This is a genomic window from Paraburkholderia sp. J76 (assembly GCF_905220295.1).
In the GTDB taxonomy this organism is placed as follows: Bacteria; Pseudomonadota; Gammaproteobacteria; order Burkholderiales; family Burkholderiaceae; genus Paraburkholderia.
Window position 1 is genome coordinate 286,601 of the sequence record NZ_CAJMZJ010000003.1, and the last position, 114,715, is coordinate 401,315.

Sequence of the window (114,715 nt, forward strand, 5' to 3'; positions counted from 1 at the left end):
CAGACGGCCGGTGATCGAAGCGATCTTGCCGTCGAGCGTGGCCGAGAACAGCATCGTCTGACGCGTTTGCGGCGTAGCGGCGACGATCGTGTCGATGTCGTCGATGAAGCCCATGTCGAGCATGCGGTCGGCTTCGTCGAGCACGAGCATCTTGAGTTCGGACAGGTCGATGCGGCCGCGCTCGAGGTGATCGAGAAGACGGCCCGGCGTCGCCACGAGAATCTCGGGGTTCTTCGCGAGCAGCATGAGCTGCTGGCCGTAAGCCACGCCACCGAGAATGCTCACGGTGCGCAGACGGCGCAGGTGCTTGCCGTACGTCGAAGCGGCCGTCGTCACCTGCATCGCGAGTTCGCGCGTAGGCGTGAGAACGAGGAGGCCGGGGCGTGCCACGGGTTGCGGGCGGCGCTGGCGGCGATCGCCTTGCGGGCCATTCGCACCTTGCGGGCGCGGCTCGCGCGGCTGGGCCGCCTGGGCCTTCTGGATCTGCGCGAAGCGCTCGATGGCGGGCAGCATGAAGGCTGCGGTCTTGCCCGAACCGGTCGGGCTCGAGACCAGCAGGTCGCGGCCGGAGATGGCGGCAGGAATGGCGCGTTCCTGCACGGGCGTCGGGGCCTTGTAGCCCGCTGCGATCAGCGCGGAGACGATCTCCGGCGACAGACCGAGCGACGCGAACGCCGAACCGTCGGTGGCATCGGCGGCCTGCGCGGGGGCTTCAACGGAAGCGTCGGCGGCAGCGGAAAGACCGAGGGCCTGATCGGCGATTGCGTCCAGGGGGCTTTGGGTATTGCTCGAAGTCATGAAAATCCTTGTTACACAGGAAATAGAACGTCGGCGCCAATCGGCATACCCAAGTCGTCGGATTTTGCGAACAAATCAAAAAACGGGGGCAATCCGCACCACGCAAGGGCGGATTTTTTTCGTTAGAAGCTGTTTTGGGTGCGACTTTGGCCGGGATTGGCCAGTCGCCAGCCTGATACTTGACGGCCCGAAAACAGGGCCACGGCAGGAGGGGACAGGTTCTAAACTGGATTGGAGCTTAACGCTACGAGGCGTTGTGCTGATCGAACGAGCGACCGGAGCGCAACGCAGCACGCAGTATATCTCGTTTTGTTGCGGCGCGCCAGAGCGACGCACCGCGAGGAGATAGGTGTGGCAGCGTGACGCAGGGGAGGCGCCCGTGGCCGTCACGGCGCCTTTTCAACGCAATGGTGCCGGCTCAGCTTGCGGCGCCGCTCTTGAGCGATTCGACGAGTTCGACGTACTGCTGCCTGGCCGTTTCCTGCGCCGTGCCTTGCAGCGCGGCCCACGCTTCGTACTTGTACTTGCCGACGATGTCGGTGAAGCCAGGCTTGTCGCCGTGCACGTCGCCTTCGGTGGCCTGCTTGAAGAGTGCGTAAAGACGCAGCAGCGTGAGATTGCCGGGCCGCTCCGGCAGTTGCTGCACGTCTTGCTGGGCTTGGGCGAACTGCGCGTTCAGGTCGCTCATCGTGGTTTCCTCCGCAAAGTGGTTCGGGTCAGCGCGCCGATGGTAGCAGCGCAAACCCCGGAAAAGCTGGAGCGATTCCTCCACTTGTCTCGCACCGGTGAGCCAGATGGCGAGAGCCGTGGGCCCGCACGGGAGGTGGGGCATTACAATAGCGCTCATGACCGAAACCGTGCTGCTTGCCCTCGATACTTCGACCGAATATTGCTCGGTCGCGCTGCTTCGCGTCGCCCCCGGCGGCGCAGATTTTTCTACTTGCGCTGGCGGCGAGTCCGCTTCCGGATCGCGCTCGGAAGTCAGCGTCTGGGTTCGCCACGAAGCCACGGGCGCCGTTTCCAGCACGCGGCTCCTGCCGGCCATCGGCGAATTGTTCGATGAAGCCGGCCTCGCGCTCGCCGACTGCGACGCCATCGCGTTCGGCGCGGGGCCAGGCTCCTTCACGGGCCTGCGCACGGCGACCGGCGTGGCTCAGGGGCTCGCGTTCGGCCTCGATATTCCAGTGGTGCCGGTAGGCACGCTGCTCGTGTGCGCCGAGAGCGCGCGGCTGCGCGATCCCGCAGCGACCCGCGTGCTGGCCGCGCTCGACGCGCGCATGGACGAAGCCTACTGGGCCGATTACGAATGGGACGCCGCAGCCGGCGACTGGCGCACGCTGCAGGCCGCTTCGCTCGACTCGCCCGAGCACATCGCGGCGCCCGACGCGCCGTTCACGCTGGCGGGCAACGCCGCCGCCGCGTTCGGCGCGCGCCTGACGGCCGCGGGGGCCGCGCGCGCGATCGACGCCGAGGCGCTCCCGCATGCGCTACCGCTCGCGCACGCGGCCTTGCGCGCGTATCGCGCGGGTCGCACGCAGCCCGCCGACCAGGCCGCGCCCGAATACGTGCGCAACAAGGTCGCGCAAACCACGGCCGAGCGTCTCGCCGCGAAGGCCGCCGCCCAGGGTGGCGTGGGTGGCGCAAGCGGCGCAGGTGGCGAGGGCGCGCAATGAGCGGCGTGCTCATGACCGACCGCTACCTCTCGCCGATGACCGAAAGCGACCTCGACGAAGTCGCGATCGTCGAGCGTCTCGCGTACGAATTTCCATGGTCGCGCGGCAACTTCGAGGACTCGCTGCGCAACGGCTACTACGGTTTGTGCATGCGCCACGTCACCGGCACGCTGATCGGCTATTGCGTGCTGATGCCCGTGGTCGACGAGATGCATCTGCTGAATCTGTGCGTCGCGCCTCAGGCGCAAGGCGGCGGTGCGGGGCTCGCGATGCTGCGCGAGGCGGTTCGCATCGCGCGCACGCAGGGTCTCGAAGGTTTGCTGCTCGAAGTGCGGCCTTCCAATCATCGGGCCATCCGGCTGTACGAGCAGTTCGGCTTCGTCACGATCGGCCGTCGCAAGAACTACTATCCGGCCCGGCACCACAGCCGCGAGGACGCACTCGTGATGCGTTTTTCTTTTGCAGGGGAGGGCGCGGATGCCGCTCGATGAGATCGCTCTGGAGGAGCTTGGGCTCGCGCCGCGCTGGGTGCGTAAAGGCGCGCGGAGCGAAGTGGCGCTCGAAGCGCCGCGCGAAGAGGAATCCGTTGCGCCGTTGCTCGCCGAAACGCAACAACCGGTCGCGCCCGCACGATCGCAACCCCAGCAGCAACCACCACAGCCTACGCAACCCGTAGTGCGCGCGGCTTCGCCTTCGACGCCCGCGCCGCATTCGTCCGAGGAACCGCCGCCGCTCACCGACGACGATTTCGCCTGGTTCGACTCCGTGGCCCAACCCGCTCAGCCGCACGACGCCGAGCCCGCTCAGACGAGCGGCGCTCCGCTCAGCGACGTCGCGACGCTCGACTGGGATGCGCTCGCGCAGCGCGTGGCCTCGTGCACGCGCTGCCGTCTGTGCGAGAAGCGCACCAATACGGTATTCGGCGTGGGCGACCGCGAGGCCGACTGGATGCTGATCGGCGAGGCGCCCGGCGAAAACGAAGACCGTCAGGGCGAGCCCTTCGTCGGCCAGGCGGGCAAGCTGCTCGACAACATGCTGCGCGCGCTCTCGCTCGCGCGCGGCGAGAACGTCTATATCGCGAACGTCATCAAGTGCCGCCCGCCTGGCAACCGGAATCCGGAGCCCGACGAAGTCGCGCGCTGCGAGCCGTATCTGCAGCGTCAGGTGGCGCTCGTCAAGCCGAAGATCATCGTCGCGCTCGGGCGTTTCGCGGCGCAGAGCCTGCTCAAGACCGATGGCAGCATCGCCTCGCTGCGCGGACGCGTTCACGAGTACGAGGGCGTGCCCGTCATCGTCACCTATCACCCCGCGTATTTGCTGCGCAGCCTGCAAGACAAGGCGAAGGCCTGGGCCGACCTCTGTCTCGCGCGCGACACGTGGCGGGCGTCGTCCGGCGGCGAGCGATGAATGCCGCGCGCTCTGCGGACGCCTCCGGTGCGGCACATGCGTGGCGCCGGCGCGATTCATGACGTGATCGAGCATCTCGCCGATCCCGCCGTGCGCGATCTAGCGTGGCTGCTCTTCAGCGCCGATCTGTTGCGTGCGCAACCACCGCTCGCTCCGCTGGCGCAATGGTGCGCCGATGCCGATGAAGATCGCGCCACGCGCGCCTTTCTCGCGCAACTCGATCGCGATCCAGCGCCTCTGCACGACGCGCTCATGGCCGCGCCGACGCATCGTCTAGGCCACTACGCCGAAAATCTGCCGGGATGGTTTCTCGCGCATGGACCGGCGGCGCAACTCGTCGCGCAGAACGTGCCGGTGCGGCGTGCGGGGCTCACGCTCGGCGAGTGCGATTTTCTCGTGCGCACGCGTGCGGGAGCACGCCTGCATTGGGAACTGGCGGTGAAGTGCTACCTGCACGCAGGGCCGGGCGACGCCGCTCGTGCGTCGCTCGCCGAATTCGTCGGACCGAATTTGCGCGATCGGTTCGATCTGAAGCTGACGCATCTGCGCGATCGTCAATTGCGTTTGAGCGCGCGCGAAGAATTCGCTTCGCTCGGCTACGAAGGCCGGTGGCTCGCGCAGATGTTCGTGAAGGGCTGGCTGTTCTACCGGGCGGGCGCGTCGGCGCCATCGCGGGTGGAAGACGCCCCCGAGCTGGCGGCCGATCATGGGCGCGGCTGGTGGGTGACGCGTTCGGATTGGCCGGCGTTCGCGCAGCAGCAGGCAGCCGATGGATGGAGCGTGTTGCCGCGGCTCGCGTGGCTGGCGCCCCGTCAGTTGGGCGCCCCGCAAACAAGCGCGCACGTTGCGCCGCCTGTCGATGCCGACGCGTTAGGCGCCGCGCTGGCGAGGCCGGATGCACCCGTTTTGGTCGCGGCGTTTACGATCGACAGCGCGGGCGGCTACCGCGAACAGTCGCGCGGCTTCATCGTTCCCGACGACTGGCCAGCGCGCGCCGCGGCGTTTTCACGTCAATAAGCGCGCGCAAGCACGCTCACCACCAGCGCCAGAAATGATGCACGGGCCCGACGCCATGACCGACGTCGAGGCGTTCACTCGCTTCCAGCGCCGCCGTCAGATACTGCTTGGCTTCGCCAACGGCGGCGGCAAGCGAGCCGCGTTGCGGCCACAGCGCGGCAATCGCGGAGGAGAGCGTGCAGCCCGTGCCGTGCGTATTCGTGACCGGCACGCGGGGGCCGGAGAAGCGCAGCGTGCCGCCCGCTTCGACGAGCCAGTCCGGGCTGTCCGCGCTGCCCAGATGGCCGCCTTTCATCAGCACCGCCTGTGCGCCGAGCGCGCGCAGCGCCTCGCCTTGCTCGACCATGGCGGCCTCGTCGGCGGCAGGCGCCACACCGAGCAGCGCCGCGGCTTCCGGCAGATTCGGCGTGACGACGCCCGCCAGCGGCAGCAGTTCCTCGCGCAGCGCGGCCACGGCTTCTGGCGCGAGCAACGCGTGATTGCTCTTCGAAATCATCACGGTATCGAGCACGACGCGCGCCGGCTTGTGCCGTCGCAGCGCATCGGCGACGGCGCGCACGATCGGCGCGTTGGCGAGCATGCCGATCTTCACGGCGTCGATGCGGATGTCGTCGAATACGGCGTCGAGCTGCGCGGTGACGAAACCGGCGTCGGGCGCGTGGATCGCGGTGACGCCGCGCGTGTTCTGCGCGGTGAGCGCCGTAATGACGCTCGCGCCGTAAGCGCCGAGCGCGGAGAACGCCTTGAGGTCGGCCTGAATGCCCGCACCGCCGCCCGAGTCGGAGCCGGCGATCGTGAGAACGTTGAAAATCGGTGAAGTCATGGCAGCGTCAGGTGCGCGTCGCGCGCGGCTGGCCTTGGCGGCCCTGCCGCGCGTGCGCAGGAAAGGATCGATTCAGCAGATGTGACGGCGGCACTGCGTCCAGCCGGGCACTTCCATCAATGCCTGTGATTTTCGCCGATCAGCGCGACGGAGTCGAACGAGCGCTGATTCGCCTGATGGCGGCGCATCACGAGCCACATCATCAGGCAGACGAATGTGCCGAACAGCACGATCACGATGGTCACCGGCACGTCGAGCCAGACGAGCACGGCGTAGAGGCACAGCATCACGAGCACCGAAAGATTCTCGTTGAAGTTCTGCACGGCGATGGAGTGGCCGGCGGAGAGCAGCACGTGCCCGCGGTGCTGGAGCAGCGCGTTCATCGGCACGACGAAGAAGCCCGAAAGACCGCCCACGACCATGAGGAAGATGTACGCGAAAATCAGATAGCCGGGAACGCGCAAATGGCCGATGTGCAGGCCCCAATGCGGCGGAAAGAGATGGCGCGTGTAGAACGCCATGAGCATCACGGCCAGCCCCATGATGATGCCGACCGGCAGCACCGAAAGCGACTTCTTGAGCGGCACGCGCGCGGCCGCGATCATGGCGCCCGCGGCCACGCCCACAGCCACCACGGCCTGCAGCACCGCGCCTTCGGAAAGCGACATGCCGAGCGAGACTTCGGCCCACTTGAGCACGATGAATTGCAGCGTCGCGCCCGCGCCCCAGAAGAGCGTCGTGACCGCGAGCGAGATCTGGCCGAGCTTGTCGCGCCAGAGCGTGTTGAAGCAGTCGGCGAAATCGGTGATGAGGCGGATGACGCCGTGCTGCTGGCGCGGGTAGCGCGCGCCGGTGTCGGGAATGCGCAGATTGAAGAGGGCGGCGATCACGTAGATCACCATGATGACGACCATCGCGGCTTCGGCGGGCGTGCTGATCGCGGCGGGCGTATGGCGCAACACGTGCGAGGCGATGTGGGGGCTGATCAGGGCGCCCCCGAGCACGGTGCCGAGAATGATCGAGCCGACTGTGGTGCCCTCGATCCAGCCGTTGGCGGCGACGAGGCGCTCCGGTGGCAGCAGTTCGGTCAGGATGCCGTATTTTGCGGGCGAATACGCCGCCGCGCCGAAACCCACTACGCCGTAGGCTAACAAGGGGTGGGTGCCGGCCAGCATCATGGCGCAGCCTACGACCTTGATCGTGTTCGTGATGAACATCACGCGGCCCTTGGGGCGGGAGTCTGCGAAGGCGCCGACGAAGGCGGCAAGAACAACGTAGGAGAGGACGAAGAACAGCTTGAGCAGCGGCGTCATCCAGTTCGGGGCGTGAAGATCTTTAAGCAGTGCAATTGCAGCGATCAGGAGCGCATTGTCGGCCAACGACGAAAAAAACTGCGCGGCCATGATGGTGTAAAAGCCTTTTTTCATCTGATGCGATGCTTTCCTCGCTGCGGTCCGTCCGCCCCGGACGGGTGGGAGGCATCCGGGCTTATTACGTTCGAAATGGGTTGTGCGCAGGGCTTTATATCACGAAAATAGGTGCATTCGGACTAGCACAATCCTTGACCGCCCATCAGGCGGGCCTGCCGGGCGCTGAAAACACCCTGTAAGCTCCTGATTCGAAAGCGTCTTTGCGAAAAAATCTCCCATGCCGCGCCCCCTCTCAGCCACGATTCACACCGCCGCTCTCGCCAATAACCTCGCCGTCGTCCGCAAGTACGCGCCAAAGTCGAAAATCTGGGCTGTGGTGAAGGCCAACGCCTACGGGCACGGCCTTGCGCGCGCGTTTCCCGGCCTGCGCGCAACCGACGGTTTCGGCCTGCTCGATCTGGAGGAGGCCGTAAAGCTGCGCGAACTCGGCTGGGCGGGTCCGATCCTGCTGCTCGAAGGCTTTTTCCGGCCGACCGACATCGACGTGATCGACCGCTACAGCCTCACGACCGTCGTCCACAGCGACGAGCAGATGCGCATGCTCGAAATGGCGCGTCTGTCGAAGCCCGTCAACGTGCAGCTCAAGATGAACAGCGGCATGAACCGGCTCGGCTACACGCCCGCCAAATACCGCGCCGCGTGGGAACGCGCGCGTGCCTGCGCCGGCATCGGCCAGATCACGCTGATGACGCACTTCGCGGACGCCGACACGCCGCGCGGCGTGGGCGAGCAGATGGCGACGTTCGAGCGCGGCGCGCAGGGTATTGCGGGCGCGCGCAGCTTCGCGAATTCGGCCGCCACGCTCTGGCATCCGTCGACGCACTTCGACTGGGTGCGCCCCGGCATCATTCTTTATGGCGCTTCGCCTTCGGGCTTCTCCTCGGCACTCGAAGGCGTGGGCCTGCAGCCGGCCATGACGCTCGCGTCCGAACTCATCGCCACGCAGCACGTCGCGGAAGGGCAGACCGTCGGCTACGGGTCGATCTTCACGGCGCGCAAGCCCATGCGCATCGGCGTGGTGGCGTGCGGTTACGCCGACGGCTATCCGCGCAGCGCGCCCGAAGGCACGCCCGTGATCGTCGACGGCGTGCTCACGCACGTCGTGGGGCGCGTGTCCATGGACATGCTCACCGTCGATCTCACGCCCGTGCACAGTGCTGGCGTGGGCGCGCGCGTGGAACTGTGGGGCCACAACCTGCCCATCGACGACGTCGCGAAAGCCTGCGGCACGATCGGCTACGAGCTGATGTGCGCCGTTGCGCCGCGCGTGCCCGTGCGAGCGGAATAACGCCATGGCAAAGAGCATGGCGAAGGTCAAGACACTGTATACGTGTACGGAATGCGGCGGCCAGGCGCCCAAGTGGCAAGGCCAGTGCCCCGCGTGCGGCGCGTGGAACACGCTCGTGGAAAGCGTCGCCGAATCCGCGAGCACCCATCGCTTCCAGTCGCTCGCGAAGAGCGCGCCGGTGCGGCGTCTCGCCGATATCGAGGCGTCCGACGTGCCGCGCTTCACGACCGGCGTGGGCGAATTCGACCGCGTGCTGGGCGGAGGTCTCGTGGCGGGCGGCGTGGTGCTGATCGGCGGCGATCCGGGCATCGGCAAGTCGACGCTGCTGCTGCAGTCGCTCGCGCAGATCGCGGCCGAGCGTCGCGCGCTATATATAAGCGGTGAGGAATCGGCCGCGCAGATTGCGTTGCGCGCGCAACGACTCGCGCTGCTCGATCCCGGCTCCATGGCGAGCGAACTCCAACTGCTCGCCGAGATCCAGCTCGAAAAGATCCAGGCGACGATCGAGGCCGAGAAGCCCGACGTTGCGGTCATCGACTCGATCCAGACGATCTACTCCGAGGCGCTGACGTCCGCGCCGGGCTCGGTCGCGCAGGTGCGCGAGTGCGCGGCCCAGCTCACGCGCATCGCGAAGCAGTCGGGCACGGCGATCATCATGGTCGGCCACGTGACGAAGGAGGGCAATCTCGCGGGCCCGCGCGTGCTGGAGCACATCGTCGACACCGTGCTGTATTTCGAGGGCGACACGCATTCTTCGTTCCGGCTCGTGCGCGCGTTCAAGAACCGCTTTGGCGCGGTGAACGAACTGGGCGTGTTCGCGATGACCGAAAAGGGCCTGCGCGGCGTGGCGAATCCCTCGGCGCTCTTTCTCTCGCAGCACGAGCAGAGCGTGCCCGGCTCCTGCGTGCTCGTGACTCAGGAGGGCTCGCGGCCGTTGCTCGTCGAGGTGCAGGCGCTCGTCGACACCGCGCACGTGCCGAATCCGCGGCGCCTGGCTGTCGGGCTCGAGCAAAACCGGCTTGCCATGCTGCTGGCGGTGCTGCATCGCCATGCCGGGATTGCGTGCTTCGATCAGGACGTGTTCCTTAACGCCGTAGGCGGCGTGAAGATCACGGAACCGGCCGCCGATCTCGCCGTGCTGCTCGCGATTCACTCGTCGATGCGTAACAAGGCGTTGCCCAAGGGTCTGATCGTTTTTGGCGAAGTCGGGCTCGCGGGCGAGATCCGACCCTCGCCGCGCGGACAGGATCGCCTCAAGGAAGCGGCGAAGCTCGGTTTTTCGTCGGCCCTGATTCCCCGTGCCAATGCGCCGAAACAGCCGATCGACGGTTTGCAGGTGATTGCCGTCGAACGCCTGGAGGAAGCGATCGACCGCGTACGCGAGCTGGATTGAACGCGCCGCCGGCGTGCCGCAGGGTTGCACTGGAGCGTAATGATTAGTAACAACCCTGGTTCCGGCTGTAACCATTTCGCACGTGGTTTTCCCTATCCTTGGCGCGATGTTCACCCCGTGTCGAGCGGAAAGGATAGCGACTTGAAACAGACTGATACGTCCTTCGACGGTCGTTCGATCGTCGTGCGCGGCTGCCGGGTCTCGGAGCCGCTCATGCAACCCTGGGGCAGCACGTGCCGTATCGTCGAATGGATCGATGGCGACGGCCGCATTTCGCGCCGCGTCGTGGCGGAAGACGTGACGGCGGCCGAGGTGCGCAGCACCATTGCGCACCACGTGGAAGGGCGCAAGTACGTGTTGTACGACGACGAGCGGTCGCCGCGGCAAACGCTGCCGCGACGCTAAACGAAAAAATGGGCGCTGCGAGGCGCCCATTTTTCATCGTACCCAGCTAGCCCCAGGGACCGTAGGTGAAGGGCTTTTTGCCGCCGGGCGCACCCGATGCTTCGGCGCCCTGGCCGGGTTGCGCGGGCTGGGCGGCTTGTGCGGTTTGTGGGGTTTGTGCGGCGTGAGCGCCTTGCGGCTGACCGCCGGGCGCGGGCGGCTGTATCTGCCGGGCGGACATTTCGTCCATCATGGTTCGCAGGACTTCGGCGTTGAAGAGGGGGTGGCGCGAAGCCTCGCCGGGCGTGAGAACGGGCGAAACACAGGTGTCGATCGCCTCCAGACGGTCGATCCAGGTTTGCAGCGACTCCGACTCGATGACGGCCGCGAGTTCACGCGTGAGCGCGGCGGCGTCCGCTCCGCCGATGGCCTGACCGAGGCTCCAGTGCCGCTCGGCCCAGTCGTCGCGGCCAATGGCCTGACACAGCGTTTGCCAGAACTTGAGTTCGAGCGCGCCGACGGCGAGCCACCGCCCGTCGCGCGTGCGGTAGAGGTTGTAGCAGGGCACGCCGCCGTTGAGCAGACCGCCGCCCGGCTGCAGCGCCGCGGCGTCGTCGTTGGCCAGCGCGACCTGGGCGACCACGTTATGCGCGTAGCTCGCGTGCGCCATCGAAACATCGACGAAACGGCCCTCGCCGCCACGCGCCACCTGCCAGAGCGCCGCGAGAATCTGCGTGACCGCGCTGAGCGCGCCGCCGAGCAGGTCGGCGATCTGGAAATTGGGCAGCACCGGCGTGCCGTCGCGCGAGGCCAGTTGGTCCAGCACGCCCGAATAGGCGACGTAGTTGATGTCGTGGCCCGGATGGCCTGCGAACGGGCCGGTCGTACCGTAACCCGTAATCGCGCAATAGACGAGCTTGGGATTGATCTTGCGCAACGCCTCGTAGCCTACGCCGAGCCGGTCCATCACACCGGGCCGGAAACTTTCGACCAGTACGTCGGCGTCGCGCGCGAGCGCGAACAACACCGAGCGCCCGCTTTCCGACTTCAGATCGACGCGTGTTTCGCGCTTGCCGCGATTGACGAGGCGATAAAACGCGCCGGGGCGCGCGGCCACCTCGTCCACGGCGCTTTGCATCATCACGCGCGCCGCGTCGCCCGCGCCGGGCGGCTCGATTTTCAGCACATCGGCGCCCATTTCCGCGAGCCGCAAGGTGGCCACGGGCCCGGGCAGCAGGCGGGTCAGATCCAGTACGCGAAGGCCCTGCAATGCAGCGGGTGACGACACTCGTGGCTCCTGTCGAAAATGCCTGGCGAAAAGCGTGTGGTCGCGATGGCGGCTAGCCGATCTGCTCAAGTTCCTCGTGCGCGTCGAGCCATTCGGCTTCGAGCGTTTCGAGGCGCGCGGCGACGTCGGCCTGGCGGCGGATCGCTTCGGTCAGCCGGTTCTTCTGCTCCGGCTCGTAACTGGCCGGGTCGGCGACGAAAGCGTCCAGCGTGCTCTTTTCAGTATTGAGCGCATCCATTTCCTTTTCGATCTTGCCGATTTTCGCCTGTAACGGCTTTTTCAGGTGCGCAACCTTCTGGCGCTGCTCCGCCTCCTGACGCCGCTGCTCCCTGCGATTGACGTTATCGCCGGCATTGGCGCCATTCGCCGTATCCGCTGTGCCTGCGGCGGCCTCCTTGAGCGCCGCGCGTTGCTCGGCCGCGTGCTGGAGCAGCCAGTCGCGATAGTCGTCGAGGTCGCCGTCGAACGGCTGCAGGCGGTGCTTCGCCACCAGCATGAATTGATCGGTCGTGGCGCGCAGCAAATGCCGGTCGTGCGAAACGACGATCAGCGTGCCTTCGAACTGGGCGAGCGCCATGGTGAGGGCGTGACGCGTTTCGAGGTCGAGGTGGTTGGTCGGCTCGTCGAGCAGCAGCAGGTTAGGCTTTTGCCAGATGATGAGCGCGAGTGCGAGACGCGCCTTCTCGCCGCCCGAGAAGGGTGCGATGGGCGCCGTGGCCATCTCGCCGGGGAAGTTGAAGCCGCCGAGAAAGTCGCGCAGTTCCTGCTCGCGCGTGTCGGGCGCGAGGCGCGCGAGATGCTGGAGCGGCGTGTCGTCGGGGCGCAGCGTTTCGAGCTGATGCTGCGCGAAATAGCCGATCTGCAGACCTTTGCCGGTGCGCAGTTCGCCGGAGAGCGCCGCGAGCGTGCCCGCGAGCGTCTTGATGAGCGTGGACTTGCCCTGGCCGTTCGCGCCGAGCAGGCCGATGCGCTGACCGTTCTGGATCGAGAGCGTGACACGCTCGACGATGGGCGTCTCGCTGCCGTCCTCGGCGCGATAGCCGCAGCGCACGTCTTCCATTACGAGCATGGGGTTGGGCGCGGAGTCGGGCGTGCGGAACTCGAACGTGAACGGCGAACTGGCGTGCGCCGGCGCGATCAGTTCCATTTTTTCCAATGCCTTCACGCGGCTTTGCGCCTGGCGCGCCTTGGTGGCCTTGGCCTTGAAGCGGTCGATGAAGCTTTGCAGGTGTGCGACGGTGCGCTGCTGCTTTTCATAGGCGCTTTGCTGGAGCGCCAGTTGTTGCGCGCGCAGGATCTCGAACTGCGAGTAATTGCCGCCGTAGCGCTTGATCTGCTGGTTTTCCAGATGCAGCGTGACGTTGCAGATCGAATCGAGGAATTCGCGGTCGTGCGAAATCACGACGAGCGTGCCGGGATAGCGGTGCAGCCAGTCTTCGAGCCAGACGATCGCGTCCAGATCCAGGTGGTTCGTGGGTTCGTCGAGCAGCAGCAGGTCGGAGCGGCACATGAGCGCCTGAGCGAGGTTCAGGCGCATGCGCCAGCCGCCCGAGAAGCTCGCCACGCTCTGGCGCGTTTGTTCCAGCGTGAAGCCGAGGCCGAGCAGCAGCGCTTCGGCGCGCGCCGGAGCCGTATAGCCGTCGGCGTCGGCGAACGCGCCGTGCGCTTCGGCTTCGGCCGCGCCGTCGTGCGCCGCCGAGGCCGCGGCGATGCGCGCCTCGATTTCGCGCAGTGCGGCGTCGCCGTCGAGCGCGTAGTCGAGCGCGGTGCGGTCCACGGCCGGTGTTTCCTGCGCGACGTGCGCGATGCGCCAGGACGGCGGCAGCGAGAAGTCGCCGGCGTCCGCATGCAGCTCGCCGCGCAGCACGGCGAAGAGGGTCGATTTGCCCGCGCCGTTCGCGCCGATGAGACCGACCTTTTCGCCGGGGTTCAGCGTGAACGAGGTCTGTTCGAAAAGCGGCTTGGTGCCGCGGGCAAGACTGAATTGGTTGAAGCGGATCACGACGGCGCCGGCGGGAAGGAAACGAAAGAAAGCGCTATTTTAGCCGGTGCGGCGCTCCGGCCGGCATTGGCCGAACGGCTAGCCGTTTGGTCGAGTGCGAATTGCACGCTTTCTCACGTAGACTGGCGTTTTTTCACGGGAGAGCCAGATGACATCGATCTATTCGTTTTCGGCGCGACCGCTCGGCGGCGGCGAGCCGGTGAGCCTCGAGCGCTACACGGGCAAGGTGCTCCTGATCGTCAATACCGCGAGCGAATGCGGATTCACCCCCCAGTACGCGGGCCTGCAAAAGCTCTACGACCAGTACGCCACGCGCGGTCTTGCGGTGCTCGGTTTTCCGTGCAACCAGTTCGGCAAGCAGGAGCCCGGCGACGCCGCGCAGATCGGCAGCTTCTGCGAGAAGAACTTCGGCGTCACGTTTCCGATGTTCGAGAAGATCGACGTGAACGGGGCGAACGCTCACCCGCTGTATCGCTGGCTCACGGGCGAGGCGCCGGGGCTGCTCGGGCTCGAAGGCATCAAGTGGAATTTCACGAAGTTTCTGGTCGACCGGAACGGCAGCGTGGTGAAGCGCTACGCGCCTGTGACCAAACCGGAGGCGATTGCCGCGGACATCGAAAAGCAGCTCTGAGCGTAGCCGGCGGCGCGGTTGCACGCTAGAGAATCGGCGCGAAAAGCCGCGCGAGATGCATCGTGATCTTGCGCCACGCGGGCGCGCTGCGGTATTCGCTGCGCTCGATCTCGAACGATTCTTCGAAGTCGCGCAGGAGCATCGCTTCGACTTCGGCGGCAAAGCCGCGATGCACGGTCAGCACCATGATCTCGAAGTTCAGGCGAAACGAGCGGTTGTCGAGATTCGCGCTGCCGATGGCGGCTGCCACGTCGTCGATCAGCACGACTTTCTGGTGCAAAAAGCCCGGCTTGTAGCGAAAGATGCGGATGCCCGCGCGCACCGCGTCGAACGCATACAGCATGGATGCCTCGAACACCACGTAGTGGTCGCGCCGGCTCGGGATAAGGATGCGTACGTCCACGCCGCGCAGCGCCGCGAGGCGCAGCGCCGAAAATACGGCTTCGTCGGGCACGAGGTAGGGCGTGGTGATCCACAAGCGTTTTTTCGCGGCGTTGATCGCCTCGACGAAGAAGAGCGAACAGGTCTCCTGGCGGTCGGCCGGCCCCGTGGGCAACACGAGGCAGTACATGTCGTCGCCGTCGCGCGGCGCGACGGCGGGCGGCTCGCAGCCGGGAAGCTGCTGGGTGGCCCAGTACCAGTCTTCGGTGAAGGCGAACTGCACGTTGGCGACCGCCGGTCCGCGCAGTTCGATGTGCGTGTCGCGCCAGGGCGAGAGTCGCGCGTTCGCGCCCAGGTATTCGATGCCCACGTTGTGTCCGCCCACGAATGCGTGCTGGCCGTCCACCACGACGATCTTGCGGTGATTGCGGAAATTGAGCTGGAAGCGGTTGACGAAGTGGCGCTTCGTCGAGAACGGGTGCACTTCCACGCCGCCGTCCTGCAACTCGTGCACGTAGCTGGCGGGCAGATCGAACGAGCCGATGCTGTCGTACAGAAAGTACACGCGCACGCCGCGTGTCCTGCAGTCGAGCAGCACGTCCTTGAGCATGTCGCCGAGCGCGTCGGCGCGTACGATGAAGAACTGCACGATCACGTAGTGCCGGGCGCGTTCGATGGCGTCGAAGATAGCTGAAAAGGTCGCTTCGCCGTTCACGAGCGTGCGCACGGCATTGCCCGGCACGAGCGGCATGCCGCCCAGGCGGGCGAACGTGCGGATCACGCGTACGCCGAGTTCGTCGGCTGGCCATTCGCCTGCGGAAACGAGCTTGTCCCAGTCGGGCGCGTGGGCGCGCGAGCGCAAGGTTTCGTCGCGCAGGCGCCTCGCGTCGGCATAGCCCGCGAACTTGCTGCGGCCAAGAAAGAGATACGGGACGAGCGTGAGGTAGGGCATCGTCGCGAGCGAGACGGCCCAGGCAATCGCGCCCTGCGAGGTGCGCGTGTTAAGGATGGCATGGCACGCTGCGACGAGTCCGAGCAAATGGATGATCGCGAGCAGCGTGCCGAGATGTGACCAGTCGAATCGCATAAATGCGTGGGACGTTCCTTCAGCCGGACGCAGGGCCGGTCTGCGCCTGAGGGGCGCATGGCCGGAGGGCTCAATCTTACCGAACCCGCTGCGACGACGGCTATCGTCCCAGTCCTGCACGCAGCGACCCGCGTCAACAAAGCGGCGCGCGGGCTCCGCAGGTCCTTCGCGCAGAACGGTCAGACCTTCAAACCGGCAAGTCGCAGGCCTGAATCAGGAATACCTGATCGTCGCCGGCGCTCGTCGAGAGCCAGACGAGGTCGAGGCCGCCGAACGCCGCTTCCACGTTCTCGCGCTCATTGCCGATCTCGACCACCAGCACGCCGTCGTCGGCGAGCCAGTTGCGCGCGTCCTTGACGATGCGGCGCACGATGTCCATGCCGTCCGCGCCGCCCGCGAGCGCCATTTCCGGCTCGTGGCGATACTCGGGCGGCAGCGCCTCCATTGAACCGGCGTTCACGTAAGGCGGGTTCGTGATGATCACGTCGTAGCGGCGCTCGGGCAGCGGCGCGTACAGATCGCCTTCGAAGAGGGCGATGCGCTCGTCCAGATCGTGCTCATGCACGTTGCGCCGCGCGACTTCGAGCGCGGGCGCGGAGAGGTCGACGGCGTCGATGTCGGCGTTCGGGAACGCGTGCGCCGCGAGGATCGCGAGGCTGGCCGAGCCGGTGCACAGTTCGAGCACCGCGGTGACCTGCTCGGGATCTTCCACGTAGGGCTGCAGCCCGTCTGCGAGCAGCTCGCCGATGAACGAGCGCGGCACGATAACGCGCTCGTCCACGTAAAAGCGCAGGCCGTGCATCCACGCTTCCTGCGTGATGTAGGCGGCGGGCACGCGCTCGCCTGCGCGGCGCTCGATCACGCCGAGCACCTTGTCGATTTCTTCGGTCGTGAGGCGCGCGTCGAGAAACGGGTCGAGCAGGTCGAGCGGCAAGTGCAGCGTGTGCAGGATCAGGTACGCGGCTTCGTCGTAAGCGTTGTTCGAGCCGTGGCCGAACGCGAGCTGCGCGGCCGAAAAGCGCGAGACGCCGTAGCGCAGCAGGTCGCGCACGGTGGCAAAGGTAGCGGCTAGCGGATGGGTCATGTTCTGGACTCCAGAGCGTATTCGGTTGGCCGGTCAGGCGATCAGTTGTTCGAGCACGCGCCGATAGATGTTCTTGAGCGGATCGATGAATTTCACTTCGATATGCTCATCGATCTTGTGGATGCTGGCGTTGGGCGGCCCGAACTCCACCACCTGCTCGCACATGCGCGCGATGAAGCGGCCATCGGACGTGCCGCCCGTGGTGGAGAGTTCGGCGCTCACGCCGGTTTCGTCGTGAATCGCCTTTTCGAGCGCATCGGAGAGCGCGCCGCGCGGCGTGAGGAAGGGCAGGCCGCTCACGCTCCAGTGCAGGTCGTACTCGAGGCCGTGTTTGTCGAGAATCGCGTGCACGCGCTTTTGCAACCCTTCCACCGTGCTGGCGGTCGAGAAGCGGAAGTTGAACATCACGTCGGCGTGGCCCGGGATCACGTTGCTCGCGCCCGTGCCGCTGTGCATGTTCGAGACCTGCCACGTGGTGGGCGGGAAGTATTCGTTGCCGTCGTCCCATTTTTCGGCGACGAGTTCGGCGAGCGCCGGCGCCAGCAGATGCACCGGGTTCTTCGCGAGATGCGGATAGGCGATATGCCCCTGCACACCCTTCACGACGAGCTTGCCCGACATCGAGCCGCGGCGGCCGTTCTTCACGCAGTCGCCGAGCGTATTCGTCGAAGTCGGCTCGCCCACGATGCAGTAATCCATCTTCTCGCCGCGCGCCTGCAGCGCCTCGACGACCTTCACGGTGCCGTCGGTGGCCGGGCCTTCTTCGTCGCTCGTGATGAGGAACGCGATGGCGCCGCGATGCTGCGGATGCGCGGCCACGAACTCTTCGCTCGCCACCACGAAGGCGGCGAGCGAGGTCTTCATGTCGGCGGCGCCGCGGCCGTAGAGCACGCCGTCGCGGTGCGAGGGCTGGAACGGCGGCGAACTCCATTGTTCGAGGGGGCCCGTGGGCACGACGTCGGTGTGGCCCGCGAAGGCGAGCAGCGGACCTTGCGCGCCCGCGGTGCCGCGCTTGACGGCCCACAGGTTTGTCACGCCGTTGGATTCGATCGTTTCGCACGCGAAGCCGAGCGCGCCAAGGCGTTCGGTCATGATGCGCTGGCAGTGCTGGTCGTCGGGCGTGACGGACGCGCGCGCGATCAGGGCTTCGGTAAGGGCGAGGGTGGCGGACATAAAAAGACCACTTTCAATAAAAATGCCGGCGCCGCTGATGGAGCAGGGGCCGGCAACAACTAGTCATGACCGTATGCGCGCGACCTGCCGTGGAGCGGATCGGGCGCACCGGTCTCATGCGGCGCTCAGGCGAACAGCTCCGCATACTGATCGGCGGAAAAGCCGAGCGTCTTCACGCGGCCGTTCACCACGACCAAGGGCCGCTTGATGATCGACGGCTTGTGGATCATCAGCGCGATCGCGCCGGCGGTCGTGTCGGCTTCGGCCTTGTGCACGTCGGAGAGGCCGCGCCACGTCGTACCGCGCTTGTTGATGAGCTGATCGAGCGACACGTCCTTGAGCCAGTCCTGGACGAGCGCGTTCGACACGCCCGCCTTCTTGAAGTCGTGAAACTCGAACTCGACGCCGTGCTCTTCGAGCCACACGCGGGCCTTCTTCACGGTGTCGCAGTTCGGAATGCCGTAGACAACGGTCTTGGCGGACTTCGCCATCAGTCGCCTCGCAGCAGCTCGTTCAGGCCGACCTTGGCGCGCGTTTTGGCGTCGACCTTCTTGACGATCACGGCGCAGTAGAGGCTGTGCGAGCCGTCCTTCGAGGGCAGGTTGCCCGCGACCACGACCGAGCCGGCCGGAATGCGGCCGTACGAGACTTCGCCGGTTTCGCGGTCGTAAATCTTGGTCGACTGGCCGAGGTACACGCCCATCGAGATAACCGAGTTTTCTTCGACGATCACGCCTTCCACGACTTCCGAGCGCGCGCCGATGAAGCAGTTGTCCTCGATGATGACCGGGTTGGCCTGCAGCGGCTCCAGCACGCCGCCGATGCCCACGCCGCCCGAGAGGTGCACGTTCTTGCCGATCTGCGCGCACGAACCGACGGTGGCCCAAGTGTCGACCATCGTGCCTTCGTCGACATACGCGCCGATGTTGGTGTACGACGGCATCAGCACGACGTTCTTCGCGATGAACGAGCCGCGGCGCGCGATGGCCGGCGGCACCACGCGGAAGCCGCCCGCGGCGAAGTCTTCGGCCGTGTAGTTGGCGAACTTCGAGGGCACCTTGTCGTAAAACTGACTGTAGCCGCCCGCGGGCATCGGCGCGTTGTCTTCCAGGCGGAACGACAGCAGCACGGCCTTCTTCACCCACTGGTTGACGACCCAGTCGCCATCCTTCTTCTCGGCGCAGCGCAGCGCGCCACGGTCCAGTTCGGCGATGACGTGGGCGACGGCTTCGCGCACGTCGTTCGGGGCCGACCTGGGCGAAAAGTCGGCGCGGTTTTCCCAGGCGGTGTCGATGATCTGCTGAAGTTGTTGCGACATGGTGGTGATTTCGTGAGATGGATAGTGGAAAGCGGGGTTGCGCGCAGCGGGGTGCGGGACCCCGGCGCGCATGCAAAAGCGTTACGGTTTGAGCGAGCGGCAGAACTCGACGATGCGCTGCGCGCCCTCGATGCACTCCTCGACGTCGGCGACGAGCGCCATGCGGACGAAGTCTTTGCCGGGATTCGCGCCGTGCGCCTCGCGCGCGAGGAACGAGCCGGGCAGAACCGTCACATTATAGTCGGCGTAGAGACGCTGGGCGAACGCGGTGTCCGTGAGGCCGGTGCGCGCGACATTGGCCCAAAGGTAGAACGCGGCGTCGGGCAATTTCACGTCGAGCACGTCGGCGAGCATGGGCGTGACGGTCGAGAACTTCTTCACGTATTTCGCGCGGTTTTCGCGCACGTGCGCCTCGTCGCCCCAGGCCGCGATGCTAGCCGACTGCCAGACCGGCGACATGGCCGAGCCGTGATAGGTGCGGTACAGCAGGAACTGCTTGAGGATGGCGGCGTCCCCGGCGACGAACCCCGAGCGCATGCCCGGCGCGTTCGAGCGCTTCGAAAGGCTCGACAGCATGACGAGGCGCTCGAAGCCGCGGCCCAGCCGGTGCGCCGCTTCGAGACCGCCCAGCGGCGGATTCGCCTCGTCGAAATAGATTTCCGAGTAGCACTCATCGGAGGCGATCACGAAGCCGTAGCGGTCGGAAAGCGCGAACAGTTCGCGCCAGTCGTCGAGCGTGATCACGGCACCGGTCGGATTGCCCGGCGAGCACACGTACAGCAACTGCGTGCGCGCCCAGACTTCCTCGGGAACCTGCGAATAGTCGCAGGCGAAGTTGCGGGCCGGATCGCTGTTCACGAAGTACGGCTCGCCGCCGCCCAGCAGCGCGGCGCCTTCGTAGATCTGGTAGAAAGGGTTCGGGCAGAGTACGATCGCGCGCTTTGCCGGATCTTTCACGCCCGCCGCCGGGTCGATCACGGCCTGCGCGAGCGCGAACAGCGCCTCGCGCGAACCCGAGACGGGCAGGATTTCCGTGTTCGCGTCGATGGCCGGCAGTCCGTAGCGCGCCTTCACCCAGTTCGCAATCGACTCGCGCAGCGCGGGCGTGCCCGCCGTGGCCGGATACGACGAAAGGCCGTCGAGCGAAGCGACGATGGCGTCGCGGATCAATGCGGGCGTGGGATGTTTGGGCTCGCCGATCCCAAAGCTGATGTGGCGCAGGCCGGCATTCGGCGCGACGTCCTTGAGGAGGACGCGCAGCTTTTCGAAGGGATAGGACTGAAGGGTGTCGAGTAACGGATTCACTTGGGGCTGGGCAGGCGTGGACGAAAGACAGATGGCGTGGCGCGCAGACGTGCGGCGACCGGTGCGGTCCGGCGAGCCAGTTGCGCAGTGCCGGGTCCGGCGAAAAACCCGGAGGCGCGGCACGGCCTTTTGTGGCTAAAAGCTGGCTAAAAGCGGCTGCAAGCGCTCGATTATAGCGTGGCCGGGCCGCTGCTGCGGGTGCCGGCCGGCGCCCGCCTCGGCGCCGCCGGCGCTCGCCGGACCACGAAATAAAGGAAAAGCATGGAATTGTCGAATCCCGTCTTGCACGACGTGTCGGACAACGGTGCCGGCGCTGCAAACGCGCGGGCTGCCCAAGGGGAGCGCGAGCAATGAGCCAGAGCACGGGCTTGCGCGCCGCGTGGCCGACGCTCGCCATCATGATCGGCGCGTCGGTATGGGGTTTCGTCTGGTATCCGCTGCGCATGCTGGCGGCCGCCGGGCTCACCGGCACGGCCTCCAGCGCCGCGACGAGCGCAGCCGGCTGCCTCTTCGTGCTGGTGCTGCGCTGGCGCTCGCTCGCCACCGTGCGGTGGCACTGGGTGCTGCCGATGCTAGGGCTCGCGGCGGGCGTGACGAACGTCGGTTTCGTGTGGGGCGCGATCCACGGCGAAGTGATGCGCGTGCTGCTGCTCTTCTATCTGCCCCCGGCGTGGACGGCCATCTTCGCGCACCTCATCCTGCACGAGCGTCTGAACTGGGCGGGCGGCGCGCTCGCGGCGCTTTCGCTCATGGGCGCGGTGCTGATGCTCTGGTCGCCGAAGCTTGGCGTGCCGTTGCCCGCCAACGCCGCCGAATGGGCGGGTCTTATTGGCGGCATGGGCTTCGCGATGAGCAACGTGCTGGTTGTAAAGACGAGCCGCGTGCTTCCGCACATGAAGCCGGAAATGCGCACCGCCGTGATCTTCGCGGGCGCCGCGCTGTTCGGCGCGATGACCTCCTGCTTCGAGCCGATGTCGGCCGCCCCCACGGGCGAGCATCTCGCGCGCGTCGTGCTGCTGGTGCTCGCGCTCGGCGTCGTGCTCGGCACCAATAACATGCTCGTTCAGTACGGTCTTGCCCGCGTGCCGGCGAATCGCGCGTCGATCATCATGCTGTTCGAGATCGTCGTGACGGCGCTCACTTCCTGGCTCTTCGCCGGCGAGACGCCGGGCCCGCGCGAGTGGGCGGGCGGCGCTTGCATCGTGCTCGCCTCGCTGCTGTCGAGCTGGCTGCACCGCGCGCAGGACGCGCGCAAGAATGGCGCACACGTGAGCGCCGACGCAAGCGTCATGACTCACGCCGACGCCAGCCGCACCGATGACGCCGACGATGCCGACGGCAATGACCCCGGCGGCGGCGGCAGCAACGGCGGCGGCGGGGATGGCAACGCAGGCGGCGGCGCGGCCCCGGGGCCTTCCCGCGCGCGGAACGGCTCGCGTGCGATGGTATGATGGCCGCTGATTCCCGCCGACCGCTCGCGCGTATGCGCGTTCGTGCGGCGAGCCGTGGCGCCTGGCTTGTGCGCACTGCGCCGCCGTGCGATCGATACCGGATTCGCGGCGGCAAGCGACGCACGGCACGGGCGGTCCCGTTCACCACTATTCAAACAGCGATATCGCCGTGCGTCTGACCTCGATTAAACTCGCTGGCTTCAAATCATTCGTCGATCCCACGCATTTTCAGGTTCCGGGCCAACTCGTCGGGGTGGTCGGGCCGAACGGCTGCGGGAAATCCAACATCATCGACGCGGTGCGCTGGGTGCTGGGTGAATCCCGGGCCTCCGAGTTGCGCGGCGAGTCGATGCAGGACGTCATCTTCAACGGTTCCACCGCGCGCAAGCCCGGCAGCCGCGCAAGCGTCGAACTGGTGTTCGACAACGCGGACGGCCGCGCCGCGGGCCAGTGGGGCCAATATGCCGAGATCGCCGTGAAGCGCGTGCTCACGCGCGACGGCACCTCGAGCTACTACATCAACAACCTGCCGGCGCGCCGGCGCGACATCCAGGACATCTTCCTCGGCACGGGCCTCGGTCCGCGCGCGTACGCGATCATCGGGCAGGGCATGATCGCGCGGATCATCGAGGCGAAGCCCGAAGAGCTGCGCGTCTTCCTCGAAGAGGCCGCCGGCGTTTCGAAGTACAAGGAACGCCGCCGCGAAACTGAGAACCGTCTGCACGACACGCGCGAGAACCTCACGCGTGTCGAGGACATCGTGCGTGAGCTGTCCAGCAACCTCGAGAAGCTCGAGGGTCAGGCGGTCGTCGCCACGAAATTCCGCGAGTTGCAGTCCGAGGGCGAGGAAAAGCAGCGCCTTCTGTGGCTCCTGCGCAAGAACGAGGCGGCGGGCGAACAGCAACGCCAGCAGCGCGCGATCGAGCAGGCGCAGATCGACCTGGAGCGGCACACCGCGCAGTTGCGCGAAGTGGAAGCGCAGCTCGAAACGCTGCGCGTGGCCCACTACTCGGCCAGCGACGCCATGCAGGGCGCGCAGGGCGCGCTCTATGAAGCGAACGCCGAGGTGAGCCGTCTCGAAGCCGAGATCAAGTTCATCGTCGAGTCGCGCAACCGCGCGCAGGCGCAGATTGCCGCGCTCACCGCACAGCGCGAACAATGGCAAGTCCAGGCGCAGAAGGCGCAGGACGACATCGAAGACGCCGAAGAGCAACTGGCGATCGCCGAGGAAAAGGCAGCGCTCGCCGAGGAAGACGCGGCGGCGAAGCAGGAAGCGCTGCCCGCGCTCGAAAACCGCTGGCGCGACGCGCAGGCGCAACTGAACGACGAGCGCGCGGGCATCGCGCGCACCGAGCAGGCCATCAAGCTCGAAGCCGCGCACCAGCGCAATGCCGACCAGATGCTCCAGCAGCTTCAGCAACGCCATGAGCGGCTTAAGTCGGAGGAAGGCGGCCTCGACGCGCCGAACGAAGCCCAGCTCGAAGAATTGCGCATGCAACTGGCCGAGCAGGAGGAAGTGCTTCACGAGGCACAGGCGCGTCTCGCGGATGCGCAGGAAACCGTGCCGCGCCTCGACGCGGAGCGCCGTGCCGCACATGAGCGCGTGCAGGCGGAAAACGCGCAGATTCACCAGTTCGAAGCCCGTCTCGCCGCACTCAAGCAGTTGCAGGAAAACGTGCAGACGGAAGGCAAGATCCAGCCGTGGCTCGAGCGTCACGAACTGAGCGCGTTGCCGCGGTTGTGGAAGAAACTTCACGTCGAAGCGGGCTGGGAAACGGCACTCGAAGCCGTGCTGCGCGAGCGCCTCGCGGCGCTCGAAGTGTCGAACCTCGACTGGGTGAAGGCATTTGCGAGCGACGCGCCGCCCGCGAAGCTCGCGTTCTATTCGCCGCCTGCCGCGGGACAGGCGCCTGCCGCGCCCGCGGGGCTCACGCCGCTGCTTTCGCTCGTGCGTATCGACGACGCGGGTCTGCGTGCCGTGCTCACCGAATGGCTCGGCTCGACCTTCGTTGCCAACGATCTGGCCGAGGCGCTGGCCCAGCGCGCGCAACTGCCGGGCAGCGGCGCGTTCGTCGTGAAGGCCGGCCACGTGGTCACGCGCGTGGGCGTGCAGTTGTACGCCGCCGACACCGAGCAGGCAGGGATGCTCGCGCGTCAGCAGGAGATCGAAAATCTCGAGCGCCAGGTGCGCGCTCAGGCGCTTCTCGCCGACGAGGCACGCATCGCTGTCGTGCGCGCGGAAGCCGCGCACACGCAGGCGGCCCAGGTCCTCACGGACGTGCGCCAGCAGGCCGAGCGCGCGACGCAGCGCGTGCACGCGTTGCAGATGGATGTGCTGAAGCTCACGCAGGCCCATGAGCGCTATACGGCGCGCAGCACGCAAATCCGTGAAGAGCTTGACGAGATTCGCACGCAGATCGAAGAGCAGCGCGCGCTGCGGGCCGAGTCGGAAGCGAACTTCGAACGTCACGACGTCGAACTTGCCGAACTGCAAGCGCGTTTCGAGGACAACCAGCTCGCCTTCGAAGCGCTCGACGAGGAACTTGGCGCGGCACGCAACGCGGCGCGCGACCTCGAACGCTCGGCCGCCGACGCGCGCTTCGCCGCGCGCAACATGGCGAACCGCATCGAGGAATTGAGGCGCAACATTCAGGTCGCGCACGATCAGAGCGAGCGTGTCGCCGCGTCGCTCGAAGACGCGCGCGCCGAGCTGGAAACGATCAACGAGCAGACCGCGCACACGGGCCTGCAAGACGCACTGGAAGTTCGCGCGCAGAAGGAAGACACGCTGCGCGCGGCGCGCGCCGAACTCGACGATCTGACCGCCAGGCTGCGCGCCGCCGACGAAACGCGCCTCGCCGCGGAGCGCGCGCTGCAGCCGCTGCGCGATCGCATCACCGAGCTTCAGTTGAAGGAGCAGGCGGCCCGTCTGAACGGCGAGCAGTTTATCGAACAGCTTCAGGCCGCCGGCGTCGACGAGGCCGCGTTGCAGGAAAAGCTCACGGCCGATATGAAGCCGTCGTATCTGCAAGGCGAAGTCACGCGCATCAACAACGCGATCGCGGCGCTTGGTCCCGTGAACATGGCGGCGCTGGACGAGCTGGCGGCGGCGAAGGAGCGCAAGACTTTCCTCGACGCCCAGTCCGCCGACCTCACGAGCGCGATCGAGACGCTCGAAGACGCGATTCGCAAGATCGACCAGGAAACGCGCACGCTGCTGCAGGGCACCTTCGACGAAGTGAACCGTCATTTCGGCGAGCTGTTCCCGCGCCTTTTCGGCGGTGGCCAGGCGAAGCTCATCATGACCGGCGACGAGATTCTGGACGCGGGCGTGCAGGTGATGGCGCAGCCGCCCGGCAAGAAGAATTCGACGATTCACCTGCTTTCCGGCGGCGAGAAAGCGCTTACCGCCACGGCCCTCGTGTTCGCGATGTTCCAGCTCAACCCGGCGCCGTTCTGTCTGCTCGACGAAGTGGACGCGCCGCTCGACGACGCGAACACCGAGCGTTTCGCGAACCTTGTTCGCGCGATGTCGGACAAAACCCAGTTCCTGTTCATTTCGCACAACAAGATCGCCATGGAAATGGCGCAGCAGCTCATTGGCGTGACGATGCAGGAGCAGGGCGTTTCGCGCATCGTCGCGGTCGACATGGAAACTGCGGCGGGTTTCGCACAGAATACGGTCTAATCGATCGATACGGTCTGACAACGGGCGCGCGTTGCGCGGCTGGCGGCGCCCACGGTGCGGCAGCCGCCGCGCGCGATGCGCTCGCCAGAGAAATGGCGCGCACGATGAGCGCGCCGTCGAATAAGAATTGCTGATGGAGCATGCATGGACGAGTTGACTCTCGGGTTGATCGGCGCGGGCGCCGTGGTAGTCGGGGGCGTGGTGGTGTACAACGCGTGGCAGGGCGCGAGGGTGCGCCGGCGCATGCCGCGCCCGATGCCTGAAGAGGCAGTCGAAGCGCCGCTGCGCGACGAATTTCAGGAGCCAGGCCCGTTCATCGAACCGGCACACGCTCCGTCGCGCCGCGAGCCTTCGCTCGCGGGCGGCACGGAAGCCGAGCGTGTTGAGCCGGGCTTCGGAACGGTCGCGCCGCTCGACACGCCAGCCGACATCCAGGCGGAAACGACCACACCCAACGGCTTTCCGGAAGCCGAGCCCAGTGCGGACGAGGGCGCCGACAAAGCGCCGGCCGCAAGCGCGGCAGCCACCGAATCCGCGAAGGGCGACGCCGGCGAAGCCGAACGCATCGAGCCTGTCATGCCGGCCGCCACGACGATCTCCTCGGCGCCGCCCGCCGTGGTCGACCGCCGCATCGACTGTATCGTGCCGATTCGCCTGGGCGCTTCGGTGGCAGGCGAGCGCGTGATTCCGTTTGCGCAGCGCTTGCGCCGCGCGGGCAGCAAGCCTGTGCACATCGAAGGCAAACCCGAAGGGGGCGACGCCTGGGAGCTGTTGCAAAATGGCGTGCGCTACGAGGAGCTGCGCGCGGCTGCGCAACTCGCCAATCGCAACGGTCCACTGAACGAACTTGAGTTCTCGGAATTCGTGACGGGCGTGCAGCAGTTCGCCGACGCGCTCGACGCCGCGCCCGAGTTTCCGGACATGATGGAGACGGTCGCGATGGCGCGCGAACTGGACGGCTTCGCGGCGCAATGCGACGCGCAACTTTCCATCAACGTGATGTCGGACGGCGCGCCGTGGTCGGCCAACTACGTGCAGGCCGTTGCCGCGCAGGACGGGTTGCTTCTCTCGCGCGACGGCACGCGCTTCGTGAAGCTCGACGGCAAGCAGAGCCCCGTGTTCATGCTGCAGTTCGGCGACACCAACTTCCTGCGCGACGATCTCACGTACAAGGGCGGCGAGCTGATTACGCTGATCCTCGACGTGCCCGTGGCCGACGAGGACATCCTGCCGTTTCGCCTGATGTGCGATTACGCGAAGTCGCTTGCCGAGCGCATTGGCGCTCGCGTGGTCGACGACCAGCGCCGGCCGCTGCCGGAGTCCGTGCTGCAGTCGATCGACAAACAGCTGATGACGCTTTACGCGAAGCTGGAGCAGGCCGGCATCCCTGCGGGCTCGCCGGCCACGCGGCGGCTTTTCAGTCAGTAAGCCCGAACGGCCGTAACCGGCCAGCGGACAAGGCGCGGCGCCGTAAGGGCGCCGCGCCTTTTTTACGCGCAGGCGGCGCGGCGTTGTGAGCGCGCAAGGGGCGTGGCGAGTGCTCATGGACCTCCGGGCGCCATTGCCGGCGCGCGTGTTGCGGTGCATTCAAGTTCGCATTGCCGTCCCGGCTCGTCAACGGTTTGGACCCAGCGTTAGCCGTTCGGCCAGGAGCCTGGAAAGCCCGTTCGGCGGCGCACGAAGATAGCCGTTCGGCCGATGCGACAGGCGCCGCTTCCTGAGATAATCTGACGTCCGAAATCACTTCCAATAGCGAGTTGCCCAAGGCATGGTCCGTCCTCCCGCCCGTCCTCCCGAAGAAGCCAACGCTGCGCAGCGCGCGGTGTGGTTGCGCGCCGAACTCGAGCGTGCGAATCACGCCTACTACGTGCTCGACCAGCCGGAGCTGCCCGACGCGGAATACGACAAGCTGTTCGGCGAACTCCAGCAGATCGAGGCCGGCCATCCCGATCTCATCACGCCCGATTCGCCCACGCAGCGCGTGGGGGGCGAAGTCGCCGGGGGCTTCGAGCCCGTGGTGCACGACGTGCCAATGCTCTCGCTCAACAACGGCTTTGCCGACGAGGACATCGTCGCGTTCGACAAACGCGTGGCCGACGCGCTCGCCAGGATCGAGGGCGCGGAAGTCGGGGCGGTCGAGTATGCGGCCGAACTGAAATTCGACGGCCTCGCGATCTCGCTGCGCTATGTCGACGGCGTGTTCGTCCAGGCGTCCACGCGCGGCGACGGCGCGACCGGCGAGAACGTCACGGAAAACGTGCGCACGATCCGCTCGCTGCCGTTGCGCCTGAAGGGCAAGCGCGTGCCGAAGGTGCTCGACGTGCGCGGGGAGGTGCTGATGTTCCGCCGCGATTTCGAGCGCATGAACCAGCGACAGCGCGACGCCGGTCACAAGGAATTCGCGAACCCGCGCAACGCGGCGGCAGGGAGCCTGCGTCAGCTCGATCCGAAGATCACGGCGCAGCGGCCGCTGTCGTTTTTTGCGTATGGCATTGGCGTGCTCGAGGGCGAGCCGATGCCGGCCACCCACAGCGCGCTCCTCGACTGGTATACGGAGATGGGCCTGCCGGTCAATGCCGAGCGCGCGGTGGTGAGGGGGGCGCAAGGTCTGCTCGAATTCTTCCGCGCCGTGGGGGAGAAGCGCGATGGCTTGCCGTACGACATCGACGGCGTGGTTTACAAGGTGAACCGCCGCGACGAGCAGGACGCGCTCGGCTTCGTTTCGCGCGCGCCGCGCTTTGCGCTCGCGCACAAGTTTCCGGCCCAGGAAGCGCTCACGAAACTGCTGGCCATCGACGTGCAGGTGGGCCGAACCGGCGCGATCACGCCGGTTGCGCGGCTCGAGCCGGTTTTCGTCGGCGGCGCGACGGTGACCAACGCCACGCTGCACAACGAGGACGAAGTGCGCCGCAAGGACATCCGTATCGGCGACACGGTGATCGTGCGGCGTGCCGGCGACGTGATTCCCGAGGTGGTCAGTGCGCTCATGGACCGCCGCCCGGCCGACGCTCACGAGTTCGTGATGCCGACCGAATGCCCGGTGTGCGGATCGCGCATCGAGCGTCTGCCCGACGAGGCAATTGCGCGTTGCACGGGCGGTCTCTTCTGCCCGGCGCAACGCAAACAGGCGCTCTGGCACTTCGCTCAACGGCGCGCGCTCGACATCGACGGTCTGGGCGAAAAGATCATCGACCAACTGGTCGAGCAGAACCTCGTGCGCACGCCCGCCGATCTTTTCAATCTCGGCTTCGGCACGCTCGCGCAGCTCGATCGCATGGCCGACAAATCGGCGCAGAACCTGCTGGACTCGCTCGAGAAGGCCAAATCCACGACGCTTGCGCGTTTCATCTATGCGCTCGGCATTCGGCACGTGGGGGAGTCGACTGCCAGGGATCTCGCCAAACATTTCGGCTCGCTCGATCCGATCATGAGCGCCTCGGTCGAGGCGTTGCTCGAAGTGAACGATGTGGGGCCCATCGTCGCGCTCGCAATTCACGAGTTTTTTGCGGAAGAACATAACCGCACGGTGATCGAGCAACTACGCGCGCCAGGCAAAGTAACATGGGCGGAAGGTCCCCCCGCGCCGAAAGCGCCCGTGGGCGTGCTGGCCGGCAAGACGGTGGTGCTCACCGGCACGCTGCCCACGCTCTCGCGCGACGAGGCGAAGGAGATGCTGGAGGCGGCTGGCGCGAAGATGGCCGGCTCGGTGTCGAAGAAGACCGACTACGTGGTGGCGGGCGCCGACGCGGGCAGCAAGCTCGCAAAAGCCGAGGAACTCGGCGTGCCGGTGCTCGACGAAGAAGGAATGCGCAAGCTCCTGGAGGGGCAAACGACATGATTCGCGAAATTCTCAGAATGGGCGATCCGCGCCTGCTCAGCATTGCCAGGCCGGTCGATCACTTCGACACGCCCGAACTGCACGAACTCATTGCCGATATGTTCGATACCATGCACGCGGCGAACGGCGCGGGGCTCGCTGCCCCGCAGATCGGCGTCGATTTGCAGGTGGTGATCTTCGGCTTCGACCGGAACGAGCGCTATCCCGAAGCGCCGGCCGTGCCGCAAACGGTGCTCATCAACCCGGTCATCCATCCGCTGTCGCACGACATGGAAGAGGCGTGGGAGGGCTGCCTTTCGGTGCCGGGCATGCGCGGCGCCGTGAGCCGCTATTCGATGATCCGCTACAACGGCTTCGATCAGTACGGCACGCCTATCGAGCGCGTGGCGGAGGGCTTTCACGCACGGGTCGTCCAGCACGAATGCGACCATTTGATCGGCAAGCTGTACCCCATGCGCATCACCGACTTCTCGAAGTTTGGCTTTACCGAGGTCCTGTTTCCGGAACTCGATCCGAACAGCGACGATTAAAGAACGGAGCGGCAAGAAAAACGGGAGCCCGATGGCTCCCGTTTTTTATTCAGCGCGGTGTTAGAACGCTTCGTCGGCGGCCAGATAGCGCCATTGGCCCTGCGGCAGCGCGCCGAGCAGCACGCGGCCCATGCGCACGCGCTTGAGGCCGACGACCTTCAGGCCGACCAGTTCGCACATGCGGCGGATCTGGCGCTTCTTGCCTTCGCGCAGCACGAAACGCAACTGCTCGCCGTTTTGCCAGCTCACCTGCGCGGGCTTGAGCGGCACGTCGTCGAGCGACAGGCCGTGGCGCAGTTGCGCAAGCAACTCGGCCGGGAAGTGCTGATCGATTTCTGCCTCGATGTCGTTGTAGGTGACGCGGACGAGGTATTCCTTGTCGATGTCCGAACTCTCGCCGATCAACTGCTTGGCCACGCGGCCATCCTGGGTCAGCACGAGCAGGCCCGTCGAGTCGATGTCGAGGCGGCCCGCCGGCGCGAGCGTGCGCAGATGTCCGGCCGAGAAGCGGATGCCCGAGCGGTCGCCCTCCCAATGATTCTCGCCGGTGACGAGCACGGCGGCGGGCTCGTAGCCGTCCTCGGCCTGACCCGACACGTAGCCCACGGGCTTGTGCAGCAGGATCGTCACCTGACGCGCCTGGGCGGCGAGCGCGGCCGGATCGACCTCGATGCGTTGCTCCGGCGTGACCTTGGCGCCGAGTGTGTCGACGACTTCGCCGTCTACGTACACCCAGCCTTTTTCGATCCATTCGTCGGCTTCGCGGCGCGAGCACAAGCCCAGTTCGGACATGCGCTTGGACAGGCGCAGGGTGTTATCGCCGTCGACCTCCTGGCGCGGCGTGCGACGCGGTGCGGATTCTGCGCCGTCGGCGCGGCGCGCGGGTTTGTCGGCAGATTTGACGGGGCGGGCAGTCTTGCGGGCGCTGCCGCTTTCTTCAGCGCCATGGCGTGCGCGCGGCGCGGCGCCCGCGCGGTCATCGTTCCAGGCGGCTTTTACCGGGCGCGCGAAACGGCGTTCCGTGCCTTCGTCGCGGCTGCGAGGCGGGCGGCGGTCGTCGCCTTGGCGGGTAAAGGGGCGTGCACCGCCTTCGTCGCGGCTGCGGGGCGGGCGGCGGTCGTCGCCTTCGGTGCGGCGCGCGAAGGGACGTGCACCGCCTTCGTCGCGGCTGCGGGGTGGGCGGCGGTCGTCACCTTCGGTGCGGCGCGCGAAGGGGCGGGCGCCGCCTTCGTCGCGGCTGCGAGGCGGCTGGCGATCGTCGCCTTCGGGGCGGCGCGAGAAGGGGCGTGCACCGCCTTCGTCGCGGCTGCGGAGCGGGCGGCGGTCGTCACCTTCGGTGCGGCGCGTAAAGGGGCGGCCACCGCTTTCTTCGCGGCTGCGAGGCGGGCGACGGTCATCGCCTTCGCCGCGTCGCGCGAAGGGGCGAGCACCACCTTCTTCGCGGCTACGCTGTGGGCGGCGATCATCGCCCTCGGTGCGTCGTTCGAAGCGGCGCTCGCCACCTTCTTCGCGGCTACGCGGCGGTCGCCGGTCATCGCCTTCGCCGCGTCGCGCGAAGGGGCGAGCACCACCTTCTTCGCGGCCGCGCTGCGGACGGCGGTCTTCGCCCTGAGGGCGCGGGCCGAAACGGCGCTCGCCACCTTCCTCCCGGCTACGCGGCGGCCGCCGGTCGTCGCCTTCTGCGCGCGGCCCGAATCGACGCTCACCGCCTTCCTCGCGGCCGCGCGCAAATCCACGCGTCTCATCGCCGGAGCGGCGCGCCGGACGGCGTTCGTCGCCGAAGCCGCCTTCGCGAGCCGGTCGTGCCGGGCGCGCGTCGCCGGAGCGAGGCGTGGAGCGCGCCGGCTTCCCCGCGGAGGTCTTCGCAGCCGCGTCTGGCCGCACCTCAGCCGGCCGCACCGGTTTACGCGCGGTCGTGCTGCCGCGGCGGACGGGGGCGCGTTCCGGAGTGGTCGGGCGCGGATGTTTGGCTGTCAGTTTGGCTCGCATGGATCTGGGTATTTCGCTTGGGTCATTCACACTGCTATCGCGCGCAGCAGTTCGGTCTCGACGTGAATCTGCTGGCGGTTGTCGGAGAGTCCCGAACCGGCGAGCAGAAACACGTCTTCCACGCGTTCGCCGAGCGTATTGATCCGCGCCGCATGGACGCCGACATGATGCTCCGCGAGCACGCGCGCGATGGAATAGAGGAGGCCCGGCCGGTCGTTCGCCGACACGGACAGGATGTAGTACTGGCCGCGCTCGTCGGCCCGCAGGTCGACGCGCGGCGTCACCGGGAAGGTGCGCGAGAGGCGCGAGAGTCGGCCCTTCGACGGCTCGGGCAGCGCATTGCCCGCCGTTTTCAGGCGCGCCGCGAGTTCCTGTTCGACGAGGTTCGCGATATCGCGGTAATGCACGTCGCCCTCGGTATGGGCGACGATGAAGTTATCGAGCGCATAGCCATGCCGCGTGGTGCTCACGCGCGCGTCGAGCACGGAAAGGCCGCTGCGGTCGAAGTACGCGCACATCGTCGCGAACAGGTCCGGGCGGTCCTGCGCGTAGACGAGCACTTGTAACGCCTCGCCGATCGGCGACGGGCGCGCGCGCACGACCGGCTCCGGCGCCTCGACGTGGCGGTAAAGCACGCGCGTTTGCCAGGCGATGTCGGCGGCGTCGTGGCGCAGGAAGTAACCCACGTCGAGCTTGTCCCACAGCGCGCGGTGCGCGTGCTCCGGCACCGTCTCGAGGCGCAGCAGCGCGAGTGCCAGCTCCTGGCGCGTCTTGAGTTCCGAATGCGCGTCGGGCTTGGCGCCGCCGAGCACGGCGAGCGTGGAGCGGTAGAGGTCTTCGAGCAGCTTGCCTTTCCAGTTGTTCCAGACCTTCGGGCTCGTGCCGCGAATGTCCGCGACCGTCAACAGGTAAAGCGCCGACAGACGCCGTTCCGTGCCCACCAGATCGGCGAAACGCTTCACGACTTCGGGGTCGGTGATGTCCTGCTTCTGCGCGACCTGGCTCATCGTCAGGTGCTGCTGCACGAGCCAGACGATCAGGTCCGCGTCGTCGCCCGTGATGTCGTGCTCGCGGCAAAAGCGCCGTGCGTCGGCCATGCCGAGCTGCGAGTGATCGCCGCCGCGCCCTTTGGCGATGTCGTGAAACAGCGCCGCGACGTAGAGCACCCAGGGCCGCTCGAAATTGGCGATGAGCTGGCTGCAGAACGGATACTCGTGCGCATGCTCGGCCACGGCGAAGCGACGCATGTTGCGCAGCACCATCAGGATGTGCTGGTCGACCGTGTAGACGTGATAGAGGTCGTGCTGCATCTGCCCGACGATGCGGCGGAAATTCAGCAGATAGCGCCCGAGCACGCTAGTCTGGTTCATGAGCCGCATGGCGTGCGTGATGCCGGCCGGCTGCTTGAGGATCTCCATGAAGAGCCGGCGGTTTTCCGGGTCGCGGCGCCAGCGCTGGTCCATGGTTTCGCGCGCGTTGTAGAGCGCGCGCAGCGTGCGCGCCGAGAGGCCCTTCACGCCGGGCACCTGCTCGTAGAGCAGAAACGCTTCGAGAATCGCGTGCGGCTCGCGTTCGAACACGTCGTCGCTGACGATTTCCAGCATCCCCTGCTTTTCGACGAAGTGCTCGGAGAGCGTGCGCGTAATGCCGCTCGTGCTAGGGAAGAGCTGCGCTTCGATGTTCTGGATCAGGATGGTGGAAAGCTGCGTGACCGCCTTCGCGGCCCAGTAGTAGCGGCGCATGAGCTGTTCGCTCGCCCGCCGCGCGCCGCTGGCCTTGTAGCCGAAGCTTTCGGCCACGGCTGTCTGCAGGTCGAACACGAGGATGTCCTGGCGGCGCCCCGCGATCACATGCAGGCGCGCGCGCAGCGCCTTGAGAAACGCCTCGTTGCGGCGCAGCTCACGCGCCTCGCGCCCGGTGATGAGGCCGCGCTGGTCCAGCTCCTTCCAGCTACTGCCGAAAGCGGCCGCCTCGGTGATCCAGAGGATCAACTGCAAATCGCGCAGGCCGCCGGGACTTTCCTTGACGTTCGGTTCGAGCGAATAGGGCGTGTCCTGGAAGCGCGCATGGCGCTGGCGCATTTCGAGCACTTTCGCCTGGAAGAACGCGCGCGGGTCCATGGCGTCGCGATACCGCTGCGCGAAGTCGCCGAAAAGCGTCGCGCTGCCCGTGATGCGGCGCGCTTCGAGCAGCGATGTGCGCACGGTGACGTCGTTGGCGGCTTCTTCGAGGCATTGCGAGACGTTGCGCACGCTGCTGCCGATATCGAGTCCAAGATCCCACGCAAGGCCGATGAACCGCTCGATGCGTTCTTCGAGCGGCGCGAGCGTTTCGTCGTCGGGCAGCAGAACGAGGATGTCGACGTCGGACCATGGCGCCAGTTCGCCGCGCCCGAAGCCGCCCACGGCGACGAGCGCCAGCGTGGCCGGCAGCTCGCACAGGTTCCAGGCGCTGCGCAAGGTGTCGTCGGTGGTGCGGGCGAGGGCGCGCATCAGCGAGTCGACGTTGGTCGCGGTCTTGAAACGCTCGAGCAACTGGGCCTTGGCGGCCTTGTAGTCGGACTTCAGCGACGACGTATCGGGAACGGCGACAGCGGGAACGCTCATGGGCTCGGGTCGTGTCTGGCGTGGTTGGGCGGGGCGGCTGGTCGGGCGCGCGGCTTTCAGGCTACTCCGCGATGCGGCTGGCGGAGCGCCTCGCTCGCGTTGGGCGGACTGACCCAAGGCGCGGGACGCATTCCACGAGCACATCCATTTTGCGCCGGGTCGCGCCGCTCAGCGCTTCCTGGAATTTCATACGGCTGTCAGGCCGCCGTGCCCGCCATCTGCGCGACGATGGCCGGCTTGGCAGGCGTACCCGCCGAAACCGTCAGCACCTCGTAACCCGTTTCGGTCACGAGCACCGTGTGCTCCCATTGCGCCGAGAGGCTACGGTCTTTCGTCTTGACGGTCCACTGGTCCGGCATGGTGCGGATGTCGCGGCGGCCGGCGTTGATCATGGGCTCGACGGTGAAGATCATGCCGGGCACCAGTTCGATGCCCGTGCCGGGACGGCCATAGTGCAGCACTTGCGGATCTTCGTGGAACACCGTGCCGATGCCGTGGCCGCAGTATTCGCGCACCACGCTGTAGCCCTGGCTTTCGGCGTAGCGCTGGATGGCATGGCCGATGTCACCCAGATGGCCGCCCGGGCGCACCTGGTCGATGCCGAGCCACATGCATTCATACGTGGTCTGCACGAGGCGCTTCGCGAGGATCGAGCCTTCGCCCACGATGAACATGCGGCTCGTGTCGCCGAAATAGCCTTCCTTGATGACGGTGATGTCGATATTGAGCGCGTCGCCGTTCTTCAGCGCCTTGTCGCCCGGAATACCGTGACAGATCACGTCGTTCACGGAGGTGCAGATCGCCTTCGGGTAGGGCGGATAACCGGGCGGCTGATAGTTCAGCGGCGCGGGCACCGTGCCCTGCACGTTGGTCATGTATTCGTGGCACAGACGGTCGAGTTCGCCCGTCGTCACGCCCGCGGTGATGAACGGCGTGATGTAATCGAGCACCTCGCTCGCCAGGCGGCAGGCGACGCGCATTTGCGCGATGTCTTGTTCGTTCTTGATCGAAATGGCCATGGTATGCGCCCGAAAATGCAGTCGAATATTAAATTATCGCACCTAATGCCACCGGTCGCTGATTTTTGAAAAGGTGGGGGCGATTCGCTCGCGGCCTGTCGCAACCTCTCTCGCGTCCTATCCCGCGGGTAATAGCCGGCTTGAGTAAGGGGCAGGTTGCGTGCTATACTCTTCGGCTAAGTCGCTTCCCGTATCTTTCGAATATTCGTTCGGAGTTGATGGGGAGGGCGGCTGATCCGCCGTTGCCGCGGAGCGCTTTGCCAAACATGACTTTGGCCGGTGCGCGAAGAACATTCGGAAGCATCTTCTTCAGGCAGCACACTCGCAAGCCGGCGCACCCAGGGTGTCGGGCGCGTCGATCTCCGGAAACGGGAGGGCGCACCGATACGGCAGCCGGCTTCAGACCCAACCCTAGCGGAGAATTGCAACATGGCAGTTACCATGCGCCAAATGCTGGAAGCCGGTGTCCACTTCGGTCACCAAACGCGCTTCTGGAACCCGAAGATGGCCCCGTTCATTTTCGGTCATCGCAACAAGATTCACATCATCAACCTCGAAAAGACGCTGCCGATGTACAACGACGCGCTGAAGTACGTGCGTCAACTGGCAGCGAACCGCGGCACGATCCTGTTCGTCGGCACGAAGCGTCAATCGCGTGACACGATCTCCGAAGAGGCAAACCGCGCTGGTATGCCGTTCGTGAACGCACGCTGGCTCGGCGGCATGCTGACCAACTTCAAGACGCTGAAGGTTTCGATCAAGCGCCTGAAGGACATGGAAGCGGCCGTGGAAGCGGGCGAACTCGAGAAGATGAGCAAGAAGGAAGCGCTCCTGTTCGAACGCGAAATCGCCAAGCTGCAAAAGTCGATCGGCGGCGTGAAGGACATGGGCGGTATTCCGGACGCAATTTTCGTGGTCGACGTCGGTTACCACAAGATTGCCGTGACGGAAGCGAACAAGCTGGGCATCCCCGTGATCGCCGTGGTCGATACGAACCACTCGCCGGAAGGCATCGATTACGTGATCCCGGGCAACGACGACGCGAGCAAGGCCGTTGCGCTCTACACGCAAGGCGTGGCTGACGCGATCCTCGAAGGCCGTGCGAACGCGGTCAGCGACGTGGTTGCAGCCGCGCGCGGCAACGACGGCGACGACGAGTTCGTCGAGGTCAATTCGGAGGCGTAAGCTGCCCCGTGTCCGGCAAGAAAAGGGGGCTTTCCATAGGCCCCTTTTTTTTAAGCCGCGACTTTCGTCGCCGCGTCATAGGACCGGCACCGTAGCCCTGTAGAAGCAGCCTTAAAAAAAGCGTTTCACCGCAGGCGGAAACGGAAACGAATTCCTGCCGGCCGCGTCGAAAGGCGGGCGGCGTGTACCAGACAGACTCAAGGAGCGAATGATGGCGGCAATTACCGCAAGCATGGTGGCAGAACTGCGCGCGAAGACCGACGCGCCGATGATGGAATGCAAGAAGGCGCTGACGGAAGCCGACGGCGACCTGGCGCGCGCTGAAGAACTGCTGCGCGTGAAGCTCGGCAACAAGGCCAGCAAGGCCGCTTCGCGCGTGACGGCTGAAGGCGTGATCGCTTCGTTCATCGGCGCCAACGCAGGTGCGATCGTCGAACTGAACTGCGAAACCGACTTCGTCTCGAAGAACGACGACTTCATCGGCTTCTCGAAGAAGATCGCCGAACTCGTCGCCACGCAAAACCCGGCTGACGTCGCGGCTCTCTCGGCGCTGCCGCTGGACGGCTCGACGGTCGACGCAGTGCGCCTCGCCCTCGTCGGCAAGATCGGCGAAAACCTCTCGATCCGCCGTTTCGCGCGTTTCGAAACCGCCAACAAGCTGGCTGCGTACCTGCACGGCACGCGTATCGGCGTGCTGGTCGAGTACACGGGCGCAGACGAGCAAGTGGGCAAGGACGTCGCGATGCACATCGCCGCGATGAAGCCGGTCTCGCTGTCGTCGGACGACGTGCCGGCCGACCTGATCGCCAAGGAGCGCAGCATCGCCGAGCAGAAGGCTGCCGAATCGGGTAAGCCGGCTGAGATCGTCGCGAAGATGGTCGAAGGTTCGGTTCAGAAGTACCTGAAGGAAGTCTCGCTGCTGAACCAGCCGTTCGTTAAGAACGACAAGCAGACGATCGAGCAGATGCTCAAGGCTGCTGGCACGACGGTGCAGAAGTTCGCCCTCTTCGTGGTGGGCGAAGGCATCGAGAAGCGCCAGGACGACTTCGCTGCTGAAGTGGCCGCGCAAGTCGCTGCTGCAAAGCAGCAGTAAGAACGGTGAGCCGCCCGCTGCGCAGCGTGCAGCAGGCGGTCCCCAGTTGTTGCAGCATCGCAGTTGGTTGTGTTGTAAGCCGTGGCGGAGCAATCCGCCGTGGCGGGCAGCGTAGCGGCGCCGCGCATGGTAGTCCCCCGCCGTGCGCGGCGTCGGAAATCTTCGCTATTTCTGGCGGCGCTTGCCCGAAGCCGTATTTCACCCCTACAGTTTCAAGTTATTGCCCTGTTAGTGCCTTTTGCGCGCGATCCTGGATACCTCCATGCCCACACCCGCCTATAAACGCGTCCTGCTCAAACTTTCCGGCGAAGCCCTGATGGGCGATGATGCCTTTGGCATCAATCGCGCCACGATCGAACGTATGGTGGCGGACGTGGCCGAGGTGGTGCGTCTGGGCACCCAGCTCGCAGTCGTGATCGGCGGCGGCAACATTTTCCGCGGCGTCGCGGGCGGCGCGGCCGGTATGGACCGCGCAACGGCCGACTACATGGGCATGCTGGCCACGATGATGAACGCGCTCGCGCTGCAGGACGCCATGCGCCACGCGGGCATCGAGGCGCGCGTGCAGTCGGCGCTGCGTATGGACCAGGTCGTCGAACCGTACATCCGCCCCCGCGCGATCCGCCAGCTCGAAGAAGGCAAGGTCGTGATCTTCGCCGCGGGCACGGGCAACCCGTTCTTCACCACCGACACGGCCGCCGCGTTGCGAGGCTCGGAAGTCGGCGCCGAAGTCGTGCTGAAGGCCACCAAGGTCGACGGCGTGTACTCGGCCGACCCGAAGAAGGACCCGACCGCCACGCGATACTCCACGATCAGCTTCGATGAGGCAATTGGCCGCAACCTGCAGGTGATGGACGCCACCGCGTTCGCGCTGTGCCGCGACCAGAAGCTGCCGATCCGGGTTTTTTCCATCGTCAAGCCTGGTGCGCTCAAGCGTATCGTTCTGGGCGAAGACGAAGGTACGCTCGTCCACGTGTAAACTCTCGTCTCACGAGAGGATCGAACACGGGCCGCGCCGCCCATCAGCGCGCTGGCGGGCCCGTTCCGTTATGAAGGTTCGGAGGTATCAAAATGGCTGTGGCTGACATCAAGAAGGGCGCCGAGCAGAAAATGCAGCGCTCGATCGACGCGTTCAAGAGCGATCTGGCGAAAATCCGCACGGGCCGCGCCCATACCGGTCTGCTCGACCACATCCAGGTCGACTATTACGGCTCGCCCGTGCCCATCTCGCAAGTCGCGAACCTCACGCTTGTCGACGCCCGCACGATCGGCGTTCAGGCGTGGGAGAAGAAGATGGTGCCGGTGATCGAAAAGGCGATCCGCGAGTCGGATCTCGGCCTGAACCCGGCCACGCACGGCGACTTGATCCGCGTGCCGATGCCCGCGCTCACCGAAGAGCGCCGCAAGGAGCTGACGAAGGTCGTCAAGAACGAAGGCGAAACGGCCAAGGTGGCGGTGCGCAACCTGCGTCGCGACGCCAACGAACAGCTCAAGAAGCTCGTGAAGGACAAGGAAATTTCCGAAGACGATGAGCGCCGTGGCAGCGACGACGTCCAGAAGTTGACCGATCGCTTCGTGGCCGAGATCGACAAGCTCGTGCAGACGAAGGAAGCCGAGATCATGACGGTCTGAGGCCGCAAGGCTTCCAGATTCGCCAGATTTCCGGCGGTTTCCCTTTCCATCGCAGTTACAGTCCGACGGCCATGACCTATACCAGCTCAACCGTTCGCGTGCCCGAAGTGGCGGCCGTGCCGCGCCACATCGCGATCATCATGGACGGCAATGGCCGTTGGGCAACCCAGCGCCGCCTGCCGCGCGTCGCGGGCCACACGCGCGGCGTGGACGCCGTGCGTTCGGTCGTCGAATCGTGCGTGGAGCGCGGCGTCGAGTACGTCACGCTCTTCGCTTTCAGCTCCGAGAACTGGCGCCGCCCGACCGACGAAGTCTCGTTTCTCATGCGCCTGTTCGTTACCGCGCTCGAGCGCGAAGTGGCGCGCCTGCACGCGAACGGCATCCGCCTGCGCGTGGTCGGCGACCTGTCGATGTTCAACGAGCGCATCCAGGACCTGATTCGCCGCGCGCAAACCAAGACCGCGCGCAATACCCGTCTCACGCTCACGATCGCCGCGAATTACGGCGGCCGCTGGGACATCCTCCAGGCCACGCGCAAGCTGGTCGAGGAAGCGGCGGCCACGGGCCAGCCCGTGCCCGTCACCGAAGACACGCTGTCCCAGCATCTGGCGATGGCCTACGCGCCGGAGCCGGATCTCTTTATCCGCACGGGCGGCGAGCAGCGGGTGAGCAACTTCCTGCTCTGGCAACTCGCCTACGCCGAGTTCTATTTCACCGACACGTTCTGGCCGGATTTCGACGCCGAAGCGCTCAGCCGCGCCATCGCGTCGTATGCCGAGCGCGAGCGCCGCTTCGGCCGCACGAGCGCGCAGGTCGTCGCCCAGAACGCCGATTCGCTTTCATGCTGAAGACCCGCGTCATTACGGCGCTCGTCCTGCTGGCAGTCTTCCTGCCGGTCACGCTGTTCGCGCCGGTGGCCGCGTTCGGCGCGCTGATCGGCATCGTGGTCGTGGTCGCCGCGTGGGAGTGGGCGCGCCTCCTGAAGGCGGGCGCGACCGGCTCGATCGTCTACGCCGTGATCGCGGCCGCTGTCGTCGCGCTCAGCACACGCCTGCCGGCGCCGCGTCCGCTCTTTCAGGCGGCGGGGGTGTTCTGGATCATCGCCGGTCCCTACGTGCTGCTGCGCAAGCCGGTGCTCGCCGCGGGCGCCTGGCGCGCTTTCCTTCTCGCCGCCGGGCTCGTCGTTTTCGCGGCCTGCTGGCACGCCCTCGTTGCGGCGCGCACCGTGGGCGTGGCGTTCGTCTTGTCCTTGCTGCTCCTGGTCTGGCTGGCCGATATCGGCGCATACTTTGCAGGGAAGGCATTCGGAAAGCATAAACTTGCGCCTGCGATCAGCCCGGGCAAGACCTGGGAGGGCGCCGTGGGCGGCTGGGTCGCCGTGATGGTGGTGTCGGGCGCTGCGATCGCGCTGCACGCGTTCGAACCCACGCTGTATTCCGCGCTCGCCGCCCAGATCGGGCTTGGACGCGCGCTTTTTGTACTTACCGTGCTGGTCGCGTTCAGCGTGATCGGCGATCTGTTCGAGTCGATGATGAAGCGCCAGGCTGGCGTGAAGGATTCGAGCGGCATCCTGCCCGGCCACGGCGGGGTGCTCGACCGCATCGACGCGTTGCTGCCCGTGCTGCCCCTTGCCATGCTGCTGCTTGGCTGAAGACGCCCGCCCAGCGACGTTCGGTTAGAGATTTGAATATGCAAAAACGACTCACACTGCTCGGTTCCACGGGCTCGATTGGAGACAGCACGCTCGACGTCGTCGCGCGTCATCCGCAGCGCTTCGCGGTCTATGCGCTGAGCGCGCATCGCAACGGCGAAAAGCTCGTCGAACAATGCCTGCGCTTTGCGCCCGAAGTGGCCGTGGTCGGCGACGCCGATACCGCCGCGCAGGTCGAACGCAAGCTGCGCGAGGCCGGCTCGAAAACCATTGTGACCTACGGGCCGCAGGCGCTCGTCGAAGTCTCGAAGAGCGACGGCTGCGACACGGTGGTCGCCGCCATCGTCGGCGCGGCGGGTCTTGCGCCCACGCTCGCGGCGGCAAAGGCCGGCAAGCAGATCCTGCTCGCCAACAAGGAAGCGCTCGTGATGTCGGGCGACATCTTCATCGACGCCGTGTGTGACAGCGGCGCCGTGCTGCTGCCGCTCGACAGCGAGCACAACGCCGTGTTCCAGTGCTTTCCGCGCGAAAACGCGCAGCGCGACGGCGTCACGAAGATCATCCTGACCGCTTCGGGCGGTCCGTTCCGCACCCGCGAGCCCGCAACGCTCAAGAACGTCACGCCCGACGAGGCCTGCAAGCATCCGAACTGGTCGATGGGCCGCAAGATTTCCGTCGATTCGGCCACGATGATGAACAAGGGCCTCGAAGTGATCGAGGCGCATTATCTGTTCGACCTGCCGGGCGATCGCATCGACGTGCTGATCCACCCGCAGAGCGTGATCCATTCGATGGTTTCGTACGCCGACGGGTCGGTGCTCGCGCAACTAGGCAACCCCGACATGCGCACGCCGATCGCGCACGCGCTGGCGTATCCGGACCGCGTCGATTCCGGCGTAGCCCAGCTCGATCTCGCGCAAATCGCGACGCTCACGTTCGAAAAACCCGACTACGCGCGCTTCCCGTGTCTCGCGCTCGCCATGCAGGCACTGGCGGCCGGGGGCGTCGCGAGCGCGGCGCTCAATGCGGCCAACGAAGTCGCCGTGGAAGCCTTTTTGAACCGGCGCATCGGCTTCATGGCCATCGCCCAGACGGTGGATGCCGTACTCAACGCGCTGGAGAACCGCACCGCGTCGAGTCTTGAAGTCGTGCTCGAAGCCGACGCGGCCGCCCGCCGCGCGGCTCACACCATCATCGGCAGCCTGCCGGTGCCGGCCTGACAGGTCTGCGAGGGGCTTGCGGAAGGGCCCTCGCGGCCCCTCGTGCACGCGAGCCTGACCTCGGGGCCGTTCCCGCACCGGTGCGCTGCTTCCAGCCGAGGAGGCGTTCATGAACCTGCTTACCGAACTGGTCGCATTCGTCGTGGCGATCGGCGTGCTGGTCGTCGTGCACGAATACGGGCACTACAGCATCGCGCGCCTGTGCGGCGTGAAGGTCCTGCGATTCTCGATCGGCTTTGGCCGGCCGCTCGTCCAGTGGGTCAGCAAGAAGAGCGGCACCGAGTGGACCATCGCCGCGCTGCCGCTCGGCGGCTACGTGAAAATGCTCGACGAGCGCGAATCGCCCGATCCGATCCCGGCGAGCGATTTGCCGCACGCGTTCAACCGCCAGTCGGTCGGCAAGCGTATTGCGATTGTCGCGGCCGGCCCGATAGCCAATTTCGTGCTGGCTGTCGTGCTTTTCGCGGTGGTGTACGCGAGCGGCGTGACCGAACAGAAGGCCATCGTCGCGGCGCCCCCGGCGCAATCGGCGGCGGCGCGGGCCGGCTTCCAGGGCGGCGAAACGATTCTTTCGGTGAGCGATGCGAACGGCAGCCGCACCGAGCCCGTGCGTTCGTGGTCCGACCTGCGGTGGAAACTGCTCGGCACGGCCTTCGATCAGGGCCACGTCGTCCTCTCTGCACGTGACGGCGACGGCACCTACGATTTCCCGCTCGATCTCTCGCAACTGACCAGCAAGGATCTCGACGACGACTTCATGGCGAAGCTCGGTCTCGAGGCGGGCGGCAACACGCTCAGGGTGGCGGCCGTGGAGGCGGGTAGTGCGGCGCAGCATGCCGGGCTGCAGGCGGGGGATCAACTGCGCTCCGTCGACGGCCGCTCAGTGGACAACGCAAGCACTTTCATCGCCTACGTGAAGGCGCATGCGGGCAAGCCCGTGCGGCTCACGGTCGCGCGCGGCGAGGCGGGCGGCAACACGGAGCAGACGCTCACGCTCACCGTCACGCCGACGCTTCAGCGCGACGCGCAGACGGGCGAGGACGTGGGGCGAATCGGCGCAGCGCTCTCGGCGCAGGCGCCTTCCGTGGACGTGCGCTACGGGCCGCTCGAGAGCGTGCGGCTCGGCGCGTATCGCACGTGGGACATCGCGGTGTATTCGCTGCGGATGTTCGGCCGCATGATCACGGGCGAAGCGTCGTTGAAGAATCTGTCGGGGCCGGTGACGATTGCTGACTATGCCGGCAAGAGCGCGAGACTCGGTCCTTCCGCGTTCCTGTCGTTCCTCGCCCTCGTGAGCATCAGCCTCGGCGTATTGAATCTGCTCCCAATTCCGGTATTGGACGGGGGGCATCTGTTATATTATGCGGTTGAAGCCGTAACGGGCAAAGCCGTCTCGGACCGCTGGCAGCTCGTGCTGCAGCGCGCGGGACTTGCCTGCATCGTCGCGCTGTCGGCGATCGCGTTGTTCAACGATCTGGCTCGGTTAATCCATTTTTAAAGATGTCTGGCGGCGTCCGTGGGCGGGCCGCCTGACCTGATGCAGCTATACATAATTGGGGAAGCACGTTGTTTAGACCTCATCGCTTGGTTCCAAAAACGGTTGCGGCCGCGGCGATCGCCGCACATGGACTCGTTGCCCACGCAGCAACGACGCCTTTCGTGGTTCAGGACATCCGCATCGAAGGGCTGCAACGCGTCGAGCCGGGCACGGTGTTCGCCTACCTGCCGATCAAGCAGGGCGACACGTTCACCGACGACAAGGCGTCCGAGGCCATCCGCGCGCTTTATGCGACGGGCTTCTTCAACGACGTAAAGATCGCCACCGAAGGCGGCGTCGTGGTGGTGCAGGTGCAGGAGCGCCCGGCCATCGGCACGATCGACTTCGCGGGCATCAAGGAATTCGACAAGGACAACCTGACCAAGGCGCTGCGCGCGGTCGGCCTCTCGCAAGGCCGCTACTACGACAAGGCGCTGGTCGACAAGGCCGAGCAGGAACTCAAGCGCCAGTACCTCACGCGCGGTTTCTACGCTGCCGAGGTCACGACCACGGTCACGCCGATCGACCGCAATCGCGTGGGTCTGCTGTTCTCGGTGGTGGAAGGTCCGAGCGCGAAGATCCGCCAGATCAACTTCATCGGCAACAAGACGTACAGCAGCGGCACGCTCCTGAGCGAAATGCAGTTGTCCACGCCGAACTGGTTCTCGTGGTACACGAAGAACGACCTGTACTCGAAGGAAAAGCTCACGGGCGACCTCGAGAACGTGCGCTCGTACTACCTGAACCACGGCTACCTCGAGTTCAACATCGACTCGACGCAGGTCTCGATCTCGCCCGACAAGAAGGACATGTACCTCACCATCGGCATTCACGAAGGTGAGCCGTACAAGGTGTCGGGCATCCAGCTCTCGGGCAACCTGCTCGACCGCGAGGCCGAACTCAGGAAGTTGATCAAGATCAAGCCGGGCGATACCTTCTCGGCCGAAAAGCTGCAAGCCACGACCAAGGCGATCGTCGACAAGCTCGGCGAGTACGGCTACGCATTCGCGACCGTCAACGCGCTGCCGCAGATCGATCAGGCCAATCACACGGTCAACCTCACGCTGCAGGTCGACCCGAGCCGCCGCGTGTACGTGCGCCGCATCAATGTGGTGGGCAACACGCGTACGCGCGACGAAGTCGTGCGCCGCGAAATGCGCCAGCTCGAAAGCTCGTGGTTCGATTCGAACCGCCTCGCGCTGTCGAAGGACCGCATCAACCGTCTGGGCTACTTCACCGACGTCGACGTGACCACGGTGCCCGTGGAAGGCACGGCGGACCAGGTGGACGTGAACGTGAAGGTCGCCGAAAAGCCGACCGGCGCGATCACGCTGGGCGCGGGCTTCTCGTCGACGGACAAGGTGGTGCTGTCCGCGGGCGTGTCGCAGGACAACGTGTTCGGTTCGGGCACGTCGCTCTCGCTGAACGTGAACACCGCGAAGACGTATCGCACGCTGGCGCTCACGCAGGTGGACCCGTACTTCACGGTGGACGGCATCAAGCGCATTACCGACCTCTACTACCGTACGTACCAGCCGCTGTATTACTCGACCGATTCGAGCTTCCGCATCATCACGATGGGCGGCGACCTGAAGTTCGGCATACCGTTCTCGGAAGTCGACACGGTCTACTTCGGCGCGGGCTTCGAGCAGGACACGCTCGACGTCGACTCGAACACGCCGCAGAGCTACATCGACTACGTGAACGAGTTCGGCCGTGTGTCGAACAACGTGCCGCTCACGGTGGGCTGGTCGCGCGACGCGCGTGACAGCGCGCTCGTGCCGAGCAAGGGCTACTTCACGCAGGCGAACGCCGAGTACGGCACGCCGGTTGGCGGCACGCAGTACTACAAGGCCGACATACAGGCCCAGTACTACTACTCGTTCGCGCGCGGCTTCGTGCTGGGCCTGAACTTCCAGGGCGGCTACGGTAACGGCCTGGGCGGCAAGCCGTATCCGATCTTCAAGAACTACTACGCAGGCGGTATCGGTTCGGTGCGTGGCTATGAGCCGAGTTCGCTGGGTCCGCGCGACGCCAAGACGAACGACCCGATCGGCGGTTCGAAGATGATCGTCGGCAACGTCGAACTGACCTTCCCGCTGCCGGGCACGGGCTATGACCGCACGCTGCGCGTCTTCACGTTCGTCGATGGTGGTAACGTCTGGGGCACGGAAGGCGACAGCATTGGCGCGAACGGCCTGCGTTACAGCTACGGTTTCGGTCTCGCGTGGATTTCGCCGATCGGCCCGCTCAAGCTGAGCCTTGGCTTCCCGCTCGTCAAACACGAAGGCGACCAGTACCAGAAGTTCCAGTTCCAGATCGGGACGGCATTCTGACGTATGTTTTGCCCGGCGTTGGTTGCGCGCGCAGCGCGCAGCGCCGGACCCCAGGAAACGAGAGGATGACTTTGCTAACGGGTATGTTTTCCAGACGCACGATCGGGGCGATGACCGTGTCGCTGGCGCTCCTCGGTGGTGGCATAGGCGTGGCGCAGGCGCAGGAAGCCAGGATCGCGGCGGTGAATTCCGATCGCATCCTGCGCGAATCCGTCCCCGCGAAGGCCGCGCAGACCAAGCTCGAAGCCGAGTTCGCCAAGCGCGACAAGGATCTGCAGGACATGGCGCAACGCCTGAAGTCGATGTCCGATTCGCTCGACAAGAACGGCCCGTCGATGTCGCCGACCGATCGCGCCCAGAAGCAGCGCGACCTTTCCGCGCTCGACAGCGACTTCCAGCGCAAGCAGCGCGAATTCCGCGAAGATTTGAACCAGCGCCGCAACGAGGAACTCGCGGCGGTGCTCGACCGCGCGAACAAGGTAATCAAGCAGATCGCCGAGCAGCAGCATTACGACCTGATCGTGCAGGAAGCGGTGTATGTGAGCCCGCGCATCGACATCACCGACCAGGTGCTGAAGGCGCTTGCCGCGAACAGCACGGGCGGCGGTAGCAGCAGCAACTAAGGCAACGGAAAGCAACTTAAGGCCACTAAGGGCCACTTAGGGCCATTTAAGGCAACCAAGGCAGGAGCAGCACGCGCATGGCATTTACGCTTGAGGACATCGTCGGGCGGTTCGGCGGCGAGGTGGTGGGCGATGCGACGCAACGCGTCAGTTCGCTGGCGCCGCTCGACCAGGCTGGTCCGCAACAGCTCGCGTTCCTCGCCAATCCGAAGTATCTCGCGCAGGTCGAGACGACCCGCGCGGGCGCGGTGCTCATCAGCCCCGGCGACCTCGAGAAGCTCGCGTCGCGCGAAGGGCGCAACTTCATCGTCACGCCGAATCCATATGCGTATTTCGCGCGTGTCGCGCAGGCTTATATCGACCTCGCCGCGCCGAAAGCGCAGCCGGGCGTCCACGCCAGCGCCCACGTCGACGCGACGGCGCAGGTCGCCGCGAGCGCGGTGGTCGGCCCGAACGTTACGGTTGAAGCGGGCGCCGTGATCGGCTCAAACGTGCGGCTCGATGCGAACGTCTTCATCGGCCGCGGTACCCAGGTAGGCGACGGCTCGCATCTGTATCCGGGCGTGACGGTCTACCATGGCTGCAAGCTGGGCCCGCGTGCCATCGTGCATGCCGGCGCCGTGATCGGCTCGGACGGCTTTGGTTTCGCCCCCGATTTCACGGGCGAGGGCGACGCGCGCACGGGTAGCTGGGTCAAGATTCCTCAGGTGGGCGGCGTGGCCATCGGGCCCGAGGTCGAGATCGGCGCGAATACGACGATCGACCGCGGCGCGATGGCCGATACGATCATCGAGGAATGCGTGAAGATCGATAATCTCGTGCAGATCGGCCACAACTGCAAGATTGGCGCGTACACGGTCATTGCGGGCTGCGCGGGCATTGCGGGCAGCACGACGATCGGGCGCCATTGCATGATTGGTGGTGCGGTGGGCATTGCGGGGCACGTCACGCTGGGCGACTACGTGATCGTCACGGCGAAGTCGGGCGTCTCGAAGTCGTTGCCGAAGGCGGGCATCTACACGAGCGCTTTCCCGGCGGTCGATCACGCCGACTGGAACAAGAGCGCCGCGCTGTTGCGCAACATCGACAAGCTGCGCGACCGTATCAAGGCGCTCGAAGCGGCTGCTGCCCAGAAGCCGCAGGGCGAATAAGAAAGCCGTATCGAGGTAGCGGGCGGCGTGTCGTGGAAGCGGCGCGCCGTTTTGCGTCGCAACCGGCCAAAGCCTCCGCCTGGGGCTCCCAGCCCGGAGCTACCCGCCGGGGGCTACCCGCCGGGGGCAATACGCATGCACGGGAGCCCGGGCGTGGCGCATACTTCGCGTCAGCGCGGGCGTGTTTGGTCAAGCGCCTCGAATATCGAAATCGAAAGTCACACGCGCAATTCCTGCGTGAGCAGAACCACCATGAACATCGAAAAACTCAACTTCGACATCCACAAGATTCTCACGCTGCTGCCGCACCGCTATCCGTTCCTGATGGTGGACCGGGTCATCGAGCTGGAGCCGCACAAGAGCATCAAGGCGTTGAAGAACGTGACGGTCAACGAGCCCTTTTTCACGGGCCACTTCCCGCAGCGCCCGGTGATGCCTGGCGTGATGATTCTCGAGGCGCTGGCGCAAACCGCCGCGCTGCTCACGTTCTCGGAAGAGGAGCAGGACTTCGAGAATACGCTGTACTACTTCGTGGGCATCGACGGTGCGCGCTTCAAGCGCGTCGTCGAGCCGGGCGACCAGCTCATTCTCAACGTGACGTTCGAGCGCTACATGCGCGGCATCTGGAAGTTCAAGGCCGTAGCCGAAGTGGAAGGCTCCGTCGCCTGCGAAGCGGAACTCATGTGCACCGTCAAGAAAATGGACGCGGCGCAATAAGCAGCGACGCCGCATGCCGCAGCGCGCCTTGACCTCGAGGCGCCGCCGTACGGAAACAGAATCGGAGAGCGAGGACGAATGAGCAGGATCCATCCCACTGCGGTCGTCGAGTCGGGCGCGCAGATCGACGAATCGGTCGAAATCGGGCCGTTCGCGGTCGTCGGTGCGAACGTCACCATCGGTGCGCGCACGAAGGTCGGTTCGCATAGCGTGCTGGAAGGCCACACGACCATTGGCGAAGACAACACGATCGGTCATTACGCGTCGATCGGCGGCCGTCCGCAGGACATGAAGTACAAGGGCGAGCCCACGAGGCTCGTAATCGGCAACCGCAACACCATCCGCGAGTTCACGACGCTGCATACGGGCACGGTGCAGGACACCGGCGTCACGATCATCGGCGACGACAACTGGATCATGGCCTACGTGCACGTGGGCCACGACTGCCGTCTGGGCAGCAACGTCATCATGTCGAGCAACGCGCAGCTCGCGGGTCACGTGATCGTCGACGATTACGCGATCGTGGGCGGCATGACGGGCGTGCACCAGTTCGTGCGCATTGGCGCGCATTCGATGGTGGGCGGCGCCTCGGCGCTCGTGCAGGACGTGCCGCCGTTCGTGATCGCCGCCGGCAACAAGGCGGTGCCGCACGGCATCAACGTGGAAGGTCTGCGCCGCCGCGGCTTCTCGCCCGACGCGATTTCCGCGCTGCGCTCGGCGTATCGCACGCTCTACAAGAACGGGCTCTCGCTCGAAGAGGCGAAGGTGCAGATCGCCGATCTCGCGCGGGCGGGTGGCGACGGTGACGTGCACGTGAAGGCGCTGCTCGATTTCGTCGAGCAGTCGCAACGCGGCATCATTCGCTGATCGATGGCGCTGCAAACGCGTCCGCTGCGCCTCGCGATGGTCGCCGGCGAGCCCTCCGGCGACCTGCTTGCGGCGTCGCTGCTCGCGGGTCTCAAGACCCGCTTGCCCGACACTACGCAGTACTACGGAATCGGCGGCCCGCGCATGACGGCCGCCGGGTTCGACGCGCACTGGCCGATGGAAAAGCTCTCGGTGCGCGGCTACGTCGAGGCGCTGCGGCACATTCCCGAAATTCTGCGCATCCGCAACGAGCTGAAGCACCAGTTGCTGGCCGAACCGCCTGACGCCTTCATCGGCGTGGACGCGCCCGACTTCAACTTCGGCCTCGAACATGCGCTGCGCGACGCCGGCATTCCGACGATCCATTTCGTCTGCCCGTCGATCTGGGCGTGGCGGGGCGGTCGCATCAAGAAGATCCAGAAGGCCGTGGATCACATGCTGTGCGTGTTTCCGTTCGAAACGGCGCTGCTCGAAAAGGCCGGAGTGGCGGCGTCGTACGTGGGCCATCCGCTCGCGGATGAAATTCCGCTCGAACCGGACATGGCCGGCGCGCGCCATGCGCTCGGCCTGCCGGAAAGCGGCCCGGTGATCGCCGTGCTGCCGGGCAGCCGCCGCTCGGAAATCAATCTGATCGGGCCGACTTTCTTCGACGCGATGCAGATCATGCAACGGCGCGAACCGGCGCTGCGTTTCGTGATGCCGGCGGCGACGCCCGCCATCCACACGCAGTTGCAGGAACTCGCGAACGGGCACCCGGGGCTCGCGCTCACGATCATCGACGGCCAGTCGCAGCTTGCGATGACGGCCGCCGACGCGATCCTCGTGAAGAGCGGCACGGTCACGCTCGAAGCGGCGCTGCTCAAGAAGCCGATGGTCATCTCCTACAAGGTGCCCTGGCTCACGGGGCAGATCATGCGCCGTCAGGCCTATCTGCCTTACGTGGGCCTGCCGAACATTCTCGCGGGCCGCTTCGTCGTGCCGGAAATCCTGCAGCACTTCGCGACGCCCGAGGCGCTCGCCGACGCCACGCTTACCCAGTTGCAGGACGAGGCAAACCGGCGCACGCTGACCGAGGTGTTCACGCAGATGCATCTGACCCTGCGCCAGAACACCGCGCAGCGCGCGGCCGAAGTGGTCGCGGGCATCGTCGAGCGCCGCAAGGGGCGGGCATGAGCGAGGTTACGATCAAGCGCGCGAAAGCGCCGGCCGCGAAAAAATCGCCGTCGCAGGCGGCGCTCAAGCTCGCCGCGCGCCGCAAGGCGGCGCGGCAGGCCGGACTGCTGTTCGAGTCGCCGGACGACGTGATCTGCGGCGTGGACGAGGCAGGGCGCGGCCCGCTCGCCGGGCCGGTGGTCGCGGCCGCCGTGATTCTCGACCCGCAGCGCCCGATTCGCGGCTTGAACGATTCGAAGGTTCTCACGGCGCAGGTGCGCGAGGCGCTCTACGAGCGCATCGTAGAGCGCTCGCTCGCGTGGTGCGTCGCCTCGGCGACGGTCGACGAGATCGACACGCTCAACATCCTGCATGCGACGATGCTGGCGATGCGGCGCGCGGTCGAGGGCTTGAGCATTGTGCCGACGCTCGCGAAGATCGACGGCAATCGCTGCCCGGTGATGCCGGTGCGCAGCGAGGCGGTGATTGGCGGCGACGCGCTCGTGCCCAGCATTTCGGCGGCGTCGATCATCGCGAAGGTCACGCGCGACCGCATGCTGGTCGATCTGCACGAGATTCATCCGCATTACGGGTTCGATGCGCACGCAGGTTACGGCACGCCGCAGCATCTGGAAGCGCTGCGCGTGCATGGTCCGTGCGAGCATCACCGGCGCTCGTTCGCGCCCGTGCGCGACGCCTATGCGTTGCACGGCATCGTCCTGGCCGGTGCGGCGACGGTGATCGTCGACGCCGCCGGCTTCGAAGAAGGCGACGCTTTCGCGCCGCTCCCTTGAGCGCCCTCCGGCGGGGCGCCCTCCGGCGGCGCCGCACGCGCGCCGCCACCGCTTTCTATCTCTCGATCTTCATTTGATACGCCAGGCCCGCCCGTGAAAGCCATTACCTCGCGCGACAATCCGCTCTACAAGCGCCTGAAGGCGCTGGCCGGCTCGACGCATCAACAGCGGCGTAGCCACCAGGCCCTGCTCGAAGGCTTCCATCTCGCGAGCGCCTGGCTCGATGGGGGCTCGCAGCCCGAATATTGCGTCGTGACCGAAGGCGCGCTTGCGCATGAAGAGGCGCGGGCCATTGTCGCCCGCGTGGACGAGCGCCGCGTGATCACGCTGCCCGATGCGCTCTTCGGGCAACTCTCGAACGTCGTGCATGGCGTGGGGCTGTTGCTGCTCGTCGACATGCCTGAAGCGCAGTTGCCGGAGCGCGTCCAGTCGACCTGCCTCGTGCTCGATGGATTGCAGGATGCCGGCAACGTCGGCTCGATCCTGCGCAGCGCGGCGGCAGCCGGCATCGACCGGGTGTTCTGCACGTCCGGCACGGCATACGTGTGGTCGTCGAAGGTGTTGCGCTCCGCGATGGGCGCGCACTTTCTCCTGCAGGTGGTCGAGAACGTCGAGGCCGAAGCGCTCGTGGAACGGCTTGGCGTGCCGGTCGTCATCACCGATTCGCATGGCGCGCAGGCAATCGACGAGGCCGATCTCACCGGCCAGGTCGCATGGGTGTTCGGCAACGAAGGGGCGGGCGTTTCGCAGGTATGGCGCGATACGGCCGCGCTGCGCGTGACGATTCCGCAGCCGGGCGGCATGGAGTCGCTCAACGTTGCGGCGGCCGCGGCGGTGTGCGTGTTCGAGCAATGCCGGCAGCAGCGGCACGCGCGCTGACGTCCGGCGCAGCGCGCAATAAAAGAGCCCGCGTCGCGACGCGGGCTCTTTCGTTTCAGGCGTTCCGTCTCAATACGACGGCTTGTCGATGCGGATTTCCTGCAGGATCGTGGTGGCGATTTCCTCGATCGACTTGTGCGTCGACGAGAGCCACTTGATGCCTTCGCGGCGCATCATCGCCTCGGCTTCGTTGACTTCGTAGCGGCAGTTTTCCAGCGCGGCGTATTTGCTGCCCGGGCGCCGCTCGTTGCGGATTTCGGTGAGACGCTGCGGATCGATCGACAGACCGAAGATCTTCGTGCGATGCGAAAGCAACGCATTGGGCAACTTGCCGCGCTCGAAATCGTCAGGGATGAGCGGGTAGTTCGCTGCCTTCACGCCGTACTGCATTGCGAGGTAAAGGCTCGTTGGCGTCTTGCCGCTGCGCGACACGCCCACGAGGATCACGTCGGCATCGGCGAGATTGCGATCGGACTGGCCGTCGTCATGCGCGAGCGAGAAATTGATCGCCTCGATACGGTTCTTGTATTCGTCGGTGTCGGCATTCTGGTGGCCGCGGCCCATCGCGTGGCTCGACTTGAGTTCCAGCTCCTGTTCGAGCGGCTCGACGAAGGTCTGGAACATGTCCATCACGAGCGCGTTCGCGCGTTTGACGATCTCGTTCGAGTTGCTGTCCACGAGCGTCGTGAACACGATCGGGCGCCGGCCTTCCTGCACGGCGGCTTCGTTGATTTTTTCCGCGGTCGAGTACGCCTTTTCGGACGAATCGACGAAGGGCACGCGCACGAGGCGGAATTTCTGGTCGAACTGCGACAGGATCGAATGCGCGAAAGTTTCGGCAGTGATCCCGGTACCGTCGGAGACGATGAATACGGTTGGCGGCATCGGTTGGGCTGGGTACGTGAGCTGCAGGGCCGCTCGGGACAGGCTGGGCGCCCGGAAAGCCCCGTCCGGCGGGACCGAGGGGCAATTCTCGCCGACTGGCACAAATTCCAGAGTCGGCACGGTAGAATAGCGGCAACCTGTTGGATAAGCAATTGCAGTGCAACCGCGCCAAACAGCCGCCTATCGCGGCGCATTCTGGTGTCAATTTGCAGCGATTCGGTCTAACTCCATGTAATCGCGCGCATCTTCGTGCTTTTTCCTTTGAAGAATGGAAATTTGCCCGGCCGGTGAGCGATTGCTTCTCCAACAGGTTGCGCAAGACGCGATTCCGCTTCCAATGGGCGGAGCGCGTTCGAGCCCACTTGCGCAATCGTGAATTTTTTTCACACTTAGGGGCTTGTATGACTAACACCGTTGCCAAGGATCAGGCTTATGTAGTGCCTTTCGAGCAGTTGCGGATGACCGATGTCGAGATCGTGGGCGGGAAGAACGCCTCGCTCGGCGAGATGATCAGCCAGTTGGCTGAAGCCGGCGTGCGTGTGCCCACGGGTTTTGCGACGACGGCGCTCGCTTTCCGCGACTTCCTGAAACATAACAACCTGACCGAACGGATTGCCGCTCGCCTGGAAACGCTCGACGTCGACGACGTCAAGGCGCTGGCCGAAGCCGGCAAGGAAATCCGTCAATGGATCGTTGACGCTCCGCTGCAGCCGAAGCTCGAAGCGGACATCCGCGCCGGCTTTGAAACGCTGCAGAACGGCTCGCCGGCTGAACTCTCGTTCGCCGTGCGCTCGTCGGCGACGGCGGAAGACCTGCCCGACGCGTCGTTCGCCGGTCAGCAGGAAAGCTACCTCAACGTGGTGGGCATCGAGGAAGTACTCGACCGTCTCAAGCACGTGTTCGCGTCGCTCTACAACGACCGCGCCATTTCTTATCGCGTCCACAAGGGCTTCACCCACGCCGAAGTCGCGCTGTCGGCTGGCGTGCAGCGCATGGTCCGTTCGGACCGCGGCGCCGCGGGCGTGATGTTCACGCTGGACACGGAATCGGGCTTCAAGGACGCCGTCTTTATCACGTCGAGCTACGGCCTCGGTGAAACGGTCGTGCAGGGCGCCGTGAATCCGGACGAGTTCTACGTCTTCAAGACCACGCTCGCGCAGGGCAAGGCGCCGATCATTCGCCGCTCGATTGGCTCGAAGCTCATCAAGATGGAATTCACGCAGCCGGGCGAGCCGGGCCGCGTGAAGACGGTGGACGTTTCGCACGAGCAGCGCAACCGCTTCTCGATCACCGACGAAGACGTGATCGAGCTGGCCAGGTACGCCGTCATCATCGAGAAGCACTACCAGCGTCCGATGGACATCGAGTGGGGCAAGGACGGCCTCGACGGCAAGATCTTCATTCTCCAGGCGCGCCCGGAGACCGTGAAGAGCCAGGCCGCGGGCAAGGTCGAGCAGCGCTTCAAGCTCAAGGGTCAGTCGCAGGTGCTGGCAACGGGCCGCGCGATCGGCCAGAAGATCGGCGCGGGCCGCGTGAAGGTGATTCACGATCCGTCCGAAATGGAACGCGTGCAGCCGGGCGACGTGCTGGTCGCCGACATGACCGACCCGAACTGGGAGCCGGTAATGAAGCGCGCTTCGGCCATCGTCACGAATCGTGGCGGCCGTACCTGCCACGCGGCGATCATCGCGCGTGAGCTGGGCGTGCCGGCCGTGGTGGGTTGCGGCGACGCAACCGACGTGCTGAAGGACGGCGCGCTCGTGACCGTGTCGTGCGCTGAAGGCGACGAAGGCCGCATTTACGACGGTCTGCTCGAAACGGAAGTCAGCGAAGTTCAGCGTGGTGAGCTGCCGGCCATTCCGGTCAAGATCATGATGAACGTCGGCAACCCGCAACTGGCATTCGACTTTTCGCAACTGCCGAATGCAGGTGTTGGTCTCGCGCGTCTCGAGTTCATCATCAACAACAACATCGGCGTGCACCCGAAGGCGATCCTCGAGTACCCGAACGTCGACGCCGACCTGAAGAAGGCCGTGGAAAGCGTGGCTCGCGGTCACGCTTCGCCGCGCGCCTTCTACGTCGACAAGCTCACGGAAGGCATCGCCACGATCGCGGCGGCGTTCTATCCGAAGCCCGTGATCGTGCGTCTCTCGGACTTCAAGTCGAACGAGTACAAGAAGCTGATTGGCGGTTCGCGCTATGAGCCGGACGAAGAAAACCCGATGCTGGGTTTCCGTGGCGCCTCGCGCTACATCGCCGAGGACTTCGCGCAGGCGTTCGAAATGGAGTGCCTGGCGCTCAAGCGCGTGCGTGAAGAAATGGGTCTCACGAACGTCGAGATCATGGTGCCGTTCGTGCGCACGCTCAAGCAGGCGGAGCGCGTGGTCGGTCTGCTCGAGAAATTCGGCCTCAAGCGCGGCGTGAACGACCTCAAGCTCATCATGATGTGCGAAGTGCCGTCGAACGCGATCCTCGCCGAAGAGTTCCTGCAGTACTTCGACGGCTTCTCGATCGGCTCGAACGACCTCACGCAGCTCACGCTCGGTCTCGACCGGGACTCGGGCATGGAACTGCTGGCCGTCGACTTCGACGAACGCGATCCGGCCGTCAAGTTCATGCTCAAGCGCGCGATCGAAACCTGCCGCCGCCTGAACAAGTACGTCGGCATCTGCGGTCAGGGCCCGTCCGATCATCCGGACTTCGCGCAGTGGCTCGCGGAAGAAGGCATCGCTTCGATGTCGCTGAACCCGGACACGATCATCGAGACGTGGCAGGCGCTGGCGAAGTCGCAAGCGAAGTAAGCGTGGTGCCGGGGGCGCGAATCCCCGGTACATGCGGAGCTTGACGCAGCTCTCGTGCGCCATGCACGGCGCGGAAAAAAGTGTCAGCTTCGTGCTATAACACCCCGGTCTATCCGGGGTGTTTTACTTTGGGAGGTCGTCGTGGGTCCGCATGGTTTGTTCTGGTGGATTGCCGCCGGCGTGCTCATCGTCGCGGAGCTGATGACGGGCACGTTCTACCTGTTGATGATCGCGCTCGGCTTGCTCGCCGGTGCGCTGAGCTATGAATTTGGCGCGCCGCTCGACGTACAACTGATTATCGCGGCGGTGGTGGGGCTCGCGGCCGTAGTCACGCTGCGGCGCTCGCGTTTCGGCCGCCGGCGGCGCATGACCGATGCTTCGACCGATCCGGGCGTGAACCTCGATATTGGCGCGACGCTTGCCGTCGCGGCCTGGCGAGACGGCCGCGCGCGCTCGATGTATCGCGGCGCCGAATGGGACGTCGAACTCGCGCCGGGCGAACCCGAAGATGCGCCTCTCTACGAAATCACGGCTGTGCGCGGCAGTTGTCTCGTCGTCGCGGCGAAGCGCGAGCGGCCGCAAGCCGATGCATCCGGCGCCGCTCGCGACGGCGCGCGCCACGCGTGACCGGCTGAATTCAAAATCCCGCCAGCAAACCACATCGAAGCGAACGGAGGTTCCGTATGCAAGTCCCAGTCGTCGGTCTGATTCTGCTCGTGATCGTCATCGTGCTGATCGCGCAGACCATCAAGATCGTGCCGCAGCAGCATGCCTGGGTGCTCGAACGGCTTGGGCGTTATCACGCCACGCTCACGCCGGGGTTGACGATCGTGCTGCCGTTCGTGGATCGCGTGGCCTACAAGCATGTGCTCAAGGAAATTCCGCTCGACGTGCCGAGCCAGGTCTGCATTACGCGCGACAACACGCAGCTTCAGGTGGACGGCGTGCTGTATTTCCAGGTGACCGATCCGATGAAGGCGTCGTACGGGTCGAGCAATTTCGTGTTCGCGATTACGCAGCTTTCGCAGACCACGCTGCGCTCCGTCATCGGCAAGCTCGAACTCGACAAGACCTTCGAGGAGCGCGATTTCATCAACCATAGCGTCGTGTCGGCGCTCGATGAGGCCGCCTCCAACTGGGGCGTGAAAGTGCTGCGCTACGAGATCAAGGATCTCACGCCGCCGAAGGAAATCCTGCACGCCATGCAGGCGCAGATTACCGCCGAGCGGGAAAAGCGCGCGCTCATCGCGGCCTCCGAAGGGCGCAAGCAGGAGCAGATAAATCTCGCCGCCGGCGCGCGCGAGGCCGCGATCCAGAAGTCGGAAGGCGAGCGCCAGGCGGCGATCAACCAGGCGCAGGGCCAGGCGGCGGCGATTCTGGCGGTAGCCGAAGCGAATGCGCAGGCCATCCAGAAGATCGGCAATTCGATCCAGGCGCAGGGCGGCATGGACGCGGTCAACCTCAAGGTGGCCGAGCAATACGTGAACGCCTTCGCCAATCTGGCGAAGCAGGGCAATACGCTGATCGTGCCGGGCAATATGGGCGATATGAGCACGATGATCGCTTCGGCGCTGACGATCGTGAACCGGGCAGGTTTGCGCGAGGGGCAGATCAGCGGGACGGCGGCTACAAAGGGTGTATAAGCCTGCCGACAATGACTACGGGCCGCTTGAAGCGGCCCGTTTTTCATCTGAACGATTCCGGAACAAGCCGCGGAAGCATCAGGTAGGCGAGCGCATCAGACGCGCCTTTTCGCGCTCCCAGTCGCGTTTCTTTTCGGTTTCGCGCTTGTCGTGCAGCTTCTTGCCCTTGGCGAGGCCGATCTCGCACTTCACGCGGCCGCCCTTGTAGTGGAAGTTCAGCGGCACGAGCGTAAAACCGCGCTGCTCGACCTTGCCGATCAGCTTGTCGATTTCCTCCCGATGGAGCAGCAGCTTGCGCGTGCGCGTGGGGTCCGGCTGGATGTGCGTCGAGGCTTCCGGCAGCGGGCTGATGTGCGTGCCGATCAGGTAAAGCTCGCCGTCCTTGATGATGACGTACGCTTCCTTGATGTTGGCTCGCCCGGCGCGCATGGCCTTGACTTCCCATCCTTCCAGCACGAGCCCGGCCTCGTGACGCTCTTCGATGAAGTAATCGAAGAACGCTTTTCTGTTGTCGATGATGCTCATAGGAAAATGGGATCGGCCCAACTCGTTTAAAATTGCGATTTTAGCAAAGCGGGCTCCCGAAAGCCCGTCGCGCTTTCACTCTAGCCACGCATTGCGCAATTTATGGCGGATGTCCAGAAAACCGTGTTGATTCGCCATTCGGCGGAACAGATGTTCGACCTCGTCACCGACGTCGCCGACTACCCCAACTTCCTGCCCTGGTGCGGCGGCGTCGAGATTCGCCGTCAGGACGAGAACGGCATGGAAGCGAAGATCGACATCAACTTCAAGGGCATCAAGCAGCACTTCGCCACGCGCAACTCGCAAAAGCGGCCCGAGCGCATCGACATGGAATTCGCCGATGGCCCGTTCCGCAAATTCACGGGCTACTGGCGCTTCACGCCGCTGCGCGCCGACGCCTGCAAGATCGAATTTGCGCTGCATTACGAGTTTTCAAACATCATTCTCGAAAAACTCATCGGGCCGGTGTTCCATCACATCGCCAACACGTTCGTCGAATCCTTCGTGAAGCGCGCCGACCAGCGCTACGGCAAGCCATGAGCGCGAATCTCTCCGTCGACGTCTGCTACGCGCTGCCGGATGCGCAGACGCTCATCAGCATCGAACTGCCGCCGGGCGCGACCGTGCAGCAGGCGATCGACGCGAGCGGCATCCTCGCGCGGCACCCTGAGATCGATCTGGCGAAGCTCAAGGTGGGCGTGTACGGCAAGCTCAAGCCGCTCGACACCGTGCTGGCCGATCACGACCGCGTGGAAATCTACCGGCCGCTGATCGTCGACCCGAAGATGGCGCGCCAGCGCCGCGTCGACAAGACCCGCAAGGAAGGCTCGGTCGAAGGGCGCAAGTGGCTGCCCAAGGATTCGCGCCAAGGTTAAGCCGGCCCGGCGTTGCCGCGCAAACGTAATGGGCGAGACAGCTTGCGCGGTCTCGCCCATTCGGCTTTTTGAGCCCGCGCGCAGTCAGACGGCGGTGGTGCGGCTGCCTTGCTGCGCATCGACTTCGGGTTGGGCGACGCGGCTTTCGTTGGCGATGCCTCGCAAATCGCCGTCTGGCACGATGCCGTCGCCGTGCGCGGTATCTTCCGGGCCGCCCGAGTGCTGACGCACCGACCAGCTCACGCCCGCGACCAGCAGCACGATCGCCGCGACTTCCAGCGCGCGCGGCAGCCGGTGATCGTAGATAAAGCCGTAGAGCAGGGCGAACAGCGTTTCGAACACGATCATCTGGCCCGAGAGCGTGAGCGGCAGGCGCTTGGCGGCGGCGTTCCACAGGCCGTTGCCGAGCCACGAAGCGCCGATCGCGAGCACCAGATTCAGTTGCCAGAACGTGGTCCAGCGGCCGTCGGCCACGGTTTCCTGCACCCAGCGCGACGGCACGGCGAGAATGCCGAGCCAGAGCAACCCGCCGAGCGCGCCTGTGACCACGCCCCAGAGCACCGACCACTCGTTGCCGCCGAAATGCGCGTTGCGCTGTAGATAGCGGGCGTTTTCGACCGCGAACCAGCTCCAGCACACGAGCGCGCCGACCGCGCAGCCAATGCCCGCGATGCGCGTGAGGACGCCCGCGCCGCTTGCATTGTCCGCGGCGGTGAACACGTCCACGTTGATGCAGACGATGCCGGCCGCAATCATGGCGAGCGGCCACACCAGACGCGAAAGCGGCACCGCGCCATGGTCGCGGCGGCCGAGCAGCGTGACCGTGACGGGCAGCACGCCGACGATCAGCGAAGCCGGCGCGATGCCCACCAGATGAATCGCGCTTGCGAGAAAGAGGTAATAGAGCACGTTGCCCATGAGCGCGAGTTTCACGAGCGCGACGAGATCGGCGCGCGTGATGCGCGGCCAGACCCGCCGCAGCATGGGCAAAAGCGCGGCGAGCGAAACGAGCCCATACATTGCGTAGCGGCCCGCGCTCAGGAGCAGCGGCGAAAACTCCGCCAGTTGCCGGGGCACGACGAACACCGTTCCCCATAACGCGCCGGCGAGCACGCCGTACAACACACCACGCTGCATTTGTATTGTCTCCAGAGACTTCGGGTGGCCCAACTGCGCGATCGTGCAAGAAGGGCCGTTTAACAGGACGGCCCGAAGCTTAACCGGTAGTGCGCGCAGCCGTCTTGTTCAATCCTGCACCTGTTGGCGCGGATATTCGGGTCGGAGGCATGAGGCGCGGGCGGCCAGGAGCGGCGGGGCCGGAGCGTGAAAATAATCCCGAAAACGGCGCTAAGCTACTGTTAGCGCTGATGATTTCCAGGGCGCTATCGCGTATAATCTGCTTTTGCGCCTATAGGATTTGCCATGCGTCTGATCCAGAAAGCACTCACGTTCGATGACGTGCTCCTCGTCCCCGCCTTCTCCGACGTTCTCCCGCGCGACACCAGCCTGAAAACCCGGCTGACCCGCAACATCTCCCTGAACATTCCGCTCGTGTCGGCCGCCATGGATACCGTCACGGAAGGTCGTCTGGCAATCGCCATGGCGCAGCAGGGCGGCGTGGGCATCGTCCACAAGAACCTCACGCCGGCCGAGCAGGCGCGCGAGGTCGCGAAGGTGAAGCGCTTCGAGTCGGGCGTCGTGCGCGATCCGATCACGATTCCGCCGCAAATGAAGGTCGCCGACGTCATCGCGCTTTCGCAGCAGCATGGCATCTCGGGCTTCCCGGTCGTGGAAGGCGCGCAACTCGTCGGTATCGTCACGAACCGCGACCTGCGTTTCGAAACGCGTCTGGACGAGCCGGTGCGCTCGATCATGACGCCGCGCGAGCGCCTCGTGACCGTCAAGGAAGGCACGCCGCTCGCCGAAGCCAAGTCGCTCATGCACAGCCACCGCCTCGAGCGCGTGCTGGTCGTGAACGACTCGTTCGAGCTGCGCGGCCTCATGACCGTCAAGGACATCACCAAGCAGACCGAGCACCCGGCCGCCTGTAAGGACGAGCACGGCAAGCTGCGCGCGGGCGCGGCAGTCGGCGTGGGTCCGGACAACGAAGAGCGTGTCGAACTGCTGGTGCAGGCCGGCGTGGACGTGATCGTGGTCGATACGGCGCACGGCCACAGCAAGGGCGTGCTCGAGCGCGTTCGCTGGGTCAAGAAGAACTTCCCGCACGTCGAAGTGATCGGCGGCAACATCGCCACGGCCGATGCGGCGCGTGCGCTCGTCGAATACGGCGCGGATGGCGTGAAGGTCGGTATCGGCCCGGGCTCCATCTGCACGACGCGTATCGTCGCTGGCGTGGGCGTGCCGCAGATCAGCGCGATTTCCAATGTCTCGGAAGCGCTCAAGGGCACGGGCGTGCCGTGCATTGCCGACGGCGGCGTGCGCTACTCGGGCGACGTGTCGAAGGCGCTGGCAGCCGGCGCGAACGCCGTGATGATGGGCAGCATGTTCGCGGGCACCGAAGAATCGCCGGGCGACGTGTTCCTGTATCAGGGCCGCCAGTACAAGTCGTACCGCGGCATGGGCTCAGTCGGCGCGATGAAGGACGGCGCCGCGGACCGCTACTTCCAGGACAACTCGGCGAACATCGACAAGCTCGTGCCGGAAGGCATCGAAGGCCGTGTCGCCTACAAGGGGCCGATCAACGCCATCCTGTTCCAGTTGATCGGTGGTGTGCGCGCCTCGATGGGATACTGCGGTTGCCGCACGATAGACGAACTGCACACGAAGGCTGAGTTTGTGCAGATTACCGGCGCCGGCCTGAATGAATCGCACGTGCACGACGTGCAGATCACGAAGGAAGCGCCCAACTATCACGTGGACTAAAACACGATGAAGCCGCTGCTGCGCGTGCTGCTGATTGTCGATGCGTTGACGTTGCTGGGGTTCGGCGTGCTGTTCGTTCTCACGCCCTGGACCCTGATTTACGACGCGTTGCAACTGGTGCAAACGCAACCGGCACTCGTTGGGCAGGCGTTTGGCGTGGTGCTGTTGGGTTTCGCGTGGCTTGCGCTGCGCGCGGCCTTCCACGGGGAAATGACCGTGCCTGTGGGCCGCACGGTTGGGCACGTCAACTGGATTGCCGGCGTGCTGATGCTGGTCTGGCTCATCGGACTGCGTGCTCCGCGGCTCACGGGTTTGGGTCAGTTGGTGGCCGGTGCGGTTGGCGTGTGGCTGATCGTCCTCGGCCTCGGCGGCGCCAGGCTCGCGGGCGCGGTTCGCAAGCGCCAGAAGGGGCTGGCGGACGGCAGTCTGGCGCAGGAGCGCAAAGCGGCGACGGAGCGCGCCGCGCGCCGCGACGAACCGGCAACATACGCGAAGCCCGGCTTTCTGCGCACGATGGCGTGGGGTGGCGCGCGTGAAGCGAAACGGCCTGTGGCGCCGGTCGAGCCCGTCGTGGAAGTTCCGACCGTGACGCCTGCAGCGGTTCCGCCGCTTGTGCCGATTGTGCCGGTTTCGCCGGCTTCGCCGCTTGCGCCTCGTCCATCGACGGTTACGCCGCCCACGGTCAGTCCGGCGCAAGCTCAAGAGGCGCGCCAGGCGGCTCGGGACGAAGCGGCCGACGCACCGAGGCCGCCGCTGCGTGGCTGAGGCCGCGCGCAAACCCGGCCTCCGAAACACCAGAGTCAATGCGTCCAAAGCAGCGCCCGCAGTTGGGTCAGCAGCATCCCCGAATTTGCGCTACCCGGTTCCGCCGTAGTGCGCTGCCCTGGTCCTGATGAATTCATGCTGCGCGCAGTGGTACTGTCGCGCGGCTTTCTGTATCCGTTATTTTTTTAGGTCTCGTCCGCAGCCATGCACGACAAAATCCTGATTCTCGACTTCGGCTCGCAAGTCACCCAGCTCATCGCGCGCCGCGTGCGCGAAGCCCACGTCTATTCGGAAATCCATCCGTACGATGTGGACGACGCGTTCGTGCGCGAATTCGCGCCGAAGGGCATCATCCTCTCGGGCGGCCCGAACTCGGTCACCGACACCGACACGCCGCGCGCGCCGCAAGCCGTGTTCGAACTGGGCGTGCCCGTGCTCGGCATTTGCTACGGCATGCAGACGATGGCCGAACAACTCGGCGGCAAAGTCGACGGCGGCCACGTGCGCGAATTCGGTTACGCCGAAGTGCGCGCGCGCAACCATACGAGCTTCCTCGACGGCATCGAAGATTTCCGCACGAGCGAAGGCCACGGCATGCTCAAGGTGTGGATGAGCCACGGCGACAAGGTCACGGAAATGCCGGCCGGCTTTCAGCTAATGGCGTCGACGGAATCCTGCCCGATCGCGGCGATGGCCGACGAAGCGCGCCATTTCTACGGCCTGCAATGGCACCCGGAAGTCACGCACACGGTGCAGGGCCGCGCGATGCTCGAGCGCTTCGTGCTCGGCATCTGCGGCGCCAAAGCCGACTGGGAAATGGGCCACTACATCGACGAAGCCGTCGCGACGATCCGCAAGCAGGTGGGCAACGAGCATGTGATTCTCGGCCTTTCGGGCGGCGTGGATTCGTCGGTCGCCGCAGCGCTCTTGCACCGCGCGATTGGCGACCAGTTGACCTGTGTGTTCGTCGATCATGGCCTCTTGCGCCTTAACGAGGCCGAGCAGGTGATGTCGATGTTCGCCGACAACCTCGGCGTGAAGGTGATCCATGTCGACGCGAGCGCAGCTTTCATGTCGAAGCTCGCGGGCGTGACCGATCCGGAAGCGAAGCGCAAGATCATCGGCGCGGAGTTCGTCGAAGTGTTCCAGACCGAAGCGGGCAAGCTGACGGACGCGAAGTGGCTTGCGCAAGGCACGATCTATCCGGACGTCATCGAGTCGGCGGGCAAGGGCAAGAAGGCCGCGCACACGATCAAGAGCCATCACAACGTGGGCGGTTTGCCGGAAACGCTGAACCTCAAGCTGCTCGAACCGCTGCGCGAACTTTTCAAGGACGAAGTGCGCGAATTGGGCGTGAAGCTCGGTCTGCCGCACGAAATGGTGTATCGCCATCCGTTCCCGGGGCCGGGCCTCGGCGTGCGCATTCTCGGCGAAGTGAAGCGCGATTTTGCAGACCTGCTGCGCCGCGCAGATGCGATCTTCATCGAGACGCTGCGCAACACGATCGATAAGGAAACCGGCAAGTCGTGGTACGAACTCACGAGCCAGGCGTTCGCCGTGTTCCTGCCCGTGAAGAGCGTCGGCGTGATGGGCGATGGCCGCACCTACGAGTATGTCGTCGCGCTGCGCGCCGTGCAGACGCTCGACTTCATGACGGCGCACTGGGCGCATCTGCCGCACGAGTTGCTCGGGCATGTGTCGAATCGCATCATTAATGAGGTGCGCGGCATCAATCGTGTCGTGTACGACATCTCGGGGAAGCCGCCGGCGACAATCGAGTGGGAGTAACGTTCTCCCACTAGCCCGCTGGCTAGCCAAAAAAACCCGCGTCTGGCACCTTGAGCCGGCGCGGGTTTTTTGCTCCCGGCGCGTGCCTTCCATCACGGTTTGATATACGATATGTATATCGTGTATGGAGAGCAAAATGAGCCGGATTTTGATAGACCTGACCGACGCGCAAGTCGAAGAGCTGGCGGCGCTCGTGCAGACCGAGCATCGGTCGCGGGCGGCAATCATTCGTGAGGCGATCGAGTCCTATATCGCGCAGCGCAAGCGCTCGGCCGAAGGGGCGGACGTTTTCGGGGCTTGGAAGGGCAAGCAGATCGACGGCCTCGACTATCAGCGGGAGCTGCGTTCGGAATGGTAAGAGCGCTCTTCGACACCAACATCCTGATCGATTACCTCAGCGGCATCCTTCAGGCGAAAAAGGAGCTGGCGCGCTACGAATATCGCGCAATCAGCACGATCACGTGGATGGAAGTCATGGTCGGCGCGCAGCCGGAGGACGAAGCGGCCATTCGCGGCTGGCTGGCGTCGTCGTTCGACGTGCTTGAACTCGACCACCGCATTGCGGACCGCGCGGTCGCGATCCGCCGAACGAAAAAGGTGCGCTTGCCTGACGCGATCGTTTGGGCGACCGCGCAGGCTCACTCGCTGCTACTGGTGTCGCGCAACACGAAGGACTTCTCCGCAGACGAGCCCGGCATTCGCGTGCCATACAAGGTCTAGCGCGTAGTCGGGGGAACCCTCGCGGCGCAAGCCGGGCTAGCCAGCCCCGGCTTGCGCGCCGTAACGCCCTCAGTGCTTCAGGCACGTATCCGCGTTCTTCCAGGTGCAAACATCGAGACCCGTGTGAACGATGGGCTTCACCGTTTTCCCTTCCGCCAGGTCGCGCATCACCATCGCGGCCTGGTAGCCCATTTCCTCAGGCCGCTGGCCGACCAGCGCGTTGACCTTGTGGTCCTTGAGCGCCTGCAGTTCCGGTCCGAGTGTATCGGCTGAAACGATCACGAACTGGCCGCTGTTGATCTTGTCCATGAGCGGTGCGACGACCTGCGAATACGCTTCGGGTGCGAAGAGCGGCCAGCCGCCCTCGAATACGAACGCCTGAAGCGTGCCGGTGTTCGCGGTGAGGGTGTCCTGCATCATCTGGTTCGCTTTCGCGGCATCGTCGTTCACGTAGAGCGGACACGCGCTGATCTCGTGCCAGTTGTTTTCGCCCGCCAGCTTCTTGATGCCTTTCTTGCCCGAAAGATAATCGCGCGTGCCCTGAGCGCGCTGGTTGATGTTCTCGGCCGCCGGGTTGCCCATCACGAGGCAGATGTTGCCGCCCTTGGGCATGAGCGTCTTCAACTGTTCGCCGAGCTTCACGCCCAGCTCGTAGTTGTCGGTGCCCACGTACGCCTTGCGCAGCGACTGGTCCTTCGGCAGCAGATCGGCGTCGGCGGTGATAATCGGGATTTTGGTATTGCGGCGGCGGATCACTTCGGCAATGGCCGGCGCATTCGACGGCGAGATCGCAATCGCCGCGACGCCCTTGGTCAGCAGGTCGTCGACGATCTGCACTTCGGCGCTTTCGTCCGCGGCAGTCGCGGGCCCCGTGTAATAGCAGTTGTAGCCCTGTTTGCTTAACTCCTTGTTGGCCCGGTCGCAGCCCTGGTGCATGAGGTCGAAGTACGGATTGTCGAGACCCTTCACGACGAGCGCGAGGGTCTTGTCGGCTGCGTAGGCGGAAGAGGCCAGCATCGCGAGCCCTCCGATCGCAGCGAGATACTTCCACGCCTTCTTCATGGTTTCCTCCTGTTCGGCGCCGGTTGGACGGCGCACGTGTCTCGTACAGTCTTCGTTCGTCATCGGAAGGAAAGCCCGCGCCCGTGCTTTGGGCTTCCTGCGGAACCTTGCGTTGTTTGCGCGCTTGGTCGTTGTGGCTGGCGTCCGGCGGTTCCGCATGCAGGCCGGCCGCGCCTCCCTGAAATCGGCGATCCGGTCAGTCTCCTTGCCGCTCGCCGCCGAGCCGGTTGAACAGCACGGCGACGATGATGAACCCGCCGACGACCGTGCCCTGCCAGAACGAGTCGACGCCGAGCAGAATCAGGCTGTTGCGGATCACTTCGATGAGCGCCGCGCCGACGACGGTGCCGAATGCGCTGCCCACGCCGCCCGCGAGATTGGTGCCGCCGATCACCGTGGCGGCGATCACGCGGAGTTCGTCGCCGGTGCCGAGGCCCGTGGTCACCGCGCCGAGCCAGCCCACTTCGAGCACGGCCGCGACGCCCGCCATCAAGCCGCCCAGCACGTAGACCGAGCAGATCACGCGGCGCACCGGTACGCCCGTGAGATTCGCCGCATGCCGGTTGCCGCCGACTGCGAAGACATAGCGGCCCCAGCGCGTGAAGGCGAAGGCGAACCAGAACAGCAGGCCGAGGACGATCAGGAACCAGACGGGGTTGGCGACGCCGAGCGTCTTGCCGCCGCCGAGCACGAGCAGCTTGTGCCCGTCGGGTCCGAATTCGAAGATGGTCCGGCTGCCCGAGATCACGAGTGCGAGGCTGCGGCCCACGCTCAGCATGCCGAGCGTGACGACGAAGGGCTGCATGTTGAGATACGCGATGAGCACGCCGTTCACGAGCCCGACGAGTCCCGCCGTGAGCAGGCCGAGGCCGATGCCCGCCCAGATCGGATAGCCGGCGTTCATGGTGACGGAAAGCACGATGCCGCTCAGGCCGATCGTCGAGCCGACCGAAATGTCGATGCCGCCTGTGACGATGATGGCCATCATGCCCAGCGCGACGATGGCGACGAAGGCGAAGTTGCGCGTGACGTTGAAGAGATTCTGCTGCGTGGCGAACGTCGACGTGACGAACGAGAGCACGATGCACGCGAAGAGCGTGGCGAGCACCACCCAGAACACCTGGCTCGCCAGCAGTCCGCTCCAGTGGGTGTGGGTTTTCGCGGATTGGGGATCGTCAAGCAGTGTTGGCATCGGGTTTGGCCTTTGCGGCGCATCGTTCAATTTCGGTCTCCTGTCTCACGCGGCGGCAATCGCTCCAGTAATAAGACCGGTGACTTCCTCCGGCGAGGACGCAGCGGTTTTCTTGTCGGCGACCTTGCGTCCGCGCCGCATGACGACCACGCGATGGGCGACCTCGAACACGTCGGGCATGCGGTGACTGATGAGGATGACGGCAATGCCATGCTCGGACAGTCGCTTGATGAGGTCGAGCACCTGCGCCACCTGCCGCACGCTGATCGCGGCGGTGGGTTCGTCCATGAGCACGAGCCGCGCCTCGGACAGACGCGTGCGCGCGATCGCCACGGCTTGCCGCTGGCCGCCCGACATCTGCCGGACGAGATCGCGCGGGCGCGTTTCGGACTTCAGTTCCTTGAAAAGCTCGGCGGCGCGCCGGTACATGGCCGCGTGATCGAGCACGCGAAACGGCCATATGCCGATGCGCGGCTCGCGCCCGAGAAAGACATTGGCCGCCGCCGTGAGGTTGTCGCAGAGCGCGAGATCCTGATACACGACTTCGATGCCCTTGGCGCGGGCGTCGACGGGCCGGCTGAAATGAACGGGCTTGCCGTCGATGAGAACTTCGCCGTGAGAGGGCGGGAAGTTGCCGGCGATCACCTTCACCAGCGTGGATTTTCCGGCTCCGTTGTCGCCCATGAGTCCGACCACCTCGCCGGGTTCCAGGCTCAATGTCACCTCGGTCAGCGCTTGAATGGCGCCGAAGTGCCTGGAAACGCCTCTGAGTTCAAGAAGACTCATGGACTGTCACGCTCGCGCTCGTGAAGCCGCCCGTTGCCGTGTCCAGGCTGGCCGATAGACATGCTGACTAGCCTGTTTTTTAGAGCACGATGGGGCTTTTAGCAAGACTATTTCGTCAGCCGGGCCTGCGGCGCCTCCAGAAGGGCGCCGATGAGATAAAATTGCATTTTTGCCGGATTACCCCGCCAGCCGGACCTGGCGCGCGCTTGACTCAGGCTTCCAGCGGCATCGCACTCGTTCCCTTGAGTTCATCGAGGCAGACGATCGATTGCACGCTGTTCACGCCGGGCGCGCGCATCAGCGTATCGAGCAGGAATTCGGAAAGCGCCTTGAGGTCGCGCGCCACCACCTTCAGCACGTAGTCGATATCGCCTGTCACGGAGTAGCACTCCTGCACTTGCGGCAACGTCGCGACGAGTTCCTTGAACTTCACGAGTTCGCGCATGTGCCCGCGTTCCATCGTCACCTGAATGAAGGCGACCACGCCGAAGCCAAGCGTTTGCGCGTCGAGCCGCGTCTCGTAGCGCCGGATCACGCCGAGTTCCTCGAGCCGCCGGTGACGGCGCAGCGTCTGCGCGGGCGAGAGCTTGATCGCGGCCGCGAGTTCGAGGTTCGAGGCGCGGCCGTGCTCCTGCAGCGCGGCGAGAAGCCGCATGTCGATCGTGTCGAGCGCGAGATTTTGCATTTATCTTGCGTGAGATGGGTTGGAGGCGAGAGGGAATTGTATCAATCAGGGTTTGCCTGCGTACGAGATGAAATCATATTTTTCCGCGCCAACTATACACTGGGCGCACCAGATCAGGCTGGCGGCCAACACCGCCAAGCCTGGCAGCGCGCCGGCGCAGAACGTTGTGCGCGCAATTTTATTTCGTGACGCGGAGTCGGCGTTCCACCCGGATGCCCGGGGCCCGCGCAGACAAGTCGGAGACAGGAAGAGACATGGTTTCAAACGACACGCGTGAAAATCGCGGCCAGCTAAAACGCGGGCTCAAGAATCGCCACATCCAGCTCATTGCGCTGGGCGGGGCGATCGGCACGGGCCTGTTCCTCGGCATTGCGCAGACGATCCAGACCGCCGGCCCTTCGGTGCTGCTCGGCTACGGCATCGCCGGCATCATTGCGTTCTTCATCATGCGGCAGTTGGGCGAGATGGTCGTGGACGAGCCCGTCGCCGGTTCGTTCAGCTATTTCGCCGACAAGTATTTCGGCCCGTTCGCGGGCTTTCTCTCCGGCTGGAACTACTGGGTGCTCTACGTGCTCGTGAGCATGGCCGAGCTTTCGGCGGTCGGCATCTACATGCATTACTGGTGGCCGGCGTTGCCCACGTGGGTTTCGGCGCTCGTGTTCTTCGTGCTGATCAACGGCATCAACCTCACGAGCGTCAAGTCGTACGGCGAACTCGAGTTCTGGTTCGCGATCATCAAGGTGCTCGCGATCGTCGGCATGATCGCCTTTGGCGGGTGGTTGCTGTTCTCCGGCTCGGCCGGTCCCGAGGCGAGCGTGACGAATCTTTGGCGCAATGGCGGCTTTTTCCCGCACGGCGTTTCCGGTCTCGTCATGGCGATGGCGGTCGTGATGTTCTCGTTCGGCGGCCTCGAACTGGTGGGCATCACCGCGGCGGAAGCCGACGATCCCTCGCACAGCATTCCGCGCGCGACCAATCAGGTGATCTACCGCATCCTGATTTTCTACATCGGCGCGCTCGGCGTGCTGCTCTCGCTCTATCCGTGGCAGAAGGTCGTGGCTGGCGGCAGCCCCTTCGTACTGATCTTCCACGCGATGAACAGCGACCTCGTGGCCAACGTGCTCAACCTCGTCGTGCTGACGGCCGCGCTTTCGGTCTACAACAGCGGCGTGTACTGCAACAGCCGCATGCTCTACGGCCTCGCGCAGCAGGGCAATGCGCCCAGGGCGCTGCTCAAGGTGAGCCGGCGCGGCATTCCGCTGGCGGCGCTCGGGGTATCGGCGTTCGTGACGGCCGCTTGCGTGATCATCAACTACTTCATGCCGGGCAAGGCGTTCGAGCTGCTGATGGGGCTCGTCGTGTCCGCGCTCATCATCAACTGGGCGATGATCAGCCTGATCCACCTGAAGTTTCGCCGCGAGAAGGCGCGCGCCGGGCAGACGACCGCGTTTCGCAGCCTCGGTTATCCGCTCACGAACTATGTGTGTCTCGCGTTCCTCGGCGGCATTCTCGTTGTAATGTATCTGATTCCGGATCTGCGGATTTCCGTGTACCTGATTCCGGTCTGGCTGGGCGTGCTTGGGCTCGCCTACCGCCTGTGGTGCCGCAAGTCGGCGCCGGCGCTGCAACGCGGCGTGCCGGCTCCGTAAGCGCTGATATTCGTCCCGAATTTCGTCCAGAGAGTTAAAACAGCATGTTCGAACACATCGATGCCTATCCCGGCGACCCGATCCTCTCGCTCAACGAGAACTTCCAGAAGGATCCGCGGCAGAACAAGGTCAATCTGAGCATCGGCATTTACTTCGACGACGAAGGCCGTCTGCCGGTCATGAAGGCCGTTCACAAGGCCGAGGCCGCGATTCTGGAGGAGCCGGGCGCGAAGCCGTATCTGCCCATGGCGGGTTTCGCGCAGTATCGCGACGCCGTGCAGGCACTCGTGTTCGGCGCGGAGTGCCCCTCGCGCGCGGCGGGCCGCATCGCGACCGTGCAGACGCTGGGCGGCTCGGGCGCGCTCAAGGTCGGCGCGGACTTCATCAAGCGTTACTTCGCGACCAGCCAGGTGTGGGTGAGCGATCCGACGTGGGAGAACCATCGCTTCATCTTCGAGCGCGCGGGGTTCACGGTAAACACGTACCCGTACTACGACGAGGAGACGGGCGGCCTGAAGTTCGAGGCGATGCTCTCGGCCATCGACGCACTGCCGGCGAAGAGCGTCGTGCTGCTGCACGCGTGCTGCCATAACCCGACGGGCGTCGATCTCGATCGCGCGCAGTGGGAGCAACTGATCGACGTGCTGCAAAAGCGCGACCTGCTGCCGTTCGTCGACATGGCGTATCAGGGCTTCGGCGCGGGTCTCGAGGACGACGCGTTCGCCGTGCGCGAACTCTCGCGCCGCGGCGTGCCGGCGTTCGTGGCGAATTCGTTCTCGAAGAACTTCTCGCTCTACGGCGAACGTTGCGGCGGTCTGCACGTGATCTGCGAAGACGCGGCCGCCGCCGATCGCGTGCTCGGCCAGCTCACGGGCTCGGTGCGCGCGAACTACAGCAATCCGCCGACTCACGGCGCGAAGATCGTCACGCGCGTGCTGAACACGCCGGAACTGAAGGCGTCGTGGGAGCAGGAACTGACGGCGATGTGCGAGCGCATTGCGCGCATGCGCGTGGCAATTCACGACGGCCTGCGCGCGCATGCGGGCGAAGCGGCGCTCGCGCGCTACGTGAAGCAGCGCGGCATGTTCACCTACACGGGCTTGAGCGAGAAGCAGGTCGGGCGCCTGAAGGAAGAATTCGGCGTGTATATCCTGCGCTCTGGCCGCATGTGTGTCGCCGGCCTGAACGAGAAGAATGTGAGCGTCGTGGTCGACGCGGTGGGCAAGGTGATGAAGGACTAAGGGAAGGGCGGGGCGTCGCGCCCTGGATGCCTTCTAGCGCGCCGCTGGGGTGCCGGTACGAACCGGACGCTCCAGCGGCGTTTTCGCATCTGGCCATCAGAATCGCATGCTGGTGCCGCAGCCGCCGGCAATGCCAGCGCCGCTGCCGCCCGCGGCTCCGCAGATTACGCCGCAGCCCGAAAGGCCGGCAGTGATCAAGAGGCAGAGGGCGGCGAGGCGAAGTCGGCGCGTAGCGGGTTGTTTCATCGCGGGTGAGAAAGAAGCATTGACCGCGTAACCATACGCCTCGCCTGCCGCAACCTGCCATCAGACAATTCCAGGTTTCATCGTTCACGACGATTCATCCCGCATCAAACCGCCCGTCTGTCAAGCTGTAAGGAGTCGATGACACACGTGCCAGCGGCGCACGGTCTTCCAGGTCTTACCCTGATAGAATGCGGGAGCCGCAACGTAGTGGATTGCTGATGAAATTGCTTGATGCCCTCGTCGAACAGCGAATTGCCGCCGCCGTGGCGCGCGGTGACTTCGACGACCTGCCCGGCGCCGGTGCGCCGCAGGCGCTCGACGACGACTTGCTCGTGCCCGAAGAAGTGCGCATAGCCCACCGCATCCTGAAGAACGCCGGGTTCGTGCCGCCCGCAGTCGAACAACTGCGAGCCCTGCGCGACCTTGAAGACGACCTCGCCACCGTGGGCGACAAGGCCGCGCAATGCCGTCTGCGCGCGCGCATGCTGGCGCTCGACATGGCGCTCGAATCCTTGCGCGGCGGCCCGATGGTCGTGCCGCACGAATACCGCCGCCGCATTGCGGAGCGTTTGTCCGAACGTGCAACCGGCGAGCCCGGCCAGCCGGCGCTCGCGGCGGGGGCGGCGTGACGGGCTCTCCCGTCCAGCCACACGCCGCTGGCGGCGAACGCGAAGAGGCGCACCCCGCGGCCAGCTTGCCTGCCGGACCGGTTCCCGCTGAACCGTCCGTGGCCGATACCCCATCCGTTTCTCCCGTTTCCGAACGCGACCGGCATTTCATGCGCCTCGCGCAAGCCGCGGCCGTCGAGGCGCGCGCTGCCGGCGAAGTGCCCGTGGGCGCCGTGCTCGTGCGCGGCGACGAAGTGATCGCCTCGGGCTTCAATCATCCGATCGGCGCGCACGATCCTTCCGCGCACGCCGAAATGGCAGCCTTACGCGCAGGCGCGCACGCGCTGGGTAACTACCGCTTGCCCGGCTGCGAACTCTATGTGACCCTTGAACCGTGCCTGATGTGCGCCGGCGCGATCATGCATGCGCGCATCGCACGCGTGGTGTTCGGCGCGCACGATCCGAAAACCGGCGCATGCGGCAGTGTGGTCGATGCCTTTGCCAACGCGCAGTTGAATCATCACACGAGCGTTGCGGGCGGCGTGCTGGCGGACGAGTGCGGCGAGGCGCTGCGCGCGTTCTTCGCCGACCGGCGCCGTGCGAGCCGGGAAGCGCGCCGGGCGGCTCGGGAACAGGCCGGTGAAGCACAGGAAGGAGCGGGCGTGGCCGGTCCGGACGAACCCGCGGGTTGAATCTCACGGTTGCATCGAATTCCACATGACCATTCATCGCACCATCGAACTGATCGCACCATCCGGTTATCCGCACGATCCGGAAGCGGTGCACCGTGCGCTTGCACGGTTGCGGGCACAGGGCCATCACGTCGACGGCGTGCAGGCGACCCAGCGGCGTTATCAGCGCTTTGCCGGCACAGACGGCCAACGTGCGGCCGAACTGAACCGCCTCGCCGATCCGTCGCGCGACTTGCCGGACATCGTGCTTGCCGTGCGCGGCGGCTATGGCGCGGTGCGTATCCTGCACGGTCTCGATTACGACGGATTGCAGCGCCGCTTGAAGGACCAGCCCATCGCGTTCGTGGGGCATAGCGATTTCACCGCCATTCAGCTTGCGCTGCTCGCGCGCGCCGGACTCACGACGTTCGGCGGTCCGATGCTCTGCAGTGACTTCGGCGCGGAAAGCCTCAGCAGCTTCACGATGCATCACTTCTGGGACACGCTCTCGAAACCGGGCTACACGCTCAAGGTGAATGCGCCCCAGCCGCAATCGACGAATGTTTCGGGCACGTTGTGGGGCGGCAACCTGGCGGTGCTGACTTCGCTGATCGGGACACCTTATCTCCCGCCGGTCGAGGGCGGCATCCTGTTCGTCGAAGACGTGAACGAGCAGCCGTTTCGCATCGAGCGCATGATTTATCAGTTGCACCTGTCCGGCATTCTTGCTCGCCAGCAAGCGTTGGTGCTGGGCGATTTCACGGGCCACAAGCCGTTCGATTACGACAACGGTTACGATCTGCGCGAAATGGTGGAGCAGGTGCGCGCCGTCGTGGGCATTCCGGTGGTGACGGGCCTGCCGTTTGGCCATATTCCGGATATGGTCACGCTGCCGGTCGGCGCGCCCGCGCAATTGAATGCCACCGCGCATGGCTTCGAACTGACCGTGAACGATTACCCGCATCTCAGTTGATTTCACCCTGCGACAGGAGCGCTTTCGGGCGCTTTTTTCATGAACTATTATGCAACTAACGGCCAAACCCGTCTGGCATCGGCCTCTGCTCTCATACGCGTTATCGCTCTAAATTGTTGACAAAAAAGGCGGCCGAATTGGGGCGGCCAATCACCATGCCGGTGCTGAATTCCCCGAAATAAAGCGTGTTTCACCGATAAGAGGCATGTGGCAGTTCAGGCGTGCGTGGGTATCTTCCCCAGGTTCGCCCACAAAATTGTTGACAATATTTATGTCCAACCTAGGATACCCAACATAGAGACCCGAGCCATGCGAAAGACCGATATGGACGCCGAAGCAACCGGCATGAAGCCCGAGGCGATCGCGGCGCGAATCCGCGCAGCGATTCTCGAGCACCGGCTGCCGCCCGGCGCGAAGTTGACAGAAGCACAGTTGTGCGAAGTATTCGGCGTGAAGCGCGGCCCGATCCGTCAGGCGCTCGCGCTGCTCGCGAAGGACCATCTCGTGGATCTGGAGCCCAATCGCGGCGCGTTCGTCGCAAGCCCGACACTCCAGGAAGTGCACGAGGTGTTCGAAATGCGGCGGATCATCGAGTTGGCCGTGGTGGGGCGCATTTGCAGCGCGCAGCACGGCAACCGTCGACTGAAAACGATCGGCGAGACGATCCGGCGCGAGCGCAAGGCCTTCGAAGGGCGCGACTTTCCGACGTGGATCCGGCTTTCGGGCGAATTTCATACGTCGCTCGCCACGCTCACCGGCAACACGGTGCTGTGCGATTGCCTCAACGGACTCGTGGCGCGCTCGACGCTGATCTCCGCGCTCTACGAATCGCCGGGACGCAGCCCGTGTTCGTTCGACGACCACGAGGCGATTCTCGCGGCGCTGGAGGCGGGCGACGAGAAAGGGGCGGTCGACCTCATGGTGCGCCATTTGCAGGGTGTCGAACTGCGGATGCTCGACCGGCCCGCGGGCGCTTCGGTCGACTTGCAGGAAGTGTTCGGCGCTCGCGAGGCGACCTCGCTTGCACGCTGACCCGCGCATGAAGCGGCACTGAACGGTCTGCGGTAAAGGATTGCAGTAAAGCGCGGCGGCCTACGACAAACGCAGGCCGCCGCGGCTGAAAAGGATGGAGTGGTGCGCATGCCGTGCATGCGTGCGGTTCGAACAGGCACAGCGTTACAGGGCGCCCGCAGGCGGCGACCGGCGCAGTGCCCGTGAAGGCCAGACCATTCGGGGATATCGCGGCGGCCGCGTCCAGCGGCGGTACGCACGCGTTTCGAGGCGTTCAGGCGTCTTTTTTCCGTCGGCAAATCCATCCAGGGAGCGAATCATGGCTCAGTTCAGCGCGTCACCCGGCAGTCCGGCAGTGCCCCACTTCGAATCTGACGAAAGCAGCGAGTCCGCAGAAAACCTGCGCTTGCCGGCCGGCTATAGCGAGCGGCTCTACAACCACGATCTCGCGCCGCTCAAGGAACAGACCTGGGGCGCGTACAACATCTTCGCGTTCTGGATGTCCGACGTGCACAGCGTCGGCGGGTATGTGTTCGCGGGGAGCCTCTTCGCGCTCGGCCTCACGAGCTGGCAAGTGCTCGTCGCGCTGATCGTCGGCATCTCCATCGTCAACGTGCTCTGCAACCTGATCGCGCGGCCGAGCCAACGCCACGGCGTGCCATACCCGGTGGCCTGTCGCGGCACCTTCGGCGTGCTCGGCGCCAACGTTCCCGCCGTGATTCGCGGCCTCATCGCCGTGGCGTGGTACGGCATCCAGACCTACCTCGCATCGAGCGCGCTCGTGATCGTCGTCCTCAAGTTCGTTCCGCAACTCATGCCTTATGCCGACGTGCACAAGCACGGCCTGCTCGGCCTTTCTGCCGTGGGCTGGGCCGGGTTCATGACGCTCTGGGTGCTTCAGGCGCTCGTGTTCTGGAACGGCATGGAGACGATCAAGAAGTTCATCGACTTCGCCGGGCCGGCTGTGTATGTCGTGATGTTCGCGCTCGCCGGCTACATGGTGTATCGCGCGGGCTGGCGCAACATCGGCCTGAATCTCGGCGGCGTGAAGTATCACGGCGCCGAAGTGATTCCCGTGATGATTACCGCGATCTCGCTCGTGGTGTCGTATTTCTCGGGGCCGATGCTCAATTTCGGCGACTTCTCGCGCTATGGCAAGTCGCTCAAGAGCGTTCACAAGGGCAACTTCTGGGGCCTGCCGGTTAACTTCCTGGCGTTCTCGCTCGTCACCGTCATCACGACTTCGGCAACGCTGCCTGTGTTCGGACAACTGATTACCGATCCTGTCGAAACGGTCGGCCGCATCGATCATCCGACTGCCGTGATTCTCGGCGCGCTCACGTTCACCATTGCGACCATCGGCATCAACATCGTCGCGAACTTCGTTTCGCCCGCGTTCGACTTTTCCAATGTCGCGCCGCGGCTCATTAGCTGGCGTGCGGGTGGCATGCTCGCCGCCGTGGCGTCGATTTTCATCACGCCGTGGAATCTCTTCAACAACCCTGCCGTGATTCACTACACGCTCGACGTGCTCGGCGCCTTCATCGGACCTTTGTACGGTGTCCTGATCGTCGATTTTTATCTCGTGAAGCGCGGACGTCTTGCCGTCGACGACCTCTACACCGTGTCGCCGAAGGGCGCGTACTGGTATCGCAACGGCGTGAACTGGCGCGCGGTGTCGGCCTTGCTGCCGGCAGCGGTGATCGCGGTTCTCTGCGTGATGGTGCCGTCGCTCGGGGGCGCCGCGAACTTCTCGTGGTTCGTGGGCGCAGCGCTCGGCGCGTTGTTCTATCGCGCGCTCACCATGGGCGAACGCGCTCGCGCAAACGCATGAGTTTCACGCAAAACCAGGTATCGACGAAGGAATCGAAATGCGCATCAAATTGATCAATCCGAACACCACGCAGCGCATGACCGCGGCGATGCAAGAGTGCGCGCGCGCCGTGATCGCGCCGGGCACGGAGGTGGTCGCGGTGAGCCCGACGATGGGGCCGCCGTCGATCGAGGGTTATTACGACGAGGCGCTCGCGACACCCGGCCTGCTCGCCGAGGTGGAGGCGGGCGAGCGCGAAGGCTTCGACGGCTATGTGATCGCGTGCTTTGGCGACCCGGGCCTCTATGCGGCGCGAGAGTTGGCGCGTGGGCCCGTCGTGGGTATTGCCGAAGCCGCGATGCATGCGGCGAGCGTACTCGCGCCCGGCTTCTCCGTCGTGACGACGCTTTCGCGAACGCGCGCCATGGCCTGGCATCTCGCCGAGCGTTATGGCATGACGCGTTTTTGCCGCAACGTGCGGGCAATCGACGTGGCCGTGCTGGAACTCGATGAACCGGGATCGGCGGCGCGCCGCGCGATCGTCGAAGAGTGCCGCCGCGCGCTCGAAGAAGATGGCGCCGATGCGATCGTGCTGGGTTGCGCGGGCATGACGAGCTTGTGCGCGCAGGTGGAGGACGCGCTGGGCGTGCCCGTCGTGGACGGCGTGACGGCCGCCGTGAAGTGGGTGGAGGCGCTCGTCGCGCTGCGCCTCACGACCGCCAAGCGCGGCGACTTCGCGCGGCCGCTTGCCAAGCGTTACGACGGCGATTTCGCACGTTTTAGCCCGACGAACCCCGCGTCCGCCACGCAAACGCCGCCGCCCGTGCGGCCGGTGCGCTACGGGTAAACGCGCAACGCGTGCAAGCGGGGATGGCCGCCCGGACGACGCCAGACCGGGCGGCCACATACACCTCGCTTGACCCGTACTATCTGGGCGTGCGTATGGGCGCGTACGGGTGATTTCGCTACACTGAACCGGTCCTGCAAGCAGGTCGCGCGGACCGTCCGTCCGGCCTTGCAAAGCAGCGCCGGCCGTCGCTTTACGGCGCTTCGCCGGCGCGCGGATATTTCGTTTGATCCTCTCTATTCGATTGATTCGACCAGCATGCCACTCGATCCCCAATATCCCCGCGATCTGATCGGTTATGGCCGGCATCCGGTACAGGCCAACTGGCCGGGCCAGGCGCGCGTCGCGGTGCAGTTCGTGCTCAACTACGAAGAGGGCGGCGAAAACTGCGTGCTGCACGGCGACCCCGGCTCCGAACAGTTTCTCTCCGAAATCGTGGGTGCGGCGGCATACCCCGCGCGCCACATGAGCATGGAGTCGATCTACGAATATGGCTCGCGCGCGGGCGTGTGGCGCATCCTGCGCGAATTCGAAAAGCGCGGCCTGCCGCTTACCGTGTTCGGCGTGGGCATGGCGATCGAGCGGCATCCCGAAGTTGCGCGCGCATTCGTCGAACTGGGCCACGAGATCGCGTGCCACGGCTATCGCTGGATTCACTACCAGGACGTCTCGCCCGAGAAAGAAGCCGCGCACATGAAGCTCGGCATGGAAGCGATCGAGCGCGTGACGGGCGTGCGCCCGCTTGGCTGGTACACGGGCCGCGACAGCCCGAACACGCATCGCCTCGTGGCCGAATATGGCGGCTTCCTTTACGACTCCGATTACTACGGCGACGACCTGCCGTTCTGGATGGACGTGGAAGTCACAGGCGGCAAGACGGTGCCGCAATTGATCGTACCTTACACGCTCGACACCAACGACATGCGCTTCGCCTCGCCTCAGGGCTTCAACACGGCGGACCATTTCTTCACGTACTTGCGCGACGCATTCGACGTGCTCTACGAAGAAGGCGACGAAGCGCCGAAGATGATCTCGATCGGCATGCACTGCCGCCTGCTGGGACGCCCCGGGCGTTTTCGCGCGCTGCAGCGCTTTCTCGATCACATCGAAAAACACGAGCGCGTGTGGGTCACGCGCCGCGTGGACATCGCACGCCACTGGCGCGAGCATCATCCCTATCAACCGCAACAGAACGACCACCGCGGGGCCGCCGCATGAAGGCAATGCACTACACCCTCGAAACGCTGAATCAAGCTTCGGCCGACGCCTTCGTGGCGGCGCTTTCGGGCATCTTCGAGCACTCGCCCTGGGTGGCCGAGGCGGCCGCGCAGCAGCGTCCGTTTGCGAGCGTCGACGCGCTGCATCGCGCCATGTCGCAAGTCGTGGAAAGCTCGGGCGAGACGAGGCAGCTTGCGCTCATCAACGCTCACCCGGAGCTTGCGGGCAAAGCCGCCGTGCGCGGCGAGCTGACCGCCGAATCCACCCGCGAGCAAAGCGGCGCGGGCCTGAACCAGTGCACGCAGGAAGAATTCGACAAGCTGGTCGCGCTCAACGGCGCGTATCGCGAGAAGTTCGGATTCCCATTCATTCTCGCGGTGCGCGGCTACGACCGCCACGGCATCATCGCGAACTTCGAGGCGCGCGTGAACAATAGCCGCGCCGACGAAATGCGCGCGAGTCTCGACCAGATTTACCGCATTGCGCGCTTCAGGCTCGATGAACTGATCGACGCGTAACGTGGCGATGCGCCCCGGCTTGTCGCGCGAGGGCGCAGCGCCGTTTTGACCTACAGAAAAGACACGAAGGAAGACAACGATGGCACTCCCGACTCTCGACCCCAACGCCCCTGATTTCACGCGCCGCTTCGTGAATCTCGCGGACCCGCGACTGGGCGCGCAGGCGCTCGAGGCGAGCGACGACTTCTTCGCGCCGAAGGATCGCATGCTCAATCCGGAGCCAGCCGTCTTCATTCCGGGCAAGTACGACGAACATGGCAAGTGGATGGACGGCTGGGAAACGCGCCGCAAGCGCACGACCGGCTACGACTGGTGCATCGTGAAGCTTGCTCGCCCCGGCGTCATCAAGGGGCTCGACATCGACACGAGCCATTTCACCGGCAACTATCCGCCTGCGGCCTCGGTAGAGGGCGCGTATGTGGCCGATGGCGCACCTACCGCGACGACGCAATGGACGGAAATCGTCCCCTCGACGTCGCTTAACGGCAACAGCCACCACTACGTGGAAGTCTCGACCGACAAGCCCTACACGCACCTGCGCGTGAACATCTATCCCGATGGCGGCATTGCGCGTCTGCGCGTGTATGGCCAGCCGCAGGTGGACTGGGCAGGCGCAAGCCGCACCGAACTGTTCGACCTCGCTGCGATGGAAAACGGCGCGTATCTCGTGGGCGCGAACAACCAGCACTTCGGCATGGCCTCCACGCTGCTCATGCCGGGCCGCGGCGTGAACATGGGCGACGGCTGGGAAACGCGCCGCCGCCGCGAACCCGGCAACGACTGGGCGATCATCGCGCTCGCGCAGCCGGGCATCATCAAGAAGATCGAAGTCGATACCGCGCACTTCAAGGGCAACTATCCGGACCGCTGCTCGTTCCAGGCCGCGCGCGTCACGGGCGGCACGGACAGCTCGCTCGTGACCCAGGCGATGTTCTGGCCGGTGCTGCTCGACGAGCAGAAGCTGCAGATGGACAAGCAGCACTACTTCGAGAGCGAACTCGCCGCGCTTGGCCCGGTTACGCACGTGCGCTTCAACATCATCCCCGATGGCGGCGTTTCGCGTGTGCGCCTCTGGGGCACGCTCGCCTGATACGCTGACGAGGCCACCATGGGTGAAATAACGCAGTTGACCCGCGCGACGCTTGCCGTCGAACCGCTCACGCGCGAGGCGTTCGCGCCGTTCGGCGACGTGATCGAACTCGCGGGCGCGAAGCAGATTCCGATCAATCTCGGCACGACCATCCGCTTTCACGATCTCGCGAAAGTCGATGTCACCGACGAAAGCGGCCGCACGCTCGTGAATCTCTTTCGCGGGCAGCCGCGCGAGCTGCCGTTCGAAGTGAAGATGCTCGAACGGCATCCTTTGGGCAGCCAGGCGTTCGTGCCGCTCAACGACAAGCCTTATCTCGTGGTGGTCGCGCCCGCCGGCGATCTGGACGTCACGCAGATTCGCGCGTTCGTATCGCGCGGCTGGCAGGGCGTGAATTATGCGAAGGGCGTCTGGCATCATCCGCTGATCGCGCTGGACGAGGTGAGCGACTTCATCGTGGTCGATCGCGGCGGGGAGGGGCTCAATCTCAACGAGCAGGATTTGCCGGAATCGCTCTGGTTGACGCGAGAGGCGATGGACGCCGGGTTGCGCTGATGTTCGCCGCCTTGCGGCAGCATGGAAAAAAGCCACGGTTTTGCCGTGGCTTTTTTACTGGTGCCCGCCCTTGAAGACTGAGGCAGCGGGCACGAGGTTCGCTACGTGGCGATCAGAACTCGTAACCGACCTGCGCGCGCACGCCTGTATCGCCCGTGCTCGTGACGGATACCGCGCCGTTCATGAGCCAGTGCATGCTGGGCGACCGATACGTCACGCCAACCGCCGCCGCGCTTTCGCCCTTGTAGTAGCCGCCGCCCGCTGCCACGACCGTGCGGCCGGGGCCGGACGGCGTGAGATTCGGCATGGCCATCGCGGCGGCAACGCCGGCATAGGCGTTCTTCGAAACCGTGTTGATCTGGCCTTGCACGTCCGCAATACGCTGATCGGTGTACTGCTGGCCTTGCGAGACTGCGTTGTTCAACTGGTTCACGTTAACCGCGTCCGTGCCTTGCGTGCCGGCCGCGACGTTGACGATCTGGCGCTCCGAACCGGCCGCGCCCACCGACACCGTGTTGTCGCGGTCCGCAACCGAATTCGCGCCGAGCGCCACCGCGTTGTTCGCCTTCGCGCTGGCCGAATCGCCAAGCGCAGTGGAGCTTGCGCCCGCCGCTACGGCCCCGCCGCCGAGCGCAACGGTTTGCGTGCCGGTGGCGACGGCCGCGGCGTGGGTCGAGTTCGTGGCCACGCCAGTGGAGCCGCTCGTGCTGATGTTCTGCACAGCCTGGTTGAGGCTGGCGAGCTGCTCGTTCGTGGCGTAGAGCTGCTGGCCGCTCACCGCGTCGGTGCTGTTCGCCGTCAGCGCGGCGTTCTGCAGGTTCGTGATCGCCACCGTCGAAGTCGCCCCCGAGCCGCCCAGCGTGACCGCATCGTGCGTGCTCGAATCGTAGTGCAGCGCGGCGGCGTCGGTGGGGGCAACGGTGGTGGCGGCGGCACCCGTGTCCTTGAGCGCCGCAATGTCGGTGGTGTTCTGCGTGATGCGGCCGTCGAGGTTCGAGATCGCCTCGTTGATCGAGCCCATCTGCTTGCCGCCGATCACGACCGGCTGCGCGGGCTGCATGCCGCTCGCCTGCAACGCGCTCACGCTCGAATCGAGCACGCCGAGCGCGTCGCCGACCGTGGTCTGCGTGCCGCCCTGCATGTGGTACACGGGTGCGGTGAACGAACCGTCGGCGTTGATCGCCGCCCCGCCGCCGAGTGCGCCCGTCACGCCGCGCAACTGCGCCACGTTGACGGCGTCGGTATCGTCCTGACCCGCCGCCATGTTGACGATGCGGCGCGTGTTGAGCTGGCTCTGCACGGTCGTGGTGGTGTTGTCGGGGTTGATCACGACGCGCTGCGACGTGCCGTCGCTGCCGACCGACACCGTGTTGTCCTTGTTGGCCACCGAGCCCGCGCCCAGCGCCACGGAATCGTTCCCGGTCGCGAGCGACTGAATGCCGAGTGTCGCGGCGCCGCCGCCGTCCGCTTGCGCGTTCGAGCCGATCGCCACGGTGCCCGCGCCGTTCGCGCGCGCCACATCGGTGGGCGGGGTCGAGCCGGTGGAATTGGCCGCGCCGCGGACCTGCGAGTAATAGGCCGCGGTCTTGTACGCGGCGCCGTTCGCATTCGCGAAATTGACGCCCGAGGCCGCGGGCGCCGCGGCAAGCATCGCGCCGGCCTTGAGCATCATCTGCGGCGTCGCGCCTTGCGGTCCGTTGCCGGATTGTTGCGCCACGATGTCGTAGACCTGCCCGACGGTCGCCGCGTCCGTATCCTGGATGCCGTTGGCGACGTTGCTGATGACGGTGCCTTTGGGAAGCCGGCCTTGGGTGCGGTCGCCGTTCACGAAGTACGGGCTGTTGCCGCTGCCGGGGTCGAGAACGATCTGGGCGTTGGCGGTGCCAGTCGAGTTCGGCACATAGAGGACAGCGGGATTGCTGACCTTGCCGTCCGCATCGGCGATAAAACCGCCCATCGGGTACGCGCCCGGATTCGTGGAGGCGGCCTGCGCGCCCCAGCCCGCCGTGGTGAGCGTATTGTGGATTTGCGTGATGTCGTTGCTGATGTTCGTGACCGAGGCGTTCACGCCGTAGAGTTGGGCGCCATTCACGGCGTCCGTGCTCGATGCGTTGACTGCCCCGGCCGCGACGTTCTTCAGCGCCACGGGCGTACTCGAACCCGCGCCGCCGAGCGTCACGGCGTTATGCGCGGACGAATCGTAGAGCACGGCGTCCCGCGTCGCGCCCGCGCTCAGGGCGTTGAGCGCCGAGCCGACGTCACTGTATGTGCCGCCGGAGATGACGTATTTGGGCGTCGTCACCGCGCCGTTGTTGCTCACGCTCACGCCCCCGCCCAGGTCCTTCGCGACACTCGCGCCCAAATTGTATAGCTGCGAGCCATTCACGGCGTCCATGCTATTGGAAGAGATCGTGCCCGGCGCAACATTGAGAATCTTAGTACCGCCAACGTTTACGCCGTACAAGGAAAACAGGTTGATAGCGCCGCCACGTGCCGTAACGCCGGACGAATCGACGTAAAGCGAACTGCTTCCCGAGAGGGTGGTGTTCGACGGTGCGGCGCCATACCAAAGTCCAGCATTCCAGTCGGCAGCCCAGACACCGCCGTGATCTGGCCCAACGCTGCCGCTCAAATACGCGATGTTATTGCCAGTAAAGTTCGTGACCGAACTCCCCCACATTTGACATCCTTTGATGTACGAGGTGTATCCAGCCTTGACGCAGTAGTCCACGCCATTGTATTCATAGCCTACATACGCTAGCGCCGTGCTCGCGTGAGCTGCGTCGGTTGTCAGAACGCCTAGCGTACCCAGCGCCGCCAGGCATAGTGACTTACCCGTAAGCCTTTTCGCTTTCTTCCTGCCCGATGCGTTTTCCTGCACGGCATTCCACGTCCCCGTGGTTTCATTCCAGACTGATCGGTAGGTCTTGTTCATTCGTTATCCTGATTAATTAAAATACCGTAGGCGTTAATTGTTGTCGGTATTCCTCACGCGCGAATCAGCCAGGGGTAGCGTGCCCAGACATGACGCGAGCTGCGAGAAAGATTTTCCATCGCGTGGAATGACCCCGCTATATCGTTTCCGCGTATAACGGTTCCGATAGAAAATCAGTCGAACTTTATTAATCAGGAGAGTAGACGAGTATCGGAGAACTCTGAAAACGGCACGGCGTTGGCGCGGACTGACTGAGGAATCTTATTTGGATCGCATTATTCGACAAATATATGAGAGTTATCTCACGCGTAACGCGTAAAACAGGGATTCCTCGTGGGGTAACCCAGCAAAAACAAAAAACCCGAAGCACAAACTGAGCTTCGGGTTTTCCACTTCGTGGCAATGGCGTTAGCCGGCTACTCCTTCGCGCCGCCCTGGAACCACGCGGCGATCTTCGTGCGCTCGTCGTCGGTCATGTGCGTGACATTGCCAAGCGGCATCGCCTTGAGCGTCACGGCCTGCTGATACAGCCGCTGCGCGTTCTGCGAAATCTCGGCGGGCGTATCGAACATCACGCCGGCGGGCGCGGCGCCCATCAACGTCGGATGCGCGGAGTGGCACGCGGCGCAGCGCTGCTGCAGGATCGGCTGGATGTCGGCGATCTTGACGGCCGGCATATTCGCGGCTTCGGCTTGCGGCACGACCGGGCGCGGCAGCGTCCACACCAGCGCGACGAACATCAGCGCCACGCCGCCGATCGGCAGATACCAAAGCTGCTGGCCGCGATGGCGCATCACGAAGAACTGGCGAATCAGCGCGCCGGCCAGCATGATGACCACGAGCACCGCCCAGTTATAGGCGTGGGCGTAGGTCATGGCGTAGTGGTTCGACAGCATCGCGAACACCACGGGCAGCGTGAAATAGGTGTTGTGCACCGAGCGCTGCTTGCCGCGCTTGCCGTAGATCGGGTTCGGCACTTCGCCCTTGAGCATCGCGGCGACCATCTTGCGCTGGCCCGGAATGATGACGAAGAACACGTTGGCCGACATGATCGTCGCGAGCATGGCGCCCATGATGAGATACGCGGCGCGGCCCGAGAAGATATGGCAGGCGAGGTAGGCGGCGATCACGACATAAATGCCCACGCACACGCCGAGCAGCTTGTCCTTCGTGCCGAGCAGGCGGCACAGCGAGTCGTAGACGATCCAGCCTGCGGCGAGGAAGCCGAGCGCCGAGAAGATCGCGACGACCGGACCCATGTCGAGCACGTTCTTGTCGATGAGATACGTGTTCGGCGCCATGAGATACAGCACCGTGAAGAGCGACGCGCCCGAGAGCCATGTGGTGTAAGACGGCCACTTCGACCAGTGCAGGTCGTCGGGCATTTCGGGCGGCGCCACCGTGTACTTCTGCATGTTATAGAAGCCGCCGCCGTGCACGTGCCACAGTTCGCCGAACACGCCGCGGCGGCGCTGGTTCGGGTCCGTAGGCGGTTTGAGGCTGTTGTCGAGCGCGACGAAATAGAACGATTCGCCGATCCAGGCGATCGCCGCGATGACGTGGAACCAGCGCAGCGCGAGGTTCAGCCAGTCGGTAATAAAGCCTTCCATGAAACGTCTCCAGTCCTGATGCATTGCGCGCGCGAAAAGGTCCGCGCGAACTGCGGGGGTAGGCGCAAGGGGCTCGACGCGCTATGCGTGGCCTGTGCCGCCGTTGTTGTTGGTATGAATCGAATCGACGCGAAAAAAAGCGCCGCTCAGCTTCCGCGATACGTGCTGTACGACCACGGCGAAACGAGCAGCGGCACGTGATAGTGCGCCGCGGCGTCGGCAATGCCGAAGCGCAGCACCACGCGGTCTACGAAGCGCGGCTCGGGCACCTTCGCGCCGAGGGCGGCGAAATAGTCGCCGGCGTGGAACACGAGTTCGTATTCGCCCGCCACGAGCGATTCGGCTTCGAGCAGCGGCGCGTCGCAGCGGCCGTCGTCATTGGTGGTCACGGTTTTCAGGGCGCGTCGCGCGTCGCCCGTGAGCGCAAATAGCTCGACCTTGATGCCCGCGCCGGGACGGCCGTTCGCGGTGTCGAGCACGTGGGTAGTCAGCTTGCCCATTCGCAGTTTTCCTTGTGAGTGCCTGGTGCGATTGCGAGGTTTCAGCGGCAGCTCTCGATCCCATGCATGATGCATTTGCGGCGGATCGAGGCTCCACGTCAGTGGCTACATACCCGTCGGCGGATCGAAGCGAGCGCCGTGAACGCATTTTAAGAACGATCGCCCCCGCCGCGCGCGAGCGATAGGAAAGATAAATCTTCGAGCATGAGGGTACGCCCTGGGTGCCGCCTCGCCGCGCGCACGCATTGCGCCCTGGATTCGCGCGGTCCTTGTTTGCATCGTAGCGGCGCCAAAAATCGACCTTTATATGCGTAGCCAAAATGTGGGTATCGCAGCGGCGCGAATTGCCACGACTATTTTGGTTGCGGATCGTAGAGGCCATGCGCAGCGCGTGCTGCGCGTCCCGAAGACGGCGGTGGACGCCGGGTAACCGGGCCAGCGGCGTCCTCGTCGGGACGCGTCGGCACCGGGCGCCTGGGCGACCGGCATGGCCGGCGGGTGAGGCGAGGGCGTCTGGTTCACACGCCGCACGGGCGCACAGCGATGACAACGCGCTCGCGGCGGAACGACAACGGAGCGAACAAAGACGATGGAACGCACACTCGCGCAGGGCCAGGACCCGCAACAGCCAGGCAAGACGTTGCTGCTGAAGAACGCGGACATGCTGGTGACGATGGACGGCGCGCGCCGCGAGATTCGCGGCGGCGGCATCTACGTGGAAGGCAACCGCATCGTCGCGGTCGGGCCGACGGCGGAATTGCCCGCCACGGCCGACGAGGTAATCGACGCCAGCGGCCATCTTGTGACGCCGGGCCTCGTCAACACGCATCACCACATGTACCAGAGCCTCACGCGCGCCGTGCCGGCTGCGCAGGACGCCGAACTGTTCGGCTGGCTCACGAATCTCTACAAGGTGTGGGCGAACCTCACGCCCGAAATGATCGAGGTTTCAACGCTCACGGCGATGGCGGAACTGCTGCTCTCGGGCTGCACGACGTCGAGCGATCATCTGTACATCTATCCGAACGGCAGCCGTCTGGACGACAGCATTCGCGCCGCGCAACGCATCGGCATGCGCTTTCATGCGAGCCGCGGCAGCATGAGCGTGGGGCAGAAGGACGGTGGCTTGCCCCCCGATTCGGTGGTCGAGCGCGAGGACGCGATTCTCGCCGACACCCAGCGCCTCATCGAGACGTATCACGACGAGGGCCGGTACGCAATGCTGCGCGTCGTGGTGGCGCCATGTTCGCCCTTCTCGGTGAGCCGCGACCTGATGCGCGAATCGGCTGTGCTCGCGCGGCATTACGGCGTGTCGATGCACACGCATCTGGCCGAAAACGTGAACGACATTGCTTACAGCCGCGAAAAATTCGGCATGACGCCCGCCGAGTATGCCGAGGATCTCGGCTGGGTAGGCCGCGACGTATGGCATGCGCACTGCGTGCAGCTCGACGAGCACGGCATCGGTCTGTTCGGCCGCACCGGCACGGGCGTCGCGCATTGTCCGTGCTCCAACATGCGGCTCGCCTCGGGCATCGCGCCCGTGAAAAAGATGCGGCTCGCGGGCGTGCCGGTCGGGCTCGGCGTGGACGGCTCGGCGTCGAACGACGGCGCGCAGATGGTGGCGGAAATGCGTCAGGCCATGCTGCTTGCACGCGTGGGGTTCGGGCCCGACGCCATGACGGCGCGCGAAGCGCTCGAAATCGCGACGCTGGGCGGCGCGCAGGTGCTGGGCCGCGACGACATCGGCGCGCTCGCACCCGGCATGGCGGCCGACTTCGTGGCGTTCGACCTGCGCCAGCCGCTTTTCGCGGGCGCGTTGCACGACCCCGTCGCGGCGCTCGTGTTTTGTGCGCCCGCACAGGTCGCGCTGAGCGTGATCGGCGGGCGCGTGGTCGTGAAGGAGGGCGTGCTGCAGACGGTGGAGCTTGGGCCGGTCATCGAGCGGCACAACCGGCTCGCGGCGCAGCTCGTGCAGATGGCGCGTTAAAGCGGAAGGCGGAGGCGGAAGGCGGGCGCACGGTGGCGCCCGCGTGACTCAAGGCTTGTCGATCAGCGTCTTCGTCGCTTCCGCGATGAGGCTGCGCAACCAGCGTACTTCGTCCGAGTAATGACAGCGTTCGTGCCACAACTGGTAGTACTGCATCGGCGGGAAGTCGAGCGGCGCGGGCACGACCGTGAGCGGCAGGAAGCGCGCGTAGTGGTCGGCGAAAAGGCGCGTGGTCGTAAAGACGAGGTCCGACTTGACGAGCACGTATGGCGCGAGATTGAAGTACGGGAGCGTGACGACCACGTGGCGCTTGAGGCGCTCGCGCGCGAGGTGCACGTCGATGGCGCCGCGCTGGCCCACGGAGTAGGGCGTGGGCGCGAGGTGCGGCGCGTTCAGATACTGGTCGAGCGTGAGCCCGCCGCGCTTGGCGAACGGGTGCGTGTTGCTCATCAGGCAGACGATCTGGTCGACGAACAGGTTCGAAAGGTGAAGCTGCTCGGGCGGCTCGGGCCAGTTGCCGATGACGATGTCGAGCTTGCCTTCCTCGAGCGCGAGTTCGTAGTCGAACGCGGGTCCGAGCGAGTGGAATTCGAGCGTGGCGTTGGGCGCGGCCTGCCGAAAGCGCTCGACCACGGTCGGCACGAACAGGACGTTCAGATAGTCAGGACAGCCAATCCTGTAACAGCGGATGGACGTGGCCGGATCGAAGTTGTGCTGCTGGAAGCGGATGCGCTCGATCTCGCGCAGCGCGTTCTGTACGGGCTCGAGCAGGCGCAGGCCGTACTCGGTCGGCACCATGCCGGACTTGCCGCGCACGAGGAGCGGGTCGCCGGTGATGTCGCGCAGACGCCGCAACGCCGCGCTGATGGCGGGCTGCGACTGATTGAGCTTGACGGCCGCGCGTGTCACGCTGCGCTCCATCAGAAGCGTATGCAAGACGCGCAAGAGGTACGTGTCGATCGCCTCGCGTTGCTGACTCATGAACTCTCCGAATTATATGTTCTGGCTGATCGATCAGGCTTGGGGGTATATCGTTTTTAATATGGACAAAAAGTGGCGTCAAGCGAGGCTTACCCCAAGGCTCGCTCGCTGGGTTGCGCGGCCAGCCCGTGCAGCAAGGCAACGGCGAATTTTGGCGGCTCGACCTTCGCAGGGCTAACGGGTATCGTCACCCCCGCACGGCGGCGCACAGCGCGTCGCCGCGACGGCTGGCGTCAAACGGATAGCAATAACGTACAACGGCGGAACCTCCATGGGCGATTCTTCTTCAGGTCAGTCAGCGCTTGCGCAGGACGGCAGCGGCGTGCCGCGCCTCGCGCTTGCCGGCATCACGAAGCAGTACCCGGCGGTGCGCGCGAACGACGACGTCACGCTCTCGGTCGCGCCCGGCGAAATCCATGCATTGCTCGGCGAGAACGGCGCGGGCAAGAGCACGCTCATGAAGATCGTCTACGGCGCGGTGCGCCCGGATGCGGGCGAGATCCGCTGGGAAGGCCACGCGGTCGAAATCGCGAATCCGGCCGCGGCGCGCAAGCTCGGCATCGGCATGGTGTTCCAGCATTTTTCGTTGTTCGAAACATTGACCGTTGGCGAGAACATCGCGCTTTCGCTCGACGAACCGTTCGACCTCAAAACGCTCGGCAAACGCATTCGCGAGGTGTCGGCGCAATACGGCCTCGACGTCGATCCGCAGCGCCACGTGCATAGCCTCACGGTGGGCGAGCGCCAGCGCGTGGAGATCGTGCGCTGCCTGCTGCAGAACCCGCGTCTTCTGATCATGGACGAGCCGACTTCGGTGCTCACGCCGCAAGCGGTGCGCAAGCTGTTCGGCACGCTGCGGCGCCTTGCATCAGAAGGCTGCAGCATTCTCTACATCAGCCACAAGCTCGATGAAATCCAGGAGCTTTGCGATACGGCCACCGTGCTGCGCGGCGGCCGTGTCACAGGCCGCGTCATTCCGCGCGAGGAAACGCATGCCTCGCTCGCGCGGCTGATGGTCGGGCGCGAACTGCCCGGCTACACGCGGCGTGCGCACGCCCCCGGCGACGTGCTGCTCGAAGCGAAGCACCTGTCGATGCCGAGCGACGATCCGTTCGGCACGTCGCTCAACGATGTCTCGTTCAACGTGCATGCGGGCGAGATTCTCGGTATTGCGGGTGTGTCGGGCAATGGTCAGGCGGAATTGCTCGCGGCGCTCTCGGGCGAAGCGCAAGCGGTGCGTCACGGCGTGAGCGCCGACGCCGTGAAGATTTGCGGTAAGTCTGCGGGCCGGCTTTCGGCGGGCGCGCGGCGCAACCTCGGCTTCGCGTTCGTGCCGGAGGAGCGGCTAGGGCGCGGCGCGGTGCCGGCCATGTCGCTCGCCGAAAATGCGTTGCTCACGGCGCACCGCGAAGGCATGGTGCGCTCGGGCTGGCTCAGGACCGGCGCGATGCGCGCGTTCGCGCAGCGTTGCATCGGCGCGTTCGACGTGCGCTGCGGCGGCCCGGACGCGCTCGCGCAAAGCCTTTCGGGCGGCAACCTGCAGAAGTACATCGTGGGCCGCGAGATTCTCCAGGCGCCGAAGGTGCTCGTGGTCGCGCAACCCACCTGGGGCGTGGACGTGGGCGCGGCGGCGTTCATCCGTCAGCAGTTGCTCGATCTTTCGGCGCGCGGCGTTGCGATACTCGTGATCTCCGAAGAGCTGGAAGAGCTTTTCGACATCTGCGACCGCATTGCCGTGCTTGCGGGCGGGCGCCTTTCGCCCGCGCGTTTGACGGGCGAGACGAACGCCGAGGAAATCGGCCGCTGGATGGCGGGCCTCTTTGGCGAGCGCGCCGATCGCGCAGACGGGGGCCGCCCGAACGGCGAGCCGCCCGCGCAGAGCGTGGCGAACGCCTGAGGCGCGACGCATAAAAACATAGACCACCCGACCGACCACCGACTTCACGACCATGATCTTCCCGTACCGACTCGAAGCCCGCACGACGCCGTCGCGCACGGTGCGCATCGCCGTGCCGCTCATTGCGGCGCTGCTCACGCTCGCTATCGGCTTCCTGATCTTCGGCCTCGTGGGCCGCGATCCCTTGCAGGCCATGCACGCGTTCTTCATCGAACCGCTCTCGAGCGTCAACGGCTGGTCCGAACTCCTGCTCAAGGCCTCGCCGTTGTGCCTGATCGCGCTCGGTCTCGCGGCGGGGTATCGCGCGAATGTGTGGAACATCGGTGCGGAAGGGCAGATGGTGCTGGGCGGCATCGCGGCAAGCGGCGTGGCCATTTACTTCGATCAAGCCACGGGCTGGTGGATTCTCTTCCTGATGATGTTCGCGGGCGTGCTGGGCGGCATGGCGTGGGCGGCGATTCCGGCGTGGCTCAAGAGCCGCTTCAACACCAACGAGATTCTCACGAGCCTCATGCTCACCTACGTCGCCACGCAACTGCTGATCTGGCTCGTGAGCGGCCCATGGCGCGACCCGCAAGGCATGAACTTTCCGCTCTCCGAAATGTTCAGCGGCGACGCGCTTTATCCGACCTTCGGCGGCGACTGGCGCATCCATTGGCTGCGCGGCACGCGCCTGAATGCATCGATCTTTTTGACGATCGCGGCCGTTCCGCTCGTGTGGCTTTTCATGCGCCGCAGCTTCGCGGGCTACCGCATGAGCGTGGGCGGCCTCGCGCCGCTCGCCGCGCGCTATGCGGGCTTTTCGGAGAAAAAGACGATCTGGACGTCGCTCCTGCTTTCTGGCGGCCTCGCGGGCCTGGCGGGCATGGGCGAGATTGCCGGTCCCATTGGCCAACTGCAGGCCACGTGGTCGCCCGGTTACGGTTTTACGGCGATCATCGTCGTGTTCGTGGGGCGTTTGCATCCGGTCGGCATCGTGCTCGCCAGCCTCTTGATGGCGCTGCTTTATCTGGGCGGCGAAGCGGTGCAGACATCGCTGCAACTGCCGCAGGCGCTCTCCGGCGTGTTCCAGGGGCTGCTGCTTTTCTGTCTGCTCGGCGCGGACTTGTTCGTGAACTACCGCGTGCGCCGCCATCATCCGGTCGCGGCTGTGAACTGACCGGCGCTATCCAGAGAACAACGAACGAGGCCACACGACATGGATATCCAGCAAGCCAGCTCGCTCGCATCGAGCGCCGTCACCGCCGCCATCCCGCTCATGTTTGCGGGTGTGGGCGAACTCGTTACCGAGAAGTCGGGCGTGCTCAACCTCGGCGTGGAAGGCATGATGCTGATGGGCGCCGTGACGGGCTACGCGGTCACGACCATCACGGGCAATCCGTGGCTCGGCCTCGTTGCGGGCATGGCCGCCGGCATGGCGATGTCGCTGCTGTTCGGCTTTCTCGTGCTCACCATGCTCGCCAACCAGGTCGCAACGGGGCTTTCGCTCACGATTTTCGGCGTCGGGCTTTCGGCGTACGTGGGCAAGCCGTACACGTCGGCCGCAACGTCGGCGACCATTTCTGCGTGGCCCATTCCGGGGCTCTCGCAACTGCCCGTGGTCGGGCAGGCGTTCTTTAGCCTCACGCCTGTCGATTACCTTGCGTTCGTCATGTTCGCCGTGGTCGGCTGGTTTCTCTATCGCACGCGCGCCGGGCTCGTGCTGCGCTCGGTGGGCGAGTCGCCATACGTCGCGCATTCGGTGGGCTTTCCGGTGATCGGCGTGCGCTACGGCGCAACGGCCTTCGGCGGCGCGATGGCGGGGCTCGCAGGCAGCTATTACTCCGTCGTGCAACTGCATTTGTGGCAAGAGCAGATCACCGCGGGGCGCGGCTGGATCGCGCTTGCGCTCGTCGTGTTCGCGACATGGCGACCGGGGCGCCTCCTGATCGGCGCGCTGCTGTTTGGCGCGGTCACGGGCGCGCAGTTTTACGCGCAGGCCGTGGGCGTGCCGGTGCCCACGCAGTTCCTCGCCATGCTGCCGTACGTTGCGACGATCGTCGTGCTCGTGCTTATTTCGCGCAACCCGAACACGATCCGCCTGAACGCGCCGGCTTCGCTAGGCAAGCCGTTCTTTGGGGCCGCCTAGGTGGGGCCGCCCAGGTGGGGCCGCCCAGGTGGCGCGGCGTGAGCAATAAACCTATGCATACCTGATTAATCGAATTCGCAGCCTTACCCGTTCACGACAGGAGATCCACGATGAAAAAAACCATCCTGACCGCATTCGCCGTCGCCGCCACGTGCGGCACGGCGGCTCTCGCGCCTGCGGCCCACGCCGCCGACGCGCCGGGCGTCGCGTTCGTCTATCTCGGCAATCCGGGCGATGCCGGCTGGACCTTCGCGCACGATCAGGGCTCGAAAGTCGCCGAGCAGAAGTTCGGCAACAAGATCAAGATCACGCGCGTGGAAAACGTGCCGGAGTCGGCGGATTCGGAGCGCGTGTTCCGCGACCTGGCGAACAAGGGCAACAAGATCATCTTCGGCACGAGCTTCGGTTATCAGGACTTCCAGTTGAAGGTGGCGAAGGATTTCCCGGACGCCGTATTCCTGCACGCAACGGGCTACAAGAAGGCGCCGAACTTCGGCACCTATGACGTGCGCATGTATCAGGGCGCGTATCTCGCGGGCGTGGCGGCGGGCTACGCGACGAAGACCAACACGCTCGGCTTCGTCGCCTCGGTGCCGATTCCCGAGGTCGTGCGCAACATCAACGCATACACGCTCGGCGCGCGATCCGTGAATCCGAAGGTGCATACGAAGGTCATCTGGATCAATAGCTGGTTCGATCCGGGCAAGGAGAAGCAGGCCGCCGAAACGCTGATCGGCCAGGGCGCCGACGTGCTGCTGCAAAACACCGATTCGAGCGCCACGCTCGCCACCGCCGAAGAAAAGAAGGTTCACGCGTTCGGGTGGGATTCGAACATGAAGAAGTTCGGCCCGCATGCGCACCTGGGCTCCGTTGAGGCGAACTGGGGCGTGTACTACGTCGCCGCGATCCAGCAGGTGCTCGACGGCAAGTGGAAGAACGACCCGGTGTGGTGGGGCATTCCGCAGAAGGCCGTCGATCTGGGCGACGTCAACACGTCCGAGCTTTCAGCCGACGCGCAAAAAACCGTGGCCGCGAAGCGCGATCAGATCGCGAGCGGCAAGTGGGACGTCTTCACGGGTCCGATCAAGGATCAGACGGGCGCGGTCAAGATTCCGGCGGGCAAGACGCTGACCGACCCGGAACTGCAACGCCTGAACTGGTACGTCGAAGGCGTGGACGGCTCGCTGCCGAAGTAAGCATGGCTCGACCGCGCTCGCCGCCTTTACGGCGAGCGCGAGCGCATTCTTCGTACGATTTCGACATGCGCACGTAAAGCGGCTGCGTGCAGCCTTCGAGGCTCGCGCAGCCGTTTCGCCCTGATTTCGCCCTGATCGCGCCGACGCGGTGCGAAGCCGCGCCGTATCAGTCGTCGATGCGGATGCCTACCTTGATCGTGACCTGCCAATGCGAGATCTGATCGTTCTCGATCAGTCCGCGCGTTTCCACGACCTCGAACCAGTGCAGGTTGCGCAGCGTCTTCGACGCCCGCGCAATGGCGCAGCGGATGGCTTCGTCGCTCGATACCTTCGACGAACCGGTCAGTTCGATCTGCTTGTAGACGTGGTCGCTCATGGCAGTGTCTCCTCGGGAGCGCGCGCGGCGTGGGCGCGTCAATCGAGTATAGGTAACGGACCGCACGCCGGCGCAAACGAGAACGGGTCCAGCGCCGGTTATGATGGCGCCTCGCGTGAAGCCGAGCATCGAGCATGCCCGGCAACGGTTGAGGCAGGAGACGAAGAATATGAACGAGCAGGTATTGGGTTTTTGCGGACCCGGATTGATGGGCGCGCCGATGATCCGTCATTTGCTGCGTGCCGGGCATGCGGTGCGGGTGTGGAACCGCTCGCTGGCGAAAGCCGAAGCGCTGGTCGCCGATGGCGCGCAAGTGGCCGCGACGCCCGGCGAACTGGCGCGCCAATGCGACGTGGTGTTGCTGTGCGTCGCCGATGCGGCGGCGGTCGAGCAGGTGGTGTTCGGCGAGCACGGGCTTTTAGCCGGCGCGCCCGGCGAGGGCGTGCGCGTGCGCCGCATCGTCGATCATTCGAGCATCCCGCCCGACGCGACGCGCAGGCTCGCAGAGCGCGCGGCGGCCTTCGGCATGGGTTGGGTCGACGCGCCGGTCTCGGGCGGCGTGGCGGGCGCGCAGAACGGCACGCTGGCGATCATGGCGGGTGGGGCGGCGGCCGACGTCGAAGCCGTTACGCCGATTCTCGCCGCCTACTCGGCGCGCGTGACCCACATGGGCGGCGCGGGCGCGGGCCAGACCACCAAGCTGTGCAACCAGGCGATCGTCACGGCCACCGTCGCGGCGATTGCCGAAGCGGTGAGCCTCGCCCGGCGCAGCGGCATCGACGCGGCCAGACTGCCCGATGCGCTTGCGGGCGGCTGGGCCGATTCGACGTTGCTGCGCACGTTCGTGCCGCGCATGACGCAAGACGGGCTCGAACCCATCGGCGCACTCAGGACATTCCAGAAAGACGTGGATACCGTCGCCGCCGCAGCCGCTCAGACCGGCACGCCCATGCCCGTGGCGGGCACCGTCCAGCAGTTGCTGCGTCTGGCGGCGGCCATGGGCCTCGCGCAGGCCGACTTTTCGGGTTTTATCGACGTGCTGCACACGCCACGCACCGGCGAGCCGTGAACGGATCGAGCCCCCGCTTACTCCACGCAGCCGATGCGGCCCCGTTGTAACCGGCGCGCACGGCGGCCTTCACATTCCTCACTTGCTGCGGTGTCATCCTGCGCGAAGCAGGGGCGCCGACGCGGCTGGAACTCGCGCGCGAAGTGGCATAACCTGCTAAAATTACAGGTTTTTCGTCGATCTACTTTCCGGGACGCGCTGTGCTCTCTACCGCCAACATCACCATGCAATTCGGGCCGAAGCCCTTGTTCGAGAACATCTCGGTCAAATTCGGCGAAGGCAACCGCTATGGCCTGATCGGCGCGAACGGTTGCGGCAAGTCCACGTTCATGAAGATCCTCGGTGGCGACCTCGAGCAAAGCTCGGGCAACGTCATCCTCGAACCGAACGTGCGCCTGGGCAAGCTGCGCCAGGACCAGTTCGCATACGAAGACGTGCGCGTGCTCGACGTGGTCATGATGGGCCACACCGAAATGTGGGCCGCCATGAGCGAGCGCGACGCGATCTACGCGAACCCCGAAGCCACCGACGACGACTACATGCACGCCGCCGAACTCGAAGCGAAGTTCGCCGAGTACGACGGCTACACGGCCGAAGCGCGCGCGGGCGAACTGCTGCTCGGCATCGGCATCGGCACCGATTTTCACAACGGCCCGATGAGCGGCGTGGCGCCGGGCTGGAAGCTGCGCGTGCTGCTCGCGCAGGCGCTGTTCTCGAAGCCGGACGTGCTCCTGCTCGACGAGCCGACCAACAACCTCGACATCAACTCGATCCGTTGGCTGGAAGATGTTCTGAACGAGTACAACTCGACCATGATCATCATTTCCCACGATCGACACTTCCTGAACCAGGTCTGCACGCACATGGCGGACATGGACTACGGCACGCTCAAGGTGTGGCCCGGCAACTACGACGACTACATGCTCGCTTCGGCACAGGCGCGCGAGCGTCAGCAGGCCGCGAACCAGAAGGCGAAGGAACGCGTGGCCGACCTGCAGGACTTCGTGCGCCGCTTCTCGGCGAACAAGTCGAAGGCGCGCCAGGCCACCAGCCGTCTGAAGATGATCGACAAGATCAAGATCGAGGAATTCAAGCCGTCGTCGCGCCAGAACCCGTTCATCCGCTTCGAGTTCGAGAAGAAGCTGCACAACATCGTCGTGGTCGCGGAAGAGATCACGAAAACTTACGAGCGCCGCATCTTCAACAAGCTCAGCATCAGCGTGCAGCCGGGCGAGCGCATCGCGATCATCGGCGAGAACGGCGCGGGCAAGACCACGCTGCTGCGCTCGCTGCTCGGCAACCTGGCCGTCGACAACGGCTCGGTGAAGTGGGCCGAAAACGCGAACGTGGGCTACATGCCGCAGGACACGTACGAAGAGTTCCCGGCCGACGTCACGCTCATGGACTGGATCGACCAGTACCGCCAGGAAGGGGACGACGAGCAGTCGGTGCGCGGCACGCTGGGCCGCTTGCTGTTCAACGCAGACGACATCCGCAAGTCGGTGAAGGTGCTGTCGGGCGGCGAGAAGGGCCGCATGATCTGGGGCAAGCTGATGCTCGGCCGCCACAACGTGCTGCTCATGGACGAGCCCACGAACCACATGGACATGGAGTCGATCGAGTCGCTGCAGATCGCGCTCGAGAAGTTCGAAGGCACGCTGATTTTCGTGTCGCACGACCGCGAGTTCGTGAACGGCCTCGCCAACCGCATCATCGAAGTGAAAACCGATGGCACGGTCAAGGACTACAGCGGCAACTACGAGGACTTCCTGGTTAGCCAGGGGCTGCAGTGAGATTCGATCGAACGCTGATCAAGGCGTTCGAGGCGTGAAATGAGAACGGGCGGCGCGTGAGCGTCGCCCGTTTTGTTTTGGTGGCGTGCGTGGCGCTTCAGTCGCTGTATTGCATGCCCTTGGGCACGGCGTATTTTCCATTGCGGTATTCGAGTACCGCATTGGTGCGTTTGCCGGTTGCCTCCTTGCTCGCACAATCGTCCTTCGTCGGCGTGTTGACCGTCTGAACCGACTTCTCCCTGATCCGCAGCGTCGCGTAAGCGTCGTTGCCCGCGGCCCCGAGGTCGAGGGCGCGCGTCGTGTTGCTGAATGTGCCCGCGCAGTTGCCGTCCCATTCTCCGCCGGAATCTTCCACGATCAGGCGGTCAAGAACCGTGCGCAGGCTCTGGCCGTCGATCACGTACAGACTCAACGCCGTTTGACCAAACGGATTCACGCGCGACGAACTCTCATGCATCACCCGCACGCCAAATGCACGATTCTGCGGCGTGAGCTGGTAGCGCGCCGTATCGAGCGCGAGACCTGAAAAGCGTACCGCGTCGTACTGAATTGCCGCTTTCTGGAACTGATGCGCGATGACCGTGCCGCTGGCCGTATCGGCGACGAGCACTTCGAGGTCGTCGGTGCCATGGTCGTCTTCGTTGCCCTTTTGCGGCAGCGGCAGCGCCGCGATCGTCAGCGCCTCGTTTGCGGGCCAGACTTTACACGTTGCGTGTTCGGTGTCGAGCGTGCGCCCCGGATGCAGTTGTTGCGTCCATTTTTCGAAGTTGTCCTCACAGCCCGCATGGGCAAGGAGCGGAGCGAAACCGGCGACCAGGCAAAGTAGCGTGCGTTTCATGAAGTACGTGGACCAGGGAAAAAGAGCGCACGAGTATAAGGGCCGCGTCGCGGGCGTAGTTTGAGCCAACCAGCTTTCCGTTTGCGTCAACCACGCTAGAATCCTAGATCGCCACGGGCCGCCCGCGCGGAAACCGCAAACGGACGAGGCGCATTGCATGAGAGGGGAGTAAGCGCTGAAGCGCAAACTGCCATCGACAGACAGGAGGAGAAAAGCCCATGAACAACTACACGCAGTTCTACATCAATGGCCAGTGGGTCGCCCCGCAAGGCAAGGGCACGATCGACGTGATCGACTCGGGCACCGAAGCGGTGATGGGCCGCATCCCCGAGGGTGTCGAAGCCGACGCCGAGGCCGCCGTCGCCGCCGCGCGCGCAGCCTTCGACCGCTGGGCCGCCACGCCCGCCACCGAACGCGGCGCGTATCTGCAGAAAATCGCCGACAACCTCAAGGCCCGCACCGACGAACTCGCGCAACTGATCGCGGGCGAAGTGGGCATGCCGCTCAAGCTCGCGCGCGCCATTCAGGTGGGCGGCCCGGTCTACAACTGGGGCGCTTACGCAAAGCTCGCAAGCGAATTCCAGTACGAAGCGCGCGTGGGCAACTCGCTCGTCGTGCGCGAACCGGTGGGAGTCGTCGCGGCCATCACGCCGTGGAACTATCCGCTCAACCAGATCACGCTCAAGGTCGCCGCCGCGCTCGCCGCCGGCTGCACCGTTGTGCTCAAGCCGTCCGAGGTCGCGCCCCTCAACGCGTTCGTGCTTGCGCAAGCCATCCACGAAGCGGGGCTGCCCGCGGGCGTGTTCAACCTCGTGACGGGCTACGGCCCGGTGGTGGGCGAGGTGCTCGCGCGCCATGCGGACGTCGACATGGTCTCGTTCACCGGCTCGACGCGCGCGGGCAAACGCGTGTCGGAAGTCGCGTCGGCCACGGTCAAGCGCGTCGCGCTGGAGCTGGGCGGCAAATCCGCCTCCGTCGTGCTCGACGATGCCGACTTCGCCGCCGCCGTGAAGGGCTCGGTGGGCGCGTGCTTCCTGAACTCGGGCCAGACCTGCTCGGCGCACACGCGCATGATCGTGCCGGAGTCGCGCTACGAAGAAGCGCGAGACCTCGCGAAGCAGGCCGCGGAGGCGTTCAAGGTGGGCGATCCGCGCGACGAAACGGCGAAGCTCGGCCCGCTCGCCTCGAAGGTGCAGCAGGAGCGCGTGCTGCACTACATCGAACGCGGCATGGCCGACGGCGCCGAACTCGTGACGGGCGGCCCCGGCATGCCGGAAGGCGTGGCGCAGGGCTTTTTCGTGAAGCCGACCGTGTTCGGCCGCGTGCCGCGCGACGCGGCCATCGCGCAGGAAGAGATCTTCGGCCCGGTGCTCACGATCCTCACGGCGAAAGACGAAGACGACGCCGTGGCGATCGCCAACGACTCGCTCTACGGTCTGGGTGGCGCGGTCTGGGCGGGCAGCGACGAGCGCGCCATGCGCGTGGCGCGGCGCATCCGCACAGGCCAGATCGACATCAACGGTGGCGCCTGGAACATGGCCGCGCCCTTCGGCGGCTTCAAGCAGTCGGGGCACGGCCGCGAAAACGGCGCGTACGGCTTGGAAGAGTACCTGGAGTACAAGTCGATGCAATTCAAGGTGCCAAAGGGCTGATGAGGCATCTCGTCGCGCTATCGCAAATCTTTTAGTGCGACGTGTTGATGTAAGTCACAAACGCGGATTTCTTCACAGATCTCCGCGTTTTTTGTTGATGCGTGTCAATGTCATATGTGGGGTACGCGCGACCATAGTCGTTTTGCCATCGACAGAGCACAACATGTTTCCTGGACACTCCTTCGCTCCGCTCCAGATCCGCGGTCGTCAACTCCTGCCCGTGGTGCAGGGCGGCATGGGTGTCGGCATTTCGGCACACCGGCTGGCTGGCAGCGTCGCGCGTGAAGGCGCGCTCGGCACGATCGCGAGCATCGACCTGCGCCATCATCACAGCGATCTCATGGAGATGTGCCGCGCGGACCCGCAGCACGAAACGCTCGCTCGCGCGAACCTCATCGCGCTTGGCCGTGAAATTGCGGCGGCGCGCAAGCTTGCGGGCGGCAACGGCATGATCGCCGTGAACGTCATGAAAGCGGTGAACGCCCATGCCGACTACGTGCGCGCCGCCTGCGAGCACGGCGCCGACGCCATCGTCATGGGCGCGGGCCTGCCGCTCGATCTGCCCGACCTCACGGCGGGCGTGGACATCGCGCTCGTGCCGATTCTTTCCGACGCGCGCGGCGTCGCGCTCGTGCTCAAGAAGTGGATGAAGAAGGGCCGTCTGCCCGACGCCATCGTAATCGAGCATCCTGCTTACGCGGGCGGTCACCTGGGCGTGACCGACATCGCCGACATGGGCAACGAGCGCTTCGCATTCACGCAGATTTTCGAGGAACTCGAAGGCGTCTATGCCACGCTCGGCATCACGCGGCGCGACGTGCCGCTCGTCGTGGCGGGCGGCGTGAACAGCCACGAGGCCGTGCGCAAATGGCTGGAGGCGGGCGCCAACGGCGTGCAGGTGGGCACGCCGTTCGCGGTGACGGAGGAGGGCGATGCACACCCCGACTTCAAGCGCGTGCTCGCCGACGCGAAGCCCGAAGACATCGTCGAGTTCGTGAGCGTGACGGGCCTGCCCGCACGCGCGGTGAAAACGCCGTGGCTCGAACGTTATCTGCGCAACGAGTCGCGTATTCGCACCAAGATCGGCTCGCTCAAGCTTGCCTGCCCAACCGGGCTCGAATGCCTTTCGGCGTGCGGGCTGCGCGACGGCATCGAGAAGTTCGGCCACTTTTGCATCGACACGCGCCTCGCGGCGGCGCTGCGTGGCGATGTCGCGAACGGCTTGTTCTTCCGGGGCCGCGAAGCGTTGCCGTTTGGCAACGCGATCCGGAGCGTCCGCGACCTGCTGGAACTGCTGCTGACCGGCGCTACGCGACCTGCAGTCGCACAGCGCCCGGCCTTCGCACTGGCTTGATACTTGTCAACGCAGCGCCGGACCCCGTCTCTGACAATTTGTAGGCCGCAAACGGCTAGACAACAGACACGGGGAATAACGATGACCAAAGCAATTAAAAAGGTAGCAGCAACCGCCGCGCTCGCCATGAGCGCGGCCTTTCTGGCTATGCCGGCCAGCGCGGCAGGTTCGCCCGACTCGGGCATCTACGCGGGCGACTGGCTGGTGCGCGTGCGCGCGATCGAGATCGCGCCGGACGGCCGCGCGAACGGTACGCTCGGTGCGATCGGGACAGACGTGAACAACGCCCTCGTGCCAGAACTCGACTTCACCTACATGGCGACCAACAACATCGGCGTCGAGCTGATACTCGGCACGTCGCGCAACCAGGTGACGTCGAACATCGGCGCACTCGGCGGCGTGGGCGTGCTGCCGCCTACGCTGCTGCTGCAGTATCACTTCAACAACGCGGGCAAGGTCCGGCCGTACGTGGGTGCGGGCATCAACTACACGCTGTTCTACAACAACGGTCTGCACGCGGGCGGCGAGCCGGTTTCGATCGACAACCACAGCTTTGGTCCGGCGCTGCAGTTCGGCATCGACTTCGAGGTCACGAAGAAGATTTTCGTAAACGCGGATATCAAGAAAATCTGGATGCGTACCGACGCGTCAATGGGCGGCACGTCGCTCGGCACGCTCCATATCGATCCGCTCGTGGTCGGTCTGGGCGTCGGCATGAAATTCTGATCGATCGCCTCCGCACCGCTTTTCGAACGCCGGCTTGTCCGGCGTTTTTTATCCGCGCTATCCGCGCTCAGGCGCGGTCTTTTTGAAAGCGCATGGCGGTGCCTTCGCGCTCGATGCGCTCCCACACGGCGCGCTTTTCCTCGTCGCTCAGAAAGACCCAGTTGGAGACTTCCACGGCGGTGCGCCCGCAGCCTTTGCAGACGTCGTCGAAGAGGGTCGAGCACACGCCGATGCAGGGGCTGTCGGGGAGATCGTGGAGGTTGGATGCCATTGAAGTGCCTTGGGGCGTGGCCGGGCGCCGCGCGCGCCGGCCTGGGTACGGAACGCCGATATGTTAACCGATACCGCAGGCGCCCGTTCGCGCCCCCCCAACACACCGTGGCGGCGCGATGCGCAGTGGGTCGGCCACGCGACTGCAAGGCGATAGCAAGGTGGAAACCCGGCGCGACGCGCCGCCGGGAGCGGGCCGTCGCGCGCATGCGCCACTGAAGCGGTTTTTTGTGGACACGGCCCGTGAAACGGCTAAAATTGCGCGCGATTTACCGTCCGCGCGCGGCTCGCCGTGTTCCCATGGCCATGTTCCGTTTGCGCGACACGCCCGCGTTTTATTTCTTGCCGGGCGGGTTTGATGGTAGGTTTTGGGGAAAGTCAGGGGAGCCGTGCACAGGCGACACGAAGCACGGCACGAAGCGAGGCAGGCAGCCGGCCGGAGCCGGTCAGGATCGGAGAACGGAATGAAGAAAGGGGTTGTGGCGCAACTGGCCGCGCTCGCACTATGTGCGGCGCCGTGGATGACGTCGGTGGCAAAGGACACGCAGTTGAACGTGTACAACTGGTCCGATTACATCGCCAAGGACACGATTCCGAACTTCACGAAGCAGACCGGCGTTCAGGTCAAGTACGACAACTACGACAGCGACGACACGCTTCAGGCCAAGCTGCTCGCCGGCAACTCCGGCTACGACATCGTCGTGCCGACCAGCAACTACGCGGGCAAGCAGATCGCCGCCGGCATTTTCACGCCGCTCGACAAGTCGAAGATCCCCAACCTCAAATATCTCGATCCGCAACTAATGGCGCTCGTCGCCGGCGCGGATCCGGGCAACAAGTACGCGGTGCCCTGGGCGTACGGCACGACCGGTCTCGCTTATAACGTCACGAAGACGCAGCAGATCCTCGGCAAGAACGTGCCGCTCGACAACTGGGACATACTCTTCAAGCCCGAGAACATCTCGAAGCTGAAGGCCTGCGGCGTGTCCGTGCTCGACGCGCCGGACCAGATGTTCGCGGCAGCGCTTCACTACATCGGCAAGGATCCGCTTTCGACGAATCCGGACGACTATCGCGCCGCGCTCGCGATGATGAAGAAGATCCGCCCGTACATCACGCAGTTCAACTCGTCGGGTTATATCAATGACCTCGTGGGCGGCGACATTTGCTTTGCGTACGGCTGGTCGGGCGACGTCGTGATCGCCAAGCACCGCGCCATCGAGGCGAAGAAGCCATACAAGATCGAGTACTTCATTCCGAAGGGCGGCGCGCCGATCTGGTTTGACGTGATGACCATCCCGAAGGACGCGCAGCACAAGGACGCCGCGCACGAGTGGATCAACTACATCGAAACGCCGCAGGTCCACGCTGCGATCACGAACGCGGTCTATTACCCGAGCGCGAACGCAGAAGCGCGCAAGTACGTGAACAAGGACATCGCCAACGACCCGGCCGTGTACCCGCCGCCCGAAGTCCTGAAGACGCTGTTCCTGCTCAAGCCGCTGCCGCCTGAGATCCAGCGCCTGCAGACGCGTCTGTGGACCGAGTTCAAGTCGGGCCGCTGACGCGGCAGGTGCAGTAGTCCAGCGTTTTACCCCGAGCCCTCGGCACGATGCCGGGGGCTTTGTTCGTCAACCCCGTCCAGCATTCACGCAGAAACAGGCAGGGCAGAGAGAATCATGAGTGACCAGTCGAGCGCGCCGGCATCCGCCGGTTCGCTGCCTTCGGGCTTCACCGCGGCGGATTCGGCCGCGGACAACTTCGTGCAGATCGTCGATGTCGTCAAGAAGTTCGGCGAAACGACGGCAGTCAAGGGCGTCAACCTGTCGGTGAAGAAGGGCGAGCTGTTCGCGCTGCTCGGCAGTTCGGGCTGCGGCAAGTCCACCTTGCTACGCATGCTCGCGGGCCTCGAAACCGTCACGTCGGGCAAGATCCTGATCGACGGCGAGGACCTCGCCGCGATGCCGCCGTACCGCCGGCCGGTCAACATGATGTTCCAGTCGTACGCGCTCTTTCCGCACATGACGGTGGAGTCGAACGTGGGCTTCGGGCTGCGTCAGGAAGGCGTGAAGAAGGGAGAACTCAAGGACCGCGTGGCCAATGCGCTCGAACTCGTGCAGATGACGCGCTTCGCCAGGCGCAAGCCGCACCAGCTTTCGGGCGGCCAGCAGCAGCGCGTGGCGCTCGCGCGTTCGCTCGTGAAGCGCCCGAAGCTGCTCCTGCTCGACGAGCCGATGTCGGCGCTCGACAAGCAGATTCGCCAGCGCACGCAAATCGAACTCGTCAACATTCTCGACAAGGTCGGCGTCACCTGCATCATGGTCACGCACGACCAGGAAGAAGCGATGACGATGGCCGGGCGCCTCGCCGTGATGAGCGAAGGCGAGATCGTCCAGCTCGGCACGCCGAACCAGGTCTACGAATTCCCGAACAGCCGTTTCTCGGCGGAGTTCATCGGCTCGACCAATCTCTTCGACGGCAACGTGGTCGAGGACGAGCCCGACCATGTGTTCATCGAGTGCCCCGACCTGCCGGTGCGTCTCTACGTGAACCACGGCATCACCGGGCCGCTCGGCATGCCCGTGACGATCTCGGTGCGCCCCGAGCGCATCGCGCTCACGCGCAAGCCGCCCGAGGGCGTGTTCAACTGGGGCAAGGGCGTGGTCAAGAACATCGCCTATATGGGTGGCTACTCGCTCTATCACGTCAAGCTCGACTCGGGCAAGATGGTGATCGCGAACATGTCGAGCCTTGCGCTCTCCGAGATCGACTCGCCGACGTGGGAAGACGAAGTCTACGTGCGCTGGAGCGCATCGGCCGGGGTGGTGCTGACGTCATGAGCACGACGACCTTGCGCAACATCCTGAACTGGCCGGCGAAGCGCTTCAACCTGACCGGCCGCACGGCCGTCGTGGCGGGTCCGTTCATCTGGCTGCTGCTGTTCTTCCTCGTGCCGTTCGTCCTGGTGGTGAAGATCAGCTTCGCAGACCAGCAGCTAGGCATTCCGCCGTACACGGAGCTGATGTCGTTCGCGGATGGCGTGTGGCATATCGCGCTCGACTTCTCGCACTACCTGTTCCTGTTTCAGGACAGCCTGTACTTCGCGACCTACGTGAATTCGGTGGTCGTGGCGGCGATTTCGACGCTGCTGTGCCTCATCATCGGCTATCCGATGGCGTATTACATCGCGCGCTCGAATCCAGCCTCGCGCAACCTCCTCATGATGGCCGTGATGCTGCCGTTCTGGACCTCGTTCCTGATCCGCGTGTATGCGTGGATCGGCATCCTCAAGAACAACGGACTGCTGAACAATTTCCTGATGTCGATCGGCGTCATTCATTCGCCCCTCGAGCTTTATCACACGAACACGGCCGTTTATATCGGCATGGTGTATTCGTATCTGCCGTTTCTCGTGATGCCGCTCTACGCGCATCTCGTGAAAATGGACCTCACGCTGCTCGAAGCCGCGTACGACCTCGGCGCGAAGCCGTGGCGCGCGTTCGTGGAAATCACGCTGCCGCTTTCGAAGAACGGCGTCATCGCGGGCTGCCTGCTCGTGTTCATTCCGGCAGTGGGCGAGTACGTGATTCCCGAACTGCTTGGCGGCGCGAACACGCTGATGATCGGCCGCGTCATGTGGAACGAGTTCTTCGACAATGCCGACTGGCCGATGGCTTCCGCCGTGACCTGCGCGATGGTGCTCCTGCTGCTCGTGCCGATGGCGCTGTTCCAGCACTATCAGGCGAAGGAACTGGAGGGCCGCGGCAAATGAAACCGAATCGCGTACTGATGTTCATCGCGCTCGGCCTCGGCTTTGCGTTTCTCTATATCCCGATCCTGAGCCTGATCGTCTACTCGTTCAACGAGTCGCAACTCGTGACGGTGTGGACGCGCTTTTCCACGCGCTGGTATCAGGCGCTCATCAACGACGACGAATTGATCACCGCCGCGTGGCTCTCGCTGCGCATCGCGCTGATGACCGCGTTCGCCTCGGTGTTCATCGGCACATGGGCGGGTTTCGTGCTCGCGCGCATGGGGCGCTTTCGCGGCTTCACGCTCTTCTCGGGCATGATCAACGCGCCGCTCGTGATTCCCGAAGTGATCCAGGGCATTTCGCTGCTGCTGCTCTTCGTGGAAATGGGCAAGCTGATCGGCTGGCCCGCGGGGCGCGGCGTATTCACGATCTGGATCGGCCACGTCATGCTGTGCATTTCGTACGTCGCCATCATCGTGCAGTCGCGCGTGCGCGAATTGAACCCGTCGCTCGAAGAAGCCGCGCTCGACCTGGGCGCGACGCCGTTCAAGGTGTTCTTCCAGATCACGCTGCCGCTCATCTCGCAGGCGCTTGCCGCGGGCTGGCTGCTCTCGTTCACGCTCTCGATCGACGACCTGGTGCTCTCGGCGTTCCTTTCGGGCCCGGGCTCGACTACGCTGCCGCTCGTCGTGTTCTCGCGCGTGCGCCTCGGCCTGAACCCGGAGATGAACGCGCTCGCCACGCTGTTCATCGCGGTTGTGACGGTGGGTGTGATCGCCGGCAACTACTTGATGCAGCGCGCGGAGCGCAAGCGCATGGCGATGGCGGTTTAGTCGCCGACGCGCTTCGATCGAGGCGCATGATGGAACGGCGCGCGGACAGGAATGCCCGCGCGCCGTTTGTTTTTGCGCAGCGTCGACGCCTAGAGTCGATAGCCCATCCGAAAGCCGCCCCAATGCCGTCCGTTCACGAAGATGGGCGCGGAGGCGTCCTTCATCATCACGAACGTGCCGCCGCCCATGTCGCGACGATACGTTTGCAGCAGGAAGGGCTTCGTGTGCGAACCGGCGGCGCGTCCCGCGCGGTCGCTGAAGATGCGGTGATTGCGGCAGTTCGCGGCGTTCCACACCGGGTCCGCGCGCTGCGGATGCGAGAACTTGCGATTGTGCGTCGGAATATAGCCGCGCGGATCGATCGCCACACAGAAGGCCACGCGCTCGTCGAACGCGAGCAGCGGCTCTAGGATCGCGGGCAGCACGCGGTCGGTGAACGCGGTGAAGCGCGTCATATGCTGCTGCGGGTTCGTGTCCGGCACCGGCGCGTAGACGCTGTCGAACAGATCCGCCTCGCCGATCTCGCCTCGCGCGAGCGCGCCCTCGAACAGCTTGCCGACCTGGGCGGCGGCGCGCTGCACGGTGTCGATGAACCGCGTGTCGTCGGTTTCCACGCCGGTGGCGGCGGAAAGCTCGATGAGCGTTTCCGAAACTTCGAGCAGCTTGCCGAGCTGATCCTTTGCCTGCACGAAGTTACGGCCCGAATCTTCGACGCCCGCGACCATCTCGCCCACCTGGCTTTCGAGCCCGTCGCACTTCGTCTCGATCTCGCCCGTGAGCTGGGCGATCTGACCGGCATGCTCGTCGAGCTGCATGATCGCCCGCCCGGTGCTGTGCACAGCCTCGCCGATGGTGTGCGTGCCCTCGCGCACGCGATGCGCGCGTTCGGTGTTGGCGGTGCCCTCGGCGATGAGCTGTTCCGTCTGCTGCGTGAGTTGCCCGAGCGTTTGCTCGATCTGGCCGGTGGCCTGCGCGGTTTTGGCCGAGAGATTCTTCACCTCGCTTGCGACCACGGCGAAGCTCTTGCCCGACTCGCCCGCGCGCGCCGCTTCGATGGCCGCGTTGAGCGCGAGAAGCTGGGTTTGCCGCGCGATCAGCGAGATTTCCTCGGAGACCTTCGAGACATGCACAAGCGCGCTCTTGAGCGCGCGGATTTGCGTCTCGATGACGGTGACGCTTTCCACGAGACCATGAATGTCGGCAAGCGACGTCTCGATGGTCTGCTGCGACTGCTGCACGGTGGCGGCGGTGCCCGTGCTCAGCTCGCGCATGGCGCGCGCTGCCGTCGCGATCTGGTGGTTGCCGGCGAGCGTATGGGCGGCCGATTCGCGCAGCGCGTGGCACACGTCGGTCTGACGCTGCACGCGCGCGGCGACCTCGTCGACGTGGCCCGCCACATCGCAGATCTCGATGCCGAGCCTGCCGGCATGCGCCGCAATGTCGCCGACCACTCCGGCGGATTTACCCGCGCGGCGGCGACCGCGCAGGCCCAGCAAACGCAAACGTGTCATCGGGTGTCTCCATCCCATGCAGGGCAGTTGCCGGTGCGCCATGAAAAACCGCGGACAACTCCGGAAAAGCGGCGGAAAAGCTGCGCGCCCGGTCGTCGGTGCAGGTCCGATCGCCGGGCTTTCTGGACTTGTTTACGGCGCGTAATACGGGGACTTGAGCGCAGCGTGGCGCCTGGCGCTATGATCGGGAACCCGGGCGCTTTCGAAAGCCGGAAACGAGGAGCGAAAAGGCGTCGCGATGGGAGCAAGATGATCGAGGTTATTTTCGGCGGGAGCGCGCCGCTCGCGCTCTGGCAGCAACTCATCCAGCTCTGGGAGCTGATCGTGATGGTGGTGCGCTTCCTCTGGGGGCTGGTGAAGCTTCTGGGCGGAGGCGGTTGAACGACAAAAGGGCAGAGCGATGATCGACGATTCCACCCGGCGTTTCACCGACCGGGTCGCAGACTACGTGAAATTCCGGCCGACCTATCCGCGCGAAGTGGCGACCTTCGTGCATGTGGAGTGCGGCATTGCGCCGGGCGCGCCCGTGGCCGACGTCGGCGCGGGTACGGGCCTTTCCACGAAACTCTTTCTCGACGCGGGCCATCCGGTCACCGCCGTCGAACCGAATGCTGCCATGCGCGCAGCGGCCGACGAACTGCTGGGCGGCTACAAAGGCTATCGCAGCGTGGCGGGCACGGCGGAGGCGACGACGCTCGAAGCCGCGAGCGTGGACCTCGTGAGCGCCGCGCAGGCGTTCCACTGGTTCCACAAGACCGATACGCAACGCGAGTTCGCGCGCATCCTGAAACCGCGCGGCAAGATCTTGCTGTTCTGGAATAGCCGCTTGCTCGAGGGCTCGGCGTTTCTGGCGGGCTACGAGGCGCTCCTGCAGCGCTTTTGCCCCGACTACGCGCGCGTGGCGGAAAGCTATCCTGATTCGGCCGCGATGGCGGACTGGTTCGGCGAAGGCTTCGAGCACCAGACCGTATTCCCGAACGCGCAATTACTCGACTTCGACGGCCTGCGCGGACGGCTGATGTCGTCTTCGTACGCGCCGCGCGCCGGTGACGAGCGTCACGAGCCGATGCTCGCCGCGTTGCACGAGCTGTTCGAGACGACGCAAAAGGACGGCACGGTGAACTTCGCCTACGAAACGCGCGTGTACGCGGGGCATCCTCAGCGCGTCTAGCGTTCGAACGCGTAGTCGGCGATGCGCACGCGGCGCGTTCTGCGGCGAAACACGAACGTGAACCCGGGCCACAGCGCCGTGTTCTTGCCCGCCTGCGTGAGGTAGTAGCTGCGGCAGCCCGACTGCCACACGGTGCGCGCGAAACGCGCTTGCACGCGCGCGTTCCAGCTTTGCTGCGCCTCGGCGCGCACGTCCATGGTGCGGGCGCCCGAGCGCTGTAGCGCGCGAATGCAGGCCGCGATAAAGGCGATATGCGACTCGATCATGTAGATCATCGAGTTGTGTCCGAGCGCCGTGTTCGGCCCGATCACGAAAAAGAAATTCGGAAAGCCCGCGACGCTCGCGCCGAGATACGCCTCGGGCCCGTCGCGCCGCCACGTTTCGCCAAGATCCCGACCGCCGGCGCCCGTTATCCGAAAGGGCGCGTCCACGTCGTTGACCTGAAATCCCGTGCCGCACACGATGACGTCATAAGGCCGATGCGCGCCGTCCGCGGTGACGATGCCATCGGCCACGACCTCGCGGATCGCGTCCGTCACCAGTTCGACGTTCGGCTGTGCGAGGGCAGGGTAGTAGTCGCTCGAAAGCAGCACGCGCTTGCAGCCCAGCAGATAGTCGGGCGTGAGCCGCGCGCGCAGTTCGGGGTCCTTCACTTTGTGCGCGAGATAGCTCAGCGCGAACTTCGTCGGCGCCTTGAGCAGACGCGGTTCCACCGCGAAGCCGAGCGCGCGCGATTCGTGCTGCCAGTAAATCGCCGCGCGCGCCGTGCGTTGCGCGAAAGGCATATGCCGATAAATCCAGCGCCAGCGCTCGCCGATGGCGTGGTCGCGCCGCGGCATGATCCACGGCGGCGTGCGCTGAAACACAGTGAGCTGCGCCGCGCGCGGCTGGATATGCGGCACGAACTGGATCGCGCTCGCCCCGGTGCCGATCACGGCGATGCGTTTGCCGTCGAGCGCAAAGTCGTGGTCCCAGCGCGCCGAGTGGAAGAGCCTGCCTTCGAAGCGCTCGATGCCCGCGATAGCCGGAAGCGCCGGGCGCGAAAGCGGGCCGTTCGCGGCGATCACGATATCGGCCTCGATGGTCCTCACCGCGCCGTCGCGTTCGATCTCCACCTGCCAGAAGCCGCGCGCCTCCAGGAAGCGCGCCGCGCGCACGTGCGAACGATATTCGATAAAGCGCTCGACGTCGTACTTGTGCGCACAATGGCGCAGATAGTCGAGAATTTCGTGCTGCGGTGCGAACGCGCGCGTCCACGCCGGATTCGGCTCGAACGAAAACGAGTAGAGGTGCGAAGGAATATCGCAAGCGGCGCCCGGATAGGCATTGTCGCGCCAGGTGCCGCCGAGGCTTGCGGCCGCCTCGTAGATCGTGAACGACTCCACGCCCATGCGGCGCAGCCGGATCGCCATGCCGATGCCGGAAAAGCCGCTGCCGATGATGGCGATGCGCAGTGCCGCCCCGTTGCCGCGCGCTTCAGTGGCCATGTGTGCGTCCGCCGTTCCGTATGTGCAATGAGCAGTGAGTCGCGCCGATGCAAAACGGGCTCCGTGAAGGAGCCCGTCGTTGCTTGAGCGGCGCGTGCCGGGAACCTCAGGCGCTCACGAGTTGTTCCAGTCGTCCGAGCTGTCGTTGCTGCCCATGTCGACACCGCCGCCGCCCGAGCCGTCGTCCCAGTCGTTCGACCCCTGGCCGAAATCGAGTCCACCGCCGCCGCCATTGCCGTCGCGCTGAATGCGGCGGCCATCGTCGTCGACGAACACGTCGCGCTCGATCACGCGGTCGCGGCCATGATTCAGTGCTTCGCCGAGCAGCACGCCCGTAAGCAGACCACCCATGCCGCCCATGCCACCGCCGCCTTGCTGCACGATGACTTGCGGCGGTTGCTGCGGCGCAGCCGGCGGATATTGCGGCTGACGCCCGAACGCAGCGTCGGCTTCACGCGCGTAAGGAGAGTTGCTGCCATAGTCCTGCGCGGCGGGTTGCGCGTTCGGATCGGGGCGGCCTTCGGCGCGCGCCTTGAGACTCGCGAACTGGCGCTCCAGGTCTTCAATCTCATACGGCGGCCGCGGATTCGCGCTGTTCGAGAGCGTTTCGACGAGGCTGCGCAACTGCGCTTCGAGTCCTTCGACTTCCTTTTCGAGCGCCTCGTGGCCGGGTGCGGTCGAAAGCTTTAGGTCGAGCTTGAGCGAGCGCACGCCGTTGAGCAACTCGGTGGCGCGCTTGAGCTGATCGCGGCGGTCGTCGCCGGCCTTCGCGTCTTCAGTGGATTTCGCGCGGCGCAGCGTCCAGCGCAGCACGAGCACAATGCCCACCAGTACGATGACGATACCAATCCACATGCCCATGGTCGGACCTCGCTTCTGTGGTGCAGCGACCTGCTGCTGCGCAAACGGGTTGCTCGTGCTGTTCGCTCTCACGCTGCCCGTGCGCGAGGCGTCGGAGCGGATCTTCGCTTCGACCTGCGCGAAGCGTTGCGGCTGGGTGAAGCGGATTTGCGGATCGAGCGACTTCGCCTGCTCGACCTGAGCGAGCGCGTCGCTGTAACGGCCTTCGCGATCGAGCACCTGGGCGTAGAGATAGTGGGCGCGAGCGTTATCCGGATGCGCCTGCAGGACTTCGGTCAGGCCGGAGTCGGCGCTTTGCCAGTCGCCCTGGGACATCGCGGATTCGATCTGCTGCACGCTCGGCACGGCGAACGCAACGCCGCCCGTGAGGGCCAGCGATGCGACAGCGATGCTGGCAGCGGCAAGAAACTTTTTCATGTTGCAGGCCGGGCGGATTAACGCCCGTCTCCATGGCATTCGATACGGGGATGCGGCGCGAGAGCGCGCCTGCCGACTACTCCGACTACACCGGCAGCACGGCCCATGCCGCGCCGCATCCAGCACACCGGCGTTTACTGCGCCGGCGTGTTCATCTGCTTCTTGAGCGCTTCGAGGCGCTCGTCCACCGACGGCCCCTTGTTGAGCGCGGCGAGCTTGTCTTCGAGCGCCTTGCCGCTCGACGTATCGGCGGAATTCAGGCGCGCGTCGGAGCGGGCGTTCGACAGATTGACCTTGTCTTCGAGCTTGTCGAAATCGGCCGACAGATTCTTCCCGCCGATGCCGCCCAGCGCGGTGGCCGCGACATCCTTCGCCTGGGCGATCTGCTGCTTCGCCTGCAGGATGTTCGAGCGCGCGTTCAGGTCGTTGCGGCGCTGGCGCATGTCGTCGATCTGCTGCTTCAGTTGATCGACCGACGGTTCGAGCTTCGCGAGTTCTGCCGCGAGCGCATCGCGTTCGGCTTCGGCCGTTTGCTGCGCGCCGAGCGCTTCACGTGCGAGCGCTTCGTCGCCCGATTGCAGCGCGCGCTTTGCGCCGTCTTCGTACTTCTTCGCCTTGTCGGCGGCCACGTCGCGCTTGCTTTGCTGCGTCGCGACCTGCGCCTGGATCTCGACGAGCGAGTTCTCCGCGCGGGCGATGCTGTCGTCAAGCTCGCGCACGATCTGGCGCGCGTCGCGCGACGGATCCTGCACCGAGTCGGCCGCGTCGTTGAGCAGGCCCTTGACGGTGCGGGAGATGGAGTCGAAAAGCGACATGAATTCCTCCAGTGAAATGAGATCGGCCATGGTGAGCCGAGGTGCGTGCATGCGGTTTGCGTTCCCGCGCCGGCTCGCTGGCGACGGCTGATCCATCTGCCAGCTTACGCCGCTTTGCGCCTTGCGCGCATGCACCGCGCAAATCGGGGCGAGTGCGGCAATTGCAATAGCGTGAACGTGTTTTCCTGCACGCGTGTGCCGTTCAAGACGAGGCCCGGGCTGCGCGGCCTGGCGCCCCGCTGCGGGCTGGGCGCCGCCGTCGATCGCGGATATTACACCACGGCCCATCTTAAAAGGGACTTAAAGGAATAGCGCGGTGCCGACCCTCGCCGGCGCCTTGTCCGCGCGCGTAAGGGGGCGTTAAGGAGCGTTAAGGCGGTTGTGATGCGTTTGTATGGCAGCGCGCTGGGTCAGGCGAATTTGCCGCCCTCTGGCGCGCTGTCGTCGCTGCGGGCTTCTTCGCGCGGCTCGCTTGCGTCGCGCCGCGAGCGCGCGAAGGGCGCCGAGCTTAGCGGCTGCAGCGGTTCGGTATCGAGCGATTGCGCGGCGGCCGTGTCGAGCGCGGCGCTTTCTGCGGCGGCGGCTTCGGCGCTCAGTCTGGCGACAGCCTGGGCGATTTCGCGTGCGGCGTGGCTCACGTCCGCTTCGTCGGTGTGCGCGGCGGGCAGGGGCGCGACGGGCGCTTTTGGCGTTTCCTCGGGCATTTCCTCGCGGATGACGCCGTCGTGTACGGCCGCGGGCGCGTCGCTGTCGGCGAGCGCATCGTCCTTTCGCGTGTCGGGGTTCGCCTCGCCCACGCCGATGGGCGCCCCCGCTGCCGTCGCCGAAGGTGGCCGGATGGCGCCCGGCCGGCTCACGCGCAGCGGCTTCGCGGCCTTTTGCAGCACCTGGGCGAGCGCGTCGGGCTGACGCGGCGCGTTCAGCCGGTCGACAATGCTCGCGGCCTTTACCTGATCGCTCGTCGCGCTGAACGCGATTACCGCGCGGCGCATGAGTTCACTAATGCTGATGCCGAGCGTGTCGGCAGTAGCGGAGATCGCGCGCTTTTGCGCGGGCGTGAC

At 65.2% G+C, this 114,715-nt stretch carries 101 protein-coding genes and 1 pseudogene (2 of these 102 cut by a window edge); 67 read left to right on the top strand and 35 right to left on the bottom strand.

Annotated features, from left to right (window positions below):
• Both U5768_RS07880 and U5768_RS07885 read right to left on the bottom strand, forming a co-directional pair.
• Positions 1-798 carry the start of a DEAD/DEAH box helicase gene (locus tag U5768_RS07880; RefSeq protein WP_322029814.1) on the bottom strand. Its footprint begins 921 nt before the window's first position, so 798 of the gene's 1,719 nt are visible here — the first part of the coding sequence; its start codon is at positions 796-798; the stop codon falls past the left edge of the window.
• Between the two features lie 418 nt (positions 799-1,216).
• Positions 1,217-1,486 carry an acyl-CoA-binding protein gene (locus U5768_RS07885; protein ID WP_322029815.1) on the bottom strand — a complete coding sequence of 90 codons (270 nt, stop codon included), beginning with the start codon at positions 1,484-1,486 and terminating at the stop codon, positions 1,217-1,219.
• A gap of 157 nt (positions 1,487-1,643) precedes the next feature.
• Here U5768_RS07885 and tsaB point away from each other — a divergent pair, with 157 nt between their 5' ends.
• From tsaB to U5768_RS07905, 4 genes are read left to right on the top strand one after another with little or no spacing between them, the layout of a single operon-like run.
• Entirely contained in the window at positions 1,644-2,471 is an 828-nt protein-coding gene (tsaB, locus tag U5768_RS07890) for a tRNA (adenosine(37)-N6)-threonylcarbamoyltransferase complex dimerization subunit type 1 TsaB (RefSeq protein ID WP_322029816.1), read from the top strand.
• Positions 2,468-2,962, top strand: coding sequence for a ribosomal protein S18-alanine N-acetyltransferase (rimI, locus tag U5768_RS07895; protein WP_322029817.1), 495 nt, complete (start codon positions 2,468-2,470; stop codon positions 2,960-2,962). Before tsaB ends, rimI begins: the two co-directional genes overlap by 4 nt.
• A complete protein-coding gene (locus tag U5768_RS07900) occupies positions 2,949-3,878 on the top strand; it encodes a uracil-DNA glycosylase (protein ID WP_322029818.1) in 930 nt (309 codons plus the stop codon). The genes rimI and U5768_RS07900 overlap by 14 nt, the downstream gene beginning before the upstream one ends.
• A 36-nt stretch (positions 3,879-3,914) precedes the next feature.
• A complete protein-coding gene (locus U5768_RS07905) occupies positions 3,915-4,895 on the top strand; it encodes a DUF1853 family protein (RefSeq protein ID WP_322029819.1) in 981 nt (326 codons plus the stop codon).
• Between the two features lie 16 nt (positions 4,896-4,911).
• On the opposite strand, the gene thiD is transcribed toward U5768_RS07905, so the two are convergent.
• A complete protein-coding gene (thiD, locus tag U5768_RS07910) occupies positions 4,912-5,718 on the bottom strand; it encodes a bifunctional hydroxymethylpyrimidine kinase/phosphomethylpyrimidine kinase (RefSeq protein WP_322029820.1) in 807 nt (268 codons plus the stop codon).
• Positions 5,719-5,834: 116 nt separating this feature from the next.
• Positions 5,835-7,145 (bottom strand): lysophospholipid transporter LplT, encoded by a 1,311-nt coding sequence (gene lplT, locus U5768_RS07915; RefSeq protein ID WP_322029821.1) that lies wholly within the window; start codon positions 7,143-7,145, stop codon positions 5,835-5,837.
• A gap of 220 nt (positions 7,146-7,365) precedes the next feature.
• On the opposite strand from lplT, the gene alr reads away from it, so the two are divergent.
• The 3 genes from alr to U5768_RS07930 all read left to right on the top strand — a co-directional run bounded on the left by alr (position 7,366) and on the right by U5768_RS07930 (position 10,234).
• Positions 7,366-8,436 (top strand): alanine racemase, encoded by a 1,071-nt coding sequence (gene alr / locus U5768_RS07920; protein ID WP_322029822.1) that lies wholly within the window; start codon positions 7,366-7,368, stop codon positions 8,434-8,436.
• A gap of 16 nt (positions 8,437-8,452) precedes the next feature.
• Positions 8,453-9,829, top strand: coding sequence for a DNA repair protein RadA (gene radA / locus U5768_RS07925; RefSeq protein WP_322030063.1), 1,377 nt, complete (start codon positions 8,453-8,455; stop codon positions 9,827-9,829).
• 141 nt (positions 9,830-9,970) lie between these two features.
• A complete protein-coding gene (locus U5768_RS07930) occupies positions 9,971-10,234 on the top strand; it encodes a DUF2866 domain-containing protein (protein WP_322029823.1) in 264 nt (87 codons plus the stop codon).
• A gap of 46 nt (positions 10,235-10,280) precedes the next feature.
• On the opposite strand, the gene U5768_RS07935 is transcribed toward U5768_RS07930, so the two are convergent.
• Both U5768_RS07935 and U5768_RS07940 read right to left on the bottom strand, forming a co-directional pair.
• A complete protein-coding gene (locus tag U5768_RS07935; RefSeq protein WP_322029824.1) occupies positions 10,281-11,501 on the bottom strand; it encodes a CaiB/BaiF CoA-transferase family protein in 1,221 nt (406 codons plus the stop codon).
• Between the two features lie 52 nt (positions 11,502-11,553).
• Positions 11,554-13,503, bottom strand: a complete 1,950-nt coding sequence (locus U5768_RS07940) for an ATP-binding cassette domain-containing protein (RefSeq protein WP_322029825.1) — start codon at positions 13,501-13,503, stop codon at positions 11,554-11,556.
• A 148-nt stretch (positions 13,504-13,651) separates the two neighbouring features.
• Between U5768_RS07940 and U5768_RS07945 the strand changes: the two genes are divergently transcribed.
• Positions 13,652-14,134, top strand: a complete 483-nt coding sequence (locus U5768_RS07945; RefSeq protein ID WP_322029826.1) for a glutathione peroxidase — start codon at positions 13,652-13,654, stop codon at positions 14,132-14,134.
• Between the two features lie 25 nt (positions 14,135-14,159).
• Here the strand turns inward: U5768_RS07945 and cls are convergent, their stop codons facing one another.
• The 6 genes from cls to dapC all read right to left on the bottom strand — a co-directional run bounded on the left by cls (position 14,160) and on the right by dapC (position 20,482).
• Positions 14,160-15,602 carry a cardiolipin synthase gene (cls, locus tag U5768_RS07950; protein ID WP_322029827.1) on the bottom strand — a complete coding sequence of 481 codons (1,443 nt, stop codon included), beginning with the start codon at positions 15,600-15,602 and terminating at the stop codon, positions 14,160-14,162.
• Between the two features lie 187 nt (positions 15,603-15,789).
• The gene (prmB, locus tag U5768_RS07955; protein WP_322029828.1) at positions 15,790-16,686 is read right to left on the bottom strand and encodes a 50S ribosomal protein L3 N(5)-glutamine methyltransferase; all 897 of its coding nucleotides are present in this window, start codon (positions 16,684-16,686) and stop codon (positions 15,790-15,792) included.
• A gap of 33 nt (positions 16,687-16,719) precedes the next feature.
• Positions 16,720-17,859 carry a succinyl-diaminopimelate desuccinylase gene (gene dapE, locus U5768_RS07960; RefSeq protein ID WP_322029829.1) on the bottom strand — a complete coding sequence of 380 codons (1,140 nt, stop codon included), beginning with the start codon at positions 17,857-17,859 and terminating at the stop codon, positions 16,720-16,722.
• A 125-nt stretch (positions 17,860-17,984) separates the two neighbouring features.
• The gene (locus U5768_RS07965) at positions 17,985-18,350 is read right to left on the bottom strand and encodes an ArsC family reductase (protein WP_322029830.1); all 366 of its coding nucleotides are present in this window, start codon (positions 18,348-18,350) and stop codon (positions 17,985-17,987) included.
• Positions 18,350-19,177, bottom strand: coding sequence for a 2,3,4,5-tetrahydropyridine-2,6-dicarboxylate N-succinyltransferase (gene dapD, locus U5768_RS07970; protein ID WP_322029831.1), 828 nt, complete (start codon positions 19,175-19,177; stop codon positions 18,350-18,352). Before dapD ends, U5768_RS07965 begins: the two co-directional genes overlap by 1 nt.
• A gap of 81 nt (positions 19,178-19,258) precedes the next feature.
• The gene (gene dapC / locus U5768_RS07975) at positions 19,259-20,482 is read right to left on the bottom strand and encodes a succinyldiaminopimelate transaminase (RefSeq protein WP_322029832.1); all 1,224 of its coding nucleotides are present in this window, start codon (positions 20,480-20,482) and stop codon (positions 19,259-19,261) included.
• A gap of 350 nt (positions 20,483-20,832) precedes the next feature.
• Here dapC and U5768_RS07980 point away from each other — a divergent pair, with 350 nt between their 5' ends.
• From U5768_RS07980 to def, 5 genes are all read left to right on the top strand, one after another.
• The gene (locus U5768_RS07980) at positions 20,833-21,933 is read left to right on the top strand and encodes a DMT family transporter (RefSeq protein WP_322029833.1); all 1,101 of its coding nucleotides are present in this window, start codon (positions 20,833-20,835) and stop codon (positions 21,931-21,933) included.
• A gap of 169 nt (positions 21,934-22,102) precedes the next feature.
• Positions 22,103-25,621, top strand: coding sequence for a chromosome segregation protein SMC (smc, locus tag U5768_RS07985; protein ID WP_322030064.1), 3,519 nt, complete (start codon positions 22,103-22,105; stop codon positions 25,619-25,621).
• 144 nt (positions 25,622-25,765) lie between these two features.
• Positions 25,766-27,049: a cell division protein ZipA C-terminal FtsZ-binding domain-containing protein gene (locus tag U5768_RS07990; RefSeq protein ID WP_322029834.1), complete on the top strand. Its 1,284-nt coding sequence runs from the start codon at positions 25,766-25,768 to the stop codon at positions 27,047-27,049.
• Between the two features lie 340 nt (positions 27,050-27,389).
• Complete coding sequence (gene ligA, locus U5768_RS07995; protein WP_322029835.1) at positions 27,390-29,459, top strand: NAD-dependent DNA ligase LigA; 2,070 nt, start codon at positions 27,390-27,392, stop codon at positions 29,457-29,459.
• Positions 29,456-29,989, top strand: coding sequence for a peptide deformylase (gene def, locus U5768_RS08000; RefSeq protein ID WP_322029836.1), 534 nt, complete (start codon positions 29,456-29,458; stop codon positions 29,987-29,989). The genes ligA and def overlap by 4 nt, the downstream gene beginning before the upstream one ends.
• Positions 29,990-30,049: 60 nt before the next feature.
• On the opposite strand, the gene U5768_RS08005 is transcribed toward def, so the two are convergent.
• The 4 genes from U5768_RS08005 to map form a co-directional block, all read right to left on the bottom strand.
• Positions 30,050-30,799 carry a pseudouridine synthase gene (locus tag U5768_RS08005; RefSeq protein ID WP_322030065.1) on the bottom strand — a complete coding sequence of 250 codons (750 nt, stop codon included), beginning with the start codon at positions 30,797-30,799 and terminating at the stop codon, positions 30,050-30,052.
• Positions 30,800-30,984: 185 nt separating this feature from the next.
• A complete protein-coding gene (locus tag U5768_RS08010) occupies positions 30,985-31,695 on the bottom strand; it encodes a hypothetical protein (protein WP_322030077.1) in 711 nt (236 codons plus the stop codon).
• A 309-nt stretch (positions 31,696-32,004) separates the two neighbouring features.
• Positions 32,005-34,584, bottom strand: coding sequence for a [protein-PII] uridylyltransferase (locus U5768_RS08015; protein ID WP_322029837.1), 2,580 nt, complete (start codon positions 34,582-34,584; stop codon positions 32,005-32,007).
• Between the two features lie 197 nt (positions 34,585-34,781).
• Positions 34,782-35,603 (bottom strand): type I methionyl aminopeptidase, encoded by an 822-nt coding sequence (gene map, locus U5768_RS08020; protein WP_322029838.1) that lies wholly within the window; start codon positions 35,601-35,603, stop codon positions 34,782-34,784.
• A 429-nt stretch (positions 35,604-36,032) separates the two neighbouring features.
• Between map and rpsB the strand changes: the two genes are divergently transcribed.
• The 16 genes from rpsB (at position 36,033) to U5768_RS08100 (ending at position 52,440) form a co-directional block, all read left to right on the top strand.
• Positions 36,033-36,788, top strand: a complete 756-nt coding sequence (rpsB, locus tag U5768_RS08025; RefSeq protein ID WP_322029839.1) for a 30S ribosomal protein S2 — start codon at positions 36,033-36,035, stop codon at positions 36,786-36,788.
• A gap of 211 nt (positions 36,789-36,999) precedes the next feature.
• Positions 37,000-37,881: a translation elongation factor Ts gene (tsf, locus tag U5768_RS08030; protein ID WP_322029840.1), complete on the top strand. Its 882-nt coding sequence runs from the start codon at positions 37,000-37,002 to the stop codon at positions 37,879-37,881.
• 262 nt (positions 37,882-38,143) lie between these two features.
• The gene (pyrH, locus tag U5768_RS08035; RefSeq protein WP_028204061.1) at positions 38,144-38,860 is read left to right on the top strand and encodes a UMP kinase; all 717 of its coding nucleotides are present in this window, start codon (positions 38,144-38,146) and stop codon (positions 38,858-38,860) included.
• A 92-nt stretch (positions 38,861-38,952) separates the two neighbouring features.
• Positions 38,953-39,513: a ribosome recycling factor gene (frr, locus tag U5768_RS08040; RefSeq protein WP_112172804.1), complete on the top strand. Its 561-nt coding sequence runs from the start codon at positions 38,953-38,955 to the stop codon at positions 39,511-39,513.
• A 71-nt stretch (positions 39,514-39,584) separates the two neighbouring features.
• The gene (locus tag U5768_RS08045; protein WP_322029841.1) at positions 39,585-40,361 is read left to right on the top strand and encodes an isoprenyl transferase; all 777 of its coding nucleotides are present in this window, start codon (positions 39,585-39,587) and stop codon (positions 40,359-40,361) included.
• Positions 40,355-41,164 carry a phosphatidate cytidylyltransferase gene (locus tag U5768_RS08050; protein ID WP_322029842.1) on the top strand — a complete coding sequence of 270 codons (810 nt, stop codon included), beginning with the start codon at positions 40,355-40,357 and terminating at the stop codon, positions 41,162-41,164. The genes U5768_RS08045 and U5768_RS08050 overlap by 7 nt, the downstream gene beginning before the upstream one ends.
• Before the next feature lie 38 nt (positions 41,165-41,202).
• On the top strand, positions 41,203-42,384 hold the full coding sequence (locus U5768_RS08055) for a 1-deoxy-D-xylulose-5-phosphate reductoisomerase (RefSeq protein ID WP_322029843.1): 1,182 nt from the start codon (positions 41,203-41,205) through the stop codon (positions 42,382-42,384).
• A gap of 109 nt (positions 42,385-42,493) precedes the next feature.
• A complete protein-coding gene (gene rseP, locus U5768_RS08060) occupies positions 42,494-43,882 on the top strand; it encodes an RIP metalloprotease RseP (RefSeq protein WP_322029844.1) in 1,389 nt (462 codons plus the stop codon).
• Positions 43,883-43,950: 68 nt separating this feature from the next.
• On the top strand, positions 43,951-46,257 hold the full coding sequence (gene bamA, locus U5768_RS08065) for an outer membrane protein assembly factor BamA (protein ID WP_322029845.1): 2,307 nt from the start codon (positions 43,951-43,953) through the stop codon (positions 46,255-46,257).
• Between the two features lie 71 nt (positions 46,258-46,328).
• A complete protein-coding gene (locus tag U5768_RS08070; protein WP_322030066.1) occupies positions 46,329-46,880 on the top strand; it encodes an OmpH family outer membrane protein in 552 nt (183 codons plus the stop codon).
• Positions 46,881-46,957: 77 nt separating this feature from the next.
• Entirely contained in the window at positions 46,958-48,031 is a 1,074-nt protein-coding gene (lpxD, locus tag U5768_RS08075; protein WP_322029846.1) for a UDP-3-O-(3-hydroxymyristoyl)glucosamine N-acyltransferase, read from the top strand.
• A 252-nt stretch (positions 48,032-48,283) separates the two neighbouring features.
• Positions 48,284-48,748: a 3-hydroxyacyl-ACP dehydratase FabZ gene (gene fabZ / locus U5768_RS08080; RefSeq protein WP_028204052.1), complete on the top strand. Its 465-nt coding sequence runs from the start codon at positions 48,284-48,286 to the stop codon at positions 48,746-48,748.
• A gap of 78 nt (positions 48,749-48,826) precedes the next feature.
• Positions 48,827-49,615, top strand: coding sequence for an acyl-ACP--UDP-N-acetylglucosamine O-acyltransferase (gene lpxA / locus U5768_RS08085; RefSeq protein WP_322029847.1), 789 nt, complete (start codon positions 48,827-48,829; stop codon positions 49,613-49,615).
• Between the two features lie 3 nt (positions 49,616-49,618).
• On the top strand, positions 49,619-50,788 hold the full coding sequence (gene lpxB, locus U5768_RS08090; RefSeq protein ID WP_322029848.1) for a lipid-A-disaccharide synthase: 1,170 nt from the start codon (positions 49,619-49,621) through the stop codon (positions 50,786-50,788).
• A complete protein-coding gene (rnhB, locus tag U5768_RS08095) occupies positions 50,785-51,561 on the top strand; it encodes a ribonuclease HII (RefSeq protein ID WP_322029849.1) in 777 nt (258 codons plus the stop codon). The genes lpxB and rnhB overlap by 4 nt, the downstream gene beginning before the upstream one ends.
• 93 nt (positions 51,562-51,654) lie before the next feature.
• A complete protein-coding gene (locus tag U5768_RS08100) occupies positions 51,655-52,440 on the top strand; it encodes an RNA methyltransferase (protein ID WP_322029850.1) in 786 nt (261 codons plus the stop codon).
• 69 nt (positions 52,441-52,509) lie between these two features.
• Here the strand turns inward: U5768_RS08100 and U5768_RS08105 are convergent, their stop codons facing one another.
• Positions 52,510-53,325 (bottom strand): pyruvate, water dikinase regulatory protein, encoded by an 816-nt coding sequence (locus tag U5768_RS08105; protein ID WP_028204047.1) that lies wholly within the window; start codon positions 53,323-53,325, stop codon positions 52,510-52,512.
• 401 nt (positions 53,326-53,726) lie between these two features.
• On the opposite strand from U5768_RS08105, the gene ppsA reads away from it, so the two are divergent.
• The 3 genes from ppsA (at position 53,727) to U5768_RS08120 (ending at position 57,769) form a co-directional block, all read left to right on the top strand.
• A complete protein-coding gene (ppsA, locus tag U5768_RS08110) occupies positions 53,727-56,126 on the top strand; it encodes a phosphoenolpyruvate synthase (protein WP_322029851.1) in 2,400 nt (799 codons plus the stop codon).
• 141 nt (positions 56,127-56,267) lie between these two features.
• Positions 56,268-56,753: an NfeD family protein gene (locus U5768_RS08115; RefSeq protein WP_322029852.1), complete on the top strand. Its 486-nt coding sequence runs from the start codon at positions 56,268-56,270 to the stop codon at positions 56,751-56,753.
• 56 nt (positions 56,754-56,809) lie between these two features.
• Positions 56,810-57,769 carry a stomatin-like protein gene (locus U5768_RS08120; RefSeq protein ID WP_322029853.1) on the top strand — a complete coding sequence of 320 codons (960 nt, stop codon included), beginning with the start codon at positions 56,810-56,812 and terminating at the stop codon, positions 57,767-57,769.
• Between the two features lie 78 nt (positions 57,770-57,847).
• Here the strand turns inward: U5768_RS08120 and smpB are convergent, their stop codons facing one another.
• Positions 57,848-58,294: an SsrA-binding protein SmpB gene (smpB, locus tag U5768_RS08125; RefSeq protein ID WP_322029854.1), complete on the bottom strand. Its 447-nt coding sequence runs from the start codon at positions 58,292-58,294 to the stop codon at positions 57,848-57,850.
• 102 nt (positions 58,295-58,396) lie between these two features.
• Here smpB and U5768_RS08130 point away from each other — a divergent pair, with 102 nt between their 5' ends.
• Together U5768_RS08130 and U5768_RS08135 are read left to right on the top strand one after the other, a co-directional pair.
• A complete protein-coding gene (locus tag U5768_RS08130) occupies positions 58,397-58,834 on the top strand; it encodes a type II toxin-antitoxin system RatA family toxin (protein ID WP_322029855.1) in 438 nt (145 codons plus the stop codon).
• Positions 58,831-59,169: an RnfH family protein gene (locus U5768_RS08135; RefSeq protein ID WP_322029856.1), complete on the top strand. Its 339-nt coding sequence runs from the start codon at positions 58,831-58,833 to the stop codon at positions 59,167-59,169. The genes U5768_RS08130 and U5768_RS08135 overlap by 4 nt, the downstream gene beginning before the upstream one ends.
• Before the next feature lie 84 nt (positions 59,170-59,253).
• On the opposite strand, the gene U5768_RS08140 is transcribed toward U5768_RS08135, so the two are convergent.
• Entirely contained in the window at positions 59,254-60,306 is a 1,053-nt protein-coding gene (locus tag U5768_RS08140) for a DMT family transporter (protein ID WP_322029857.1), read from the bottom strand.
• A 285-nt stretch (positions 60,307-60,591) separates the two neighbouring features.
• On the opposite strand from U5768_RS08140, the gene guaB reads away from it, so the two are divergent.
• From guaB to U5768_RS08165, 5 genes are all read left to right on the top strand, one after another.
• Positions 60,592-62,052 (top strand): IMP dehydrogenase, encoded by a 1,461-nt coding sequence (guaB, locus tag U5768_RS08145; protein WP_322029858.1) that lies wholly within the window; start codon positions 60,592-60,594, stop codon positions 62,050-62,052.
• A gap of 6 nt (positions 62,053-62,058) precedes the next feature.
• A complete protein-coding gene (locus tag U5768_RS08150) occupies positions 62,059-62,817 on the top strand; it encodes a hypothetical protein (RefSeq protein ID WP_322029859.1) in 759 nt (252 codons plus the stop codon).
• A gap of 204 nt (positions 62,818-63,021) precedes the next feature.
• The gene (gene guaA, locus U5768_RS08155; RefSeq protein ID WP_322029860.1) at positions 63,022-64,605 is read left to right on the top strand and encodes a glutamine-hydrolyzing GMP synthase; all 1,584 of its coding nucleotides are present in this window, start codon (positions 63,022-63,024) and stop codon (positions 64,603-64,605) included.
• A 136-nt stretch (positions 64,606-64,741) separates the two neighbouring features.
• Entirely contained in the window at positions 64,742-64,963 is a 222-nt protein-coding gene (locus U5768_RS08160; RefSeq protein ID WP_322029861.1) for a ribbon-helix-helix protein, CopG family, read from the top strand.
• Positions 64,957-65,325: a type II toxin-antitoxin system VapC family toxin gene (locus U5768_RS08165; protein ID WP_322029862.1), complete on the top strand. Its 369-nt coding sequence runs from the start codon at positions 64,957-64,959 to the stop codon at positions 65,323-65,325. Before U5768_RS08160 ends, U5768_RS08165 begins: the two co-directional genes overlap by 7 nt.
• A gap of 69 nt (positions 65,326-65,394) precedes the next feature.
• Here the strand turns inward: U5768_RS08165 and U5768_RS08170 are convergent, their stop codons facing one another.
• The 4 genes from U5768_RS08170 to U5768_RS08185 all read right to left on the bottom strand — a co-directional run bounded on the left by U5768_RS08170 (position 65,395) and on the right by U5768_RS08185 (position 69,050).
• On the bottom strand, positions 65,395-66,423 hold the full coding sequence (locus U5768_RS08170; protein WP_322029863.1) for a sugar-binding protein: 1,029 nt from the start codon (positions 66,421-66,423) through the stop codon (positions 65,395-65,397).
• 160 nt (positions 66,424-66,583) lie between these two features.
• Positions 66,584-67,579, bottom strand: a complete 996-nt coding sequence (locus U5768_RS08175; protein WP_322029864.1) for an ABC transporter permease — start codon at positions 67,577-67,579, stop codon at positions 66,584-66,586.
• 45 nt (positions 67,580-67,624) lie between these two features.
• Positions 67,625-68,365: an ATP-binding cassette domain-containing protein gene (locus U5768_RS08180; protein WP_322029865.1), complete on the bottom strand. Its 741-nt coding sequence runs from the start codon at positions 68,363-68,365 to the stop codon at positions 67,625-67,627.
• A gap of 211 nt (positions 68,366-68,576) precedes the next feature.
• Positions 68,577-69,050, bottom strand: coding sequence for an Lrp/AsnC family transcriptional regulator (locus U5768_RS08185; RefSeq protein WP_322029866.1), 474 nt, complete (start codon positions 69,048-69,050; stop codon positions 68,577-68,579).
• Between the two features lie 254 nt (positions 69,051-69,304).
• On the opposite strand from U5768_RS08185, the gene U5768_RS08190 reads away from it, so the two are divergent.
• The 12 genes and pseudogenes from U5768_RS08190 (at position 69,305) to U5768_RS08245 (ending at position 81,490) form a co-directional block, all read left to right on the top strand.
• Positions 69,305-70,699, top strand: coding sequence for an amino acid permease (locus tag U5768_RS08190; protein ID WP_322029867.1), 1,395 nt, complete (start codon positions 69,305-69,307; stop codon positions 70,697-70,699).
• Between the two features lie 44 nt (positions 70,700-70,743).
• Complete coding sequence (locus U5768_RS08195) at positions 70,744-71,940, top strand: amino acid aminotransferase (protein ID WP_322029868.1); 1,197 nt, start codon at positions 70,744-70,746, stop codon at positions 71,938-71,940.
• 464 nt (positions 71,941-72,404) lie between these two features.
• Complete coding sequence (locus U5768_RS08200; RefSeq protein ID WP_322029869.1) at positions 72,405-72,815, top strand: DnaJ family domain-containing protein; 411 nt, start codon at positions 72,405-72,407, stop codon at positions 72,813-72,815.
• A gap of 65 nt (positions 72,816-72,880) precedes the next feature.
• Positions 72,881-73,486 carry a tRNA adenosine(34) deaminase TadA gene (gene tadA, locus U5768_RS08205; RefSeq protein WP_322030067.1) on the top strand — a complete coding sequence of 202 codons (606 nt, stop codon included), beginning with the start codon at positions 72,881-72,883 and terminating at the stop codon, positions 73,484-73,486.
• Between the two features lie 25 nt (positions 73,487-73,511).
• Positions 73,512-74,438, top strand: a complete 927-nt coding sequence (gene ldcA, locus U5768_RS08210) for a muramoyltetrapeptide carboxypeptidase (protein ID WP_322029870.1) — start codon at positions 73,512-73,514, stop codon at positions 74,436-74,438.
• A gap of 309 nt (positions 74,439-74,747) precedes the next feature.
• On the top strand, positions 74,748-75,470 hold the full coding sequence (locus U5768_RS08215) for a GntR family transcriptional regulator (protein WP_322029871.1): 723 nt from the start codon (positions 74,748-74,750) through the stop codon (positions 75,468-75,470).
• Positions 75,471-75,768: 298 nt separating this feature from the next.
• Entirely contained in the window at positions 75,769-77,283 is a 1,515-nt protein-coding gene (locus tag U5768_RS08220) for an NCS1 family nucleobase:cation symporter-1 (protein WP_322029872.1), read from the top strand.
• A 37-nt stretch (positions 77,284-77,320) separates the two neighbouring features.
• Positions 77,321-78,222, top strand: a pseudogene (locus U5768_RS08225) (aspartate/glutamate racemase family protein).
• Positions 78,223-78,367: 145 nt separating this feature from the next.
• The gene (gene puuE, locus U5768_RS08230; protein WP_322029874.1) at positions 78,368-79,327 is read left to right on the top strand and encodes an allantoinase PuuE; all 960 of its coding nucleotides are present in this window, start codon (positions 78,368-78,370) and stop codon (positions 79,325-79,327) included.
• Positions 79,324-79,845: a 2-oxo-4-hydroxy-4-carboxy-5-ureidoimidazoline decarboxylase gene (gene uraD, locus U5768_RS08235; protein WP_322029875.1), complete on the top strand. Its 522-nt coding sequence runs from the start codon at positions 79,324-79,326 to the stop codon at positions 79,843-79,845. The genes puuE and uraD overlap by 4 nt, the downstream gene beginning before the upstream one ends.
• A 79-nt stretch (positions 79,846-79,924) precedes the next feature.
• On the top strand, positions 79,925-80,935 hold the full coding sequence (alc, locus tag U5768_RS08240; RefSeq protein WP_322029876.1) for an allantoicase: 1,011 nt from the start codon (positions 79,925-79,927) through the stop codon (positions 80,933-80,935).
• Positions 80,936-80,953: 18 nt separating this feature from the next.
• Positions 80,954-81,490, top strand: a complete 537-nt coding sequence (locus tag U5768_RS08245; protein ID WP_322029877.1) for an ureidoglycolate lyase — start codon at positions 80,954-80,956, stop codon at positions 81,488-81,490.
• 112 nt (positions 81,491-81,602) lie between these two features.
• Here U5768_RS08245 and U5768_RS08250 read toward each other — a convergent pair whose 3' ends face one another.
• The 3 genes from U5768_RS08250 to uraH form a co-directional block, all read right to left on the bottom strand.
• On the bottom strand, positions 81,603-84,425 hold the full coding sequence (locus tag U5768_RS08250) for a YadA-like family protein (protein WP_322029878.1): 2,823 nt from the start codon (positions 84,423-84,425) through the stop codon (positions 81,603-81,605).
• Positions 84,426-84,841: 416 nt separating this feature from the next.
• Positions 84,842-86,035 (bottom strand): urate hydroxylase PuuD, encoded by a 1,194-nt coding sequence (locus tag U5768_RS08255; RefSeq protein WP_322029879.1) that lies wholly within the window; start codon positions 86,033-86,035, stop codon positions 84,842-84,844.
• A gap of 146 nt (positions 86,036-86,181) precedes the next feature.
• A complete protein-coding gene (uraH, locus tag U5768_RS08260) occupies positions 86,182-86,535 on the bottom strand; it encodes a hydroxyisourate hydrolase (RefSeq protein WP_322029880.1) in 354 nt (117 codons plus the stop codon).
• 589 nt (positions 86,536-87,124) lie between these two features.
• Here uraH and U5768_RS08265 point away from each other — a divergent pair.
• Positions 87,125-88,525: an 8-oxoguanine deaminase gene (locus tag U5768_RS08265; protein WP_322029881.1), complete on the top strand. Its 1,401-nt coding sequence runs from the start codon at positions 87,125-87,127 to the stop codon at positions 88,523-88,525.
• A 48-nt stretch (positions 88,526-88,573) separates the two neighbouring features.
• Here U5768_RS08265 and U5768_RS08270 read toward each other — a convergent pair whose 3' ends face one another.
• Entirely contained in the window at positions 88,574-89,506 is a 933-nt protein-coding gene (locus U5768_RS08270) for a LysR substrate-binding domain-containing protein (RefSeq protein WP_158757707.1), read from the bottom strand.
• A gap of 271 nt (positions 89,507-89,777) precedes the next feature.
• Here U5768_RS08270 and U5768_RS08275 point away from each other — a divergent pair, with 271 nt between their 5' ends.
• The 4 genes from U5768_RS08275 to U5768_RS08290 all read left to right on the top strand — a co-directional run bounded on the left by U5768_RS08275 (position 89,778) and on the right by U5768_RS08290 (position 94,727).
• Positions 89,778-91,403 carry an ABC transporter ATP-binding protein gene (locus U5768_RS08275; RefSeq protein WP_322029882.1) on the top strand — a complete coding sequence of 542 codons (1,626 nt, stop codon included), beginning with the start codon at positions 89,778-89,780 and terminating at the stop codon, positions 91,401-91,403.
• A 52-nt stretch (positions 91,404-91,455) separates the two neighbouring features.
• Positions 91,456-92,562, top strand: a complete 1,107-nt coding sequence (locus U5768_RS08280) for an ABC transporter permease (RefSeq protein ID WP_322029883.1) — start codon at positions 91,456-91,458, stop codon at positions 92,560-92,562.
• Between the two features lie 39 nt (positions 92,563-92,601).
• Positions 92,602-93,531 carry an ABC transporter permease gene (locus U5768_RS08285; protein ID WP_322029884.1) on the top strand — a complete coding sequence of 310 codons (930 nt, stop codon included), beginning with the start codon at positions 92,602-92,604 and terminating at the stop codon, positions 93,529-93,531.
• A 110-nt stretch (positions 93,532-93,641) separates the two neighbouring features.
• The gene (locus U5768_RS08290) at positions 93,642-94,727 is read left to right on the top strand and encodes a BMP family ABC transporter substrate-binding protein (RefSeq protein WP_322029885.1); all 1,086 of its coding nucleotides are present in this window, start codon (positions 93,642-93,644) and stop codon (positions 94,725-94,727) included.
• A 166-nt stretch (positions 94,728-94,893) separates the two neighbouring features.
• On the opposite strand, the gene U5768_RS08295 is transcribed toward U5768_RS08290, so the two are convergent.
• Positions 94,894-95,103 carry a dodecin gene (locus tag U5768_RS08295; RefSeq protein ID WP_322029886.1) on the bottom strand — a complete coding sequence of 70 codons (210 nt, stop codon included), beginning with the start codon at positions 95,101-95,103 and terminating at the stop codon, positions 94,894-94,896.
• Between the two features lie 169 nt (positions 95,104-95,272).
• Here U5768_RS08295 and U5768_RS08300 point away from each other — a divergent pair, with 169 nt between their 5' ends.
• Positions 95,273-96,172: an NAD(P)-dependent oxidoreductase gene (locus U5768_RS08300; RefSeq protein ID WP_322029887.1), complete on the top strand. Its 900-nt coding sequence runs from the start codon at positions 95,273-95,275 to the stop codon at positions 96,170-96,172.
• A 200-nt stretch (positions 96,173-96,372) separates the two neighbouring features.
• Positions 96,373-97,965: an ABC-F family ATPase gene (locus U5768_RS08305; protein WP_322029888.1), complete on the top strand. Its 1,593-nt coding sequence runs from the start codon at positions 96,373-96,375 to the stop codon at positions 97,963-97,965.
• Between the two features lie 97 nt (positions 97,966-98,062).
• Here the strand turns inward: U5768_RS08305 and U5768_RS08310 are convergent, their stop codons facing one another.
• Positions 98,063-98,803, bottom strand: a complete 741-nt coding sequence (locus U5768_RS08310) for a hypothetical protein (protein ID WP_322029889.1) — start codon at positions 98,801-98,803, stop codon at positions 98,063-98,065.
• 218 nt (positions 98,804-99,021) lie between these two features.
• Here U5768_RS08310 and U5768_RS08315 point away from each other — a divergent pair, with 218 nt between their 5' ends.
• The 3 genes from U5768_RS08315 (at position 99,022) to U5768_RS08325 (ending at position 102,535) form a co-directional block, all read left to right on the top strand.
• A complete protein-coding gene (locus U5768_RS08315; RefSeq protein ID WP_322029890.1) occupies positions 99,022-100,455 on the top strand; it encodes an aldehyde dehydrogenase family protein in 1,434 nt (477 codons plus the stop codon).
• A gap of 163 nt (positions 100,456-100,618) precedes the next feature.
• Entirely contained in the window at positions 100,619-101,809 is a 1,191-nt protein-coding gene (locus U5768_RS08320) for a nitronate monooxygenase family protein (protein ID WP_322029891.1), read from the top strand.
• Positions 101,810-101,890: 81 nt separating this feature from the next.
• Complete coding sequence (locus tag U5768_RS08325; RefSeq protein ID WP_322029892.1) at positions 101,891-102,535, top strand: OmpW/AlkL family protein; 645 nt, start codon at positions 101,891-101,893, stop codon at positions 102,533-102,535.
• Positions 102,536-102,602: 67 nt separating this feature from the next.
• Here U5768_RS08325 and U5768_RS08330 read toward each other — a convergent pair whose 3' ends face one another.
• Positions 102,603-102,806: a DUF1289 domain-containing protein gene (locus U5768_RS08330; protein ID WP_028204006.1), complete on the bottom strand. Its 204-nt coding sequence runs from the start codon at positions 102,804-102,806 to the stop codon at positions 102,603-102,605.
• A 463-nt stretch (positions 102,807-103,269) separates the two neighbouring features.
• On the opposite strand from U5768_RS08330, the gene U5768_RS08335 reads away from it, so the two are divergent.
• The 4 genes from U5768_RS08335 to U5768_RS08350 all read left to right on the top strand — a co-directional run bounded on the left by U5768_RS08335 (position 103,270) and on the right by U5768_RS08350 (position 107,392).
• Positions 103,270-104,370 carry a polyamine ABC transporter substrate-binding protein gene (locus U5768_RS08335; RefSeq protein WP_322029893.1) on the top strand — a complete coding sequence of 367 codons (1,101 nt, stop codon included), beginning with the start codon at positions 103,270-103,272 and terminating at the stop codon, positions 104,368-104,370.
• Positions 104,371-104,484: 114 nt separating this feature from the next.
• The gene (locus tag U5768_RS08340) at positions 104,485-105,645 is read left to right on the top strand and encodes an ABC transporter ATP-binding protein (RefSeq protein ID WP_415913868.1); all 1,161 of its coding nucleotides are present in this window, start codon (positions 104,485-104,487) and stop codon (positions 105,643-105,645) included.
• Positions 105,642-106,577, top strand: coding sequence for an ABC transporter permease subunit (locus U5768_RS08345; protein ID WP_322029894.1), 936 nt, complete (start codon positions 105,642-105,644; stop codon positions 106,575-106,577). Before U5768_RS08340 ends, U5768_RS08345 begins: the two co-directional genes overlap by 4 nt.
• The gene (locus U5768_RS08350; RefSeq protein ID WP_322029895.1) at positions 106,574-107,392 is read left to right on the top strand and encodes an ABC transporter permease subunit; all 819 of its coding nucleotides are present in this window, start codon (positions 106,574-106,576) and stop codon (positions 107,390-107,392) included. The genes U5768_RS08345 and U5768_RS08350 overlap by 4 nt, the downstream gene beginning before the upstream one ends.
• Positions 107,393-107,481: 89 nt before the next feature.
• Here the strand turns inward: U5768_RS08350 and U5768_RS08355 are convergent, their stop codons facing one another.
• Entirely contained in the window at positions 107,482-108,903 is a 1,422-nt protein-coding gene (locus tag U5768_RS08355; protein WP_322029896.1) for a methyl-accepting chemotaxis protein, read from the bottom strand.
• 249 nt (positions 108,904-109,152) lie between these two features.
• On the opposite strand from U5768_RS08355, the gene U5768_RS08360 reads away from it, so the two are divergent.
• Both U5768_RS08360 and U5768_RS08365 read left to right on the top strand, forming a co-directional pair.
• Complete coding sequence (locus tag U5768_RS08360; RefSeq protein WP_322029897.1) at positions 109,153-109,284, top strand: hypothetical protein; 132 nt, start codon at positions 109,153-109,155, stop codon at positions 109,282-109,284.
• A gap of 19 nt (positions 109,285-109,303) precedes the next feature.
• A complete protein-coding gene (locus U5768_RS08365; protein ID WP_322029898.1) occupies positions 109,304-110,074 on the top strand; it encodes a class I SAM-dependent methyltransferase in 771 nt (256 codons plus the stop codon).
• On the opposite strand, the gene U5768_RS08370 is transcribed toward U5768_RS08365, so the two are convergent.
• From U5768_RS08370 to U5768_RS08385, 4 genes are all read right to left on the bottom strand, one after another.
• On the bottom strand, positions 110,071-111,561 hold the full coding sequence (locus U5768_RS08370; protein WP_322029899.1) for an NAD(P)/FAD-dependent oxidoreductase: 1,491 nt from the start codon (positions 111,559-111,561) through the stop codon (positions 110,071-110,073). The two genes, U5768_RS08365 and U5768_RS08370, sit on opposite strands and share 4 nt — an antisense overlap.
• A 114-nt stretch (positions 111,562-111,675) precedes the next feature.
• Complete coding sequence (locus tag U5768_RS08375) at positions 111,676-112,839, bottom strand: tetratricopeptide repeat protein (RefSeq protein WP_322029900.1); 1,164 nt, start codon at positions 112,837-112,839, stop codon at positions 111,676-111,678.
• A 134-nt stretch (positions 112,840-112,973) separates the two neighbouring features.
• On the bottom strand, positions 112,974-113,654 hold the full coding sequence (locus U5768_RS08380; protein ID WP_322030069.1) for a PspA/IM30 family protein: 681 nt from the start codon (positions 113,652-113,654) through the stop codon (positions 112,974-112,976).
• A gap of 410 nt (positions 113,655-114,064) precedes the next feature.
• On the bottom strand, positions 114,065-114,715 hold the 3' portion of the coding sequence (locus tag U5768_RS08385; RefSeq protein ID WP_322029901.1) for a hypothetical protein. It continues 33 nt past the right edge of the window; the window shows 651 of its 684 coding nt (coding positions 34-684); its start codon lies beyond the right edge, outside the window; the stop codon is at positions 114,065-114,067.

Coding starts and splice junctions, on each gene's coding strand:
- U5768_RS08255 (WP_322029879.1), bottom strand. CDS start 86,035: ATGGAAGGCTTTATTACCGACTGGCTGAACCTCGCGCTGCGCTGGTTC.
- U5768_RS08140 (WP_322029857.1), bottom strand. CDS start 60,306: ATGCAGCGTGGTGTGTTGTACGGCGTGCTCGCCGGCGCGTTATGGGGA.
- U5768_RS07945 (WP_322029826.1), top strand. CDS start 13,652: ATGACATCGATCTATTCGTTTTCGGCGCGACCGCTCGGCGGCGGCGAG.
- U5768_RS07965 (WP_322029830.1), bottom strand. CDS start 18,350: ATGGCGAAGTCCGCCAAGACCGTTGTCTACGGCATTCCGAACTGCGAC.
- U5768_RS08300 (WP_322029887.1), top strand. CDS start 95,273: ATGAACGAGCAGGTATTGGGTTTTTGCGGACCCGGATTGATGGGCGCG.
- U5768_RS08245 (WP_322029877.1), top strand. CDS start 80,954: ATGGGTGAAATAACGCAGTTGACCCGCGCGACGCTTGCCGTCGAACCG.
- U5768_RS08195 (WP_322029868.1), top strand. CDS start 70,744: ATGTTCGAACACATCGATGCCTATCCCGGCGACCCGATCCTCTCGCTC.
- alc (WP_322029876.1), top strand. CDS start 79,925: ATGGCACTCCCGACTCTCGACCCCAACGCCCCTGATTTCACGCGCCGC.
- U5768_RS08360 (WP_322029897.1), top strand. CDS start 109,153: ATGATCGAGGTTATTTTCGGCGGGAGCGCGCCGCTCGCGCTCTGGCAG.
- U5768_RS08185 (WP_322029866.1), bottom strand. CDS start 69,050: ATGCAAAATCTCGCGCTCGACACGATCGACATGCGGCTTCTCGCCGCG.
- U5768_RS08120 (WP_322029853.1), top strand. CDS start 56,810: ATGCAAGTCCCAGTCGTCGGTCTGATTCTGCTCGTGATCGTCATCGTG.
- U5768_RS07905 (WP_322029819.1), top strand. CDS start 3,915: ATGCGTGGCGCCGGCGCGATTCATGACGTGATCGAGCATCTCGCCGAT.
- U5768_RS08380 (WP_322030069.1), bottom strand. CDS start 113,654: ATGTCGCTTTTCGACTCCATCTCCCGCACCGTCAAGGGCCTGCTCAAC.
- U5768_RS08345 (WP_322029894.1), top strand. CDS start 105,642: ATGAGCACGACGACCTTGCGCAACATCCTGAACTGGCCGGCGAAGCGC.
- U5768_RS07990 (WP_322029834.1), top strand. CDS start 25,766: ATGGACGAGTTGACTCTCGGGTTGATCGGCGCGGGCGCCGTGGTAGTC.
- U5768_RS08280 (WP_322029883.1), top strand. CDS start 91,456: ATGATCTTCCCGTACCGACTCGAAGCCCGCACGACGCCGTCGCGCACG.
- U5768_RS08175 (WP_322029864.1), bottom strand. CDS start 67,579: ATGCCAACACTGCTTGACGATCCCCAATCCGCGAAAACCCACACCCAC.
- smpB (WP_322029854.1), bottom strand. CDS start 58,294: ATGAGCATCATCGACAACAGAAAAGCGTTCTTCGATTACTTCATCGAA.
- U5768_RS08050 (WP_322029842.1), top strand. CDS start 40,355: ATGCTGAAGACCCGCGTCATTACGGCGCTCGTCCTGCTGGCAGTCTTC.
- ligA (WP_322029835.1), top strand. CDS start 27,390: ATGGTCCGTCCTCCCGCCCGTCCTCCCGAAGAAGCCAACGCTGCGCAG.
- alr (WP_322029822.1), top strand. CDS start 7,366: ATGCCGCGCCCCCTCTCAGCCACGATTCACACCGCCGCTCTCGCCAAT.
- ppsA (WP_322029851.1), top strand. CDS start 53,727: ATGACTAACACCGTTGCCAAGGATCAGGCTTATGTAGTGCCTTTCGAG.
- rseP (WP_322029844.1), top strand. CDS start 42,494: ATGAACCTGCTTACCGAACTGGTCGCATTCGTCGTGGCGATCGGCGTG.
- prmB (WP_322029828.1), bottom strand. CDS start 16,686: ATGACCCATCCGCTAGCCGCTACCTTTGCCACCGTGCGCGACCTGCTG.
- map (WP_322029838.1), bottom strand. CDS start 35,603: ATGGCCATTTCGATCAAGAACGAACAAGACATCGCGCAAATGCGCGTC.
- U5768_RS08275 (WP_322029882.1), top strand. CDS start 89,778: ATGGGCGATTCTTCTTCAGGTCAGTCAGCGCTTGCGCAGGACGGCAGC.
- U5768_RS08270 (WP_158757707.1), bottom strand. CDS start 89,506: ATGAGTCAGCAACGCGAGGCGATCGACACGTACCTCTTGCGCGTCTTG.
- U5768_RS08285 (WP_322029884.1), top strand. CDS start 92,602: ATGGATATCCAGCAAGCCAGCTCGCTCGCATCGAGCGCCGTCACCGCC.
- U5768_RS08295 (WP_322029886.1), bottom strand. CDS start 95,103: ATGAGCGACCACGTCTACAAGCAGATCGAACTGACCGGTTCGTCGAAG.
- U5768_RS08105 (WP_028204047.1), bottom strand. CDS start 53,325: ATGCCGCCAACCGTATTCATCGTCTCCGACGGTACCGGGATCACTGCC.
- U5768_RS08130 (WP_322029855.1), top strand. CDS start 58,397: ATGGCGGATGTCCAGAAAACCGTGTTGATTCGCCATTCGGCGGAACAG.
- cls (WP_322029827.1), bottom strand. CDS start 15,602: ATGCGATTCGACTGGTCACATCTCGGCACGCTGCTCGCGATCATCCAT.
- U5768_RS07900 (WP_322029818.1), top strand. CDS start 2,949: ATGCCGCTCGATGAGATCGCTCTGGAGGAGCTTGGGCTCGCGCCGCGC.
- U5768_RS08315 (WP_322029890.1), top strand. CDS start 99,022: ATGAACAACTACACGCAGTTCTACATCAATGGCCAGTGGGTCGCCCCG.
- U5768_RS08375 (WP_322029900.1), bottom strand. CDS start 112,839: ATGAAAAAGTTTCTTGCCGCTGCCAGCATCGCTGTCGCATCGCTGGCC.
- U5768_RS08350 (WP_322029895.1), top strand. CDS start 106,574: ATGAAACCGAATCGCGTACTGATGTTCATCGCGCTCGGCCTCGGCTTT.
- U5768_RS08135 (WP_322029856.1), top strand. CDS start 58,831: ATGAGCGCGAATCTCTCCGTCGACGTCTGCTACGCGCTGCCGGATGCG.
- U5768_RS08180 (WP_322029865.1), bottom strand. CDS start 68,365: ATGAGTCTTCTTGAACTCAGAGGCGTTTCCAGGCACTTCGGCGCCATT.
- puuE (WP_322029874.1), top strand. CDS start 78,368: ATGCCACTCGATCCCCAATATCCCCGCGATCTGATCGGTTATGGCCGG.
- U5768_RS08150 (WP_322029859.1), top strand. CDS start 62,059: ATGAAGCCGCTGCTGCGCGTGCTGCTGATTGTCGATGCGTTGACGTTG.
- U5768_RS08265 (WP_322029881.1), top strand. CDS start 87,125: ATGGAACGCACACTCGCGCAGGGCCAGGACCCGCAACAGCCAGGCAAG.
- frr (WP_112172804.1), top strand. CDS start 38,953: ATGGCTGTGGCTGACATCAAGAAGGGCGCCGAGCAGAAAATGCAGCGC.
- radA (WP_322030063.1), top strand. CDS start 8,453: ATGGCGAAGGTCAAGACACTGTATACGTGTACGGAATGCGGCGGCCAG.
- rpsB (WP_322029839.1), top strand. CDS start 36,033: ATGGCAGTTACCATGCGCCAAATGCTGGAAGCCGGTGTCCACTTCGGT.
- U5768_RS08290 (WP_322029885.1), top strand. CDS start 93,642: ATGAAAAAAACCATCCTGACCGCATTCGCCGTCGCCGCCACGTGCGGC.
- lpxD (WP_322029846.1), top strand. CDS start 46,958: ATGGCATTTACGCTTGAGGACATCGTCGGGCGGTTCGGCGGCGAGGTG.
- U5768_RS08055 (WP_322029843.1), top strand. CDS start 41,203: ATGCAAAAACGACTCACACTGCTCGGTTCCACGGGCTCGATTGGAGAC.
- U5768_RS08250 (WP_322029878.1), bottom strand. CDS start 84,425: ATGAACAAGACCTACCGATCAGTCTGGAATGAAACCACGGGGACGTGG.
- lplT (WP_322029821.1), bottom strand. CDS start 7,145: ATGAAAAAAGGCTTTTACACCATCATGGCCGCGCAGTTTTTTTCGTCG.
- U5768_RS08220 (WP_322029872.1), top strand. CDS start 75,769: ATGGCTCAGTTCAGCGCGTCACCCGGCAGTCCGGCAGTGCCCCACTTC.
- U5768_RS07885 (WP_322029815.1), bottom strand. CDS start 1,486: ATGAGCGACCTGAACGCGCAGTTCGCCCAAGCCCAGCAAGACGTGCAG.
- U5768_RS08310 (WP_322029889.1), bottom strand. CDS start 98,803: ATGAAACGCACGCTACTTTGCCTGGTCGCCGGTTTCGCTCCGCTCCTT.
- U5768_RS08325 (WP_322029892.1), top strand. CDS start 101,891: ATGACCAAAGCAATTAAAAAGGTAGCAGCAACCGCCGCGCTCGCCATG.
- U5768_RS08190 (WP_322029867.1), top strand. CDS start 69,305: ATGGTTTCAAACGACACGCGTGAAAATCGCGGCCAGCTAAAACGCGGG.
- U5768_RS08370 (WP_322029899.1), bottom strand. CDS start 111,561: ATGGCCACTGAAGCGCGCGGCAACGGGGCGGCACTGCGCATCGCCATC.
- lpxA (WP_322029847.1), top strand. CDS start 48,827: ATGAGCAGGATCCATCCCACTGCGGTCGTCGAGTCGGGCGCGCAGATC.
- U5768_RS08320 (WP_322029891.1), top strand. CDS start 100,619: ATGTTTCCTGGACACTCCTTCGCTCCGCTCCAGATCCGCGGTCGTCAA.
- ldcA (WP_322029870.1), top strand. CDS start 73,512: ATGACCATTCATCGCACCATCGAACTGATCGCACCATCCGGTTATCCG.
- uraH (WP_322029880.1), bottom strand. CDS start 86,535: ATGGGCAAGCTGACTACCCACGTGCTCGACACCGCGAACGGCCGTCCC.
- U5768_RS08335 (WP_322029893.1), top strand. CDS start 103,270: ATGAAGAAAGGGGTTGTGGCGCAACTGGCCGCGCTCGCACTATGTGCG.
- U5768_RS08160 (WP_322029861.1), top strand. CDS start 64,742: ATGAGCCGGATTTTGATAGACCTGACCGACGCGCAAGTCGAAGAGCTG.
- rimI (WP_322029817.1), top strand. CDS start 2,468: ATGAGCGGCGTGCTCATGACCGACCGCTACCTCTCGCCGATGACCGAA.
- fabZ (WP_028204052.1), top strand. CDS start 48,284: ATGAACATCGAAAAACTCAACTTCGACATCCACAAGATTCTCACGCTG.
- thiD (WP_322029820.1), bottom strand. CDS start 5,718: ATGACTTCACCGATTTTCAACGTTCTCACGATCGCCGGCTCCGACTCG.
- rnhB (WP_322029849.1), top strand. CDS start 50,785: ATGAGCGAGGTTACGATCAAGCGCGCGAAAGCGCCGGCCGCGAAAAAA.
- pyrH (WP_028204061.1), top strand. CDS start 38,144: ATGCCCACACCCGCCTATAAACGCGTCCTGCTCAAACTTTCCGGCGAA.
- U5768_RS08355 (WP_322029896.1), bottom strand. CDS start 108,903: ATGACACGTTTGCGTTTGCTGGGCCTGCGCGGTCGCCGCCGCGCGGGT.
- U5768_RS08340 (WP_415913868.1), top strand. CDS start 104,485: ATGAGTGACCAGTCGAGCGCGCCGGCATCCGCCGGTTCGCTGCCTTCG.
- dapE (WP_322029829.1), bottom strand. CDS start 17,859: ATGTCCGCCACCCTCGCCCTTACCGAAGCCCTGATCGCGCGCGCGTCC.
- U5768_RS08215 (WP_322029871.1), top strand. CDS start 74,748: ATGCGAAAGACCGATATGGACGCCGAAGCAACCGGCATGAAGCCCGAG.
- guaA (WP_322029860.1), top strand. CDS start 63,022: ATGCACGACAAAATCCTGATTCTCGACTTCGGCTCGCAAGTCACCCAG.
- lpxB (WP_322029848.1), top strand. CDS start 49,619: ATGGCGCTGCAAACGCGTCCGCTGCGCCTCGCGATGGTCGCCGGCGAG.
- U5768_RS08200 (WP_322029869.1), top strand. CDS start 72,405: ATGAAATTGCTTGATGCCCTCGTCGAACAGCGAATTGCCGCCGCCGTG.
- U5768_RS08330 (WP_028204006.1), bottom strand. CDS start 102,806: ATGGCATCCAACCTCCACGATCTCCCCGACAGCCCCTGCATCGGCGTG.
- U5768_RS08365 (WP_322029898.1), top strand. CDS start 109,304: ATGATCGACGATTCCACCCGGCGTTTCACCGACCGGGTCGCAGACTAC.
- def (WP_322029836.1), top strand. CDS start 29,456: ATGATTCGCGAAATTCTCAGAATGGGCGATCCGCGCCTGCTCAGCATT.
- uraD (WP_322029875.1), top strand. CDS start 79,324: ATGAAGGCAATGCACTACACCCTCGAAACGCTGAATCAAGCTTCGGCC.
- U5768_RS08015 (WP_322029837.1), bottom strand. CDS start 34,584: ATGAGCGTTCCCGCTGTCGCCGTTCCCGATACGTCGTCGCTGAAGTCC.
- U5768_RS07980 (WP_322029833.1), top strand. CDS start 20,833: ATGAGCCAGAGCACGGGCTTGCGCGCCGCGTGGCCGACGCTCGCCATC.
- tsf (WP_322029840.1), top strand. CDS start 37,000: ATGGCGGCAATTACCGCAAGCATGGTGGCAGAACTGCGCGCGAAGACC.
- tsaB (WP_322029816.1), top strand. CDS start 1,644: ATGACCGAAACCGTGCTGCTTGCCCTCGATACTTCGACCGAATATTGC.
- guaB (WP_322029858.1), top strand. CDS start 60,592: ATGCGTCTGATCCAGAAAGCACTCACGTTCGATGACGTGCTCCTCGTC.
- U5768_RS08165 (WP_322029862.1), top strand. CDS start 64,957: ATGGTAAGAGCGCTCTTCGACACCAACATCCTGATCGATTACCTCAGC.
- U5768_RS08045 (WP_322029841.1), top strand. CDS start 39,585: ATGACCTATACCAGCTCAACCGTTCGCGTGCCCGAAGTGGCGGCCGTG.
- dapD (WP_322029831.1), bottom strand. CDS start 19,177: ATGTCGCAACAACTTCAGCAGATCATCGACACCGCCTGGGAAAACCGC.